This is a genomic window from Mycobacterium sp. E2989 (assembly GCF_001667595.1).
Taxonomy (GTDB): Bacteria; Actinomycetota; Actinomycetes; order Mycobacteriales; family Mycobacteriaceae; genus Mycobacterium.
This window is the reverse complement of the sequence record NZ_LZJX01000018.1, coordinates 1-112,875: the sequence shown is the minus strand read 5'-3', so window position 1 is coordinate 112,875 and position 112,875 is coordinate 1. Positions and strand designations below refer to the sequence as shown.

The following is a 112,875-nucleotide window of genomic DNA, read 5'->3' as shown; positions in this document are numbered from 1 at the left end:
ACGCGGTCCATACGGTCGCAGCATGGTGCTGGCCGGGCGTGGCCGCACGTGCTGCGGCCACCAGAACCAGCGCCCGAGCAGGGTGGCCAGCGACGGCGTCATGAACGACCGCACGATCAAGGTGTCGAACAACAGACCCAGCGCGATCGTCGTCCCCACCTGGGCCATCACCAGCAGCGGGCTGAACATGAACGTGGCCATGGTCGCGGCGAACACCAGCCCGGCGGAGGTCACCACCGAGCCCGAACCGGCCATCGCGCGGATCGTCCCCGTTCTGAGCCCGGCGTGGATTTCCTCCTTGAACCGCGATATCAACAGCAGGTTGTAGTCCGAGCCGACCGCCAGCAGCAGGATGATCGCCATCGCCAGCACCATCCAGTGCAACTTCATGCCCAGGATGTACTGCCATAGGAGCACGGAGAGTCCGAACGAGGCGCCCAGTGACAGCAACACCGTACCGACGATCACCAGGGCCGCCACGACGCTGCGGGTGATCACCAACATGATGATGAAAATCAGTGTGGCCGCGGCAATTCCGGCGATCAGCAGGTCGATGTCGGAGCCGTCGTGCATGTCCTTGTAGGTCGCGGCGGTGCCGCCGAGGTAGACCTTGGAGCCCTCCCAGGGCGTGCCCTTGATGGCCTCGTGCACGGCCTGCTTGATCGGTTCGATGTGGCTGATGCCTTCGGGACTCGCCGGGTCACCCTCATGGGAGATGATCAACCGGACGGCGTGCCCATCCGGCGAGATGAAATTTTTCAGGCCCCGTGCGAAGTCCGGGCTCTTGAACGCCTCCGGCGGAAGGTAGAACGTGTCGTCGTTCTTGGCTTTGTCGAAGGCGTCGCCTTGCGCGGTGGCGTTGTCCGCCTGCGCTTTCGACTGTTCGTTGAGGCCCATGGTGGTCGCGTAGTTCGACATGATGGTGTCGAGGTTGCGCTGCTGACTCTCGATCTGCGGCGGGATGAGCGCCACCAACTGCGGCTGAATCCGATCCAGCTTGTCCAGGTTCGCGCTGAGCTCCACGATGTTCTGGGCCACCTGGTCGATGCCGTCGAGCGCGTTGAAGACCGACCGTAGCGCCCAGCAGACCGGGATGTCGTAGCAGTGCCGCTCCCAGTAGAAAAAGCTGCGGATCGGCCGCAAGAAGTCGTCGAAGTTGGCGATGTCGTCGCGCAACGCCTCGGTGATCTTCACGGTTTCTTTTGTGAGCCTGGTGGTTTCATGCGTCGTGTTGCTGAGGTCCTGGGTCACCCGCATCTGTTCGTGCAGGGTGGCCATCGTCTTCTTCAGCTCGTCCGCCTGCTTGAGCAGGTTGTTCGCCTGCTCCTCCTGATAGTGCTGGGTCTGGATCCGACCCGCGGCTTGTGCACTCATCTGAAAACCGAGGGTGCTGTGGTCCAGCGGCGTGCCCAGCGGCCGGGTGATGGTCTGCACCCGGCCGATACCGGGGATGTGGAAGACCGCCTTGGCAACCTTGTCCAGGACGAGGAAATCGGCCGGGTTACGCAGGTCGTGATCGGTCTCGATCATCAACAACTCGGGATTGAGCCGAGCCTGGTCGAAGTGCCGGTCCGCGGCGGCATAACCGACGTTGGCCGGGGTGTCCGCCGGCAGGAAGTGGCGGTTGTCGTAGTCCGTCTTGTACCCGGGCAGGGCGAGCAGACCGACCAACGCGATGCCGATGGTCACCGCGAGAACCGGTGCGGGCCAACGGACGACGGCGGTGCCGATGCGACGCCAGCCCCGGGTCTGCAGCTTGCGCTTCGGATCCATGAGGTTGAAGAACGAAGCCACCGTCAGTATCGCCGGGGCCAGCGTCAACGCCGCCAGCACCGCGACCAGCATGCCGACCGCGCACGGCACCCCGAGCGACTGGAAGTACGGCAGCCGGCAGAAGCTCAGGCAGTACATCGCGCCGGCGATCGTCAGGCCCGATCCCAGCACGACGTGCGCGGTGCTGTGGAACATCGTGTAGAACGCTTGCTCGCGGGTCTCGCCCAGACCGCGTGCCTCGTGGTAGCGGCCGACCACGAAGATCGCGTAATCCGTCCCGGCTGCTATCGCCATCAGCACCAGCATGTTGTTGGCGAAGGTCGACAGCCCCATGATGCCGTAGTTACCGAGCGTCGCGACGACACCGCGGGCCGCCGCCAGCTCGATGAACACCATGGCCAGCATGATCAGAACGATGCTGATCTTCCGATAGACGATCAGCAGCATCACGATGATCACCAAAAAGGTGACAAGGGTGACGAGCATGACGCCCTTCTCACCCGCGTGGGACTGGTCGGCGAACAGCGGACCGGCGCCGGTCACATACGCCTTGATTCCCGGCGGCGCGGGCACCGAGTCCACGATCTTGCGGACGGCCAGGGCAGATTCGTTCGCCAGCCCGCCGCCCATGTTGCCGACGAGGTAGACCTGGACGTACGCGGCCTTCTGATCGTGGCTCTGGGAACCCGCCGCCGTCAGCGGATCGCTCCAGAAATCCTGGACGTGCTGAACGTGTTTCTTGTCTTGCTCTACGCGCCTGACGATTTCGTCGTAGTAGCTGTGCGCTTCGGCCCCGAGTGGCTTGTCGCCCTCCAGCAAGATCATGGCCGAGTTGTCGGAGTTGAACTCTTTGAAGGTCGATCCGACCTTCATCATCGACTGAAAGGACGCCGCGTCCGTCGGGCTCATCGACACCGAGTGTGTTTTGGCGACGACCTCCAGCTGCGGGGCCACGGTGTTGGTGACGAACACGATGCCCAACCAGACCAGGACGATCGGCAGCGCCAGCCGGTGGATCATCCGCGGCAGGAACGGCGGGATCAGCGGCTGCGAGATTGGCGGCGCGGCGAAATCAGCCTCGGCTGGCTCGCTCATGCGGACTTGTCCAGGCAGTAGACGAAGGCGTTCACGGTTTGGGTGGGATCCGAGCGGTTCGGAGTCTTGATGACGTCACCGCTCCCGTCGTGCTTGTTCACCACGAATTGGCAGGCGATCCAACTGCCGTCGCCTTGCGCCACCAGGTTTGCCGGGATGCCGGGCTTCGTTGAACTCAATACTTTGCTCCAGGGCAAGGGCACGTTGAGGGCCTGCTGTGGATGGGAGTTTTCGTCGAGGTAGTTGATGGTTGCCGTGCTGCCCGGCGGGCCCCAGACCTGGAGCGTGATCGTCTTGGCGTTGAACTCGTCGAGGACCTCGCCCGAGGTGCCACCACCGAACGAACCTTTGTGAACGCCGAATACGCCGTGCAATCGGTAGACGACGAATCCCGACAGCGCGACGACAGCCGCGATCGTGAGCACCAACCAGAAACGCGCGAACAGGCCTTTTAGGCCCTTCTTCTTGGCGCGCTGCGGAGCGAGGTTTTCGCCCTCCCCGCCAGTCGAGCCCGCCCTCAGCGGCTCGGTCCTAGGCTCAGTCGTCGTCATGGGCACTCCGAGTCCTTCCCCCTAATCATGGCTTCTCCGCGATGAGACCGACGCACGTCGCGGTCAGCAGCCGGGTGAGGGCCGACGCGAAGTCCAGATTCCATTCCGGCGGAATCACTTCCGGCTCCTCGGCATAGGCGTCGTTGAGGCGCTCCGGCGGGTTGGCGACCTGCCACAGCGTGGCCGCCAGCGAGTACGCCGCGAGCAAGATGTCGAGCGACCCCGAGCGGCCGAGTTCGGGCAGCGCGCTCTCGATGGAATCGGCGAGCGAGAGCGTGGCTGCGGTGCTGATGCGCTTGACCTCGACGACCCGCTCGACGTCCACCTCGTGTTCGAGGTGCAGGTGCAGGTTCGCCAGCAGGTCGCAGAAGAGCGGGTCCTGGGCCAGGGCGTCGGCCAGCGTCTCGGCGATCTGCGACGGCGACTTCCGGCCGGGCTGGGCCAGTTTCTCGGACACGGTGTTCGACCAGCGCACCCAGCCCTCGGCGGACAGGTGCAGGAGGACTTCCTTGTGCGAGGTGAAGTAGCGGCGCACGGCCGAGTAGTGAATGCCGGCGCGGCTGGCGACGGCGGTCAACGTGACCGAGGCGACGCCCGTCTCGAGCGCCAGTGAACGCGCGGCTTCCACGAGTGCCTCCGCACGTTGGCGCTTCTTCTCCTCGGTGCGGGCACGCTGGAAAGTCAACTGCGCCACCGACAGAGCGTAACGCACATTGTGTGATTTGTATAACGCACGCCGTGTGATTTGTGCCAGGTCACCGCGGCGCGCCGCGGGCGGGCAACCGCGTTGGTGTCAAGCCTTGGGCGGCAAGCCTTTTCGCAAGCTGCCGAGCATCGCGGCGACCACCCCGGCGACCACCAGCGCGGCCCCGGTCAGCAGCGTCAGGTTGAGCCATTCGTGCAGGGCCGCCTCGGCGCGGCCGACCATCACCTCGGCGATGCGGCGGATATCGCCGGTGGTGCGGTTGAGCGCGTCGTTGACGTACCGGTGGGCGATCTCGATGCCCGCCCAGCCGCCGGCGCCGACCAGCAGCGCGGAGATGCCCAGGCTGGTGAGCGCCTTGCCGCGGCGGCGGGCGACGGCCAGCGTCAGCGCCGCGCAGACGACGCTGAGCGCGGCCGCCCCGATGCTCACCCAGGGGCCCCAGGTGGCGAGCGGGCGCAGCTGCCCCTGCCGCAGCGATCGCGGCGGCGATGCGGTCAACGGAACGGTAAGCGTCGCAGGCACTTTCACGGTGTGGCTGCTCAGGATCCGCTGCAGCGACGGGTCCTGCAGCATCGGGGCCACGTCGATCTCCCAGGCCTCGCCGGCGCCGTCGGCGGCGAACAACCAGCGGTGCGCGGCCCGGTTCGCCCCGGCGAACAGCCCCGGAAACGCCGGCCCGGCCGTGAACGCGGCGGCGGCCCGGTGCACCTCCGCACCGTCGACCGGGCGGCCTCCGCCGCTGTGCTCGGCGATGAGCGCCGTCGCGCGGCCGGTCAGTTCATTCGCGGCGGCGGCCTGCAGCGCGCGGTCCGTCGCGGCCCGCTGGGCCAGCGCCGCGTAGCCGCCCTCGCTGACGACGTTGAGCTGCAGCCACGCCGCCGGGATCGCGACCGCCAGCGCGACGGTGGTGGCCAGCCACAGCACCGCCCGCAGCACCGCGGCCAGGAAGCGCACGCCCGAAAACCCTAGGGCGCGATGCCGCGAACGTAAGCGGCCTGCCCGAGGTGTTGGGCGCAGTCGTCGATGATGCTGACCAATCGCGCGCTGGCCGTCACCGGCGGATCCCAGTTGGTGTCGACCACCCGCTCCAGCTCGCCGGCGGTCACGCCGCCGACGTATTCAAGAGTGAGCTCGTGCACCGCGTGGTAGTACGCGGACAGCAGGTCCGCGGGCGCCTTGACCTTCCCGACCTGCTCGGGCTTGTGCCCGTAGCCGGTGTCGTTGCGCGGCAGGTCCAGCCCGAACCGGTCCACCCAGCCGTCGCGCAGCCACACCTGCTCGACGCCGGCCACGTCGGCCAGCTGGACGTCCTGCACCCGCGCGCTGTGCCAGAGCAACCAGGCGATGCTGTTGGCGTCGGGTGTCGCCCGATAGTCGGCGACGTCGTCGGTCAACCCGTCGGCGATGTCGTCGACGTGTTCGATCAACCGGGTGAAGGCGTCGCGGAGCAGTTCTTGGACGGCGGCATCGGAGCTGGAGGTGTTGGCCATACAGCGACACTAGATCCTGGCACGACCCACCGGCGCGGTCGTAGATTGTTTGGATGACGTACGACCTGATCATCCGCAATGGCACCATCGTCGACGGTCTGGGCGGTGAGCCGTACGTCGGCGACGTCGCGGTGCGAGACGGCCTCATCGCGGCGGTCGGCCACGTCAACGGCGAGAACGCGGACCGCGAGATCGACGCGACCGGGCTGCTGGTCACCCCCGGCTTCATCGACCTGCACACCCACTACGACGGCCAGTCCATCTGGTCGGAACGCCTGACCCCGTCGTCGGCGCACGGCGTGACCACGGTGGTGATGGGCAACTGCGGCGTCGGCTTCGCCCCGTGCCGCCAGGAGGACCACGACGTGCTCGTCGACGTGATGGCCGGGGTCGAGGACATCCCCGGCGTGGTCATGACCGACGGCCTGCCCTGGACGTGGGAGACGTTCCCCGAATACCTGGACGCGCTGGACTCGGGCAAGCGTGACATCGACGTGGCGGCGTACCTGCCGCACTCGCCGCTGCGGGTCTACGTGATGGGCCGGCGCGGCGCCAACCGCGAACCCGCCACCGCCGAAGACCTGGCCAAGATGCGGGCGCTGGCCAAGGAGGCGGTCGAGGTCGGAGCGCTGGGCTTCGCGTCGTCCCGGCTGACCATCCACAAGACCGAAAGCGGTTCGCCCATCCCGAGTTACGACGCCGCCCGGGAGGAGATCGAGGAGATCGCCCGCGGGGTCGTCGACGGCGGCGGGGGCCTGCTGCAGTTCGTGCCGGACATCCCGGCCGGTGGCTACGAGCCCGTGCTGCAGACGGTGTTCGACGTGGCCGAGGACGTCGGCCTGCCGCTGACGTTCACGCTGGTTGTCGCGAATGCCGGCGACCCGACGTGGCCGGACGCCATCACGATGATCGAGAAGGCGAATTCACGGGCGGGCTCCGACGGCCCGCAGATCACCGCGCAGCTGCTGCCGCGCCCCATCGGCCTGATCATCGGGCTGCAGCTGACCGCCAACCCGTTCGTGCTCTACCCCAGCTACCGCGAGATCGCGCACCTGCCGCTGGCCGAGCGGGTCGCCGAGATGCGCAAGCCGGAGGTGCGCGCCCGCATCCTGGCCGACAAGCCCGGCGCCGGCCACCCGATCCTGTACGTGGCGCAGATGTGGGACTGGATCTTCCCGCTGGGCGACAACCCGGACTACGAGCCGAACCCGGCGGACAGCATCGGTGCCCGGGCGCGGGCCAAGGGGGTGGCACCGATGGAGGAGGCCTACGACCGGCTGCTCGACGACGACGGCCGCGCCATGCTGTTGGTGGCCACCAGCAACCTGCAGGGCAACTCGCTGGACACCGTCGGCGAGCTGCTGCACCGCGACGACGTGATCCTGGGGCTCGGCGACGGCGGCGCCCACTACGGGATGATCTGCGACGCCAGTTACTCGACGTATTTCCTGGCGCACTGGGCGCGCGACCGCAAATCGGGGCGGTTCACCGTGCCGGCGGCGGTCCGGGAGCTGACGTCGGTGCCCGCCGGGGTCGCGGGGCTGGGCGACCGGGGCCGCATCGCCGTCGGGTACAAGGCCGACCTCAACGTCATCGACCACGCGGCGTTGCGCCTGCACAAGCCCGTTATCAGCTACGACCTGCCGGCCGGGGGGCGGCGCCTGGACCAGACCGCAGACGGGTACGTCGCGACGATCGTGGCCGGACAAGTGATCGCGGAGAACGGCGTCCCCACCGACGCCCGTCCAGGCAAGTTGGTGCGGGGGCGGCAAACTTGCCCGGTACCCGCGCAATAACGCCACCAAAGCGGCCGAATCCCGGGTAAGTTGAGCCGGTGACGAGCCCGCATTTTGCGTGGTTGCCGCCAGAAGTCAACTCGGCACGAATCTATGAGGGTCCCGGAGCCGGGCCGCTGCTTGCTGCCGCGGAAGCGTGGGACGGGTTGGCCGAGGACCTGGCATCGTCAGCATCGTCGTTTTCTTCGGTCACGTCAAATCTTGCCAACGGATCCTGGCAGGGGCCGTCGTCGGCGGCGATGATGGCGCTCGCCACGCATTACGTCAGCTGGCTCAGCGCGGCGGCCGCGCAGGCCGAGGCGGTGTCCAGCCAGGCCTCGGCCGTCGCGGCCGCGTTCGAGGGGGCGCTGGCGGCCACCGTGCAGCCCGCGGTGGTCGCGGCCAACCGCGCGCTGGCGCAGGCGTTGTCGGCCACCAACTGGCTGGGCCAGAACACCCCGGCGATCGCCGACATCGAGGCCGCCTACGACCAGATGTGGGCCTCGGACGTCGAGGCGATGTACGGCTACCACGCCGACGCGTCGGCGGCCGTGGAGAAGCTGGCGCCCTGGCAGCAGGTGCTGCAAAACCTCGGTTTCCACTTCAACAGCAGCGGCCAGCTCACGTTCGGCCTGCCGGCGGCGCGGGTTCCGCGCACGCTGTAGCGGCCCGGCCCGCGCCTATCCTGAGCATCATGCGCACGAAGAAGAGCGTGGACTTCGAGCGGCTCGCCGCCGCTCTTCCCGACTACCCGTACGCCTACCTGGTCACCGTCGACGACGACTACCGCGTGCACACCGTGACGGTCGAGCCGCAGCTGCGCGAGGCCACGCTCGACATCGGGCTCATCGGCGGCCGCACCCAACAGAATCTGGCCCGGCGGCGCGACGTCACGCTGCTGTGGCCCCCGACCGAGCCGGGCGGCTACTCGTTGATCGTCGACGGCACGGCCGAGGTGACCGAGGCCGGGGACGCCGTTCGCCTGGGCGTCGTGCCCACCCGCGCGCTGCTGCACCGCGACGCCGACCCCGACTCGCCGGAGGCGGCCAAGGGTTGCCTGCACGACTGCGTGGTGTTCTCCAAGTGAGCCGCGTCGCTCCGCTCGCCCCGCCGTGGAGCGAGGAAGATGCCGCTGGCATCAACAGCTGGGGTCATCCGGACCGCACCTACGAGCCGCTGCTGTTGGTGCGCTGCCTGCAGCGCCACCCGGCGCTGGCCACCCGGCTGCGCAAGCTCGGCGAATCACTCTATGTCTCAGCGCTTTTGCCGGGCCGCACGCGGACGATCGCGATCCTGCGCATCTGCGCGCTGCTGGGTTGCGAGTACGAGTGGGGCGGGCAAGCGGCGTTCTGGGGGCCGATCGCCGGGGTCAGCGACGACGAATGCGACGCGCTGGTGACCGGTGGCGCCGACGACCCACGGTGGGGCCCGGACGAGCGCACGGTGATCGAGGCGGTGGACGAGGTGGAGCGCACCGGCTCGTGGTCGGAGGCGACCTGGAAAGGACTGGGGCGTTTCCTTTCGGACGAGCAGCGGATCGAATTGCTCACGGCCGTCGGCTGGTATCGCACCATCTGCACGCTGTGCAACGCGCTCGCGCTGCCGGTGGAGGGCTGGATGCGGCGCTGGCCCTCAGCCGGCTAGGTCCCGTTTGAGCCCCGGGTGCTGCTTCTTCAGCAGCGGCAGCAGCACGCGCCGCGGCATGAACTGGAACAGCCGGGTCGACAGCTGGCTCGGCAGCCCGGCGATCACGGTGCCGCGGTCGTGCTCGAGCGCGTCGACCCCGGTCCGCGCCACGTCCCGCGAGGGCATCCACATGAACTTCGGGAAGGCGTCGGCGAAGGTGCGCTCGTCCATGCCCGCGTTCTTGAGGAACTCGGTGCGCACCGGCCCGGGGCAGAGCAGGGCGACCGTGACGCCGGTGCCGGCGAGCTCGCCGCGCACCCCCTCGGTGTAGGTCTTCACGAAGGCCTTGGTGGCGGAGTAGCCGGCCTGACCCGGGAACGGGTGATACCCCGCGGTGGAGCCGACGTTGAGGATGGCGCCGCGTCCGCGCGGGACCATCTGCTGGACCGCGCGGGTGGTCAGGTCGATGACGGCCTCGACGTTGACCCGCACCTGGGCGATCTCGTCGGAGACGCGCGTCCTGGTCACCGAGCCGATGGTGCCGACGCCGGCGTTGTTGACCAGGATGTCGGCGGTCAGCCCGCGGCGGTCGACCTCCTCGAGGAGGCCCGCGCGTGCCGTCGCGTCCGCCACGTCGCAGGCGATCGCCTCGACGCGGACGCTGCCCGACAGTTCGTCGGCCAGCTCGCGCAGCCGGTCCTCGCGGCGGGCGACGAGGGTGACGCCGTGGCCGCGGTCGGCGAGCTCGCGGGCGATGTCGGCGCCGATGCCCGACGATGCGCCGGTCACGACGGCGGTGCTGGTGGGAGAGGGTGTCGGTAGGGCCACGCCGTTCACCCTAGGCCGACGCGCGGGTGGTTAGCCGGACAGCGCGTCGAACAACGCCGCCAGTTGGTCCGGCGACACCGAGGTGTTGCACCGTCCGCGCAGGTCGAGCAGCGGCTGCGCGATGCCCTTGAGATCGAGCGCTTCACCGGGATGACCGAGGAAGTAGCCACGCACCGAAGCCCTCGCGTCGGCGGGCGTTTGGCCGGCCGCGGCGGTCAGAACGTTATTGGCGTCGGGATGGCCGTCGAGATATCCGCTGGCCGAGTTCAGGACCCCGCTGGCCACCGCGGCGAATCCGCTGGCCGAACAGGGGTCCGGCGCGGCAGCTGCGGTCGGCGCCACCAAGACGCACAGAGCGCAGCCAAGAATCGCTCCCAAAGCCGCGCGCCATAACGATGTGCTCATTGCCTGGTCCTCCCGTGCCCAACTGATCGAACGTTCAGTACGTCAGTTACCCAAAACCGCGCTCGGCGTACTCCGCGACGCGCACGGAAAAGCCCGGCCCCCAGAGGGACCGGGCTTTTCAGTGGTTGGAACTTTTCCGTTCTTGGACTTAGAAGTCCATGCCGCCCATGCCGCCGGTCGGGTCGCCCGCGGGAGCGGCCGCCTTCTCCGGCTTGTCGGCGACGACGGCCTCGGTCGTCAGGAACAGCCCGGCAATGGACGCCGCGTTCTGCAGCGCCGAGCGGGTGACCTTGACCGGGTCGGCAACGCCGGCCTTGAGCAGGTCCTCGTACTCGCCGGTGGCCGCGTTCAGGCCGGTGCCGGCCTTCGCGTTGCGAACCTTCTCGGCGACAACGCCGGGCTCCAGCCCGGAGTTGAAGGCGATCTGCTTCAGCGGGGCCTCGAGCGCGACGCGCACGATGTTGGCGCCGGTGGCCTCGTCACCGGTGAGCTTGAGCTCCTCCAGGGACGGCGCCGACTGCAGCAGGGCGACGCCACCACCGGCGACGATGCCCTCCTCGACGGCGGCCTTGGCGTTGCGGACCGCGTCCTCGATGCGGTGCTTGCGCTCCTTGAGCTCCACCTCGGTGGCGGCGCCGGCCTTGATCACCGCAACACCGCCGGCCAGCTTGGCCAGGCGCTCCTGCAGCTTCTCGCGGTCGTAGTCGGAGTCGCTGTTCTCGATCTCCTGGCGGATCTGGGCCACGCGCCCGGCGATGGCGTCGGTGTCACCGGCACCCTCGACGATGGTGGTCTCGTCCTTGGTGACGACGACCTTGCGGGCCTTACCGAGCAGCGCGACGTCGGCGCTCTCCAGCGACAGGCCGACCTCTTCGCTGATCACCTGACCACCGGTGAGGATCGCCATGTCCTGCAGCATCGCCTTGCGGCGGTCACCGAAGCCGGGGGCCTTGACCGCCACCGACTTGAAGGTGCCGCGGATCTTGTTGACCACCAGGGTGCTCAGGGCCTCGCCCTCGACGTCCTCGGCGATGATCAGCAGCGGCTTGCCGGCCTGGATGACCTTCTCCAGCAGCGGCAGCAGGTCCTTGACGGTGGACACCTTGGAGCTGACCAGCAGGATGAACGGGTCCTCGAGGACGGCTTCCTGACGCTCGGCGTCGGTGACGAAGTAGCCCGAGATGTAGCCCTTGTCGAACCGCATGCCCTCGGTGAGCTCGAGCTGCAGGCCGAAGGTGTTGGACTCCTCGACGGTGATGACGCCCTCGTTGCCGACCTTGTCCATGGCCTCGGCGATCAGGTCACCGATGGACTGGTCGCCCGCGGAGATGGCCGCGGTGGCCGCGATCTGCTCCTTGGTCTCAACGTCCTTGGCGGACTTGAGCAGGACCTCGGTGACCTTCTCGACGGCCTTCTCGATGCCGCGCTTGAGGCCAAGCGGGTTGGCACCCGCGGCGACGTTGCGCAGGCCCTCCTTGACGAGCGCCTGGGCCAGCACCGTGGCCGTCGTCGTGCCGTCACCGGCGACGTCGTCGGTCTTCTTGGCGACTTCCTTGACCAGCTCGGCGCCGATCTTCTCGTACGGGTCCTCCAGCTCGATCTCCTTGGCGATGGACACACCATCGTTGGTGATCGTGGGAGCGCCCCACTTCTTCTCCAGGACGACGTTGCGGCCCTTGGGACCCAACGTCACCTTTACCGCGTCGGCGAGGGCGTTGAGCCCCCGCTCGAGGCCGCGACGGGCCTCTTCGTCGTACGCAATTGTCTTGGCCATTGCGAAGTGATTCCTCCGGATCGGGAATGACACCGGGTGACCACAGCGTGGCCACCCCATTACTTACGCTGGCCGGGTGCAGTGCCCGCGACGGACGACCCCAGGTGTCTGCTGGTCTCACCGTCCCGACCTAGCACTCGCCAGTCGCGAGTGCCAACGTCATTCTTAGCACTCGCCTATGCCGAGTGCAAGAACAGGTCAGGCCTTATCGCTGCACGCGTAAACCGTCGATGACGACGTCGGTCGCCCGCTCGGCCAGGGCCGAGTCGTACGCCTGCATCGCCTGGCATCCGACCAGGATCGCCTTGAGATCCCGCATGTCGACGTCCCGCCGCGCGGTGCCGGCCTCCTGCGCCGCGCGCAACAGCTCGCCCATCATGGCCTTGAAGGCGTCCTCGGCCTCCGGCGCCGCGCAGGCGATGTCGATCCCGTACCCCGCCAGGGCGTCGACCAGGCCGCGGTCCGCGGGCCCCCAGTGCAGCACCATCGAGCGCAGGAAGGCGAAGAGCGCCTCGCCGCCGCCCGCCGTTTCCAGCAGCTTGCGGCCGTCGTCCACCAGCTGCTGCATGCGGTCCTCGATCACGGCCGCGAAGAGCGCCTCCTTGGTCGGGAAGTGCCGGTAGACCGTGCCGGCGCCGACGCCGGCGCGGCGGGCGACCTCGTCGATGGGCACCGACAGGCCCTCCGCGGCGAAGGTTTCGTAGGCGACGTCCAGCACCCGCGCGCGGTTGCGCGCCGCGTCGGCGCGCAACGGCCGGGCGGGCTGCGCCATGTGTTCACCATTCATCGGTTGACAAAGCGGGGCGTGCGTTCCGTATAGTTGCCATCAACCGGAGCGCTCGCCCCGTTTACCTTACTAGCTTGAGGAGCCTGCCATGGCCGCTTCCAAGGCCAAGTGGACCGCCGCCGACATCCCCGACCAGGCCGGTCGCGTCGCCGTCATCACCGGGGCCAACACCGGCCTGGGCTACGAGACGGCCGCCGCGCTCGCCGACCGCGGCGCCCGCGTCGTGCTCGCGGTGCGCAACCTGGACAAGGGCAAGGACGCCGCCGCCCGGATCACCGCCGGCAGCCCGCACGCCGAGGTCGCGCTGCAGGAGCTGGACCTGACCTCGCTGGATTCCATCCGCGCCGCGGCCGCGCAACTCAAGGCCGATTACGACCACATCGACCTGCTGATCAACAACGCCGGCGTCATGTACACGCCGAAGGAGACAACCAAAGACGGCTTCGAGATGCAGTTCGGCACCAACCACCTCGGCCACTTCGCCCTCACCGGCCTGCTGCTGGACCGGCTCCTGCCGGTCGCCGGTTCGCGGGTGGTCACCGTCAGCAGCATGGGCCACCGCATCCTGGCCGACATCCATTTCGACGACCTGCAGTGGGAACGCTCCTACAACCGGGTCGCGGCCTACGGGCAGGCCAAGCTGGCGAACCTGCTGTTCACCTACGAGCTGCAGCGCCGGCTCGCCCCGCGCGGGACGACGATCGCCGTCGCCGCCCACCCCGGCGGATCGAACACCGAGCTGGGCCGCTACACGCCCGCGGCGTTCCGGCCGCTGGTCAACGTGTTCTTCAGCGTGATCGCGCAGGACGCGGCCATGGGCGCCCTGCCGACGCTGCGCGCGGCCACCGATCCCGGCGTGCTCGGCGGCCAGTACTACGGCCCCGACGGGCTGGGTGAGACCCGGGGCTACCCGAAACTGGTGTCCTCCAGCGCGAAGTCGCACGACGTCGACGTCCAGCGCCGGCTGTGGGCCGTCTCCGAGGAGCTAACTGGCGTCGTCTACCCCGTCGACTGACGGGGAGAATAAGGCCCATGGCGGGCGTGCTGCAGGGCTACGACGTGGCGGGCACGCGGCTGCGCATCGTCGATGAGCCGGGGTCGATCGCGGCGGGCGTGGTCGCGACCGAACTCGCCATGGACGGCTACGGGCTCGGCCGCATCACGTTCGAACCCGGGGACGTCGTCGTCGACGTCGGCGCCCACGTGGGGATGGTCGCGATCTGGCTTGCGGTGCGCAACCCGCGCGTCACCGTGATCGCGATCGAGCCGGAACCGCTCAACCTCGCCCACCTGCGCACCAACGTCGCCGCCCACGGCGTCGACAACGTCGTCGTGGTGCCGCTGGCGTTGACCCGCGACCGGCGCACGGTGCGCATCGCGCGGCCCCCGCTGAACAGCGGGGGCGCCGGCTGCTACCACGACCGCGCGGATGGCTACCCCACCACCGAGGTCCGTTCGACGACGCTGGACGCGATCTTCGATGAGTACGTGCCGGGGCGATGCCGGCTGCTCAAGGTCGATTGCGAAGGGGCGGAACACGAAATCCTCCCGGCGAGCCGCGCGCTGCGCCGGGTCGATTGGTTCGCCGGCGAATTTCACGTCAGCTCCCGGCTGGCCGCCGGCGGCCACAGCGCCGAGGCGCTGACCGCGTCGGTCGGGCAATTCGTCGATCCCGACCGGATGTCGGTGACGACGGTCGACCTCGACGACATGGCGGCGTGGGAGCGGCGATTCGCCGGAGCGGCCGGGTAGCGCCAGGCGCGCCACACTGGAGGCATGTCGCTCGTCGTCCCGCCCTATCCCCCGCCCCGATACACCAAGGACGAGCCGGAGATCAGCGCCTGGCTCAAGCGCGCTGACGCGCCGCCCGACTACGAAACGTTCGGGACCAAGTACCACTACCTGGCCAACCAGCAGGCCACCGACGGCGACTACGGCCTGTACCGGGTCGACATCGCCCCGGCCGGCGGCGGTCCCCCCGCCCACTTCCACCGGGCCATGTCCGAGGCCTTCTTCGTGCTGTCCGGGACGATGAAGCTCTTCGACGGCAACGAGTGGGTCGACGGGCATCCGGGCGATTTCCTCTACGTCCCGCCCGGCGGCGTGCACGGCTTCCGCAACGAGGCCGACCAGCCGGCGTCGGTCCTGATGTTGTTCGCGCCCGGTGCGCCCCGCGAGGCCTACTTCGAGGGGTTCGGGGCGCTGGCCGACATGACCGACGACGAGCGCCGGGAGTGGTTCATCCGCCACGACAACTACTGGATCCAGTAGGGTTTGGCGGTGCAGGTCAGGTCGAAGCGCGCCGCGGCATGGTTGCGAATGAAGGTCGAGACGGCGTTCAGCGCGCCGATCAGAACCGCCGAGCGGGTCAAGCGGCCCCGCCGGCCGGGCCTGCGGCCGGTGCCGACCGCGTCGGCCAGGGTGCGCGGGCGGCGGCTGAGGCCGCCGACCAGTCACCGACCGAAGCGGTAGTCGGCCTCGACCAGCTCGCGGGTGCGCTCGAAGAAAGTCCGCCCGCTGTAAGGCAATTGGGTGACCACCTTCCCGCTGGGATGCCGAAAGTAATTGCTGCAGGCCAGCCACACCTTGCCCGCCATCGCGGCCTGTACCTCGTCGTTGTAGCGGCGCTGCGCGTCTGGTGTCACCTCCACGGTGTGCGCGCCGCGGGCGTGCATCGCGTCGAGAATGTGCCGGACGAAGGTGGTCTGCGCCTCGTGGATGTAGATGATGGAGTTGACGCCGTTGGTGTTGGGGCCGTACAGCGTGAAGAAGTTGGGGTAGCCGGCCACCAGCGTGCCCAGGTACGCCTCGGCGCCGCCGCGCCAATCCTCCGCGAGGCGGCGGCCGCCCGTCCCGTACACGTCGATGCTGGCCAGATAGTCGGCCGCGGTGAACCCGGTGCCGTAGATGACGGTGTCGACGCGGTGCTCGACGCCGTCGACGGTGCGCACCCCGCGTTCGGTCAGCTCGGCGATGGCGGTCGTCTCCAGGGAGACGTTGGGCAGCGCGAAGGTGGGGTACCAGTCGCGTGACATCAGCGGCCGCTTGCAGCCGGCCGGATAGTCGGGCGTCAGCTTGGCCCGCAGCTCGGGGTCGGTCACCTTGCGCATGAGGTAACTGCGGGCCAGCTCGGTCGCCTCGCGCGTCTGGTCGGCGTCGACGTCGAAGCTGGCCGACTCGTAGGCGTCGAACGCCTCGTCGCGCAGCTTCTGCGCCATCTCGGGATGGCGTTCGAACAGCTCGTGCTGCTCGGGCGTGAACGGGAAGTCGAACCGCGGTGCGATCCAGATCGGGGTGCGCTGAAAAACGGTGAGGTGCGCGGTTTCTCGCGCGATCGCGGGGACGTACTGGATGGCGCTGGCGCCCGTGCCGATGGACGCCACCCGCTCGCCGGCCGTGGACTTGCTGTGATCCCAACGCGCCGAATGGAATTGGCGGCCCCGGAATCGGTTCGCCCCGGGGATGTCCGGAATGTAGGGCACGTCGAGCATCCCGACGGCGCTGACCACGGCGTTGAACTCGTGTTCACCACCGTCGCCGTCGACCAGGATCCAACGACGCCGGGTGTCCGACCACCGGGCGGTCGCCACCGCGGTGTTGGCCCGCAGGCGCGCGCCCAGCCCGTAACCGGCGGCCACCTTCTCGAGGTAGGCCAAGATCTCGGGCTGGTTGGCGTACGTCTTGCTCCACCGCGGGTTGGGCGCGAAGGAATACGAGTACAGGTGCGACGGGACGTCGCACGCCGCGCCGGGAAAGGTGTTGTGCCGCCACGTTCCGCCGAACCCGTCGGCCCGGTCGAAGATGGTGAACTCGTGGCCGGCCTCGGCCAGCTGGATGCCCATGGCGATGCCACCGGCGCCCGCGCCGATGATCCCGACGGTCGGCTTCATCCCCATTGCGCGTAGTACGGGCGCTGCGGGCGGCTCTTCTCCACCAGGATGAACACCACGCCCCAGGGGTCGACAAACCAGGTGGTGCGGACCCCGGCCACCTCCGCGATGCCGTTGACCAGAAACCGCACGCCCTTGCTCTCCAACTCCGCCCGGGTGGCGTCGAGGTCGGAACAGATCAGCCCGACGTGCGACAGGCCGTGATCGGTCAGGGCCCGACCAGCACTGCCGCCGCCGACGTTCAGGTATTCGATGACCTCGAGCACGCGATCGCCGTCGTCGCCGAACCCCACGATGGCCGCCTTCATGCTGGGATCGGCCACCAGCTCACCCATGTCGTCGCGAATGGCGTTACCGCTCATGACATACGGCGGCGAAAGCACACGCAGGCCCAACACGTCGCGATAGAAGGCCACGGCGGCCTCGCAGTCCGGAACACACACCCCGGTGTGGGCCATCCCGGTAATCACGTTCTCGACTCTACGTCGGCCTGCGCAATTCGGCGGGCCGATAATGGCCGGGTGCGGTCGGTCCAAGAACATCAGCGCGTCGTCGCCGAACTGATCCGTCCCCGGCCGGCGGCCACCGCGGTGCTGGCGGCGGCGCAGGGCCTGGTCCTGGCCGACGACGTGGTCGCCCGGCTGGCGCTGCCGGTCTTCGACAACTCCGCGATGGACGGCTACGCGGTGCGCGCCGAGGACACCTCCGGCGCCACGCCCGAGCACCCGGTGGTGCTCGAGGTCGCCGAGGACATTCCCGCCGGGCGCACCGACGAGTTGACGCTGCAACCGAATACCGCGCACCGCATCATGACCGGCGCGCCGCTGCCGGCCGGGGCGACGGCCGTGGTGCCGGTCGAGGACACCGACGGCGGGGTTGACGTGGTGTCGATTCGCGCGCCGCGCGAGCCCGGCAAGCACATCCGGCGCGCGGGCGAGGACGTCGCCCCCGGCACCACGGTGCTGCGGCGCGGCCAGGTGGTGACGCCGGCCGTGCTCGGCCTGGCGGCGGCGCTGGGAATGGCCGAGCTGCCGGTGCTGCCGCGCCAGCGGGTGCTGGTGATATCGACGGGCTCGGAGCTGGTGACGCCGGGCGATCCGCTGCGGCCGGGGCAGATCTACGAGTCGAATTCGATCATGCTGGCCGGCGCGGTCCGCGACGCCGGGGCCGACGTGATCGCGGTGGCGACCGCCGAAGACGATGTCGCACAGTTCAGTTCGCTCATCGATGAGTACGCCGGCGAGGCGGACCTGATCATCACCAGCGGTGGGGTCAGCGCCGGCGCCTACGAGGTGGTCAAGGACGCCTTCGGCCGCGAGGGTGACCAGGGCGTCGAGTTCGTCAAGGTCGCGATGCAGCCCGGCATGCCGCAGGGCATCGGCCGGGTGGCCGGCGCGACGATCGTCACGCTGCCCGGTAACCCGGTCAGCGCCCTGGTGTCCTTCGAGGTGTTCATCCGGCCCGCGCTGCGCCGCGCGATGGGCCTGCCGGACGCGGACCGCCCGCACCGGGCCGCGGTGCTCACCGAGTCGTTGACCTCGCCGCGGGGCAAGCGGCAGTTCCGCCGCGCGGTGCTGGACCGCGCCGCCGCCACGGTCACCAGTTACGGCCCGCCGGCCTCGCACCACCTGCGGTGGCTGGCGTCCGCGAACGCCCTGCTGGACATCCCCGAGGACGTCGTCGAGGTGCCGGAGGGCACCGAGCTGCAGGTCTGGGATCTGAGCTAGCCAAGCTTTCGTAAGATGGCCGCGTGGCACGACGCCCCCGCCCAATCGGCCCCACGGCCGAGGAGCCAACGTTCAGCCCGCAGCACGCGTTGGAGTTGGTGCGGGCAACCGTTCCGCCGGTCCACCCGGCCGGCCGCCCGTTCATCGCGGGCGGGCTGGCGGTGGCGCTGGCCGGCCGCAAGCACCGGTGGATTCGGCGGGCCGGCCTGCTGGCGGCGGGCGCGTGTGCCGGCTTCTTCCGCCACCCGCCCCGGGTGCCGCCGGCCCGGCCGGGCGCGATCGTGGCCCCCGCCGACGGGGTGGTCTGCGTGATCGATTCCGCCGCCCCGCCCGCCGAACTCGGCATGGGTGACGCGCCGTTGCCGCGGGTGAGTATCTTCCTGTCACTGCTGGACGCCCACGTGCAGCGCGCGCCGGTGACCGGCGAGGTGATCGCCATGCAGCACCGGCCCGGCCGGTTCGGCTCGGCCGATCTGGCGTCGGCCAGCACCGAAAACGAGCGCACCAGCCTGCGGATCCGGACGCCCGCGGGCGCGGAGGTGGTGGCGGTGCAGGTCGCGGGGCTGCTGGCGCGGCGCATCATTTGCGACGCCCGCGTCGGGGACAAGCTCACCATCGGCGACACCTACGGGCTGATCCGGTTCGGCTCCCGGCTCGACACCTACCTGCCGCCGGGCGCCGAACCGTTGGTCTTTGAGGGACAGCGGGCGATCGCGGGCGAGACCGTGCTGGCCGAGCTGTCATGATCAGCAAGCCGCGCGGCAGGCCGTCGGTCAACCTGCAGATCCTGCCCAGCGCGATGACGGTGCTGTCCATCTGCGCGGGCCTGACCTCGATCCGCTTCGCCCTCGAGCACCAGCCGAAGGCGGCGATGGCGTTGATCGCCGCGGCCGCCATCCTCGACGGGCTGGACGGGCGGGTGGCGCGCATCCTGGACGCCCAGTCGCGGATGGGCGAGGAGATCGACTCGCTGGCCGACGCGGTGAACTTCGGCGTGACACCGGCGATCGTGCTCTACGTGACGATGCTGACCAAGTCGCCGGCCGGCTGGGTGGTGATCCTGCTCTACGCCGTCTGCGTGGTGTTGCGGCTGGCGCGCTACAACGCACTGCAGAACGACGGCAGCCAGCCCGCCTACACCCACGAGTTCTTCGTCGGCATGCCGGCGCCGGCGGGCGCGGTGTCGATGATCGGGCTGATCGGGCTCAAGCTGCAGTTCGGTGAGGGCTGGTGGACGTCGACGACGTTCCTGTGCATCTGGATCACCGGGACGTCGATGTTGATGATCAGCAAGATCCCGATGCGCAAGATGCACGCCGCGGCGGTGCCCCCGAGCTGGGCGGCGCCGCTGCTGGCGCTGCTGGCGATCTGCGCGGCCGCGGCGGTGCTGGCGCCCTACGTCCTGATCTGGGTGATCATCATCGCCTACCTGTGCCACGTGCCGTTCGCGGTCCGCAACCAGCGCTGGCTGGCCGCGCACCCCGAGGCGTGGTCCGAGGAACCCAGGCAGCGCCGCGCCGCGCGACGCGCGATCCGCCGGGCGCAGCCGAACCGCCGGTCCATGGCGCGGCTCGGCCTGCGCAAGCCGGGTGGGCGCCTGCCATGAGCCGGCCGGGCGAGGATGCGCCCCGTCAGCTCACGCTCACCGCGCGGTTGAACACCTCCGCCGTGGACTCGCGCCGCGGGGTGGTCCGCTTGCATCCGAGCGCCATTGCGGCGCTTGGCATTCGGGAGTGGGACGCGGTGGCGCTGACCGGGTCGCGGACGACCGCGGCGGTGGCCGGCCTGGCCGGAGCGGACACACCGGTGAGCACCGTGCTGCTCGACGACGTGACGCTGTCCAACGCCGGGCTGCGCGAGGGCACCGCCGTGATCGTCGGCGCGGTCACCGTCTACGGCGCCCGGTCGGTGACGCTGTCCGGCTCGTCGCTGGCCAGCCAGTCGATCGCCCCGGTCACCCTGCGGCAGGCCCTGCTCGGCAAGGTCCTGACCGTCGGCGACGCCGTCTCGCTGCTGCCCCGCGACCTGGGGCCGCCGTTCTCGACGTCGGCCGCTGCCCGCGCGCTGGCCGCCTCGGTCGGCATCAGCTGGACCTCGGAGCTGTTGACCGTCACCGGCGTGGATCCGCAGGGACCCGTTAGCGTGCAACCGAATTCGCTGGTCTCCTGGGGCGTGGGCGTTCCGTCGGGCGCCGGGGCGTCGTCGCCCGTATCGATCGAGGTGACCACGCCGGACACGGTCGTCGAGGAACTCAAAGGCTCGCAGCCGCAGGCCGCCAAGCTCACCGAATGGCTCAAGCTCGCGCTCGACGAGCCGCACCTGCTCAAGACCCTGGGCGCCGGCGCCAACCTCGGCGTGCTGGTGTCGGGCCCGGCCGGCGTCGGCAAGGTGACGCTGGTGCGCGCGGTGTGCGCGGGCCGCCGGCTGGTGAACCTGGATGGTCCGGAGGTGGGCGCGCTGGCGCCGGAAGACCGGCTCAAGGTCGTCGCCTCGGCGGTGCGGGCCGTCCGCGACGGCGGCGGCGTCCTGTTGATCACCGACGTGGACGCGCTGCTGCCGGCCACCCCCGAGCCGGTGGCCGCCCTGATCCTGGGCGAGCTGCGCGCCGCGGTGGCCACCGAGGGCGTCGCCCTGATCGCCACCTCCGCGCGGCCCGACCAGCTCGACGCCCGGCTGCGCGCGCCGGACCTGTGCGACCGGGAGCTGAGCCTGCCGCTGCCCGACGCCGGGACCCGCAAGGCGCTGCTGGAGTCGCTGCTGAAATCCGTGCCCGCCGGAGCGCTCGATCTCGATGAGATCGCCGCGCGCACACCGGGTTTCGTGGTGGCCGACCTGGCCGCGCTGCTGCGCGAGGCGGCGCTGCGCGCGGCGTCGCGGGCCAGCTCCGACGGCCGGCCGCCGGAGCTGAACCAGGAGGACCTCGTCGGTGCCTTGACGGTCATCCGGCCGCTATCCCGTTCCGCCAGCGAGGAAGTGGCCGTCGGGAACGTCACCCTCGACGACGTCGGCGACATGGCCGAGGCCCGGCAGTCGTTGACCGAGGCCGTGTTGTGGCCGCTGCAGCACCCGGACACCTTCGCCCGGTTGGGTGTCGACCCGCCACGCGGGGTGCTGCTGTACGGGCCGCCCGGCTGCGGAAAGACCTTCGTGGTGCGGGCGCTGGCCAGCACCGGTCAGCTGTCCGTGCATGCGGTCAAGGGATCCGAGCTGATGGACAAGTGGGTGGGCAGCTCGGAAAAGGCCGTCCGCGAACTGTTTCGGCGCGCCCGCGACTCCGCCCCGTCGCTGGTGTTCCTCGACGAGATCGACGCGCTGGCGCCCCGGCGTGGGCAGAGCTTCGACTCGGGCGTCACCGACCGGGTGGTGGCCGCGCTGCTCACGGAGCTCGACGGCGTCAACCCGCTGCGCGACGTCGTCGTGCTGGGCGCCACCAACCGGCCGGACCTGATCGACCCGGCGCTGCTGCGCCCGGGTCGCCTCGAGCGGCGCGTGTTCATCGAACCGCCCGACGCCGCCGCGCGCCGCGAAATACTGCGCACCGCAGGCAAATCCGTGCCACTGAGCGGCGACGTCGACCTGGACGAGGTGGCCGCCGGGCTCGACGGCTACAGCGCCGCCGACTGCGTGGCGCTGCTGCGGGAGGCGGCCCTGACCGCGATGCGGCGGTCCATCGACGCCACCGACGTGACGGCCGCCGACATCGCCGCGGCGCGCCAAATCGTGCGCCCCTCATTGGATCCCATGCAGGTGGAGTCGCTACGGGCCTTCGCCAAAGCTCCGTAGCACGGCCAGCGCCGAGGCCGCGACGTCTTTTTCCAGCCAGGACGGCATCGGGTCGTCGTGGGCGTGGCGCCGCACCACGGCGTAGGGCAGGTCCGCGACCGCTCGCGCGACGGCGTCCACCGACCGCGGCCTGCTGTTCCCGTACAGCCGCCGCGCCAGCACCGCGAGGCGCTCGGTCAACGGGGCGTTCATCGCGGCCAGCGTCTCCCGGAATGAGGCGTCGGGCTCGTCGTCGAGCAGGTCGCCGGGCCGGATCGTCAGCAACAGCCGGGCGTCCTCGGGCAGTTCCCGCGCGAATCTGACGGCCGACACCGCCATCGCTATCGCCGTTTCCATGGCGGTGTCCGCCGCCGTCGCGGCGTCCGCGGCCAGCGCCCGCGCCTGGAAGCGTTCGAGCGCGCGCAGCCACGCCGCGGTCAGGATGCCGTCCCGGTTGCCGAACCGGTGATACAGCGTGCCCGCCGGGGCCCCGCTGGCCTTGGCAATCGCCGCGACGCTGGCCGCGCGCGGGCCGCCGTCGAGCACCAGCGCCCGGGCTGCGTCGAGGATCACATCGGTTTCATGCTTCCGCGGAGGGGCCATGATCTAGTACAGTCCTTCTATATGGAACGATTACCCTATATCGATGAGCATGCCATAACCGTCGACGCGGAGCGCGCGGACACGTGGTCCGCGCTGCTGCGGGTGCTGTGCCGGGACCCGGGCGACCCGTCGACCGTGCCGCCCGGCTTCGCGCTGGACGAGGCGCGGCCGCCGGCGCGGTTCGCGCTGAAGGGCCGGCACCCGTTCGCGGTGTACCGCTGGGTGTTCGAGCTGGACGACGATCCGGCGGGCGGCACCCGGGTGCGCGCGGCCACCTGGGCGGCCTTCCCGGGTCCGCACGGGACGATCTACCGGGGGCTGGTCATCGGCAGCGGTGGGCACCGCGTGGTGGTCCGCCGGACGCTGAAACGCATCGCGGCGGCCGCCGAGCGGGCCGACTACACCGACGTGTTCGAAGTGCCGCTCCCGCAAGGGGATTCGCGCGGCGCCGAGCAGATGTTCCGGGACGCCCTGGGGCGCGCCCCGGGCGGGGGCGTCGTGCTGTGGATCCACCGCCACGTGCTGAGGTTCGACCTCGGCCCGGGCTCGTCGCCCGATCACCCGATCGGCTGGACGATCGTGCGGTCGGAGCACGACGAACTCGTGCTGCGCGCGCGGGGGCCGCTGATGGATGGCGAGCTGACGCTGCGCCGCGAGGACGATCGGCGGGCCGCCCTAACCACCCGCGTGCGTTACCGCCGCCGGCTCACCGCTCGAGCCGTCTGGGCGGTCGTCGGTCCGCTGCATCGGGTGGTGGCGCCGCGGCTGATGGCCCGCGCCGTGGTGTGGCAGCCTATACCGGCATGACCGAGCACCCGACCGCGCTGCAGATCGTCGACGGAATCGATCTGTCCGGCAAGGTCTGTGTGATCACCGGCGCGTCCTCAGGGCTGGGGCGCGAGTCGGCGCGGGCGCTGGCGGCGGCCGGCGCGCATGTCGTCCTGGCCGCCCGCGACGCCGAGGCGTTGGACCGGACCGCCCGCTGGATCGCGGCCGAGGTGCCCGGCGCGATCACGTCACAGGTGCGGCTCGACCTCACCGCGCTGGCCGCGGTGCGCGCGGCGGCCGGCGCGATTCGCGAGATCGCCCCGGCCGTCGACGTGTTGATGAACAACGCCGGGGTCATGTTCACCCCGTTCGGCAGGACGCGCGACGGCTTCGAGATGCAGCTGGGCACCAACCATTTCGGGCACTTCGAACTCACCCGGCTGCTCGTCCCGCAACTGGCCGCCGCCGGCGGGGCCCGGATCGTCAACCTGTCGTCCGGCGGTCACGTCCTGGGCGACGTCGACTTCGACGACCCCAACTGGGAGCGCCGCCCGTACGACAAGTTCGTCGCGTACGGCGCGTCGAAGACGGCGAACATCCTGCACGCGAAAGAGGCCGACCGGCGGCTGCGCGATCGCGGGATCCGCGCCTACGCCGTGCATCCCGGCACCGTGGCCACCGCGCTCGCGCGGCACATGTCGCGGGCGGACTTCTCCCAGCTGCGCGGGCTGGCCGGCGGGTCCCTCGACGTCATTACCCCCGAGCGCGGCGCGACCACCCAGGTTTGGGCGGCGGTCAGCCCGGAGCTGTCCGACCGGGGCGGCCTCTACCTCGAAGACTGCCGAATCAGCGAACGGGCGGCCCCCTACGCCCGCGACGGGCAGCGCGCGGCGCGGTGGTGGGAGCTCTCCGAGCAGCTCACGGATCGGGCAGCGCCGTCCACTCCCGGGACAATCGCGACGTGAACGACGCCGGCCGGCGCTCGAGAAAGGCCGCGACCCCCTCGCCCGCATCGGGCGTGCCCATCACGCGGTGGTGCAGCTGCGTTTCCAGCGCGGCGACCTGTCGCGGGGTGTAGTTGTTGATCGCGGTATCCCACAGCAGCCGCTTGCACAGCGCCGCCGACATCGGCGCCACGTTGACCGCGATGTCGCGGGCCACCGCGACCGCGTGGTCGAGCACCTGCCCCGCGGGCAGCGCGCGGTTCGCGATGCCGAGCGCCGCCGCCTCGGCCCCGCCGAAGGTCCGCCCGGTGAGCAGGATGTCCGCGGCCACCCCCAGCGTGGTCAACTGCGCCAGCGTCCAATGCGCCATGCAGTCGGGTAGCACACCCCGGCGGACTTGCACCACACCGTATTTCGCGTCGTCGGCGACGAAGCGCAGGTCGGCTTGCAGGGCGATGGTCAGGCCGATGCCGATCGCGTGGCCGTTGACCGCGGCGATCACCGGCTTGCGCAGCTCGAAGGCGGCCGGGGTGATCGGCGACGCCGAGAATTCCTCACCTGGGGCGCCGAAAGGGCTTGTCCCGCCGGAGAAATCCGCGCCCGCGCAGAAGGCTCGGCCGGCCCCGGTCACCACGATGGCCCGGACGTCGTCGTCGCCGTCGCAGTCGGCGTACGCCCGACTCAGCAGCGCGCCCATCTCGGCGGTGTAGGCGTTGAGCTGCTCTGGCCGATTGAGCGTGAGCACCGCCACACCCGCGTCGACATCGACCGTCACGTCCGGGCTCATCGCAGCGCCGGGGTTCGGTGCAGGGCGCCGATCAGGTCCGCGACGTCCGCAGTGGCCGGCGTGTAACCCGGGAAGTAGCAGCACACCTCGGCGGCGTGCTCGCCGAACCGGGCGGCGATCTGCCGCGCGCAGTCCTCGGGGGTGCCGACAATCCCGATCCGGGCCACCATCTCGTCGCTTATCAGCCGGCGCATCTCGGGGAAGCGGCCTTGTTTGGACAGGGCGTTGAGCTCGGGCTGGACGTCGGCCCAGCCCTCGGCCTCGAGCACGGGCAGGTAGGCCGGCGTCGAGCCGTAGAACGAAATGAGGCCCGCGACACCGGCTTTCGCGGCGACCAGGTCTGCCTCGTCGCGGCCGACGGCGACCATGGCCTGGACGATGATCTCGAAGTCCTCGGCGGATCGCCCGGCGCGCCGCAGGCCCTCGGCCACGGCGGGCAGGGTGCGTTCGGCGAAGTGGCGGCCGCTGTTGAAGGGCATCACCAGCAACCCGTCGGCCACCTCGGCGGCGGAGCGCGTCATCACCGGGCCCAGCGCCCCCAGCAGCACCGGCGGCGGTCCGAACGGGTTGGGCCCGGGATTGAAGTTGGGCGCCATGATGGTGTGGGTGAAGAATTCGCCGCGAAAGTCCAAGCGGGCGCGGCCTTCCCAGGCCGCGAAGATCGCCTTGATCGCCGCAATGGTCTCGGCCATTCGGGCCGCGGGCCGCTCCCACCTACTGCCGTAACGCTTTTCGATGTGGGCCTTCACCTGCGAGCCGAGGCCGAGCCGGAACCGCCCCCCGCTGTAGAGCTGCAGGTCGTAGGCGGCGTGCGCCAGGTGCAGCGGGCTGCGGGGCGGCGCGATCGCCACGTTGGTCATCAGCTCCAGGCCGGTCGTGCCGGCGGCTAGGATCAGCGGGAAGAACACGTCGTGCTGGCCCTCGAAGGTGAACAGGCCGTCGGCGCCCGTCGCGGCGATCTCGGCCGCGCTCGAGGCCGCGTCCACCGGTGAGCCGTTGACCTGCAGATGTACCTTCATCTACTCCCCTGTCGAGCTATTCGGAAAGCTGGAACTCCACCACCTCGGCCACCGCGGCCACCGCCTCGCGCAGCGCGGTCAGGCGCTCGGCGACCGACGGCGCCGCCAGCACCGTGTATCGATCGGCGGTGCCGATGGGGATGCGGGACGCCAACGCGTACAGGCGTTCCCCGGGATCGCCGGCCGCGTCGTCGCCCAGGACCGCCTCGCGGCCCGGCAGCGCCAGGCCGCGCGCGTCGGCGATCCTCTCGAACAGGGCCATCACCGCGTCCTCGACCTCGCGCAGTTGGGCCGGGGTGACCGGATCGCCCGGCTCGTCGGGCCAGACCGCCACGGTCGCGCGCGGGTAGGGCTCGTCGGGCAGCCACTGCGACACCCGGATCCGTTCCCCGGTGCGGCAGTGCATCGAGTACCGGCCCGCGCCGTGCTCGACGCAGTCGGTGATCCTGGCCAAAACACCGACATCGCAACGTGATTCGCCGCCGCCGACCTCACGTCCCCGCGAGATCAGCACCACGCCGAACGGATCGCCGGTGGCCAGGCAATGCCGGACCAGCGCACCATAGCGCGGCTCGAAGATGCGCAACGGCAGGTCCTGATCGGGCAGCAGCGCCGACTCCAGCGGGAACATCGCCAGTTCCATCAGATCTCCAGCTCGGCCACCAGGGCGTCGACCACCGTCCGCAGGTCGCCGTCGTTTTCCTCGGCCACCCGGCGCTGCCGCTGATAAGACGCGCCCTGCCTGGGGATCTCGGCCACCGCGGCCAGTTCGTCAACGCAATTCAGCGATTTCGCGACGGGCTCGAGCCGGTTGAGCACCTCGTCGAGGTCCTCGGTGACCAGCCGCTCGTTGCTGTCGGCGTCCTGGATGATGATCGCGTCCAGCCCGTAGCGGGCCGCGCGCCACTTGTTCTCCTGGTTGTGCCAGGGCGGCATGGTCGGCAGCGTCTCGTCGGCCTCCAGCCTGCGGTCCAGGTCCACCACCAGGCAATGCGTCAACGCCACCAGCGCGCCCAGCTCACGCATGTTCGACACCCCGTCGCACACCCGCACCTCGATGGTGCCCAGGTGCGGCGAAGGCCTGATGTCCCAACGGACTTCGTCGACGTGATCGATGATGCCGGTCTTCTTCTGGTCGTAGACGAAACCCTCGAACTCCGCCCAGGTCTGAAACTGGAACGGCAAGCCGGCGGTGGGCAATTGCTGGAACATCATCGCGCGGTTGCTGGCGTATCCGGTGTCCACCCCGGCCCACCACGGCGAGGATGCCGACAGCGCAAGCAGGTGCGGGTAGTACTTCAGCAGCGACGTCATGATCGGCATGACCTTGTGCGCCGAGGAGATCCCGACGTGCACGTGCACGCCCCAGATCAGCATCTGCCGTCCCCACCATTGGGTGCGCTTGATCAGTTCGGCGTACCGGGGCGCGTCGGTGAGCTTCTGGGTGGTCCACTGCCCGAACGGGTGCGCGCCGGCGCAGAACAGCTCCATCCCACGGTCCCGGACGATGCGGTGCGCGGGCCCCAGGGTTTGGCGCAAATCCTCCATCGCCTCCCCGGTGGAATTGCACACGCCGCTGACCACTTCGACCGTGTTGCGCAGCAACTCCTTGTGCACGCGCGGGTTTTCGCCGATCTCGGCGATCACCGCCGTGGCCTCGTTGCTCAGGTCGCGGGTCTGCGCGTCGACGAGGGCGAACTCCCACTCCACGCCGAGGGTGGGCCGCGGTGAACGGGCGAAATCGATGCGCGCGGTTGCCCTGTTAGCCGGCACCGATCACACCGCACGCGACCCGCTTGCCGGCGTCACCGGTGCTCATCGTCATCTGGTCGGGACCCGGGGTTCCGTTGCTCTGGCTGTAGCGCTCCGGCGGGATGTTGGCGAAATTGTCGGCGCCGGCGTGGATGATGATCGCGGTCTTCTCGCCGGTGAGCAGGTCTTCCATGGCGAACGCCTCGGTGGTGGTCATCAGCATCGCGGAGCCGTCCCTGCGCACCTGAAGCGACGTCAGGTCACCGCTGGCCGGCTCGCCCGTGTGCCCGGGCTTCTGGAAGTGTCCACCCGCGGACAGGAAGTCGCCCGGCGCGCCGCCGGTCGGGGCGACGGAGCTGGGCTCGCACTTGCCGACCTTGTGAATGTGCACCCCGTGGAAGCCGGGCGTCAGCTCCCCGTTGGCCGTCGTCTCGATCGTGATGGTGGCGTACCCGTTGTTGAACTGGAATGTCGCGGTGCCGACCTCGGTGCCGTCGGCCGCCCTGAGGTGGGTGGTGATGTTCTGCCCCGGCGCCGCGGCGGGGCGGCCCTCCGGGGTCCCGCCGCCCGACGGCGCCGGCGCCCCGGTCCAGACCGCCGGCGTGGTGCCCGGTGACGACGAGGCGTGTTGGGGCGACGAGCACGCGTTCAAAAGCGCCACGGAAGTGGCTGCGCAGAGCGCGGAAACGGTGACGGCGGCTTTGCGGTGACCGGCGAGGGAAGGCATAGCGGAAGCCTAACCGCTGACGCGTCAACCCGTAACGAGGACGATGACCCCGGGCGGCTGGCCGGACAGCGCGGGGATGCGCGGCTCGACGGGCGCGCCCAGGCTTTTGCCGACCGCGTCGGCCGTCGCGTGCTCGTCGTCCGCGTCGGTGAAGTAGACGGTGGTGGCCGTGACGTCGGGCACGGTCAGGTTGTCGACCTTGGTGACGTTGAAGCCGGCGGCCGTGAGCTGATCCTTGGTGCGGGCGCCGACGCCCTCTTTCGTCGAGATGTTGTACACCTGCACGTCGGACCGGTTCCCCGCGGGCTTATTGCTGGTCGGCGTGGCCGACGAGCTGGTGGAGGTGGACGTGGAGACCGCCGACGCCGAATCGTCCTCGGAGCTGCCGGAGGACCCCAGCGCCTGCCATCCGAGCAGCAGGAAGATGACGCCCAAGAACAACAGCACCATCACCATGGCCCGTAGGGGCAGCCCCGTGGAGTCGGGGACTCGCTCTTTCATCGAGCCCACTGTAGCGAGTCAGGTCACCTCGAAGCCGAGGCGCCGCGCCGCCCGGGCCTTCTGACGGCTGGCGCGCAGCCGCCGCAACCGCTTCACCAGCATGGGGTCGGCGGCCAGCGCCTCCGGCCGGTCGACGAGCGCATTGAGCACCTGGTAGTACCGCGTCGCCGACATCGAGAACAATTCCTTGATCGCTTCTTCTTTCACGCCCGCGAATTTCCACCACTGACGTTCAAAGGCGAGGATGTCGTGTTCGCGGCGGGTGAGCCCATCTGCGATCTCGGCATCGTCCCCCGATCGATTTGCCCGCGCCATGGCGCTGTCCATATAGCTTCCCCTGGACCCTTCCGGCGAATGCTCGGCTGCTGTAGATGACTTGACTTACCTGAGGGCGTGTTTCGGCGAATATTGAACCACGGCCCAAACCCTCAAGCCGTCATCCAGACCCGCGAGTCGGCCGATTGGCTCAGATTGCCCGACTGGAAGATCGCCGGCTTCGACGCGCGGGCGCGTGCGGTAGCTTAGCCGACCATGGCAGTCGTACCGATCCGGATCGTCGGCGATCCGGTCTTGCACACCCCGACGCAGCCGGTGCCCGTCGGCGCCGACGGTTCGCTGCCGGCGGATCTGCCGGGGTTGATCGCCGACATGTACGACACCATGGACGCCGCGCACGGAGTCGGCCTGGCGGCCAACCAGATCGGCGTCGGGTTGCGCGTCTTCGTCTACGACTGCGCCGACGACCGCGGCCGTACCGAGCGCCGCCGCGGGGTCGTGGTCAACCCGGTGCTGGAAACCTCCGACGTGCCGGAGACCATGCCCGATCCGGACAACGACGACGAGGGTTGCCTCTCGGTGCCCGGCGAGTCGTTCCCCACCGGCCGCGCCACCTGGGCGCGGGTCACCGGTCTCGACGCCGACGGCAAGCCGGTCGAAATCGAGGGCTCCGGGCTGTTCGCGCGGATGCTGCAACACGAAACCGGGCACCTGGACGGCTTTTTGTACCTGGACCGTCTGATCGGTCGCCACGCCCGCAGCGCCAAACGTGCCGTCAAGGCGCACGGCTGGGGCGTGCCCGGCCTGTCGTGGCTGCCGGGTGAAGGGCCGGACCCCTTCGGTCACTGATGATCTCGTGGCCGGACCCGGGCACGCGGGTGACGCTTCGTTACCGGCGCCCCGCCGGCTCGGTCCCGCCGCTCACCGACGCCGTGGGGCACCTGTTGGCGGTCGAGCCGGAGGTGCGGGTTCGGACCAAGACGGGCGCGGTGGTAAGCGTGGCGGCCGACGACGTGGTCGCGCTGCGGGTGCTCACCGATGCGCCGGTACGCACCTGGCAGATCCGGGGGCTCGAGCAGGCGGCCGCCGCGGCGACGCCCGGCACGGAACGGGCCTGGCTCGACGGCTGGCTGCTGCGCGCCGGGGATGGCGTCAATTACGCCGTGCCCCTGGATGTTTCGGCCCACGCCGGCACCGTTGCGGCGATCGCCGAGTGGTACGAACGGCGCGGCCTGACACCGCGGCTGGCGATTCCGGATCGGTTGTTGCCGGTCCCGCCGCGGCTGAGCGCCGAACGCACCGAGCGCGTGCTGGTGCGCGACGTCTCGGCCGCGGCCGCACCCGACCCGGCCAGCACCGTGTCGGCCCACCCGGGCGAGGCCGGCGGCGAGCTGGCGGTCGGCATCCGCTCCGGGGCGGCGCTGGCGCGCGCGGCGGTGACCGACGCGCCCGATGGCACGCGCTGGGTGGGGTTGTCGGCCATCGGGGCCGGTGACGACCCGGCGACGGCAGCCACCGGCGCGGCGCTGCTGGCGTGGGCCGCGGGGCGCGGCGCGACTCGCGCCTACCTCGTCGTCCCCGGCGCCGGCGGCTCGGCGCTGGCCGACGCGCTCGGTTTCCGGGCGCACCACCGCCGCCGCTACTTCCCGGCCCGCTCCCCCGCCTGGGATACCGTCTAGCGATGAGTGACGGCGGCTTGCGGCTGGATGGCGGCGACCCGCTGCGGCTGGCCACCTGGAACGTGAATTCGATTCGCAGCCGCCTGCCCCGCGTCCTCGATTGGCTGGGCCGCGCGGACGTCGACGTGCTGGCGATGCAGGAAACCAAGTGTTCCGACAGCCAATTCCCCGCCCTGCCGTTCTTCGAACTCGGCTACGAGGTGGCGCATGTCGGTTTCAATCAGTGGAACGGCGTGGCGATCGCCTCGCGGGTGGGCCTGGACGACGTGCAGATCGGCTTCGACGGCCAGCCCACCTGGAGCAGCAAGCCGGAGGTGGCCGCGACGGCCGAAGCCCGCGCGCTGGCGGCCACCTGCGGCGGCATCCGGGTGTGGAGCCTGTACGTGCCCAACGGCCGCGCGCTCGGTGACCCGCACTACACCTACAAGCTGGAATGGCTTGCCGCGCTGCGTGATACGGCGGCCTTATGGTTGCGCGACGACCCCACCGCGCAGATCGCGCTGGCCGGCGACTGGAACATCGCCCCCACCGACGACGACGTGTGGAGCACCGAGTTCTACACCGGCGCCACCCACGTCTCCGAGCCGGAGCGCCGCGCGTTCAACGCCATCGTCGACGCGCAATTCACCGACGTGGTAAGGCCTTTCGCGCCCGGCCCCGGCGTCTACACCTATTGGGACTACACCCAGCTGCGGTTCCCGAAACGGCAGGGCATGCGCATCGATTTCATCCTCGCCTCACCGGAGTTGGCCGCCCGCGTGACGGCCGCCGAGATCGTCCGCGAGGAGCGGAAGGGAAAGGCCGCCAGCGATCACGCGCCCGTGCAGGTCGATGTGAGGCGAGCCTAAATCGCTTTTAGCGCGGTCGCGTCGCAACCATTACCAGGTTAAGCTCAGGCAAATAAAATGCGGCTGTTCGTTGTCTGCGCCTTTCCAAGGTGGCAGGCTTTGATTTGTTAGAAGCAACAAACAGTGTTGTTTTGCTGTTAACGATGCGTTCAGCGGGTACGTCTCGCTGGTGACGCGGGTTTCGCGGCAAGGGCATACAAGCCAGGGAGTCAGCATGAGTGTCATCGGCGGAGCGGTCCGGGGCGTAGGTCAGGCGGTGAGTCGCGCGGCGACCACGACGACCGCGGCCGCCGGCGCTGTGGGTGGCGCGGCGGTCAACGGAGTCATCGGCGGGGTCACCGGAGCCGCCGAGGGCGTCAAAAAGGGAATGAGCACCGGCAGCCACTCGGCGCCGGCCGCCGCGGTGGCCTTCGGCGCGCTCGGCGTCGCCGGACTGGTCGAGTGGCCGGTGCTGCTGGCGGTCGGCGGCGGCGCCCTGCTGCTGCAACGGCTGGGCCGCAAGCGGGAACCGGCAAAGGCCAGCCTGAAGGCCGTGCCCGCCGAACCGGCGCCGCAAAAGGCCGCGCCGCAAAAGGCCGCCGCCAAGTCGACGGCCAAGAAGACCGGCGGTCGGCGCGCCGGCGGCAGCCAGTTGCGCAGCACCAACTAACGGGACTGTCCGAACCCGCTTTGAGCATCGCGACCGCGATACGACGATCACTGCCGTTGCGCGCCGTCGCGACCGGCGTCCAGGCGACCACCTCGCTCGTCGAGACCGGCGTCGCCATCGCCGCGATTCCGCTGCGCGAGGGCGCCCGGGCGATCGCGGGCGAGCTGCCCCAAGACATCCCGGTAACGCTGAGCCGGCGGTGTTGGCGCGGTCAGGAGCGCGCCTGGATCGAGGTGCGCGGCCTGGACGGCGCCCCCGACGACCGGCTCGGGCAATCGGTGCTCGACGCCGTGCTGGCCCACCCCGGCGTCGCGTCGGCCGCCCTCAACTACCCGCTGTCGCGCGTGGTGGTCACCCTCGGCGACGCGGGCACGTCGCTGCGCGACCTGTGCCGCGTGGTCGACGCGGCCGAGAAGCATTGCGGCCCGGCGCAATTCGTGGCGCCCCCGACAAGCCTGCCCGGCGACGGCGTGGTGCTGGCGACCCGGGCGGCCACTGCGGCCGCCAGCGCGGCCGGGCTGGGCATAGCGCTGACCGGGCGAGCGCTGCGCTGGCCCCGCATGCCCATCGGGGTTCTGGCGGGCGTGGTGGCCGTCGACTACCAGCCGTGGCTGCGCCGCCTGCTCGAGGACCGCATCGGCCGGCCCGCGACCGACACCGTGCTGGCGCTGGCCGTGACGGCGGCCGAAACCGTCACGCTGTCCCCCGCGTCCCTGTCTGTCGGCCTGCTGATGCAGTCGCTGAAGGCCGCCGAATGCCGCGCCGAGGCGCGCGCCTGGGTGCGGCACGAGCCGCAGCTGGCCGGCCACGCCGACCACCCGCTCACCGACGCGTCGGCGGGGTCCAAGCCGCCGCGCGGCCGGCCCGCCGACCACCACGCCAACCGGTTCGCGCTCGTCCAGGCGGTCAGCGCGGCGGTCGTCGGCGCCACCACCCGTAACCTCAACCAGGCGGCGCTGGCGGTCCTGGTGACCACCCCCGCGGCCAACCGCACCACGCCGGAGGCCTTCGCGGCCGCGCTCGGCCAGGGACTGGCCGACCGCCACGCGGTGCTGGCGTTGCGGCCCGAGGCGCTGCGGCGCCTGGACCGGGTGGACGCGGTCGTCATCGACCCGCGGGTGTTGTGCACCACCAGCTTGCGGGTGTCGCTCATCCGGGGCGCCCAGGAGGCCGAGCTGCCCGCCGCGTGGTCGCGCGCACAGCTGATGCTGGAGAAGAATCGGCTGCGCCCGGGCTGGCATCCGGTGCCGGGCATCACCGCCAGCAAGCCGAACGCGAAAGTGCAGGCGCTGTTCTGCTTCACACACGACTCGCTGGCGTCGGCCGTCGTCGCCGAGGCGCACCGGACCGGGTCGGAATTGGTTTCGGTCGAGCACGATTCGCTGGGCGAACTGCGCCCGGCCTTCGACGAGATCAGGCCGCTCAAGGGCGGATCCATCGACGACGCCATGGCCCTCGCCGTGGCGGACCTGCAGGACGAGGGCCGCACGGTCGCCGTGCTGTCATCGCCTGGCGCGCAAGCGATCTGGTCGGCCGACGTGGCGCTGGGCATGATGCCCGAGCCCGGCGCCGGCCCACCGCCCTGGTACGCCGACCTGTTGCTGCCCGACCTGGCCGCCGCCTGGCGGGTGCTGCACGCGCTCCCGGCGGCCCGGGCCGCCGCGCAACGCGGCGTGGGGATCTCGGCCGGCGCGACGGCGATGGGCTCGCTGCTGATGATCCCCGGCGTCCGCGGGATCGGGCGCGGGCCGGTGACCAGCGGTGCGGCCGCCGGTCTGCTGTCGGGAATGCTGTTGGCGCGCGGCATCATCAAGGCCGACCCACCGCGCGCGGCTCCCGTCCAGGAATGGCACGCGATGGCGGTCGAGCACGTCCGCCGAGCGTTGCCGCGGCCCGACTCGGAGCCGGCCGGCGACCCGCGGCGCCTCGCGCTGGCGACCGTGGGCGCCGCGCCGCCCCAAACGCGCGCGCACGCCTTCCTGCAATTCCTGGCCGCCGTGCGCGCCGAGTTGACCGACCCGTTGACCCCCGTGCTGGCGCTCGGCTCGGCGGCCAGCGCGGTGCTGGGCTCGCCGGTGGACGCCGTCCTGGTCTTCTCGGTGCTGGCCGGCAACTCCATGCTCGCGGCCAGCCAGCGGCTGCGAGCCGAGAACCGGTTGAATCACCTTCTCGCGCAACAGATCCCACCGGCCCGCAAGGTGTTGTCGGACGGGCCCGATCGGATGTACACCGACGTCATCGCGGCGCAGCTGCAGCCCGGCGACGTCATCGAGGTGCGCACCCACGAGGTGGTGCCCGCCGACGCCCGGATCATCGAGGAGGTCGACGTCGAGGTCGACGAGTCGACGCTGACCGGTGAGTCGCTGTCGGTGGAGAAGCAGGTCGAGCCGACGCCCGGCGCGGCCCTCGCCGAACGCCGCTGCATGCTCTACGCCGGGACCACCGTGGTGGCGGGCACCGCGGTGGCGGTGGTGACCGCCGTCGGGGCCGACACCCAGGAACGCCGCGCGGCCGAGCTGGTGTCCGGTGACCTGTCCTCGGACATCGGTCTGCAGCACCAGCTCAGCCAGCTGACCAACCGGGCCTTCCCGGTCAGCATGACCGGCGGCGCCCTGGTCAGCGTGCTGGGGCTGGTGCGCGGGTCGGTCCTGCGGCAGGCCGTCGCCAGCGGGATCGCGATCGCCGTCGCGGCGGTTCCCGAGGGGATGCCGTTGGTGGCGACGCTGGCGCAGGCGGCGTCGGCGCGGCGGCTGACGAAGTTCGGCGCGCTGGTCCGCGTCCCGCGTTCGGTGGAGGCGCTCGGCCGCATCGACGTGGTCTGCTTCGACAAGACCGGCACGCTCAGCCAGAACCGGCTGCGGGTGGCCGAGGTCGTCGCGGCGCCGGGAACGTCGCGCGAAGAGGTGCTGCGCTGCGCCGCGCACGCCGCGCCACCGTCCAACGGCGGCCCGCACGCGCACGCCACCGATGTCGCGATCGTCGAGGCCGCCGCGTCGGTCAACGGCCACGGCTCGGGCGCACTCGTCGCGCACCTGCCGTTCCGCTCCGGCCGGTCCTTCTCGGCCTCCGTGACGGACACCGAGCTGGCCGTCAAGGGCGCCCCCGAAGTGGTGCTGGCCACCTGCGGCGATGTGGGCCACGCGATGGAGGAGACGGTCGCGCGGATGGCCGGCAACGGTCTGCGGGTGATCGCGGTGGCGCGGCGGCAGCTGAGCGCCGCCCAGGCCAAGGCGATCCGGCGGGACCCCGACGATATCGCCGACTTCGCCCGGGACGGGCTGACCCTGACCGGCTTCCTGGGTCTGTCCGACACCCCCCGCGCCGAAGCCGCGCCCCTGCTGGCCGACCTGCGCCGGCTTTCGGTGGGCGTCAAGCTGATCACCGGCGACCACCCGATCACCGCCAAGGCCATCGCCGAGGAGCTCGGCCTGAGCGTGACCGCCGAACAGGTGATCAGCGGCGCGCAGTGGGATGCGTTGTCGCGCAAGGAACAAGAACGCGTCGTGACCGAGCGGGTGATCTTCGCCCGGATGACACCGGAGAACAAGGTCCAGGTGGTTCAGACGCTCGAAACCGCGGGCGTGCGCACCGCGATGGTCGGCGACGGGGCGAACGACGCCGCCGCCATCCGGGCGGCCACCGTCGGCATCGGCGTCGTCGCCGGCGGCAGCGACCCGGCGCACATGGCCGCCGACGTGGTGCTGGTGGACGCCCGCATCGAGGGCCTGCTGCACGCCATCGGAGAGGGCCGCCAGCTCTGGCAGCGGGTGCAGGCGGCCGTGTCGGTGCTGCTCGGGGGCAACGCCGGCGAGGTGTTGTTCGCCATCATCGGCAGCGCGATCACCGGGACCTCACCGCTGAACACGCGGCAGCTGCTCCTGGTGAACATGATGACCGACGCTCTGCCGGCGGCGGCGCTGGCGGTGAGCGAGCCCAGCGGGCCGGTGGACCCGGGCATCCGGGGGCCGGACCAGCCCGCGTTGTGGCGCGCGGTCGCCATCCGCGGCGTCACCACCGCCGCCGCGACCACGGCGGCGTGGGCGATGGGCAGCGTGACCGGCCGCCCGCAGCGGGCGTCCACGGTCGCGCTGGTCGCCCTGGTGGGCGCCGAGCTGGGTCAAACGCTGCTGGACTCGCACGCCCCGCTGGTGGTGTTCACCGCGGTGGGCTCGCTGGCGGCGATGGGAACGCTGATCAGCATCCCCGTGGTCAGCCAGTTGCTCGGCTGCACACCGCTGGGTCCAGTCGGCTGGGCCCAGGGGCTGGGATCCGCTGCCGCGGCGACCGTCGCGATCGGTGTGCTGAATCGTGTGCTGACGGATCCGGACAAATCGGCCGATGCCCCCGCTGAGGTGGGCGAATCTCCACCACCCCGGCGCGCCATAACAGCGCATAGAGTTCCTGTAACGGCACCTTCAGGACGTGAGCAATAGAGGAAACTAGCGGATCGCCCCCGGCGTCGGTCATCGTCGACATATGTCCGACGGTGGCCGCACCACCCGGCGAGTCGGCAAACCCTTCGTTACTGAAAGGCAAATGATGGCGGAAAAGAAGACGCGTAAGGGGACCTCGCAGCGCGAGGCGGTGCAGAAGATCCGCGAGGGCGAAACGTTCGTTGTGAACCTTCCGGTGGTCGGGCAGATGGAGATCCCCCGGCCGGAGCAGCTGGCCTATTTCGGGGGCCTGGCCGCGCTGGCGGCGTTCGAGCTGATCGACTGGCCGGTGGCCGTGGTGATCGCCGCCGGCCACTTCCTGGCGAGCAACCACCACAACAAGCTGCTGGAAGAGCTCGGCGAGGCGATGGAAGAGGCCTAAGGGGTCCCGACGGCCTGGTCGAACCGCAACGTGACCCGGGTGCCCCCGGCAGTGCGCAGGGTGTCGACGTGGTCGGCCAGCCCGCCGATCAGGGTCAGGCCGCGGCCGCGTCGCCGGCTGCGCAGGCTGGCCGAGGAATCGCCCTCCCACCGCCCGGTGTCGCTGACCGTTACGGCTACGGTCTGCTCCCGCAGGAAGGCCTCCACCGAAACCGTTCGACGCGGCTCCCCGTCGCTGCCATGCTCGATCGCGTTGGTCACGGCTTCGCCGGTGGCCAGCAGGATGTCCATCTCGCGCTTCGGGGCGACGGCGATGCCTGCCAGCCACTCGCGCATCCGGTCGCGCGCGACGGGGATCTGCCCCGGCGCGGCCGTCACCACGGTGGCGAAGCTGCGCGGGGATAAATGGCTCGGGCGCAGCGCGAGCACGACGACGTCGTCGCGGTAGCCGGTGGGCGGGGCCATCCGGACCAGCACCTCGGTGCAGACGGACTCGACGGGGAGGTCGGCGCATTCCGCAGCCGCGCGCTGGAGGCGAGCGAGGCCGTCGTCGAGCGTTTCGCCGGCGCGCTCGATGAGCCCGTCGGTGTAGAGCAGGATCAGGCTCCCGGGCGGCAGGTTCGCCGTCGCGGTGGCGCCGGATGGATAGTTCTGCGCGTCGTGCTCCTTGATGGCGACCGGCAGTCGCCGGCCGGACGTCAGGAACACCGCGCGATTGTCGGGAAACACCAGCAGCGGGTAGGGGTGCCCGGCGCAGCTGTAACTGACCGTGGCGCAACCGGTTTCGGGTTCGGCCTGGACCAGGGCGTAGGCCACCGTCGCGCAGCGCGCGCCCGCCACGCTGGCCCCGTAGCGGTCCAGCGCCCCCAGCACCGCGGCCGGTTCACCCGCCGTCAGGGCCGAGGCGGCCACCGCCGCGCGCAGCCGGCTCATCACGATCGCGGCGGGCAGACCGTGCCCGACGACGTCGCCCACCGATATCCCGAGCCGGCCCGCGCGATCGAGCGGGGTGACCGAATACCAGTCGCCGCCCACGCGCATCGCCTCACCCGCGGGCTGGTACACGGCCGCCACGACCGCGGCCGTCGAGCCACGGTCGAGGTCCAACAGGTGCTCCTGGAAGTCGACGGCGATGCGATGCTCGCGGGCCATCACGCGGACCCGGTCCAGCGCCGAGGACGTCAGCTCGGCCATCCGGCTGAACGCGTCGAGCTCGGCGGGCTCGAACTGCCGCGGCGCGGGCCACAGCAGCGCCAGCACCCCCACCACGCGGCTGGAGTGATCCCGCAGCGGATGGGCGACGCAGGCCCGCACGCTGCCGGCGGTGTCCTGCACGGCGTGCTCGTAGCGCGGCGGCAGGTCGAAGGTGTCGGGGATGACCATCGACTCGCCGGTGCGCACGACGTCGGCCCCCACCACCGGGGAGTCGAGCCCCGTCACGTGGTAGCGATCGCGCAGTTCGCCGGGCAGGTGGCCGGCGTACTCGAACCGGATGTGGCGTTCGCCGTCCAGGATGCCGATCGCGACGGTGGCGGCGTCGGCCGAGCCGAATGACGATTGCAGCAAGGCGTCCATGATCCCGGCGACCGAGTCGGTGGCCTGCAGCGCGGCGTCGAGTTGCACCAGGTCCGAGGCCGCCGCGCGCCGCTGGCGGTCGCGCTCGCGGGCGACCGCGGACAGCCTCGACTTGACCCGGTCGATCAGTTCCTGGGAGCGGAACGGCTTCGGCAGGTAGTCGTCGGCGCCCCCGGCGTAGCCCTCGTCGACCGCCTCCGTGCCGGCCCGGGCGGACAGCATGAGGACCGGCGTGGCCGCCAGTTCCGGGTCCGCGCGGATGGCCGCCACCAGCGCGAAGCCGTCGATGCCCGGCATCATCACGTCGGTGACGACCGCGTCCGGCCGCAGGTTGCGGGTCGCCGTCAACGCCGACTCGCCGTCGGCGGCCAGGACCGTCTCCCAGTGCGCCGAGAGCACCCGGTCGAGATGGTGTCGCATGTCGGCGTTGTCGTCGGCGATCAGCACCAGCTGGCGCGACCTCGGGGCGGTCGCGGTCGCCCCCTCGGGCTCCACGACGGGCGTCAGCCACTGCCGGGCCTCGGCCACGTACGGGTTGGTCTCGTCGAGTAGCCCGGCCGGTGACAACTCGGCGGTGGTGCCCGCGGCGGAAAGCGGCAGCCGGATGGAAACCGTTGTCCCGCGGTCCAATTCGCTCTCGATCTGCACCGCGCCGTTGTGCAGCTCGACAAGCCCCCGCACCAGCGAAAGCCCGATCCCGGTGCCCTCGACGCTGCGGCCCCGCAGGTTGTCGGCGCGGTAGAAGCGGTCGAAGAGGCGGTCCAGGTCGGCGGCGGCGATGCCCACCCCGGTGTCGCGCATGGTGACGACGCAGTGCGCGGGTTCGGCGCGCACCCGCACCGAAATCGACCCCCGCAGAGTGTATTTCACCGCGTTCGACAGCAGGTTCAGGATGATCGTCTCCCACATGCCCGGGTCGACGTCGGCCAGCACCGGCGAACAGTCCACGACCAGCTCCAGACCGGCGCGGTGGCAGAGCTCGGTGAAGGACGACGCGATGTGGGCGGTCAGCGCGCCGACGTCGGTGCACGCCAGCTTCGCGTTAGCGCGGCCGGCCTCGATGCGGGAGAAGTCGAGCAGCGAGTCGACCAGGCGCTGCAGGCGCCGCGCGTTGCGGCCCGCCGTGCTCAGCCGTTCCGCCAGAACGCTTTCCGGCGGCGCCTCGGACAGCGCGTCGTCGAGCGGCCCGAGCAGCAGCGTCAGCGGGGTGCGGAACTCGTGGCTGACGTTGGTGAGGAACGCCGTCTTGGCCCGGTCCAGTTCGGCCAGCGCGTCGGCCCGTTGCCGTTGCTGCTCGTAGGAGACGATCTGCGCGAAGGTCGAGGTGAGCTGGTCGGCGAGCAGCTGGCAGAAGCCGCGGTACTGGGTGTCCAGGGGGCGGCGGGGGCTGATGCCGACCACCAGCGCCCCGGCCGCCGACGCCTCGCCGAGGGGCAGCACCAGTGCCTGGTCCGGGCAATCGGCCGCCAGTGCGTCGGCGATGCCGGGGATGGCGGTGGGCACGTCGTCGATGAGCCGCACCTCGGCGCGGGATCGGGATTCGGAGTCCCAGTCGGTCAGCCGCGCCAGTTCGGCCGGCAGCAACGGCGACACCGACTTCGTCGCGCCCCGCAGCGAGACGCCGCCGGCGAGTTCGTCGTCGGCGTACACGGCGATGAATGGCAAGTCCAGCGGCTGCGCCCCGCAAACAGCGACGGTGCTGCTCACCGCGTCGTCGATGGTGTGCGCGTCCATCACGGCGGTCGCCACCGAATTGAGCAGGTGGAGGCGACGCTCGCTCAACACCCGGTCGGTCGTTTCGATCACCGCGCAGAAAACGGCGCTCACCGCGCCGTCGCCGCCGATGATCGGGCTGTAGGTAAAGGTGAAGTACCGCTCCTCGGACTGGCCGCCGGTCATCAGCGGCAACATCAGGTCGTCCGACCAGGTCGCGACGCCGGTCTCCATCACGCTGGTGAGCATCGGGAAGATCTGTTCCCAGATCTCCAACCACACCTGCTCCGCGGGGCAACCCAGGGCGTCCGGGTGCTTGTCCCCCAGGATCTGCGCGTAGCCGTCGTTGTACATCAGGAACAGGTTCCCCGGCCCTAGCCAGAGAACGATCGGAAACCGCGACGTCAGAGCGGTCACCACCGCGGCCCGCACCTCGCTCGGCCAGTCCACCGGCGAGCCCAACGGATGTGTGTCCCAATCGAATTCGGCAAACCGGCGACCCATTTCCCCGCCCAGACCGACGGCAGCCGCCAAGTCGGCCGGCAGCGCGCGGGTCATTGCCGTCGCTTGGATTGAAACGCCTCGGACAGGGTGGGGTAGACGTCGAGAATGCGATCCAGTTCGGTCACCTCGATCGGGCGGAGCACTTGGTCGTGGGCCGCAACCAGGCGGACCGACGTGCCGGCTTCCTTGCCCGCATCGTGACACTCGAGAACGGCGTTCAGCGCAGCGCTTCCGAAGAAGTCGACCGCCTGCAGGTCCACGACTACCAGCCGGGCCGGGTGCGTCTCGGCCAGCTTCAGCGCTGCGGTCAGATGAGCGGTTACCTCGTCGACGGTACTGGAGTCGACGCCGCCCTTAACGCGCACGACCACGGCGTCCTCGAGTGCCTCATGTTCCACCGCCAACAAGTTCAGCGCCTTTCGTCCGGATGCGCGGCGCGCGCCGCTCCGAGTGTCTAGGAACACTAACTGTTTGCGGGCTGCCGCGTTCGCGTATTCCCCTGGTTACCCAGCGGACTCGGCGGTTATCCGTTCGTGCACCGTCAGCAGCAGATGATCGAACTGGCTTTGCAGTACGGGCGTCGCGCCGTCGAGGGCGGGAACCTCGGCCAGCAGTTGCCGGGCGAGCGCCCGCAGCTTGACATTGGTCTCCTGCGACCGCCATTGCAGCACCCGAAAGGCCTGCTCCGCGCTCACCCGATAGACGACCATCAGCACGCCCTTGGCCTGCTCGATCGCCGCGCGGCTTTCGAACAGGTCGGGCAGCGCCTCGTCGAGGACCTCTTGCCGGGCGTCGTCGAAGGTGTCGGTGACGTCGACGTAGTAGCCGGCGGTGCCCACCACGGCGCCCGACTCGTCGAGCATCCGGTCGGCGACGACGATCGCGTCGTGCACCTTGCCGGCCGTGTCGATGAACCGGTGCCGGCTGGAGAACGACCCCGCCGACTGCAGGGCGTAGTCCAGCTGCTCCTGCACGTGCGCCCGGTCGTCGGGATGCTTGTGCGACAACAGCAGCTTGGTCGTCGGCTCGACGCTCCCCGGCTCGTAGCCGTGCATCCTGGCCACTTCGTCCGACCACTCCCAGCGCTCGCCGATGAACCAGAAGCGGAAGGAGCCGACGATCGGATACCGCGCGCCGGATTCCACCGGGTTCAGCGGCTGACTGCCGGGACCGGCTGACGTCGCCCCGTCGGTCCCCCGTTGCCGTTGCACGGTTCGCATTTTTCCATCCGGGGGACTCCTCCTGCTACCACCCCGATAAAAGGGGTAACGTCGCGGGCGGAACATCCAAAGACGCGGGAGCGCACGCCGAATGCGCTGAGAGGACGGCTTGCGGCCGTCGACCGTACGAACCTGACCGGGTAATGCCGGCGTAGGGAGATGAAAAATGACCGATGTCCTTTCCCAAGCCGTCGAGGCCGCCGTCACCACCGGGCCCATCGCGGGCAGCAGCAAGGTGTACCGCGACGTCGACGGCATGCGCGTCCCGTTCCGGCGGGTGCACCTGTCCACCGGCGACCACTTCGACCTCTACGACACCTCGGGCCCCTACACCGATTCCGACGCGGTGATCGACCTGACGGCCGGGCTGCCGGCGCGGCCCGGCGTGGTCCGCGACCGCGGCACCCAGCTGCAGCGCGCCCGGGCCGGCGAGATCACCGCCGAGATGGCCTACATCGCGGCACGGGAGGGCATGCCCGCCGAACTCGTGCGCGACGAGGTCGCCCGCGGCCGCGCGGTGATCCCCGCCAACCACAACCACCCCGAGAGCGAGCCGATGATCATCGGCAAGGCCTTCGCGGTGAAGGTCAACGCCAACATCGGCAACTCGGCGGTGACGTCGTCGATCGCCGAAGAGGTGGACAAGATGGTGTGGGCCACCCGGTGGGGCGCCGACACCATCATGGATTTGTCCACCGGCAAGAACATCCACGAGACCCGCGAGTGGATCCTGCGCAACTCCCCCGTGCCGGTCGGCACGGTGCCCATCTACCAGGCGCTGGAAAAGGTCAAGGGCGACCCGACGGAACTGACGTGGGAGATCTACCGCGACACCGTGATCGAGCAGTGCGAGCAGGGCGTGGACTACATGACCGTGCACGCCGGCGTGCTGCTGCGGTATGTGCCGCTGACCGCCAAGCGGGTGACCGGCATCGTGTCCCGCGGCGGGTCGATCATGGCGGCCTGGTGCCTGGCCCATCACCGGGAGTCGTTCCTGTACACCAACTTCGAGGAGCTCTGCGACATCTTCGCCCGGTACGACGTCACCTTCTCGCTCGGTGACGGGCTGCGGCCCGGCTCGATCGCGGACGCCAACGACGCCGCGCAGTTCGCCGAGCTGCGCACCCTGGGCGAGCTGACGAAGATCGCGAAAGCCCATGGCGCGCAGGTGATGATCGAGGGGCCCGGGCATGTCCCGATGCACAAGATCGTCGAGAACGTCCGGCTGGAAGAGGAGCTGTGCGAGGAGGCCCCGTTCTATACCCTGGGCCCGCTGGCGACCGACATCGCGCCGGCCTACGACCACATCACGTCGGCGATCGGCGCGGCGATCATCGCCCAGGCCGGCACCGCGATGCTGTGCTACGTGACGCCCAAGGAGCACCTGGGGCTGCCGGACCGCAAGGACGTCAAGGACGGGGTGATCGCCTACAAGATCGCCGCGCACGCCGGCGATCTGGCCAAGGGCCACCCCCGCGCGCAGGAGCGCGACGACGCCTTGAGCACCGCGCGCTTCGAGTTCCGCTGGAACGACCAGTTCGCGTTGTCGTTGGACCCCGACACCGCACGGGAATTCCACGACGAGACGCTGCCGGCCGAACCCGCCAAGACGGCGCACTTCTGCTCGATGTGCGGGCCCAAGTTCTGCTCCATGCGCATTACCCAGGACGTCCGCGACTACGCGGCCGCGCACGGGCTGGACAGCGAGGAGGCGATCGAGGCGGTCATGAGCGAGGGCATGGCCGAGAAGTCGCGCGAGTTCGCCGAGCACGGCAATCGGGTGTACCTGCCCCTGACGCCCACTCAGTGAGTTTTCTGCCGCTGCCACCGTCGGGCACCACGCCGCTGCGCGTGCTGTCCATCGCCGGGTCGGACTCGGGCGGCGGCGCGGGCATTCAGGCCGACCTGCGCACCATGGCGCTGCTGGGCGTGCACGCCTGCGTCGCGGTGTCCGCGGTGACCGTACAGAACACGGTGGGGGTCAAGGGTTTTCACGAGGTGCCCGCCGACGTCGTCGCCGCCCAGATCGAGGCCGTGGTGACCGACATCGGCGTCCAGGCCGCGAAGACCGGGATGCTCGCGTCGTCGGTCATCATCGCCGCGGTGGCCGACACCTGGCTCCGGCTGGGTCTGACGCGTTCGTCGGTCCCGCTCGTCGTCGATCCGGTGTGCGCGTCGATGCACGGCGACGCCCTACTGGCCACGTCGGCGCTGGATTGCCTTCGCCACCAACTGTTTCCATTGGCCACCCTGGTCACGCCGAACCTCGACGAGGTGCGATTGCTGGTGGGCGTCGACGTCGTGGATGCCGAGTCGCAGCGGGCGGCGGCCAAGGCCTTGCACGCGCTGGGCCCGCGTTGGGCGCTGGTCAAGGGCGGACACCTGCGGTCGTCCGAGCGCAGCTGCGACCTGCTCTACGACGGTGAATCCTTCTACGAGTTCGACGCCGAGAGGTTGCCCGGCGGCAACGACCACGGCGGTGGCGACACGCTGGCCACGGCCGTCGCGTGCGCCCTGGCGCACGGTTACACCGTCCCCGACGCCGTCGGGTTCGGGAAGCGCTGGGTCACCGAGTGCCTGCGGGCGTCCTATCCGCTGGGCCACGGCCACGGCCCCGTCTCCCCCCTCTTCCGGCTGTTATGACTGCCCTGGACCAGATCGCGGGCGTCGCGCACGAACCCGACGGCTCACCGGCCGGCGTCGTGGTGCTCACCCACGGCGCCGGCGGCAACCGGGATTCGCCGCTGCTACAACAGGTTTGCGACGAATGGGCGCGGCGCGGCTGGCTCGCGGTGCGGTACAACCTGCCCTACCGGCGGCGCCGCCCCACGGGCCCGCCGTCGGGTTCGGCCGCCGCCGACCGCGCCGGGATCGTCGAGGCGATCACGCTGTGCCGCGGCCTGGTCGACGGCCCGCTGATCGCCGGCGGGCATTCCTACGGCGGCCGGCAGACGTCCATGGTGGTGGCCGCCCGTGAGGCCGCGGTGGACGTGCTGACGCTGTTCTCCTACCCGGTGCATCCGCCGGGGAAGCCGGAGCGCGCCCGCACCGAGCACCTGCCCGATATCCGGGTGCCGACCGTGTTCACCCACGGAACGTCGGACCCCTTCGGCACACCCGACGAGTTGCGCGCGGCCGCCGCGCTGGTCACCGGCACCACCGCCGTCGTCGAGATCGCCGGCGCGCGACACGATCTGCGGTCCAAGACGCTGAACGTACCGGCGCTTGCGGTCGACGCGGCCCTGCAGCTGCTCGGCCGCAATTAGACAGTTTGGACTGCTCAGTTTAGACTGTCTGTGTGGACGCCGTCACCGAGTCAGCCGTCGCGGCGGCCCGCGACCTGCGGGTCGTGTTCAGCCGCCTGCGGCGTCAGTTGAGGGAACTCGCCACCGACGACGACCTGACTCCCTCGCAGACCGCGGTGCTCAACCGGCTCTGGAAGGACGGGGCCTCGTCGGCGAGCGTCCTGGCTTCGGCCGAACGGGTGCGTCCACAGTCCATAGCCACGATCGTGGCCGCGCTCGAGCAGCGGGGGCTCATCGAGCGCACGCCCGACCCGGAGGACGGCCGGCGGCAACTGATTTCGCTGACGGCGGCGGGGCGGCGACGCGCCGAGAGTAACCGGCAGGTCCGCGAGGAGTGGCTGGCCCGCGCCATCCACGACCGATACTCCGAACGCGAGCGTCGCGTCATTCTCGACGCCCTGACTCTGCTCGAGCGCTTGACCGAACAATGAAAGGGCAAGAGCTGCAATGGAACTAGGAGTGCACTTCATCGATTTCCTGCCGGGTGATCCGGCGGCATTGGGTCCGACGCTGGCCGAGGCGGCCAAGGCCGCCGAGCGGGGCGGGGCTACGTTGTTCACGCTGGCCGACCACTTCTTTCAGATGGAAGCCATGGGGCGCGCGCAGGACCCGTTCCTAGAGGGCTATACGTCGCTGGGCCTCCTGGCCGGGCAGACGACCACGATCGAGTTGAGCCTGCTGGTCACCGGTGTCACCTATCGCTATCCGGGGATGCTGGCCAAGGCGGTCACCACACTGGACGTCTTGTCGCAGGGCCGCTCCATGCTGGGGCTCGGTGCGGCCTGGTACGACCGCGAGCACGCCGCCCTTGGCTTCCCCTATCCGCCGGTGAGCCAGCGTTTCGAGATGCTCGAGGAGACGCTGCAGATCTGCAGGCAGATGTGGAGCGCGGACGACGGGCCCTACCAGGGCAAGCACTACCGGTTGGCCGAGACAATCTGTGAGCCGCAACCGATTCGGCGCCCGCCGGTCCTGATCGGCGGGGACGGCGAGAAGAAGACGCTGCGCCTGGTGGCGCAGTACGCCGACGTGTGGAACAGCACCGTGACCGATCCCGACCAACTCAAGCACAAGATCGAGGTGCTGCACCGGCACTGCGATGCGGTCGGCCGCGACCCGGGTGAAATCCGCAAGACGGTGGGCCTTTTCGTGGACCCCTTCGAGGATTCCGACGGGTACTTCGCAACGGTCGAGCGCTACGCCGGGCTGGGCGTGCAGCTGGTGAACGCCGGTCCGTTCCCCGGCAACCCCGACCCCGTGGGCTTCATCCGCCGCCTCGGCGACGAAGTCATACCCAAGCTCGCCGAAATCGGTTGATAGGGCGGGGTTTAGCCCGGGTAGCGGGAATAGCACGCGTCCATGTTGCCCGCTACGCCGCCGCGGAACGCGGCTATCCGGGTGAACCCCGCCGGCACGCTGGTGCCGTCCGCGTCGCTGGCCACGAGGTGGTTGGTGAGCAACCCGGCCACCGCCTCGTCGAGATCACCGGCCGTCAGCAGCAACTGCTTCTGCGACGACAGCTCGATGGGTTCGGCCATCTTGCGGTGCACCACGCCGGTCAGGCAGGCGGTGCGCAGCGCGGTCCACGGGCTCTGCATGGCCAGCCCGCGTTCGTGCTGCACGGCCAGCGCGTACCGCGACATCACGACCGACAGGGCGGTGTCGTCGCCCTGCGGCAGGGTCTGCTCGTTCTCGTCGGCGACCTTGCCCATCGCTGCCAGCTTCGGCAGGTCGATCACGATCGTGTTGGTGGCCGGGCAGTATGACGCCGGGGGGCTGGCCTTGGCGTCGGCACAATCGGCCGCCTGGAAGGACAACGTCGGCGGGCTCTTCGGCGAGAACACCTTGCCCAACAGTTCCATCAGCGTCGACAGCGTGTCCTGGTCGATCGGGACCTCACCGGTCTCCGGGTTTCCGGTGCTCGTGTCGACGCGCAGGGCGTTGGGCAGGTCGCCGCGGCGCTGCGCGATTTCCCTCTTGTCGATCCCCGCGCAGGCCGAGGCGCCGTCGATGAAACCCATTTGGAACGCCTCGATCCGATCCAGGGCCGACCCGTGTTCGTCGTCGTTCTCGGTCTCGCTGTCCATTACGGGATCCCGGGTGGTGATGATGCCCGCCAGCACGTGGTCGAGCCCGTCGGCGGTGCTCAGCGTGAACCGCGGCGACTTGCCGTCGGCGACCCAGAACAGGTAGACGCCGGCGAAGCAGTCGGCCTGCTGCTCGCGCACGATCGTGGGGTCGCGTTTGGTCACCAGCTTCGCCATGGTCTGCAACGCGTGGCCGAATTCGTGTGCCAGCACGCCGTTGACGGACATGTCGCCGAAGTACTTCTGCGCGACGGGCATGAACACGCCACGGTCCCAAGCGATCAGGTTGCAGCGCGACGTGAAGAAGGCGTTGACGAGCTTGTAGGTGTCGTTGTGGCAAACGATCGGGCTGGCCGGGTCGTTGGAGTTGTACGACACCATCTTGCCGACCGGGACGAAATCCCCCTTCAACGATTGGCTGTAGACCGACTTCCAATATTCCTCGATGTCGTTGACCGACAGCAACGACAACTTGTCGATCGCGCCGTTGTCGGTGTTGACCACGGTACCGGTCGGGGCGGGTGCGTTCTGGCGAATCCCGCTGGGGCCGTTCGTCGCCGGCAGGCCACCCACCCGGAACGGGTCGTTCAGCATGGACAACGCGCGCCCGTCGACGAAGGATGTGCAGCCGGCCACCACGATTGCCGATGCCGCGCAGCTCAACACCCCCCGCAGCAAGGCGGCCGCCCTGCGCGGACGGCCACCGGCCTGCTGACGTCGATTCCGCGCACGGCTCTTCATACCAACCTCATCCCGACCGGGTGCAGGGCAGCACCAAAGGGTCTCATTCTAGAGCGGTTGGCTAACTATGACAGCACGAATGAGAACACCGTCGCGCGCGAGTCCCGACGGCCGGCCGGCGGGGTTGCACGCGGCTTACCCGTTGCCGAACAGGGAACGCCGGGCGGGTGTGCGGATCGGAAATAGCGAACTCGGCGGCGCGGCCTAGGGGCGCGGCGCGGTCGGTGTCGGCGTTTGCGGCGGGGCCACCGGACCACCCGGACCCATTCCGCCGGGGCCCATCATTCCGCCGGGTCCCATCATCCCCGGCCCCATCATGCCGCCGGGCTGCTCCATCATGGGGCAGGTGCCGGGGCGCCCGCCGCCGTAGCCGTGGCGCCAGCCGTAGTGGTTGCCCGAGGCCCAGCCCAGCATCAGGCCCGAGAAGAAGATCACCGCGACGACGAACACGACACCGGCCACGATGACCACCCACGCGGCCGCTTGACCCAGCCGGGTGTGCGCGCCGAACCGATGATCGACGCTGGTTGCAGGAGTTTCCGTCATGCGCGCAACGATGCCACACGCATACCCACGGGGGGTAGGGACCATTGGCCCTAGCTAGGGCGGTGGGCGTCTGGTCGACTTGCCTGAAGTGCGCAGGACCGAAGGGATCCGCGAATGGCTGGAGTGACGCGGCGGGCGGCGCTTGCCGCGCTGGGTGCGCTCGGTGCGGGCGCCATCGTGTGGCGGGGATATGTGCGTCCCGGCGTCCCCGGACTGGCCGCCCCCGCCATCCGCCTCACGGACTGTGGCGGCTTCATGGGCGCCGGTCGCACGGACATGAGCCGCTACATGGACATGTTCATGCGGCACAACGAAATCCATCGCGTGGTCGAGGACATTCCCGGCGGCGTGCGCACCACCACCGAGTCGGCATCGCCCGACCTCGCCGCTCAACTGCAAGCGCACGTCTCGAGCATGTACGCCCACCTCGATCAGGGCACCGAAGTCAGCTGCATGAGCCAGACCCTGCCGACCCTGTTCCGCCGCGCCGGCGGCTACCGCCGCCAACTCACGCTGACCCCCAACGGCGTGATCGCCGAGGAGACCGCCGACGATCCGGCGCTGACCGACGTCATCCGGTCGCACGCGCGCGAAGTCACCGGCTTCGTGCGGGACGGCATGCCCGCCATGATGCAGCAGATGATGGGTCCGGGTGGGATGGGCTGTGGTCGAATGATGAACCCGCGCATGCCTTGACGCGAGGGTGCCCTAGAAGGGCGGTGGATCGTCGCCCGGTGGTGCGGGGCCGGCGGGCACCGGGCCGGTCGGCGCCGCGGGTCGCGCGACCAGCCGGGCCTGGCGGTTGTGCCGGCGTTCGGCGGCGATGCGCAGGGCCCGGTTCTGCGCGCGGGTTCTGTTGCGCCGCGGCATCATCGCGGTGCGCTCGCCGCAGCGCTCAACGGCCGTCTGGACCGGGGCGTCGCCGGTGGGCGCGCACAGGCTGGGGAACAACAGCGCGCTGCCCGGGGTGGTGACGTAGGTATGCCCGCCGGGCAACCGCCAGATCAGCGTGCCGTCGGGCAGCTGTTGGTCGCGCCAGCCCCAGAACGTTTTCAGCAAATGATGTTGGCGGCAAAGACATTTCAGGTTCGACGGATGCGTCGCCCCACCCTCGGCGTACGGGATCGTATGGTCGATGTCGCAGTCGACTGCCGGGCGGTCACAGCCCGGCGCCCGGCAGGTCAGGTCCCGGCACCGCACGAAGTCGGCCAGCTTGGCCGAGGGGATGTAGCGCGGCTCGGCCTCGAGCGGGGCGCCCAGCGGAACCAGCTTGGCCGCGCCGGCCAGTTCGGCCACCAGCTCGGCGGTTATCAGCCCGTCCGCGGACACCTCCGAAGCCGGAGCCGAGCCGCGGCCCCGGATGCCGGCCTCCTCGGCGATCACGTGAATGACGACAGGCGTTGCGGCAGGGCGCTTTCCGGCCGCGCAATCGGGCCGCCCGCAACGGCAGCCCAGACGGTCCGCCGAGGCCGCCAACGCGCCCAGCGCGTCGGCGCGCCGCTGGTCGCGAGTGCGCGGGTCGTGTTCACACACCGTGGCCGCCAGGGCATCCAACCGCCTGTCCAGGGCGTGGGCATCCGGGCTGAACAAGCTGCCACGGAGTTCGGACATCCCGCCCTCGAGATCCTCGATCCGGACTTCGCGCTCGTCCTGACACTGGCGCCGGCGGCGCACCGCATCCGCATCGACCCTGGCCACGATCTTGTCGACCTCGCCGGCCAGCCGGCCCCTGGTCATCGACGGCCACCGCGCCGCGCGCACGGCGAGCTCGGCGTCCACGGCGGCCAACACCGCCGGGTCGGTGATCAGATCGGTGCGGTACACGATCGTCTGAAACAGCCCGTAGCTGATGTCGCCGGTGCGAAACACCGCCGCCACGTGCGGCACCCGCTCACGCATGGCCAACGCGTACCGCATGAAACTGCCCGCCATCGCCAGGCTGATCCGTAGGGAAGCGGCCACTTCGGCCCCCACCGCCGCCCAGGTGTCCACCGCCCAATCCGACTCCTCGCCGCGCTGGGCGCGGCGCAGTTCGAACAACTCCCCGACCGCATCCAACCGGCCGGCGACCGCTTGCGCCTCCAGCCGCCAGGACGCCGACATCTGGTCCACCAGCGCGCGGGACCGCTCGCACCGCGGGGGCTCCCAATAGTCGTGTAGCCGGCCATCGAACATGTGTTCGAGCATAGCCGAGCCTACCGACAAGTTACGGCATCCGGGTCCGATGCCGTTTGTCGTGCGGCGGCACGCCGTTCACGCCGCCGATGGATTCCGCGTAACTGCCCACGGCGTAGGCGGCGCCGGAACCCATGATGGCCAACGCGTCCCGGTTGATGTTGTCGACGGTTTCGCGCGGGCCCTGATAGTTCGGGTCGAAGGGGGCGCCGGCCTGGCCGCCCCACAGGCGGGCCTGAACGGTCGTCTTCTGCTGTGACGCCCCGCCCGTCAGGCCCCCGATCGGCACGCCCGCGACCATGAAGGGGTGGTAGTCGGCGAGGGTGCTCAGCGGCATGTCCGCGGGCCGCTTCCCCGCCAGATTGAGATAGCCGCCCAGGGTGCGCTCGATGCCGGCCGACCCGTCGGGGACGTCCGCGTAGGTCACCCCGGGGGCGGGCGGACCGGACTGGTCGCCGTCATCGGTGAAGAAGCCGGCGTTGGGCGAACCCAGCGTGGTGAAGTTCAGGTACATCGCGATGTCGTTGAGCTGATCGCTGTCCATGCCGAACACGTAGTCCATGACGCCGTTCAGCCCGTCCTCGTCGGCGCCCCAGAACGCGAAGCGCACCGCGTTGTTCACCGGCGCCAGTGGGCCGAGTTGCAGCGCCGTCTCCAGCACCGCGGCCACCCCGGTGCCGTCGTCGTTGATGCCCGGGCCGCCGCGCGGGCTGTCGAGATGTGCGCCGACCACGATCACTTCGTGCGGCGAACCGGTCTTGGTCTGCGCCAACACGTTTCGCGAGGTGATCTTGATGTTCTGGGCGTCCAGCACCAGGCGGATGGGCGCGCCTGCGCCGCCCAGTGCGGCCGCGGCCGCGGGATTGGCCACCGCGACGGGCACGGTCAGTTGCTTGAAGTAGCCGGGGTTGAACAACGTGGCCGGGGCGCCCTGGCCGGCGGGCGCGCTGAGCACGATCAGGGCGGCCGCGCCCTTGGCCACCGCGCTGTTCTGCTTGTCCACCACCGAACAACGCGCGTCGTCGACGACGGCGATCGAACCCTTGGGCAGCGCGGTGGGGTAATCCCCGGCCGCGCAGCCCGACGGATGGCTGGGCCGCACCACGGGACCGGTCAGGCCGCCGGGCGGTGTCTGGACCAACAGCGAGGCCTGGTCGACGGCGTAGCTGCGGCCGCCGACCGTCATCGCCGGTCGGCCCGGGGACACGTTGTACAGCCGGTCGAACTGCGGCGTCAAAACCTCGAAACCCCTGTCCCGCAAGGCCTTCACCACGTAGTCGACGCTGGCGTCGTAACCCGGCGTGCCGTCCGCCCGGTTCCCCTTGTTGGCGTTGGCGATGCTCTGCAGCGCGCGCAGGTGGGTGAACATCGCGTCCGAGGTCACCTTTGCGGCCAGGCCTCGACCCAGATCCGGTGCGGCACCGGGAGATCCGGGCCGTGTCGACGAGCAGCCCGCCAGCAGCCCGGCGGCCAGCAGCAGCGTCGCGCCCAGCCGGCCGATCATGATTTGGTTAGCACGTGACGCGTGCGGTCCTCGGCCGTCGGCACTCCGTTGTGGCCGCCGAGATCCTGGGCGTACAGGCCCACCGCATACGCGACGCCGCCGCCGTTGATGCCCAGCGCGGTCCGGTCGATGTGATCGAGGGTGTCGGTCCTCTGGTGATAGTTGGGGTCGAATGGCTGATCGGCCGTCCCACCCCACAACTTGGCTTGCTCCGCAGACATTTTCACCTCGGCGCCGGAGAACAAGCCGCCGGCGGGGATGCCCGCGAGGGTGAACCCGTCGTAGTCGGAGCGGCCGTCGAACGAGGTGTCCTGCGCGGTCTTCCCGGCGGATTTCAGGTAGGCGACCAGGGTGCGTTCGATGCCGGCCGAACCCTCCGGCACCACCGGCTGGCCGCGAACATCCGCCGGCAGCGACTGGTCACCGTCGTAGGTGAAGTAGCCCGGGTTCGGCGACGCGAGCATGTCGAAGTTCAGATACAGGGCAATGTTTTTGAGCGCGGCCAAGTCCAGCGACTCGACGTAGTTGCGCGATCCGATCAGGCCGAGCTCCTCGGCACCCCAGAAGCCGAACCGCACCGCGTTGCGCACCGGTGGCGAACTTCCCAGCCGCAGCGCGGTTTCCAACACCGCGGCCACGCCCGAGCCGTTGTCGTTGATGCCAGGGCCGTCCGGCACGCTGTCCAAATGCGCGCCCGCCATCACGACGTTGCTCGTCGAACCCGTCTTCGTCTGGGCGATCACGTTGCGGGCCTTGAAGCTTTGGACGCTGGCGTTCAGCTTGATGGTGGCCGGGCCCGGCTGCGCGCGCAGTTGCACGCCGACGGACTTGGTCACGCTCACCACCGGGATCTTGACTTCTGTGTCCGGCCCCAGGGTGCCGCCCATCTGCTGCTCGTCGACGTTGTCGGCGACGATCATCGCGACCGCCCCGCGCTGGGCCGCGGCCTCCTCCTTCTGCGCGAAGGGGCAGTTGCCGCGGTCCACCAACACCACGGCCCCCCGCACCGGGAGGTTGCCGTAATCGGAGGCCGCACAGGCGGGGCCGGCGCCGACGGGTAGCAGCGGTCCGCTCACCCCCTCCGGCGGGGTGCCAAGGCTGAAGTCGAGCGCGTGGGCCTCCACCGGCTTGTTGCCGACGGTCACCTCAGGCTTGTCCCCATGAAACACCCGCGCAGAGAATTCCGGCGTTTGCACGTCGAAACCGCTGCCTCGCAACGCGTTTACGACGTAATCGACGCTGGCCTCGTAACCGGGGGTGCCCACGGCCCGGGTGCCGTTGTTGGCGTTGGCGATGTCCTGGAGCTTCGTCAGGTGCCCCATCATCGCGTCGGTCGTGACTTTGTCGTGCAACGCCCCGGCGAACTCCGCCGCGGCGGGGTTGCCGCCCGGCGGCGACGCGGACCGATGGAAGCAGCCGGCCGAGAACGCGGCCAGCGCGACCACGAGGAGCGCCGCCGGGATCACCGAGAATTTCTTCATCGCGCCCCAGGTTAATCCGCGGCCCCAGCGGCTGGGATCAGGACACGGCGGTATCAGACGTAGAGCGCGTTGAAGGGGGCAAAGGGGATGTTGCGCACCACAAACCACGCCACGACTAACGTCATGGTCACCGCCGCGGCCCAGCGGCCGTGCTGCCAGCTCCGCACCCTTCTGCCCGCCAGCCGTCCATAGGTCCAGGCGAGATATGCCCACACCAGGAGTACGACAGCCGCCAGACCCAACGCGTTGAACCTGGCGGCCGCCATTACGTTGCCGTGCATCAGGGAATACAGCATGCGCAGGCTGCCGCACCCCGGACAGTCGATCCCCAACAGCGCCTTGGTGGGACACACCGGCAGCGGACCGTGGGGGGTTGTCGGGTCACCCGCCCAGATGGCGGCGCACATCAGGGTCGCGGATGCGGCCACCACCAGCGGCGCACCCAAATCCGATGGCACCGACCCTAGGCGGGTCACCATGGTCGCTGCCTTAGAACATCGCGGCGAGCGCCGCGTTGGTGTTCGTGTTCAGCGCGCCGACCGCCATCAAGATGCCGTAGATGATGCCGACGACGACACCGACGACCGCCGACCAGATCACCCATTTCTTGGCGCTGTCGGCAGACGCCTGCGCCTCGGCGTAGCGGCCCTGCGCCCAGAGCCCGTTGACCTGGCTGGACTTGACAATTGCCACGATCCCGAACGGGAGGCAGCAGAACAGGGTCACCAGGATGGACCACACCAAATAGTTATTCGGCGCTTGCCCGGCGGGCTGCTGCGGCGGGTAACCAGGCGGCGGAGGGGGCGGTGCCGGCGGCTGTGTCATGGATTCTCCAGTCCCGAGATGTTAGCTGGCGTAAAGCGGTGCTAACCATACCCGAGCACAGTCGCGGCGGCACTAGCAATTTGAAAATCCCTTCCGGCCCGGCCGGGGTGCGGCGTGAGGGCCTCGACGTCGGCTAGCCGGCGGAAAGCGATCAGGAAAGCGAAAAGAACTGACTGCCAGCATCTTTCAAAACAGCTGGCTAACGGCCCGTTGCGCCGCGGCGTCGGGAACGATGACCAGACAGACAATTGCCAGCGGAATGTGTTGCTTTGTCAGGACATAGCCCTACGATCCCTAGTTAGTGACAATCGCTAAGGAGTCGGAGGATGTCCCATCTCAGCAACGCGCTGCGGTACGCCACAGCCGCCGCGCTCGTGGGCGTTTCCGGCTTAGCGGGAAGCGCCACCGCGACCGCGGATCCCGCGAATACCGGTAGCTCGTCGGACATCAACACACTCGCGGCGTCGCTGTCAAAGGGCTACGGGCTGAACAACTGCACCGCCCAGAGCATCACCACCGGCGAACTGGCGTCGCTGACTTGCGGACAGAGCCCCGACCCGAGCGGACCGGTCCAGGCCAAGTACATCCTGTTCAACAACGGTGAGAATCTGGTCGGCTCGTTCAAGGCCAGCATCAAGGACGACGTGCTGGGCACCTGCGGGGACAGCGGCCAGTCGCCCACCAGCTGGCACCAGGGCAGCAACAGCGGCAATGCCGGGCAGGTGGCGTGCGGGACGTATCAGAACGCCGCCGAGATCATCTGGACCACGGACTCCAAGAACATCTTGAGCTACATCCGCGGGCCCAACACCGACGCCGCGGCGCTATATCAGTGGTGGCGGGCCAACGGCTGAGGGTCACCTTGGGGGGTAAGGGATTTCGCACCATCCAACCAACAACCGCAGGGAGTCAACGAAAATGTCACATCTCATCACCACGCTGCGAGTCGTGTCGGCCGCGGCTCTCACCGGCAGTCTGGCTTTGGCGGGTAGCGGCACTGCGCTGGCGGAACCCAACACCGGCAGCGCCGCCGACATGAACACGCTGGCCGCCAACCTGTCGAAGGGCTACGGCCTCAACAACTGCAAGCCGCAGGAGTTGACCGAATCCGGCGAACTGGCCGAGCTGCTGTGCGGGCAAAGCCCCGACCCCAGCGGACCCGGCTCCGGCGTTTACGCCCTCTTCTCCAACGGCACGAACCTGGGCGCGGCGTTCAGTTCCACCATCAAGGACGTGTCGCTGGCCGCCTGCGGCGACGCCGGGCAGTCACCGGGCACCTGGAAGCAGAACGGCCAGACGGGCGGCCAGATCGCGTGCGGCACCTACAAGAACTACGCGACGCTGACCTGGACCACCGACGCCAAGAATGTGTTGGGCCATCTGACGGCGGCCAACTCCGACGTCAACGCCCTCTACCAGTGGTGGCGCACCAACGGCTGACCCGTCAGCACAGCGCGGCCACCAGGTCGGCGGCGGCGCGCATCCCGGCGGCGTTCGGGTGCAGCGGCGCCGCCCGGCCCGGTAGCGGCACACCGGGTCTGGTGGTCCAGGGGTCAGCCGACCACGCGTGGTGGTCCCGGCTGGCCGCGCCGGCCCGGACCACTTCGCAGCCGGTTTCCGTCGCCGCGTCGGCCGTGAGCCGTTCCAGTGTCGCGGCCACGTGGCGACCGAGGTCGGCGTCCTCCGGCGAGAGCGGGGCGGCCGGCGCACCCGCGGGCGGCAGGACGGTCAGGTAGTCGACGAAGATGACGCGGGCCCGCGGGGCGCGCTCGCGCACCGCATGACCGACCGCGCAGAGTGATTCGAACACGGCGTCGAGGGCCCGGTTCCGCGCGTCGGAGTCCAGCAGTTCGGTGATGCGCGCACCGAGCAGCGGCAGCCATTTGACCGGGCGCGGCAACGAGGCGGCCACCAGCAACGGGATGTAGCCGACGTCGTTGCCCCCGATCGTGATGGTCACCAAGCCTTCCGAGCCGTCCAGGGCGGTGATCTGGGGCGGTGCGCCGCGCTGCCGCTCGGCGAGGACGTGTGCGGTGGTGGCGCCGGAGAAGGTGACGTCCACCAGTTCGAGGCCGCAGCGCCGCGCGACCAGGTGCGGATAGTTGCGCGCCGACCGGCCCGAGCCGAACGGCGCGCCCGCGGCACGCGGCCGGATGCCGGGACCGGCGGCCATCGAACTGCCTAGCGCCACATACCGTTTCATCGCTGCGGGCTGGACGCCTGCGCCCAGAAGCGCTTGGGAATCCGCCCGGCCCGGCGGGCCAGATAGCCGGCGGTGACGGCGGCGGCCATCGCGGCCGCCATCGTCGCGGGATCGGCGGCCCGGGTCACCGCGGTGGCCAAAAGCACCGCGTCGCAACCCAATTCCATCGCGAGCGCGGCGTCGCTAGCGGTGCCGATGCCGGCGTCGAGCACCACCGGGACGCCGGCGCGGGCGACGATCATCTCGATGTTGTGCGGGTTGGTGATGCCCAGGCCCGTGCCGATCGGCGAACCGAGCGGCATAACGGCCGCGCATCCGGCGTCTTCGAGCCGCCGCGCCAACACCGGGTCGTCGTTGGTATAGGGCAGCACGACGAAGCCGTCGTCGACCAATTGTTCTGCCGCCCGGACCAATTCGACCGCGTCGGGCAACAGCGTGCGTTCGTCGGCGATCACCTCCAGCTTGACCCAGTTGGTGTTCAGCGCCTCGCGGGCCAGCTGCGCGGTGAGCACCGCCTCGGCCGCGCTGCGGCACCCCGCGGTGTTGGGCAGCGGCGTGATGCCGAGCCGGTTGAGCAGGTCCAGGAGCCCGGTCCCGCCCTCGGCGTCGACCCGCCGCATCGCGACGGTGGTCAGTTCGGTGCCCGACGCGACCAGCGCCTCCTCCAACGCGGCCAGGCTGGTCGCTCCCCCGGTGCCCATGATCAGGCGCGAGGCGAAGCTGCGGTCACCGATGGTGAGTTTCGAAGAGTCAGCCACCCTGCACCGCCGTCACCACCTCGAGCCGAGCACCATCGAAAAGCGTTGTCGTCCAACTGGAGCGGGGCAGCAGCGCGTCGTCCATGGCCACCGCGACGCCGCGGTCCGGGTAGCCCAGCGACTCCAGCAGCGCGGCCACCGTGGTCCGCTCGTCGACGTCGAGCTTGCGTTCGTTGACCACGACGATCATGACCGGGCTCCCACCGGGGCCAGTTCGGACACGATCTGTTCGGCGGTCCACGGCGCGAGCAGGAACCCCGATCGGCCGTGGCCGCCGGCCACCAGGGTTCGCTCGTCCAGGCGTTGCACCAGGGGCAGGTTGTCGGGTGTCATCGGGCGCAGCCCGGCGGCGCACTCGGCCAGTTCGTATTCGCCGAGCGCCGGCAACACCGCGCAGGCGTCGTCGCGCAGGTCGCGCACCCCCGAGACCACCGGGGCCGTGTCGCGCCCGTGCTCGTACTGGGTGGCGCCGACGACCACGCCGTCCGCGCGGGGCACCAGGTACACCTGCCGCCCGTGCACGCGGGCGCGAATGACGCGCTGCGGCACCGGCATACAGCCGCGCCGCCAGCGCAGCCGCAGTACCTCGCCCTTGACCGGGCGCACCGGCAGCCCGGGCCACAGCGCGGGAGCGTCGATGCCGTTGGCGATCACGACCGCATCGCCGTCGACCGCCGACAGGTCGCGCGCCGGCGGCGCCCAGCGCACCCCGAGGCGTTCGCATTCCGTCGACAGCGCGTCGAGCACCGCGCGGTTGTCCACCGCCAGCTCGGTCGGCGCGCGAAAGCCGTGCCGGATGCCTTGCGCCAGCAGCGGTTCCAAATCCCGCGCCGCGGACTCCCAGACCACCGGGTGCCCCTGCGCGGACAACCAGTCGGCGACGGTGCGCAGGTCCGCGACGTCGGCCCGGTCGACGGCCACCACCAACGACTCCCGGGCGGTCACCACGTGCGGCGGCAGCCCGTCGGTGAAGCCGCCCTCGCGCCAGAGCCGCAACGACTCCAGGCCCAGCCGCAACAACCGTTCCTCGCCGGGCCAGCCTTCGCTGTGCGGGGCCAGCATGCCGCCGGCGACCCAGGACGCGCCCTTGTCGGCGGTGCGGTGCACCCGCACCGACCAGCCGGCCTGCGCCGCGCGGCGCGCCACCGACAGCCCGATCACGCCGCCGCCGATGACCGCCAACGACCCGCGGTCTGCTGGCATGTTGGCCTCCCTTCGCCGGCATGACCCGGATCAGGTGTGACGGTAAGGGCAGGCGCGCCCACTCTCAGACCCCGTTCCCGGGACTCCCGTGTCTGTATGGTTCTTCGGCCTCCACGCTAGCGCGCTAGCGTCGCGGTGTGCATCAACGAGTTGATCGGCTGGCGGCCGCGCGGTTGTATCTGTGCACCGACGCGCGCCGGGAGCGGGGCGATCTGGCCGAGTTCGCCGACGCCGCGCTGGCCGGCGGGGTCGACATCATTCAGCTGCGCGACAAGGGGTCGCCCGGGGAGCAGCGGTTCGGGCCCCTCGAGGCGCGCGACGAGCTGGCGGCCTGCGAGATCCTGGCCGACGCGGCCCGCCGGCACGGCGCGCTGTTCGCAGTCAACGACCGGGCGGACATCGCCCGCGCGGCCGGCGCCGACGTGCTGCATCTGGGGCAGGGCGACCTGCCGCCGCACATCGCGCGCGATTTCGTCGGGCCGGACACGCTGCTGGGCCTGTCCAGCCACGACGCCGACCAGGCGACCGCGGCGGCTCGTTCTTCTGGGCCCGCCGGGCCCGATTACTTCTGCGTCGGCCCGTGCTGGCCAACCCCCACCAAACCGGGCCGCGCGGCGCCGGGACTGGCGCTGGTGCGGGCGGCCGCCGCGATCGGCGGACACAAGCCGTGGTTCGCGATCGGGGGCATCGACGCCCAGCGGTTGCCCGAGGTGCTCGCCGCGGGCGCCCGACGCGTCGTGGTGGTGCGCGCGATCACCGCGGCCGAAGACCCGCGGGACGCGGCGCAACGGCTCAGCTCAGCGCTTGCAGCAGCGAATTGATCCGGGGATGCGCCGGCGTCTCGTCGGCCTCGAGCGGGGGGCCCGGCATGCACCAGACGAAGACGCCGTCCTCGATCTCGATCGTGCGCGGCAGGTGCCGGCGTCGCTCGTCGGCGTCGCCCAGCGGCAGCAGCGCCGTGGCGCTGCGCAGCCGTTGCCAGCTCGCCGCGAAACCCGGATGCAGTGGCAGCTCGGCCACCTCGTCCTCGGCGACCCAGCGCATCTCGGCGCTCTCCCCGTTGGGCACCGTGGGCAGCAACTCGGCCGCGTCGGCGACCACCGTGGTGTAGGTCCAGCGCGCGCCGCCGAGCCCGGTGACCTCGGCGGTGACGACCGTCGAGCGCACCGTCAGCAGCTCGCCGGGCAGGCCGGCCTCCTCGTGCGCCTCGCGAACGGCGGTCTCCTCGGGCGACTCGTGGCTGTCGCGGGCGCCGCCGGGCAGGCCCCACGTCCCGCCCTGATGGCTCCACACCGCGCGGTGCTGCAGCAGCACCGCGGGGCTGCCGTCCGGCCGCGGGGCCCGCAGCAGCAGGCCCGCCGCGCCGAACCGGCCCCAATAGTGGGCGCCGCTGCGGGATACCACCCAACCGTCACCGTCGCCCTGCACGAGTTCAGGATAGGCACGTGATCGCTGGTCAATTGGTCTGCCTCCACCCATCCGCCGCAACATCCTCTTAGAATTCGCTTATTGAGTTCGTGAAGCGTTCCAGTGGTCGCGAAAGATGAGGGCTGATTCGACGTGACGGTTGAGCTGGCGCACCCGTCGACGGAGCCGCAGGGGTCGCGGTCGCCGGCCGAACCAGCCCATCCGCGCTGGTGGTTCATCTCCACCACGCCCGGCCGCATCCTGACCATCGGCATCGTGCTGGCCGTGCTCGGCGGTATCTGCGCCTTCGCCACCTCGACCACCATCAACCACCGCCAGCAGGTGCTGACCACGGTGCTCAACCACACCGAGCCGCTGTCGTTCGCCGCCGGGCGGCTGTACACCACGCTGTCGGTCGCCGACGCGGCGGCGGCCACCGCGTTCATCGCCGAGGCCGAGCCGCCACCGGTGCGGCAGCGCTACGAGCAGGCGATCACCGACGCGTCGGTGGCGGTGACCCGGGCGTCGAGCGGGCTCACCGACGAACCGCTGGTGCAGCTGCTGGGCCGGATCAACGCCGAACTCGCCGTCTACACCGGCCTGATCGAAATCGCACGTACCAACAACCGGGAGGGCAATCCCGTCGGGTCGTCGTACCTGTCGGAGGCCTCGGGGCTGATGCAGTCGACGATCCTGCCTGACGCCGCACAGCTGTATCAGGCCACCTCGGAGCGGGTGGACGCGGAAACCACCGCGTCCACGCAGATCCCGGCGCCGGTCATCCTGGTGGTCAGCGCCACCGCGGTCTTCGGGGCCTTCGCCCATCGGTGGCTGGCCCGCCGCACCCGGCGCCGAATAAACCCGGGCCTGGTCGTCGGCGGCCTCGCTATTCTCGTCATGGTGGTATGGGTCGGAACTGCGTTGACCATCTCCACGGCCGCCAGCCGGAGCGCCAAGAACACCGCCGCGGACTCGCTGCGGATCGTGACCAACGTCGCGATCACCGCGCAGCAGGCGCGCGCCGACGAGACGCTGTCGCTGATTCGCCGCGGGGACGAGGAGAAGCGCAAGCAGTCGTTCTATCAGCGCATCGACTCCATGCACTCCCAGCTCGACCAGTACATGGTCCGCAGCGACGCCGTCGACAAGCCCGACCTCGAAGGCGCCGACCAGCTGCTGCTGCGCTGGCGGCAGGCCAACGACCGGATCAACTCCTACATCTCGGTGGGCAACTACCGGGCCGCCACCCAGGTCGCGCTGGGCAGCAGCGAGAACGACTCCACGCCGGCGTTCGACAAGCTCGAGGACCAGCTGGTCAAGGCCATGGACCAGAGCCGCACGCACCTGCGCAACGACGTCCTCAACGCGCGGAGCGGGCTGTCCGGCGCCCAGGTCGGCGGGGTGGTGCTCAGCCTCGGCGCCGCCATCGCGGTGGCGCTGGGCCTGTGGCCGCGGCTGAAAGAGTATCGATGATGCCGCGCGCGCTCGCCGCGCTCGCCGCGCTGGCAACCGTGGGGGTGCTGGCGGGGTGCGCGCACACCGAACAGCTGACGGTGGCCACCGTGCCGACGCTGCCGCCGCCCACCCCGGTCGGCATGCAGCAGCTGCCGCCGGAGCCGCCGCTGCCGGCGGACGACGGCAGCCAGAACTGCGACCTGACGGCGAGCCTGCGGCCCTTCCCGAACAAGGCCGAGGCGGACGCCGCGGTCGCCGACATCCGCGCCCGCGGCCGGCTGATCGTCGGGCTGGACATCGGCAGCAACCTGTTCAGCTTCCGCGACCCGATCACCGGCGAAATCACCGGTTTCGACGTCGACATCGCCGGCGAGATCGCCCGCGACATCTTCGGCGCCCCCTCGCACGTCGAGTACCGCATCCTGTCATCCGACGAGCGCGTCACCGCCCTGCAGCGCTCCGAGGTCGACGTCGTGGTGAAGACCATGACCATCACCTGCGAGCGGCGCAAGCAGGTCAACTTCTCGACCGTCTACCTGGACGCCAACCAGCGCATCCTGGCGCCGCGGGATTCGTCGATCGCGAAGGTGGGCGACCTGTCCGGCAAGCGCGTGTGCGTGGCCAAGGGCACCACCTCGCTGCACCGGATCCGCCAGATCGACCCGCCGCCGGTGGTCGTGTCGGTGGTCAACTGGGCCGACTGCCTTGTGGCGATGCAGCAGCGCGAGATCGACGCCGTCAGCACCGACGACTCGATCCTCGCCGGGCTGGTCGAAGAGGACCCCTACCTGCACATCGTCGGGCCCAACATGGCCACCCAGCCCTACGGCATCGGGATCAACCTCACCAACACCGGGCTGGTCCGGTTCGTCAACGGCACCCTGGAGCGGATCCGCCGGGACGGCACGTGGAACACGTTGTACCGCAAGTGGTTGACGGTGCTGGGGCCCGCGCCCGCCCCGCCCACGCCGAGGTATCTGGACTGATGGCCGAGCCGGAGAAGACGGAACAGCCGGAATCCGCCGAAGACGTGAACCCCGGCACCCAACCGCCGGACACGCAGGGCGGCGGCCCGACGACGGGTCGCATCCAGGCCACCCAGGCGCTGTTCCGGCCCGACTTCGACGACGATGACGACGACGACTTCCCGCACATCTCGCTGGGCACCATGGACAGCGATCCGCAGCTGACGGTGGGGACGCGGGTGCTGCCGCCCGTCAGGCACCTCGGCGGCGGCCTGGTCGAGATTCCGCGGGTGCGGGACATCGACCCGGTCGAGGCCCTGATGACCAATCCCGTTGTGCCGGAGGGCAAGCGGTTCTGCTGGAACTGCGGCAAACCGGTCGGCCGGTCCGGCAAGGAGGGCAAGGGCAAGTCGGAGGGCTGGTGCCCCGCCTGCGGCAGCGCGTATTCGTTTCTGCCCCAGCTGAATCCGGGTGACATCGTCGCGGGCCAGTACGAGGTCAAGGGCTGCATCGCCCACGGCGGCCTGGGCTGGGTGTACCTGGCGGTCGACCACAACGTCAATGACCGCCCGGTAGTCCTCAAGGGCTTGGTCCACTCCGGTGACGCGGAGGCGCAGGCGATCGCGATGGCCGAACGGCAGTTCCTGGCCGAGGTGGTGCACCCGCAGATCGTGCAGATCTTCAACTTCGTGGAACACAAGGACCGGCAAGGCAATCCGGTCGGCTACATCGTCATGGAGTACATCGGCGGGCAGCCGCTCAAGCACGGCAAGGACAAGAAGCTGCCGGTCGCCGAGGCCATCGCCTACCTGCTGGAGATCCTGCCGGCGCTGACGTACCTGCACTCCATCGGCCTGGTCTACAACGACCTCAAGCCGGAGAACATCATGCTCACCGAGGAGCAGCTGAAGCTGATCGACCTGGGCGCGGTGTCGCGGGTCAACTCGTTCGGCTACCTCTACGGCACGCCCGGCTTCCAGGCGCCGGAGATCGTGCGGACCGGCCCGACCGTCGCCACCGACATCTACACCGTCGGGCGCACGCTCGCGGCGCTGACGGTGAACCTGTCCACCCGCAACGGCCGCTACGTCGACGGCCTGCCCGAAGACGACCCGGTGCTCAAGGAATACGACTCGTACCGCCGGTTGCTGCGCCGCGCCACCGACCCGGACCCGCGGCGCCGGTTCGCCAGCACCGAGGAGCTCTCCGCCCAGCTGATGGGCGTCCTGCGGGAGGTGGTCGCCCAGGACACCGGGGTGCCGCGGCCCGGGCTGTCGACCATCTTCAGCCCCAGCCGCTCCACGTTCGGGGTGGACCTGCTGGTCGCGCACACCGACGTCTACCTGGACGGCCAGGTGCACTCCGAGCGGCTGACGGCCCGGGAGATCGTGACCGCGCTGCAGGTGCCGCTCGTCGACCCGGCCGACGTCGCGGCGCCGGTCCTGCAGGCGACCGTGCTGTCCCAGCCCGTGCAGACGTTGGACTCCTTGCGCGCGGCCCGCCACGGCACGCTGGACGCCGACGGCGTCGAGGTGTCCGAGTCGATCGAACTGCCGCTGATGGAGGTCCGCGCGCTGCTGGACCTGGGCGACGTCGCCAAGGCCACCCGGAAGCTGGACGATCTGGCCGAGCGGGTGGGCTGGCAGTGGCGATTGGTCTGGTACCGGGCCGTCGCCGAGCTTCTCACCGGCGACTACGACTCCGCCACAACGCATTTCACCGAGGTGCTGGACACCTTCCCGGGCGAGCTGGCGCCCAAGCTGGCGTTGGCCGCCACGGCCGAGCTGGCCGGGGACGTCGACGAGCAGAAGTATTACCAGACGGTGTGGAAGACCAACGACGGCGTGATCTCGGCGGCTTTCGGGCTGGCGCGATGGCTGTCAACGGAGGGCGATCGAGCCGCCGCGGTGCGCACGCTGGACGAGGTACCGCCCACCTCAAGGCATTTCACCACCGCGCGCCTGACCAGCGCGGTGACCCTGCTGTCCGGCCGGTCGAAGAGCGAGATCAGCGAGGAGGACATCCGCGACGCCGCCCGGCGGGTCGAGGCGCTGCCGCCCACCGAACCCCGGGTGCTGCAGATCCGCGCGCTGGTGCTGGGTTGCGCGATGGACTGGCTGGAGGACAACGAGGCCAGCACCAACCACATCCTCGGATTTCCGTTCACCGAGCACGGGCTGCGGCTTGGCGTCGAGGCCGCGCTGCGCAACCTGGCCCGGGTCGCGCCCACCCAACGGCATCGCTACGCGTTGGTGGACATGGCCAACAAGGTGCGGCCGACCAGCACGTTCTAGGGCTTTTGCCCTGCCCTCTTCGCGTGTTCGCCCGATCGCGTGTGCGTCCAGGGCGGCGACACGCCGACAAAGGCCACCACCAGCTCACGCGCGATGCCGAGGATTCACTGCCGATTTCGTCATAGCCGCCCGCACCCGGCGGACGATGCTTGCGGGACGGTCCTCGGCGACGACCCGGACGACGATCCACCCCATCCGTTCCAGCATTTCGGTCCGGCGAATGTCTTTGATGTACTGCCGCCGGTCGGTGCGGTGTTGGTCGCCGTCGTACTCGACGGCCACCATGTCCTCCTCCCAGCCGAGGTCAAGATAGGCAACCGGAATTCCGTCCACACCCAACACCGGTATCTGGGTCTGTGGCCGCGGCAGGCCCGCGTCGATCAGGAGCAGCCGCAGGTAGGTCTCCCTTGGCGATTGGGCACCCGGGTCGACCAACTCCAGCGCGGCTTCCAGCCGCCGCAGGCCGGGTGAGCCGGGATGGCGTCGCGCGACGCGCACCACGTCGTCGACCTTGAAACCCGTCGCCCGGGCCAGCGCGTCCAGCCGCGCCACGGCCGAGCGCACCGCGCCGCGCCGGCCGATGTCGAAGGCGGTGCGCTCGGGCGTGCTCACCGGATAGCCGCCGATCATCTGCGTCTCGCCGTCGAGCAAGGCGCCGCGCCGCGTCAGCACGCCGGGCGGCGGGCGGCCGTTGGTGTGCGCCAGCTCGACGGGCACATCGTCGGGAATCCATTCGGCCCCATGCAATCTAGCGGCTGCCGCCCCGACCACCGTGCCTCGGCGCCCCGACCACAGCCAGGCCGCCCGAATGCGCTGCTCCAGCGAGAGACGGGCGTCATTCGATACGTAGACGTTCGGAAAGACGGCGCGATAACGCGCCCGCAGTTCGTGGCGGCTCAGCGCGCGTGACCGCAGGGCCTCGCTGCCGATGAACGGTTTTTCCATGCCGGGCAGATTCCCACCGCGGCGGCGGCCGGGGTGCGCGGCCATCCACAGGGAAAACATAGGTACATGCCGCACAGTTGACGCATGCCTGGGCAGTCCACCGCATGGATCACCACGGCCCGCGCGCTGCGTCGGGCCGGGTTCGGGGTGACCGGACCCGAGGTGGACGCCGCGCTGAGCGACGACTGGGCAAGTCACGTCGACGCCATGCTGGCCGCGAACCCCGACGCCGACCCCGGCGCGATCGCCACCCCGATGCCCACCCTGCCGCCGCCCCGACCGCCGGGAAAGGGCGCCGCGCCCGCGGCGCGCAAGCAATACAACCAGCAGCTGTCCGAACAACAGGGAGCGCTCACCGACTGGTGGCTGCGCCGCATGGTCAGCGTGCGGCAGCCGTTGCGGGAGAAGTTGACCCTGTTGTGGCACAACCACTTCGCCACCTCGGCGCAAAAGGTGCGGGTGGCGGCGTACATGGCCGCACAGAACCAGAAGCTGCGGAGCCTGTCGCTGGGCGACTTCCGCACCCTGGCCTACACGATGCTGACCGACGCGGCGATGCTGCGCTGGCTGGACGGGCAGCGCAGCACCGCCAAGGCGCCCAATGAGAACCTCGCGCGGGAATTCATGGAGCTGTTCGCCCTTGGCCACGGCAACGGCTACACCGAGGACGACGTACGCAACGGCGCCCGCGCGCTGACGGGGTGGGTGATCGGAGAGGACGGCCGCACCTCGATGGCACCGCGGCGCCACGACGGCTCGGCCAAGAAGCTGTTCGGGCAGACCGGCGATTTCGACGCCGCGGGATTCTGCGATGCGGTGCTGGCGCAGCCCAAGTCGGCGGAGTACGTTGCCGGACGGTTGTGGCAGCAGTTGGCCTCCGACGATCCGCCGTCGGGCCACGCGCTCGACCGGCTGGTCTCCGCCTACGGGCCGAGCCGCGACCTGGGCGCGCTCACGCGGGCCATCCTCACCGACGACGAATTCACCGGCGGCCGTGCCACTGTCGTCAACCCCCCGGTCGAATGGCTCGTCGGTGTGATGCGCGCGTTGCGGGTACCCGTCGACGCATCCACGCGGCAGGTCGCCGACGGCGCGCTGCGCGCGCTCGGGCAGCGGCCCTTCTATCCCCCGAGCGTGGGCGGCTGGCCGCAGGGCCAAGTATGGCTGTCCACCGCCAGCGCCGAGGCGCGGCTGCGGATCGCCGGCCGGCTGGCACACGCCGGCGACCTGTCCGGCATCGAGGGCGCCGCCCGGGGTGACCGCATCGACGCGGTCGGCTACCTGTTCGGCGTCGGAGATTGGTCGGACCGGACCGCCGCCGCGCTGCGACCGCTGACCGGCACCCCGCCGCTGCTGGTGGCGGCCGCCGTTAACACGCCCGAATACCTGACGTCCTAACGAGATCCGAAAATGCCCGAGATGAACCGCCGCAAGTTCCTGGTCGCCAGCGCGGGCGTCGGCGCGGCCGGCCTGTTGTCGACGGCCGTGGCGGTCAGCTGGCCCGACCTGATGCGCGCGGCCCAGGACCGGCCGCTGTCCGACGGCGCCGGCGTGCTGGTGCTCGTGACGCTGTACGGCGGCAACGACGGCATCAACACCCTGATCCCCTACGGGGACAACGCCTATCACGATGCCCGGCCCGAGCTCGCCTACGGCCCCGGCGAGGTTCTGCGCCTCGACGAGACGCTGGGTCTCAACCCCGCGCTCAAGGGTCTGGCCCAGTTGTGGGGCGGCCGGCAGCTGGCCATCGTGCGCGGCGTGGGCTATCCGCGGCCCGACCACAGCCACTTCCGGTCGATGGATATCTGGCAAACGGCGTCGCCGGCTGAGCCCGTGTCGACCGGCTGGATCGGCCGCTGGCTCGATGCAACCGGCGACGACCCGCTGCGCGCGGTCAACATCGGTCCCGTCCTCCCGCCGCTGGCGGTCGGGGAAAAGTTCACCGCCGCGGCGCTTTCCACCGCTTCGGCGCCGGCGGGGCGGGGGGCAGACGCGCTGATGGAGGCGCTCGGCACCGGCGACCCCGACGACACCCCCGCGATGGCCGCGGTGTGCAAGGCCTACCGGGCCGCACGCACCACCGCCAAGGCGTTTGAATCGATCAAAGTCGCTGGACAACAGCGTAATTCGCTCTCGACGCAGCTGGGCATGGTGGCCGAAGCGGTGAAGTCTCGCGTGCCGACGCGGGTGTACACGGTGCAACTGGGTGGCTTCGACACCCACGCTTCAGAGCGCGACACACAGCAACGCCTGCTCGGGACGTTCGACGACGCGGTAACCAAATTCCTGCGGGAGGTGGGCGACCGCAACGTCGTCGTGATGGCGTATTCGGAGTTCGGCCGCCGGGTGCGCGCCAACGCCTCCCAAGGCACCGATCACGGCACGGCCGGGCCCGTCTTCGTTGCCGGCACACCCGTTCGGGGCGGTTTCTACGGCGACGAGCCCAGCCTCACCGACCTCGACAACGGGGACCTGAAGTACACCACCGACTTTCGCGACGTGTACCACGAATTGCTGGTGCGGACGGTCGGAGCGGATCCCACGCCGTCGGTGGGCGCCGGGCGAAAGAGCCTGGGCTTCCTAACCGCTTAACACGCTCACACAGTCGCGGGCGATGGCCAGCTCCTCGTTGGTCGGGATGACCAGCACGGCGACCGGAGATTCCTCGGCGGAGATCTGCCGGGCGCCCTTGCCGCCGCCCAGGTTACGGCGCTGGTCGAGCACGATGCCCAACTCTTCCAGCCCAGCCAGTCCGTCGCGGCGCACGGCCGCGTCGTTCTCCCCGATGCCGCCGGTGAAGGTGATGACATCGGTGTGCCCCAGCACCGCCAGGTAGGCGCCAACGTATTTACGCAGCCGATGGGTGAACACGCTGTAGGCCAATTGCGCCGCGCCGTCTCCGGATTCGATCATCTCGCGCAACCTTCGGAAGTCCCGCTCGCCGGACAGGCCCAGCACCCCCGACCGCTGATTGAGCATGGACTCCACCTCGTCGACGCCCATCTTCGCGGTGTGACACAGGTAGGCGACGATGCTGGGGTCGATGTCACCGCTGCGGGTGCCCATCACCAGGCCCTCCAGCGGGGTGAGGCCCATCGACGTGTCGAGGGGCCGGTTACCGGCGATCGCCGACGCGGAGCAGCCGTTACCCAAATGCAGCACAATCTGTTTCAGCCCGCCCAGCGGCCGGCCCAGGAACGCGGCGGCCTGTTGGCTCACGTACCGGTGTGACGTGCCATGGAATCCGTAGCGGCGGATCTGCCAGCGTTCGGCCACCCGACGGTCGATCGCATAGGTGGCCGCCGCGGGCGGCATGTCGTGGAAGAACGCCGTGTCGAACACCGCGATGTGGACAATGTCGGGCAGCAGCTTGCGCGCCACCTCGATGCCCTTCACCGCCGGCGGGTTGTGCAACGGCGCCAGCTCCGACAGCTCGTCGAGCTTGTCGATCACCGCGTCATCCACCGGGGTGGGCTTGTAGAACGTGTTGCCACCGTGCACGACTCGATGCCCCACCGCCACCAGGCCGCAGGCACGCAGGTCGATCCCCTTCTCCGACAGCGCGTCGAACGCCTGGCGCAGCGCCGCGTCGTGGTCGGCGACCGGGGAGGACTCCTCGCCGATCCGTTCCACGTTGCCGGTCGCCCGGGCCTCACCCGAATCGGGATCGACCAGCTGGTATTTCAGCGAGGACGATCCCGAGTTGATCACCAGCACAACCCGATTCGAGTTAGCCACGGATGCCCTGCGCCTGGATAGCCGTGATGGCGATTGTGTTCACGATGTCTTCGACGAGCGCGCCCCGGGACAGGTCGTTCACCGGCTTGCGCAGGCCCTGCAGCACCGGTCCGATGGCGATCGCCCCGGCGCTGCGCTGCACCGCCTTGTAGGTGTTGTTGCCGGTGTTCAGGTCGGGGAAGACCAGCACCGTGGCGCGGCCGGCAACCGGCGAGTCCCGCAACTTGGTGGCCGCGACGGACGGCTCGATCGCGGCGTCGTATTGGATGGGGCCCTCGACCGGTAGCTGCGGCGCCCGGCGCCGAACCAATTCCGTTGCGGTCCTGACCTTCTCGACGTCCTCGCCGCTGCCCGATTCACCGGTGGAGTACGACAGCAACGCCACCCGCGGTTCGATGCCGAACTGCGCCGCGGTGCGCGCCGAAGAGATCGCGATGTCGGCCAGCTGCTCGGGTGTCGGATTGGGGATGATCGCGCAGTCGCCGTACGCCAGCACCCGATCGGGCAGGCACATCAGGAAGATGCTCGACACGGTGGAAACATCGGGCACGGTCTTGATCACCTCGAAGGCCGGCCGGACGGTGTGCGCCGTGGTGTGGGCGGCGCCGGACACCATGCCGTCGACCATGCAGTTGTGCACCATCATCGTGCCGAAATATGTTCCGTCGCGCATGATCTCGCGGGCGTGCTCGAGGGTGACGCCCTTGTCCTTGCGCAGGTCCGCGTACTGGTCGGCGAACTGGAGGCGTAGGTCGCTGGTGCGCGGGTCGATTACCTGCGCACCGTCGAGGTCCACCCCGAGTTCACCCGAGCGCTGCCGGATCTGGGCCTCGTCGCCCAGCACGGTGAGGTCGGCGACGCGGCGCTGCAGCACCCGGCCGGCCGACTTGAGGATGCGGTCGTCGTCGCCCTCGGGCAGGACGATGTGCTTGCGGTCCGACCGCGCCTGCAGCGTCAGCCGGTGGATGAACATCTGCGGCGTGGTCACGGTGGGTATCGGGATGGCAAGCCGCTCAAGCAGATCCGGGACGTCGACGTAGCGGTCCATCAACTCCAGCGCGGTGTCGATCTTGCGTTGCGAATTCGCCGTGACCCGGCCGCGGGCGGCGGCGGCCGCGGTGGCGGTGTCGTAGGTGCCCAGCGTGGTGGCGACGATGGGCAGGCGCAGCCGCAGCCCGGCGACCAGCGCCGCGATGGACGGATGCAGCCGAAAGCCCCCGTTGAGGACGATGCACGACAGCGACGGAAAACCCTCGGCGGCATGGGCGCTGGCCACCGCGAGCACCACGTCCGAGCGATCGCCCGGCGTGATGACCGCCATGCCGTCGCTCAGCCGTTCCAGCACGTGGTCGGCCGTCATCCCGGCGACCAAGACGCCGGTGACCTCGCGTTCCCGCAGCGACGCCTCGCCGCTGACCGGCGTTCCGCTGACCGCGGTTTCGAGTTCGGCCACCGTCGGGGCGGACAGCAGTGGCTCTTCGGGCAGCACGTAGCTGCGCTGGCTGAAGGCCTCCAGCGCCTCGGCGACGTCGGCCAGCCGCTCCGGTTCGCAGCGGTTGGCCACCACCGCCACGGTGTGGGCGCGCTGGACGGTCAGCTCGGCCAGGCACGCCTCGACGACGCCGGCCACCTGATCCGGCGTGCGGCCTCGGCCGCTGACCGTGAGCACCACCGGCGCACCGAGATTGACCGCGATCCGGGCATTGACCGAGAGCTCGGCGGGCCGGGCCACGTCGGTGTAGTCGCTGCCCACGATCACCACCGCGTCGCAGTCGTCGGCCATCGCGTGATAGGCGTCGACGATGGTCGCGATCGCCGCGTCGGTGTCGGCGTGCAGCTGCTGGTAGGTCACGCCGACGCACTGCTCGTAGGGCACGCCCGCGGTGGTGTGCCGCAGCAGCAGGTCCAGGATGTAGTCCCGGTCCTTGCCGTCGGTGACCCGCGTAATCGGCCGGAACACACCGACCTTCGCGACGGTCGCGGTCAGGCGGTGCAGCAGCCCCAGCGCGAGCGTCGATTTGCCGGTCTCCGGTTCCGGAGCGGCGATGTATATCGCTGAGGGTTCAGGCAAGTCGCCGCAGCCTGGGGGCCAGGTCCTTCTCGAAGAGCTCGAGGAAGCGGCGCTGGTCGTGGCCCGGTGCGTGGAACACCAGGTGGTTGAGGCCCCACTCGACGTATTGACCGACTTTCTCGACGGCCTCGTCGGGATCCGACGCGACGATCCAGCGCTTGGTGATCTGCTCGATCGGCAGCGCGTCGGCGGCCTTCTCCATCTCGATCGGGTCGTCGATGCTGTGCTTCTGCTCGGCGGTCAGCGACAGCGGCGCCCAGAACCGGGTGTTCTCCCGGGCCAGTTCGGGATCGGTGTCGTAGGAGATCTTGATCTCGATCATCCGGTCGATGTCATCCGCGTTCTTGCCCGCCGCCTCGGCGCCCTCGCGCATCGCGGGGATCAGCTTGTCCTTGTAGAGCTCTTCGCCCTTGCCGGAGGTGCAGATGAACCCGTCGCCGGCGCGCCCGGCGTATTTGGCCACCTGCGGTCCGCCCGCGGCGATGTAGATCGGGATGCCGCCCTCGGGCACGTCGTAGATCGAGGCGCCCTTGGTCTTGTAGTACTCGCCCTCGAAGTCGACGCGGTCGCCGAGCCACAATTCGCGCATCAGCCGGACCGACTCGCGCAGCCGCGCGTAGCGTTCCTTGAACTCGGGCCACTCGCCTTCGTATCCGGTGGCGATCTCGTTCAGCGCCTCGCCGGTGCCCACCCCGAGGAAGATGCGGTTCGGGTACAGGCAGCCCATGGTGGCGAAGGCCTGGGCGATGACGGCGGGGTTGTACCGGAAGGTCGGCGTGAGCACCGACGTGCCCAGCACGATCCGCTTGGTGCGTTCGCCGACGGCGGTCATCCAGGCCAGCGAGAAGGGGGCGTGCCCGCCCTTGTGCCGCCAGGGCTGGAAGTGGTCGCTGACGGTTGCGCTGTCCATGCCGTGACCTTCGGCGGCGACGGCGAGTTCGACGAGCTCGCGTGGTGCGAATTGTTCGGCGGATGCCTTGTATCCAAGTTTCAGTTCAGCCACGGGTTATTTCTACTCCTCCGCCGATGGTCGCGACCCGCCGCGCCCGGCTTCGCCGCGCTTGCGATCGCTCCTCCTACACTCGCGGGCATGGCGGAGCTAGTTCAGGTCACCGACACGGTGCACCTCGCCCAGGGCGACGCGGTCAACTGGACGCTGGTCACCGACGACACCGGCGTCATGTTGGTCGACGCCGGCTATCCCGGGGACCGCGACGACGTCCTGGGCTCGCTGTCCGAGCTGGGTTACGGCCCGGGCGATGTGCGCGCCATCGTGTTGACGCACGCCCACATCGACCACCTGGGCACCGCTATCTGGTTCGCGAGCGAGCACGGCATCCCCGTGTACTGCCACGCCGACGAGGTGGGCCACGCGAAACGCGAGTACCTGGAGCAGGTGTCGATCGTCGATGTGGCGCTTCGCATTTGGCGACCGCGGTGGGCCAGGTGGACGGCCCACGTGGTCCGCAGCGGCGGCCTGATCCGCGACGGCATCCCCACCGCCCAGCCCTTGACGGCCGAGGTGGCCGCCGGCCTGCCGGGCCAGCCGATGCCCGTCTTCAGCCCCGGGCACACCAACGGACACTGCTCGTATCTGATCGACGGCGTGCTGGTCAGCGGGGACGCGCTGATCACCGGCCATCCCCTGCTGCGCCACCGCGGACCGCAGCTGCTGCCGGCGATCTTCAGCTACAGCCAGCAGGACTGCATCCGCACCCTGTCCGCGCTCGCCCTGCTCGACACCGAGGTGCTGCTGCCGGGCCACGGCGACGTATGGCGGGGGCCGATCCGGGAGGCGACCGACGCGGCTCTGGCGCGGGCCGAACGCTGAAGCCCGGAATCCATTGCAGAACAATAACATTCACTGGCCTTCGGGAATCAGCCACTTCTCGAATGCGATCGGGACGAACGGGCCCCAGGACGGCAGCGGGTCGGCGGGCACCCGGGTGTACCCGGTCGCGTCGTACAGCGCCTCGGCCTCGGGTTGCCGGTTGCCGGTGATCAGATACAGCCGCCGGTACCCGCGCGCGGCGATCTCGGCCTCCAGCGCCGCCAGCAGGATCCGGGCATACCCGCGGCGCCGGTGCGCGCGGTCGGTCCAGATGCGTTTCAGCTCGGCGGTCTCGGCGTCGTAGCGCCGGAACGCGCCGCCCGTGACGGGCACGCCGTCGAGCACCCCGATCAGCAGCCCGCCGTCCGGCGCCGCCAGCTCCGCCTCCGGCACCGGCAGCCAGGACAGGTGCGTGCTCGGCGTGCCGCCGTAGCGCTGCGCGTACTCGTCGGCCAGCTCGACCAGCAGGGGCTGCGCCAGCGGGTCGTCGTGCGTGGCCGACACGAACCGAAGCTGGTTGGAACCCGCCATGATCGTCTAAACCCGTGTGGCGGTGAGGTATTCCGGGACGAACTCCGTCCCACCGCGCGCCGGCGCCGGCAGCCCCATCGCGCCCAGCAGGTCGCCGACCCCGCGCTGCACCACCGCCCAGCCGTTGGCGCCCAGGTACTCGGGGACGTAGTGGTACCGGCCCGGATGCGTCAGGCTGGCCAGGTCGATGTCCAGGCCGTGGCGGCGCCAGCCATCGACGAAGGACCGCTCCGCCTCCAGCAGCAGCGGGGTCCAGGTGGGCATGTGATCGGCGGCGAGCCGGCTGCCGGCGGCGCTCATCGCGGTGACGCCCTGCAGCACCCGGTCCTGCAGCGCGGGCGTCAGGTAGCCGATGAGCAACTGCTCGGCGACCCACACCGAGGGCGCGGTGGCGTCGAAGCCGACCCGCCGCAGCGCGGCCGGCCAATCCTGGTGCAGGTCGACCCCGACCCCGCGCCGGCTCGCGGCCAGTTCGGCGCCCTGGCCGCGCAGCACCTCGGCCTTGAAGTCCAGCACCTCGGGCCGGTCGACCTCGTAGAGCGTCGTCCCGGGCGGCCACCACAACCGGTACGGCCTGGTGTCCAGGCCGGACACCAACAGCACCACCTGCCGAAGGCCCCCCCTGACGGCATCGGCGACGAACTCGTCGACGAACCGGGTGTGCGCCGCGCAGAGGTCCAGGAACCGCGGGCCGCCCGCGTCCTCCGCGGCGAACCGGTCGTCGTCGATCACGCGGGCGAGCTGGTCCACCCCGGCCGCGCGCACCAACGGTTCGGCGAACGGATCGTTCAGCAACCCCCTGTTGGTGGCGACCGCCCGTGCGGCGGCGCCGAATGCCGCGGTCACCGCCACGCCCGCCGCCGTCGCCATGGTCAGACGCCGGACCGGCGCCGCACGCTCAGCCCGACGACCGCGCGCCAGCCGAGCAACAACAACGCGGTGACCGACGCCGCCACCACCACGAAACTGGCCGCGACGCCCGCGGAACTCAGCTTGCGCAACACCATGCCGACCACCACCGTGCACAGCCACACGACCACCCCGGTCGGCACCAGGGCGGTCGGGCGCCGCCAGGCGCGGGACGCCAGCCACCCGACGGCGGTCCCGGTGAGGAACGGCCACGCGGTGGTCGCCACGCCGGCGATGTCGAGTCCTTCGTCGTGGCTGCGGCGCCCGGCCGCGCAGAAGACCAGCACGCAGGCGACGTCCACGACGAGCCACAGAGGCCGTCGCATGCAGCGAGACTACCGGCCGGGTTTGCCGAGGGCCGGCTAGTGGCAGGCTGAAAGCCATGAGCACCAAAAAACCCCCCGCCTTCGACCGGTATGACCCCCTGGGCCTGGACGCCTCCCTGTCCAGCGACGAGCTCGCGGTGCGCGACACCGTCAGGGAGTTCTGCGCCGAACACGTGCTGCCCTACGTCGCGGAGTGGTTCGAGATCGGTGACCTGCCGGTGCGGGAACTGGCCAAGGGATTCGGCCAGCTCGGCCTGCTGGGCATGCACCTGGAGGGCTACGGGTGCGGCGGGGCCTCATCGGTGCATTACGGCCTGGCCTGTACCGAGCTCGAGGCCGCCGACTCCGGCATTCGGTCGATGGTCTCGGTGCAGGGGTCCCTGGCGATGTTCGCGATCTGGAATTTCGGGTCGGAGGAGCAGAAGCAGGAGTGGTTGCCCGGCATGGCCACCGGCGAACTGCTGGGGTGCTTCGGGCTGACCGAACCCGACGTGGGGTCCGACCCGGCCGCGATGAAGACCCGCGCCCGCCGCGACGGTTCGGACTGGGTGCTGAACGGCCGCAAACTGTGGATCACCAACGGCTCGGTCGCCGACGTCGCAATCGTGTGGGCTGCCACCGACGACGGCGTCCGCGGCTTCATCGTCCCCACCAAGACGCCGGGCTTCTCGGCCAACACCATCCACCACAAGCTGTCGCTGCGCGCCTCGATCACCAGCGAGCTGGTGCTCGACGACGTGCGGGTGCCCGAGTCCGCGATGCTGCCCGAGGCCAACGGGCTGCGGGGGCCGCTGTCGTGCCTGTCCGAGGCGCGCTACGGAATCATCTGGGGTTCGATGGGCGCGGCGCGCTCGGCCTGGCAGGCCGCGCTCGACTACGCCACGCAGCGCACCCAATTCGGGCGCCCGATCGCCGGATTCCAGCTGACGCAGGCGAAACTCGTCGACATGGCGGTCGAGCTGCACAAGGGTCAGCTGCTGTCGCTGCACCTCGGCCGCCTCAAGGACGGCGCCGGGCTGCGGCCCGAGCAGGTCAGCTTCGGCAAGCTGAACAACACCCGGGAGGCCATCAAGATTTGCCGCACCGCGCGAACCATCCTGGGCGGCAACGGGATATCGCTCGAATACCCGGTGATCCGGCACATGGTCAACCTGGAGTCGGTGCTCACCTACGAGGGCACGCCCGAGATGCACCAGCTGGTGCTCGGCCAGGCGTTCACCGGCAGCGACGCCTTCCGCTGACATGACCCGCGCGCACGTGCTGGAATGAGGGCATGAGACTCACCGCGCTCCGCCGGGTGCTGGCCGTGCTTGCGCTGGGCGCCGCCGCCGGTGTCGCACCGGCGGGCGCCGATCCCAGTTCCGCGCTGCCGGCGATGACGTCGAGCGGCGGCGGGCCGATCATCGGCGGCGGCAGCAACGCCGGGATCGCGCAGCAGCTGTTCAGCTTCGGCACCCCGAACGTGCAGGAGGTCGACGGCTCGGACGCGGCGCAATTCATCACGGCCGCGGCCGCGAGCGCCAATTCCCAACTGGCCGCGCCCTTCTCGCTGATGCGCCGCGCGCTGGCCTGCCAGACCAACAACGCCGGATTCGGGGCGCGCGCCTATCGGCGCGCCGACGGGCAATGGGGCGGCGCGATGGTGGTCGCGGCCAAGAGCGCGACGCCCAACGTCGACGCGCTGGCGGGCTGCGCGAAGACGAACTGGCGCAGGTCCACCGCCGGCGCGCAGAACTCGCTGTGCAACAGCGGTTGGAGCACCCCCAACACCTTCGAGAGCCGCCGCGGCGAGACCTACTACGTCTTGCTCGCCGGCACGGCCGACGATTTTTGCACCGCGCTGAACGGCAAATTCAAGGACAACTCCAACGGGTGGCCGTTCTAGCGGCGGCGCGGCGGGGTCGTACGGTGAGGGGATGAGCATGTCGCGGCATCGCGTCGTCATCATCGGAAGCGGATTCGGGGGCCTGAACGCGGCCAGGGCGCTCAAACGGGCGGACGTGGACGTCACCCTGATCTCGAGGACGACGACCCACCTGTTCCAGCCGTTGCTGTACCAGGTGGCCACCGGCATCCTGTCCGAGGGCGACATCGCCCCGACCACCCGGCTGATCCTGCGCAAGCAGAAGAACGTCCGCGTGCTGTGGGGCGACGTCAGCGATATCGACCTGACGGCGAAGACCGTCACGTCGCACCTGATGGGCATGCAGACGGTGACCCCATACGACAGCCTCATCGTGGCGGCCGGCGCGCAGCAGTCCTATTTCGGCAACGACGACTACGCCGCCTTCGCGCCCGGCATGAAGAGCGTCGACGACGCCCTCGAGCTGCGGGCGCGCATCCTCGGCGCGTTCGAGGCCGCCGAGGTCGCCACCGACCCGGCCGAGCGGCAGCGCCGCCTGACGTTCGTGGTGGTCGGCGCCGGGCCGACCGGGGTCGAGCTCGCCGGCGAGATCGTCCAGCTCGCCGAGCGCACGCTGGCGGGGGCGTTCCGGACCATCACGCCCAGCGAATGCCGGGTCATCCTGCTCGACGCGGCGCCCGCGGTGTTGCCGCCGATGGGTCCCAAGCTCGGCCTCAAGGCGCAACGCCGGCTGGAGAAGATGGACGTCGAGGTGCAGCTCAACGCGATGGTGACCACCGTCGACTACATGGGCATCACGATTAAGGAGAAGGACGGCGGCGAGCGGCGCATCGAGTGCGCCTGCAAGGTGTGGGCCGCCGGTGTGCAGGCCAGCGCGCTGGGCAAGATCATCGCCGAGCAGTCCGACGGGACCGAGACCGACCGCGCCGGACGGGTGGTCGTCGAGCCCGACCTCACGGTCAAGGGGCATCCGTACGTGTTCGTCGTCGGGGACCTGATGTCGGTGCCCGGCGTGCCCGGGATGGCCCAGGGCGCGATCCAGGGCGCCCACTACGCCGCCACGCTGATCAAACACGCGGTGAAGGGCACCGACGACCCCGCAAACCGCAAGCCGTTCAAATACCTGAACAAGGGCAGCATGGCCCTGGTCTCCCGGTACAGCGCCGTCGCGCAGGTGGGCAAGCTGGAGTTCGGCGGCTTCATCGCCTGGCTGGCCTGGTTGCTGCTGCACCTGTACTACCTGGTCGGCCACCGCAACCGCATCGCGGCGATGTTCTCCTGGGGGATTTCCTTCCTCGGCCGCACCCGCGGCCAGATGGCCATCACCAGCCAGATGATGTACGCCCGGCCGGTGGTGGACTGGGTCGAGCGGCAGGCGCAGGAGGGGACGCTGGCGGCGGCCGAGCGCATCGAGGCCGCCGAGAAGCAGGCCGGCTAGCTCTTCAACTAGCTCAAAGCCTGGTCGATATCGGCGATCAGGTCGTCGGTGCCCTCCAGGCCCACCGAAATCCGGACCACGCCGTCACCCAGCCCGATCGCCGCCCGGCCTTCGGGTCCCATCGCCCGGTGCGTCGTCGTCGCGGGATGCGTGACAAGGGATTTCGCGTCGCCCAGGTTGTTGGAGATGTCGATCAGCCGCAGCTTGTCCAGCACCTCGAAGGCCCGCCGCTTGGCCAAAGCGTCGGGGCAGTCGAGCGCGAAGGTGATCACTGTTCCGCCCCCGGACATCTGGCGCTTGGCCAGGTCGTATTGCGGGTGCGACGGCAGATACGGGTAGCGGACCCAGCTCACCGCCGGATGGGTTTCCAGGAATTCCGCGATGCGCTGCGCCGAGGAGTTGCTGTGCTCGACCCGAACGGCAAGCGTCTCAAGGCCTTTCACCAGCACCCAGGCGTTGAACGCGCTCATCGCCGGGCCGGTGTGCCGCATCAGCTTCTGCACCGGGCCGTCGATGTACTCCTTGTCGCCGAGGATGGCGCCGCCCAGCACCCGGCCCTGGCCGTCGATGTGTTTGGTGCCCGAGTACACCACCACGTCCACGCCGAGCGGGATGCCCTGCTGCAGCAGCGGTGTGGCAAAGACGTTGTCCAACACCACCTTTGCGCCCGCGGCGTGCGCCAGCTCGACCACCGCGGCGATATCCACCAGCGACTGCATCGGGTTGGACGGCGTCTCGAAGAACACTGCGGCGGTGGGCTTCGACAGCGCCTCCTCCCACTGCGCCAGGTCGTCGCCGTCGACGAAGACGGTCTCGATGCCCCAGCGCGGCAGGATCTCGTTGCACACCACAAAACACGACCCGAACAGGCTGCGCGCCGCGACCAGTCGGTCGCCGGCGGCCAGCAGCGCGCCCAGCGACGTGAACACGGCCGCCATGCCGCTCGCGGTGGCGAACGCCGCGGGCGCACCCTCGATCAGGCGCAGCCGCTCCTCGAACATGGTCACGGTGGGGTTGCCGTAGCGGGAGTACACGAAGTGGTCCACTTCGCCGGTGAACGACTGCTCCGCGACCGCCGCCGACGGATAGACGTAGCCGGACGTTAGGAACATCGCCTCGGCGGTCTCTTCGAAGCCGGAGCGCAGCAGGCCTCCCCGCACGCCGATGGTGGCCTGGCTGACGCCGTCGGGCAGGGCCTTGGGCGCGCGCACAGACTCCCCCGACGGGTCGGTCATAGCGGCTTCCAGGGCAATCCGACGGCGCGCCAACCCGATTCACCCCGAAGCCCCTGGCTGTTCGGGTGGCCTTCGAACCCGTCCAGCACGTTGTATGCCGGGGTGATGCCGGCGCGGGTGGCGGCCTCGGCGGCGCCGATGGAGCGGTTGCCCGAGCGACACAGGAAGACCACCGGCCGCTCGGCCTCGGCGCCCGGCGGGACGTGGTCGCGCAGTTCGTCGGCGAAGTTCGCGTTGTGCCTGCCGTCGGAGGTGTTCCACTCAATGAACACCGCCTCGCGGCCCAGGCTGGACAGGTCGGGCACGCCGACGTGCCGCCACTCGGCGTCGGTGCGCACGTCGACCAGCACGGCGTTCGGGTTGTCGCTGAGCAGTTCCCAGGCCTGCTCTGGCGTGATGTCTCCGGCGTAGGAGCCTGCGCGCTCTGTGCTCATGACCTCGGATGGTAGCGAGGTTATAACCGCGCCTCTCGCGTGACCGAGCTGTGTGGGCCCTGGTGCCGTACCGCCAGGCGGTCCGCGACCTCCCGCGCGCGGTCCCGCGCCGCTGCCACGTCCGGCGCCGTCGCCAGCGCCTGGAAACCCCGCCCGGCCAGGCGAAGGTCGGTTTCCGGCACGCCGGCCAGCGCCCCGGCCAGCGCGGCGGGCGGCGCGTCGGCGCGCTCCACCCGGTGGGCCGCGCCAGGCGAAATCATGATGGTGTCAACCGGCAGCCCCAGGACGGTGCGGGCCTGCAGTTCGAACGCCGACAGCCGCTGGCTGGGCACCGTGGCCCAGGCGGTGTCGGCGGGGCGGGGCGTGACGTCGACGAAGTACACCTCGTCCCCGTTGATCATCAGCTCGACGGCGAAGACACCCCGCCCGCCGAGCGCCTTGACGATCCGCGCGGCGATCGACTTGGCCGCGTCCACGGCCGCCGGGCTCATCCGCTGCGGTTGCCAGGACTCGCGCACGTCGGCGCCCTCGCCGTGGCCGATGGGCGAGCAGAAGTCGATCACCGGCCCGTGCGGCCCGTCGCTGCGCACGGCCAGCAGGGTGACGTAGAACTCGACCTCCACCACGGTCTCGGCCAGCACCCGGTGCTGCTCCCCGCTGCCCCCCGTCGCGCGCTGCCAGGCCGCCGCGATGTCGTCGGGTCCGGACGCCACCGACCGGCCGCGCCCGTCGGCCGTGAGCACCGGCTGCACCAGCAGCGGGTAGCCGGCGTGCGCGCCCACCGCCTCGAGCTCGGCGGCCGAGCCGACGAACCAGAACGGCGCGGTGGGCAGGCCCAACTCGTCGGCGGCCAGCCGGCGCAGGCCCTCGCGGTCGGCGGTGAGCCGCACGGCGCGGGCGCCGGGCACCAGCTGCGCGCCCTCGACGCCCTCGAGGGCCTGGGTCGCGATCGCGTCGGTGGTGGTGACCACGAAATCCGGCTGCAGTCCCCGGATCGCCTGCGTCAGCTGGTCGGCGTCGGTCAGCGGAACCACCAGCGACTGCTCGGCCACCGCGTGCGCGGGGGCGCCGCCGCGCTCGTCGACGGCGATCACCCGCGCGCCGAGGCGGCCCAGGGCGATCGCCAGTTCGCGGGCTAGCTCACCGGAACCCAGCAACGCCACGCGCGGCCGGACGTCGGCGTCGCCCGCCGGCGGTTGCGGCGGGACGGTGAGCGCGGTCGTCTTGTCGTCTGGTCCTTCGGTCACGCCGTCAGTCACCGCACCAGGATAGGTGCGCCGCGCGTCAGGGCTGGCCGGGAAGCAGCCGCACCATCAGCCCGTTGCCCTCGGCCAGCACGGTCGCGTCGCCGTCAACGAGTTCGGCGGCCACGAACGCCTTGCGGCCCTCGGTGCTGGTGACTCGGCCGCGTATCGACAGCGGCGTGTCGATCGGGGTGACCTTGCGGTAGTCGACGTGCAGGAAGGCCGTCCGGCTGATCGGGCGCCCCGCGGCGTGCGAGACCATGCCGAACACGTGGTCGAACAGCAGCGGCAGCACCCCGCCGTGCACGGCGTGATTCCCGCCGACGTGGAATCGGCTGAAGTAACCGGTCATCTCGACGCCGTCCGGCGCGTACTTGGTCAGCGTCCAGGGCGGCAGCAGCAGGCTGCCCATGCCGGGCAGGTCGGGCGTCCGCCCGGCCGGGGCCTTGCCCTCGTCGGCCTGAAACGGCCCCAGCAGCGCCACCAGCGCCGCCGCCCGGTCGGCGGCTTGGTCCCACAGGTCGTCACCGGGGTCGGCGGACACCGCGAGGTCCTGCAGTTGGCGCATGGCCGCGACGAACCGGCCGAACCCCGGGCCCGGGCTGGCCGGGCCGTATTCGGGGAAGCCGCCGTGGTGGTCGTATTCGGGGTCGAGTTCTTTCGGGTCGGGCTCGGCCGCCGGCTGGGTCACGGGCGGGCCGCCAGCACGTCGCGGCGCACGATCGTCTGTTCCCGTCCCGGCCCGACGCCGATGCACGAAACATGCGCTCCGGCAAGCTCTTCCAGCCGCAACACGTAGTCACGCGCCTTGGCGGGGAGGTCGTCGAACTCCCGCGCGTCGGAGATGTCCTCCCACCAGCCGGGCAACTCCTCGTAGACCGGTTCGGCGCGGTGCAGGTCGGCCTGCGTCATCGGCATGTCGTTGGTGCGTTCGCCGTTGATGCGGTAGCCGACGCAGATCGGCACGGTTTCCAGACTGGAGAGCACGTCGAGCTTGGTCAGGAAGAAGTCGGTGATGCCGTTGACCCGGGTGGCGTAGCGGGCGATGACGGCGTCGAACCAGCCGCAGCGGCGCCGCCGCCCGGTGGTGACACCGAACTCGCCGCCGGTCTTGGAGAGGTATTCGCCGTTGGAGTCGAACAGCTCGGTGGGGAACGGCCCGGAGCCCACCCGGGTGGTGTAGGCCTTCAGGATGCCCAGCACGGTGGTGATGCGGGTGGGGCCGATGCCGGACCCGACGGCGGCGCCGCCCGCGGTCGGATTCGACGACGTGACATAGGGATACGTGCCGTGGTCGACGTCGAGCAGGGTGCCCTGGGAGCCCTCCAGCAACACCGTCTCGCCGGTCTCCAGCGCCGCGTTGAGCAGCCGCCGGGTGTCGCGGATGCGGTGGCGGAACCCCTCCGCCTGCGCGAGCAGCGAGTCGACGACCTGGTGCGGGTCCAGCGCCTTGCGGTTGTAGATCTTCACCAGGATCTGGTTTTTCAGCTCCAGCGCCGCCTCGATCTTGTGGGTCAGCTGCTCGGGGTCGAGCACGTCGGCGACGCGGATGCCCTGCCGGGCGATCTTGTCCTGGTAGCAGGGCCCGATGCCGCGCCCGGTGGTGCCGATCTTCTTGTTGCCCATGTAGCGCTCGGTGACCTTGTCGATGGCCACGTGGTAGGGCAACAGCAGGTGCGCGTCCGCGGAGATCAGCAGCTTGGTGGTGTCCACGCCCCGGTCTTCGAGGCCTTTGAGCTCGTCGAGCAGCACCCCGGGGTCGACCACGACGCCGTTGCCGATGACGTTGGTGACGCCGGGGGTCAACACCCCGGACGGGATGAGGTGCAGCGCGAAGTTCTCGCCGGTCGGTAGGACGACGGTGTGTCCGGCGTTGTTGCCGCCCTGGTAGCGCACCACCCACTGCACGCGCCCGCCGAGCAGGTCGGTGGCTTTACCTTTGCCCTCGTCGCCCCACTGGGCGCCGATGAGGACGATTGCCGGCATGACTTGCTCCCGCCTGCTTACTGTGGCTCTACTGGCAAGGCGCCGTTCACGTGGCGATCCTAAACGTCGGGCGGCAACGGACCTGTGCCAAGGCCCGGTTGAATCCCGGCTCGTGTCGCGAACGGCCCCGCTTCACGACGTCGCGGCCGGTTTGGCCGCGCACACACCGCCCCGGGCCGGTGCGTCCAACATCAGGCACAGGGGGTTCGCGTCACGAGCGGGCCTCTTGGCCGCCCAACCCGGCCACACGGGTTTCCCGTTCCAACTGACCAGCCTCCAGCCGTCGTGCGGATTGCCCTGGATCTCGACAATGCCGGTGTTCGGCAGCGGATCGAAGAGCAAGAGCAGCGGATCGGGATTCTTGACGGTCATCATCGTCCCGACGCCGATGGTGAACTCGCTGGAGAACGCCACCTCGGTGATCTTGCCGCCCGTGGACCGAACCGGGTTGGCCATGGCATTGGCGTACATCGTCTGCAAAGTGTCGGTGAAGCCGGCCGCGTTGCCGTACATCGTTTGCAGCGCGCCGTTGAAGCGGTTGGCGAATTCGAATCCGTTGGCGTCGGTGGAGCCCGGGACCAGCATCGGCACGATGCGCAGCCCCAGCAGCCACGCGACGGGGCCCAGCAGGTACACCAACCCCGCGAGGCTGAACTGGGGCTGGCCGTTGAAAGCGCCGGCGTCGATCTCGTTGAGCCCGGGCAATGCCTGCACGTTCATGCCCAGCATGGCCGCCAGTGGGGCCGCGGTCTGCTGCGTCCTGATCAACTGCGACGCGTAGATCCCGGCCACCGGGCCCTGCGCGGCGATCACGGTGGCGATGTCCCTCGCCTGTTGCTGGCCGAGCGCGGTGAGCGCCGTTCCGGGCACCGACGTGTCGATCACGCCGGCCGCGTTGGACTCCGACTGGCCGTGCCGCACCAAGTCGATCACGATCGATTCGTCGGCCCAGGCGGTCGCCGGCCCGACGCACAGCAGGGCAGCCGAAAGCGCAACGGCGCCAAGGGTGAGTCGGCGAATGGCAGTTCTCCGTTCTCTTGGCCACCCATTCGTTGACCCCGTGGCAGGAGTAAAGTATCCGGTTGACATCAGGCGATGACGCAGCAACTTTCGCAGTCCGGAATCATGTTGTGACTGTGTCGTGATGACGAGATCGTCCGCCGCTCAGCCGGTCTGGCCGTCCTGTGGTCGAGAGGCATTGGAAGACAAAGGCATTGGTGAGGCAAGAAGATCGTGCTGTCGCGGTGTTGCTGTTCGGCGATCGCCGGGTGCCGGGGCCGCTGGCCGGTCTGCCGGTACACACGACCGACATCGACGCCGCGATCGGACCGTATCGGCGGCTGGTGGTGCTCGGCGCCGACGCCGACCTGGCCGCGGTGCTGACCCGGCTGCTGCGCGCCGGCCGGCTCGACATCGAGATGGCCTACGCGCCGCGCCGGCGCACCCGCGCCACGCGGACCTACCGCCTGCCCGCCGGACGGCGGGCGGCGCGGCGTGCGCTGCGGGGCTCGGCGCGGCGGGTGCCGCTGGTGCGCGACGAGACCGGGTCGGTGGTCGTCGGGCGGGCGTCCTGGCTGCCCGCCGAGGGGCGGCTGCTGCGCGGGGAGGCCGTCGTCGACGACGCGGTGCTGTTCGACGGCGACGCGGCCGCCGTCGACATCGAGCCGACGGTTGACGTGCCGGGCCTGCGCGCGCGCGTCGGCCGGCGCCGCTGGGTAGCCGGCCGCGCGGTCCAGCTGGGCAGCACCGGGGTCACCGTGGTGCGCGACGGCGTGTCCGCGCCGCGTCCCGCGCGCCGCTCGACGTTCTACCGCCACGTCGAGGGCTGGCTGGCGGTCCGGTAGGTCGCGGGGCTAGGCGCCGTCGCCCTGCTGCTTGGACGCCAGGTGCTTGACCATTTGGCAAAGGTTGACGACGGCGGCGCTCAGCTTGTGGATGGTGGCGTCCCGGTCCGCCACGCACGTCTGCCAGTCGCCGAACTCCTCAGGGGGCCTCTGGTTGTCCGCGTTGAGATGGATCTTCTGCTCGATCTGGTCGCACAGATCCGCCAGGGTCAGTTGTCCCGGCGCATCGACGTCGGAGAACCATTTATCAGTCATGCCTAATCGGTACCCTCCCGCGCCGCGAATTCACAGGGGGCCGGGCTGCCGGTCGACGTCGCACCGCCACGTCGAGGCCGGCCGACGGTCCGATAGTTTCGACCGGTGATCCCGCCCGCCCGGCACGAATCGGTGCGACCCAGCCCCATCTTCCTGGCCCTGCTGGCCGTGACGGCGATCGGCGGCGTGCTCGCCTGGCTGGCCGGTTCGACCGTGCGGCCGCTGGCGTATGCCGGGGTGTTCACCTTCGTGATCGCGGGCTGGCTGGTGTCGCTGTGCCTGCACGAATTCGGTCACGCGGTGACCGCCTGGCGGTTCGGCGACCACGACGCCGCGGTCCGCGGGTACCTGACGCTGGATCCGCGGCGCTACAGCCATCCGGCGCTTTCGCTGCTGCTGCCGATGGTGATCATCGCGCTGGGCGGGATCGGCCTGCCTGGCGCCGCCGTGTACCTACGAACCTGGTTCATGACGCCGAAGCGTCGCACGCTGGTCAGCCTCGCGGGCCCGGCGGCGAACCTGGTGTTGGCGGTGCTGCTGCTGGCGCTGACGCGACTGCTCTACGAGCCCGACCACGCGGTGCTGTGGGCGGGCGTGGCGTTCCTGGGATTTCTGCAGCTGACGGCGGTGGTGCTGAACCTGCTGCCGATCCCGGGCCTGGACGGCTACGACGCCCTCGAACCGCACCTGAGTCCCGAGACGCAGCGGGCCGTGGCCCCCGCCAAGCAGTGGGGCTTCTTCATCCTGCTGCTGTTGCTGTGGCCGGCCAGCGCCTGGTTCTTTCAGGTGGTGCTGTGGCTGTTCGATTTCTCCGGGGTGCCCGGCTGGCTGGTGTCCGCGGGCAACGTGCTGACCCGATTCTGGAGCCGCTGGCTCTGACGCTTGCCATATATGCGTAAATCCGCATATATTGCTGGCCATGGGCGCCGGCCACAACCACACCCCCGCCGAGACCGACGCGTCTCGGCTGATTCCCCGGATGATCATCGCCGCCTCGATCCTGGCGGCGTTCTTCGTCGTGGAGTTGACTACCTCGCTGCTGATCAACTCGATCGCGCTGCTGGCCGACGCGGGCCACATGCTGACCGACGTGGTCGCCGTCTTCATGGGGCTGGCCGCGGTGACGCTGGCCCGCCGGGGCAGCGCGTCACCGTCGCGCACGTACGGGTGGCACCGGGCCGAGGTGTTCACCGCGGTGGCCAACGCCGGACTGCTGCTCGGGGTGTCCCTGTTCATCCTGTGGGAGGCGATCCAGCGGCTGCGGGAAACCCCGACGGTCCCGGGCGTGCCGATGATCGTGGTCGCGCTGGCCGGGCTGCTCGCCAACCTGGTGGTCGCGCTGCTGCTGCGGTCCCACTCGGCGCAGAGCCTGGCGGTCAAGGGCGCCTACATGGAGGTGGTCGCCGACAGCGTCGGCAGCCTCGGCGTGCTGATCGCCGGGGTGGTCACCGTGACCACGCGCTGGCCGTACGCCGACGTGGTGGTCGCGGTGCTGGTCGCGCTCTGGGTGCTGCCGCGGGCGATCTCGCTGGCCCGCGACGCGTTGCGGATCCTGTCCGAGGCGTCACCGACCCACATCGACGTGGAGGAGCTGCGCTCGGCGCTGGGCGCCGTCGACGGCGTGACCGAGGTGCACGACCTGCACGTCTGGACGCTGTCGCCGGGCAAGGACATGTGCACCGCGCACCTGCGCAGCTCCGGCGACTCCGCCCGGGTGCTGCAGGAGGCCCGTTCCGTGCTGTCGGCCCGCGGGCTGGAGCACGCCACGGTCCAGATCGAGTCGCCGGGCGACGCGGGGTGCTCGGAAAGCTTCTAGAGCCCCAGCGCCGGCCGCGCGGCCGGGTCGCAATCGTCAAGCAGATCCAGGCAACGCAGGAACTCGTCGGTTTCGCCGATCGTGTCGGCGGCGCGCGCCAGGGCCGCCACACACCGCAGAAACCCGCGGTTGGGCTCGTGCGAATAAGGCACCGGGCCGAAGCCCTTCCACCCGTTTCGCCGGAGCTGATCCAGGCCGCGGTGATAGCCGGTGCGGGCGTACGCGTAGGCCGTGATGGCCTGGTCGTCGGCCAGCGCCTGCTCGGCCAGCGCCGCCCACGCCACCGACGCCGACGGGTGCGCCGCGGCGACGATCCCGGGCTTCTCGCCGGCGAGCAGCTCGGCCTCGGCGTCGGGATCGCCCGGCAGCAGGGTCGGGTCGGGTCCGAGAAGGTCTCGCGTCATGACTCCCATCCTCCCAGCCGCGTCGTTTTGCCGGGACGCCGGACCTCAACCATCGCCCCATCGAGGGGGGCGGGTCGCTAAGCTCTCCAACTAGCCCACCCGATAGCGGAGGACAGCAGCACTCATGCCCCATCCACCCGAGCCCGACCGCGGCGGCGCGCCGAACCCGCCCGGGCACGAATGGGCCGCGCCGTCAAGCGAAGACGCGACCGAGGGCGTCCCGCTGGTGCCGAGCGACGCCGAGACCGAGACCGTGGTGATCAAGCCCGAGCCCGGCGCTGCCCCGGCGGATGCCGGCGAGGACTACGACGCCCAGCAGCGCGAGCGCCGCTTCACCGCGCCCGGTTTCGACGCGAAAGAGACCGCGGTGATCGCCACCACCCCCGAGCCCGCCACCGAGGTCTTCGCTTCACCGCCGGAGGGCATCCCCGCCCAGCCCGAAGTGACCTCGAAAGCCGCTGTGCCGCAATCGATTCCGCCTCGGCTCGGGGGAAAGCTGCGCACCTCCCGGCAGTTCAACTGGGGCTGGGTGCTGGCGCTGGTGGTGATCGTGCTGGCGCTGGCCGCGATCGCGATCCTGGGCACGGTGCTGCTCACCCGCGGCAAGCACACCAAGGTGTCGCAGGAAGACCAGGTCCGCACCACCATCCAAAGCTTCGACACCGCGATCCAGAAGGGCGACCTGACGACGCTGCGCACCATCACCTGCGGCACCACCCGCGACGGGTACGCCGACTACGACGAACGCTCGTGGGACGAGACCTACCGACGGGTGTCGGCAGCCAGGCAGTATCCGGTGATCGCCAGCATCGACCAGGTGGTGGTCAACGGCCAGCACGCCGAGGCCAACGTGACGACGTTCATGGCCTACGACCCGCAGGTGCGTTCGACCCGAAGCCTGGACCTGCAGTACCGCGACGACCAGTGGAAGATCTGCCAGTCCCCCAGCGGTTAGACGCCCACGGACTTGCCGGCGCAGTGCAGGTCCTCGCAGGCCTCGACCACGCGCTCGCTCATCGACGCCTCGCCCTTCTTCAGGTAGCTGCGCGGGTCGTAGACCTTCTTGGCGCCCACCTCGCCGTCCACCTTCAGCACGCCGTCGTAGTTGGCGAACATGTGGCCGGCGATCGGGCGGGTGAACGCGTACTGGGTGTCGGTGTCGACGTTCATCTTCACCACCCCGTAGCGCAGTGATTCCTCGATCTCGGACTTCAGCGAGCCCGAGCCGCCGTGGAAGACGAAGTCGAACGGCTTGGCATCCTCGGGCAGCCCCAGCTTGGCCGCCGCGACCTTCTGGCCCTGGGCCAGGATGTCGGGGCGCAGCTTGACGTTGCCCGGCTTGTAGACGCCGTGCACGTTGCCGAACGTCGCGGCCAGCAGGTACTTGCCGTGCTCGCCGTGGCCCAGCGCGTCGATGGTCTTCTCGAAGTCCTCCGGCGTCGTATACAGCTTGTCGTTGATCTCGTGGGCGACGCCGTCCTCTTCCCCGCCCACGACACCGATCTCGATCTCCAGGACGATCTTGGCGGCCGCGGCCGCCTTGAGCAGTTCCTGCGCGATCACCAGGTTTTCGGCGATCGGCACGGCGGAGCCGTCCCACATGTGGGACTGGAACAAGGGATGGCCGCCGGCGCTCACCCGCTCCGCGGAGATCGCCAGCAGCGGGCGGACGTAGCTGTCCAGCTTGTCCTTGGGGCAGTGGTCGGTGTGCAGCGCGACGTTGACCGGGTACCGGTCGGCGATCACCCGGGTGAACTCGGCGAGCGCCACCGCGCCGGTCACCATGTCCTTGATCCCCAGGCCCGACGCGAACTCCGCGCCGCCGGTGGAGAACTGGATGATGCCGTCGCTACCGGCGTCGGCGAAACCCTTGATGGCGGCGTTGACCGTCTCCGACGACGTGCAGTTGATGGCGGGGAAGGCGTACGCGTTCTGTTTGGCGCGGCCCAGCATCTCGGCGTACACCTCGGGCGTGGCGATGGGCATGAGCTCCTCCTGGCGGCTGGGCCCATCCAGTATCGCAACAACGGTATGTTGAAGCATCGTGAGCACCACCGTGACGGCCCTGCCCCACATCTTCGACCCGATGTACTGGTTGGGCGCCGACGGCGTTTTCGGCTCCGCGGTGCTGCCCGGCATCCTGATCATCGTCTTCATCGAGACCGGCCTGCTGTTTCCGCTGCTGCCCGGCGAATCGCTGTTGTTCACCGGCGGGCTGCTGGCCGCAGGTGCGAACCCACCGGCCAGCATCTGGGTGCTGGCCCCCGCCGTCGCCCTGGTGGCGATCCTGGGCGATCAGACCGGGTATTTCATCGGCCGGCGGATCGGCCCGGCGCTGTTCAAGAAGGAAGACTCCCGGTTTTTCAAGAAGCACTACGTGACCGAGTCGCACGCGTTCTTCGAGAAATACGGTCCGTGGGCGATCATCCTCGCGCGGTTCGCGCCGTTCGTGCGGACGTTCGTCCCGCCGGTCGCCGGGGTGTCATACATGCGCTACCCGGTGTTCCTGGGCTTCGACATCGTCGGCGGCATCCTGTGGGGCGGCGGCGTGACGCTGGCGGGCTACTTCCTGGGCAACGTGCCGTTCGTGCACCACAACCTGCAGAAGATCCTGCTGGCCATCCTGGTCGTCTCCCTGACGCCGGCGTGCATCGCGGCCTGGCGCAGTTACCGGGGCCGCCGGCGCGCGGGGGCCGAGCCGGACTCAGGACACCCGACTTCTGCGGTACGCAACGAAAGCGTCTAGCAGCTCGGGGCGGTCGATCGAACTCTGCTGCACCGCCTCGCCGGGTGCGGCGCCCAGCAGGATCCGCTTGATCGGGATCTCCAGCCGCTTACCGGTCAGCGTGCGCGGTATCCCCGGAACCGCCAGGATGTCGTCGGGCACGTGGCGCGGCGAGGCGTGCTGACGGATGGCCGCCACGATCCGCGACCGCAGCGCCTCGTCCAGCTCGGCGCCGTCCGCCAGGGTCACGAACAGCGGCATCCAGTAGCCGCCGTCGTCCTGCTCGACCCCGACCACCAGGCAGTCGCCCACCTCGGGCATGCCCTCCACCGCGGTGTAGATCTCGGCGCTGCCCATCCGCACGCCCATGCGGTTCAGCGTGGCGTCCGAACGACCATGCACCACAACGGATTCCCGCTCGGTGATGGTGATCCAGTCACCGTGACACCACACCCCCGGGTACTTGTCGAAATAGGCGGCGCGGTAGCGACTGCCGTCGTCGTCGTTCCAGAAGAACACCGGCATCGACGGCATGGGCTCGGTGATCACCAGTTCGCCCTCCTCGCCGACGACCGGCTGGTTGGGTCCGGCCCAGGATTCGATGGCCGCGCCCAGGCAGATGCAGGACAACTCGCCGGCCACCACCGGCAGGATCGCGCAGCCGCCGATGAAGGCGGTGCAGACGTCGGTGCCCCCGCTCATCGAGATCACCGGCACCGATCGGCCGAGTCCCTCTTGGACCCAACGGAATCCGGAAGCCGGCAGCGGTGAACCGGTGGAACCCACGGCGCGCAGCCCATCCAGGGCATAGGTCGCCCCGGGCTTCAATTCCTTTTTGGCGCAGGCCAACAGGTAGCCCGCCCCGGCGCCGAGCACGTTGACTTGCGCCTCGGCGGCGACCCGCCACAACCCGTCGGTGCTCAAATGCGTTGGGCTGCCGTCGTATAGGACGATGGTGGTGTCCACCAGCAGGCCGGACAGCAACAGGTTCCACATCATCCAGCTGGTCGACGAGTACCACAGGAACCGCTCACCGGCGCGCAGGTCCAGTTGCAGGCCAAGGTATTTCAGGTGCTCGATCACCGTGCCGCCGTGCCCGTGCACGATGCCCTTGGGCTTACCGGTGGTGCCCGAGGAGAACATCACCCACAGCGGGTGGGCGAACGGGACCGGTGTGATCTCCAGCGGGGCATCCGCGGCGAGGGCCGTCGCCCATCCGACGGTGTCGCCCTCGGCCGCGAGCCCGAGCCGGGGCACCACCACCGCGGCCCGCAGGCTGGGCATCGCGCGCCGGATCGTGTCCAGCTCCGCGCGCCGGTCGATGCGCTTGCCGTCGTACACCGACCCGTCGGTGGCCACCAGCACGGCCGGCTCCACCTGGCCGAGCCGGGCGATCACGCCGTCGACCGAAACGTCCTGGTTGCACACCGCCCAGATGGCGCCGACGCTGGCGGCGGCCAGGGCGGCGACGGCCGCCTCGCCGACATTGGGCAGATACCCGACGACGGCGTCCCCGGGCCCCACCCCCAGGCCGCGCAGGTACGCCGCGAAGGCGCCGGTCTCCCGGCGCAGCCGTTCCCACGACCACTCGCATGCGCCGTCCTCGCCGACGACGATCATGGCGGGGCGCTCGTCGGTGGCGTGCCGGAAGATCTCGGTGGCGTAGTTGAGCGTGGCGCCGGGGAACCACTGGGCGCCGGGCATGGAACGCCCCCCCAGGACCGCGGTTGGGGGGCTGTCCGCCTGGATGTCGAAGAACTTCCAGACGGCGTCCCAGAACCATTCGATGTCCTCGACGGACTTGCGCCGCAGCGCGTGGTAGTCGTCGAAGTGGCCGCGGCCGGTCTCGCCCAGCCACGCGATGAAGCGGGTGAGGTTCGCTTCGGCCAGCGTCGCCTCGTCGGGAATCCAGCCGCCGGGCTCGGTCATGTCGCGCTCCCTGCCGTCACGGCGGTGACGTTACAGGCGGCCTCCATCAGCATCCACCCGGATAGCTGCACGGACAGGTCCCGTTCGGCCACCTCGGAACTGTTCACCGCGCCCGCGACGAATTGCGCCTGGCCGCCCTCCGCGCCCGGCACCTGGGCGTCGCGATCCCAGAACGGGCCGAACAGCGGCACCCCGTCCACCGTTTGCCGGTAGTCCCACGCCGACTTCGCGCTCGCCAGCACAACCCGGCGGGCCGTGTCGCGGGCCGCGGCGTCGTCGGCCGAATCGCCGGGCAGGGCGGTCGCGACCAGGGCGAGGTAGCGCGCGGTGATGCCGGAGAACAGGCCGCCGTCCCCGCCGCCGGCGCCGGCCAGCACGCCGGTCGGGGCCATGTGCTCGGCGACCGCCGCGACCAGCCGGTGCACCCGCGGCGCGTGCCGGTCGTCATGGGTGCGCGCCGCGAGTTCCGTTTCCAGGCCGAGCACCACTCCCTGGCAGTAGGAGTACTGCGCCCGGACCAGGGACCCGGCCTTGATGCCGTCGAAAACCAGGTGCGTCTCCGGGTCGATCAGGGTCTCGTCGATCCAGTCCGCCATCTGCTGGGCGCGCCGCATCCGATCGCCGTAGCGCGCCAGGAAGATCCCCGCCGGTCCGTTGGCCGGGGCGTTGAAGAACTGGTCCTGCTTGCGCCACGGGATGCCGCCGCCGTCCTCGGGCACCCACGCCTCGAGAAATTGATCCGCCAGCTTCGGCAGCGCGCGATGCCGCTCCACGCCGGCTATCCGCGCGGCGCGTTCCAGCGCCAGCGCCAGCCAGGCCATGTCGTCGTAATAGCTGTTGGTCCAGCGAAAGTTGTTGCGCAACCGGTGCGAGCGGACCTGCCGGTTGATCCTGGTGTGCCGGTCGGGCTGCGGGTCGCGCAGCTGCGCGTCGACGAGGCAGTCCAGCAGGTGCGCCTGCCACCAGTAGTGCCAGGTGCCGAACATCCGGTCCCGCCGCGTCGACGGCCACGCCACCACGCCCAGCTGCGTTCCGGGCAACCCCCATAGGCGTTTGAGGTGCCGTTGCGTGACGGCGGCTTCGGAGCTGGCCGCGCGGTTGACCCACAGCTGATCCATACCCCCAGATCCTGCCTCATACTGATATATGCGCTACCGGCAAACCATTTCGGGAACCACGCACTCCTTCTCCGGCCTGGTCGACGTGATGGCGAAGGCGACGCCGTTGCGCTCGGGCGACCAGCTGGCGGGGTGTGCCGCCGACTCCGACGCGCAGCGGGCCGCGGCCGCGTGGGTGCTGGCCGACATCCCACTCGCGACGTTCCTCACCGAGGCGGTCGTGCCGTACGAGACCGACGAGGTCACCCGGCTCATCATCGACACCCACGACCCCGACGCGTTCGGCCCGATCGCGGGCCTGACCGTGGGGGATTTTCGCGACTGGCTGCTGGATGCCGCGTCCCGCGACGACGGCGCGCAGCGCATCGCCGCCGTCTCGCCGGGGCTGACACCGGAAATGGTTGCGGCCGTGTCGAAGATCATGCGCAACCAGGACCTGATTTCGGTGGCCGCCACGACAAGCGCCACCGCGGCCTTGCGGACCACGATCGGGCTGCCGGGCACGCTCGCCACCCGGCTGCAACCGAACCACCCCACCGACGACCCGCGCGGGATCGCCGCGGCGCTGCTCGACGGGCTGCTGATGGGTTGCGGGGACGCGGTGATCGGCATCAACCCCGCGACCGACTCGCCGCACGCGGCGTCCGAGCTGCTGCGCCTGCTCGACGACATTCGGCAGCGGTTCGCGATTCCCGTCCAGTCGTGCGTGCTGTGCCACGTCACCACCACGATGGAGCTGATCGGGCGCGGCGCCCCCGTCGATGTGGTGTTCCAGTCGATCGCCGGAACCGAGGGCGCCAACGCATCTTTCGGCACCTCGATCGCGATGCTGCGGGAGGCCAACGAGGCCGCCCGGTCGCTGAACCGCGGGACCGTCGGAGACAACGTCATGTACTTGGAGACCGGGCAGGGTGCGGCGCTGTCGGCCGGAGCCCACCTCGGCGTGGGGAACAGGCCGGTCGATCAGCAGACGCTGGAGGCGCGAGCCTACGCGGTGGCCAGGGCGCTGCAGCCGCTGCTGATCGACACCGTGGTCGGATTCATCGGGCCGGAGTACCTCTATGACGGCAAGCAGATCATCCGCGCCGGGCTCGAAGACAACTTCTGCGGGAAGCTGCTCGGCCTGCCGATGGGCGTCGACGTCTGCTACACCAACCACGCCGAGGCCGACCAGGACGACATGGACACGCTGCTCACCCTGCTGGGGGTGGCGGGCACCGCGTTCGTCATCACCGTTCCCGGTGCCGACGACATCATGCTCGGCTACCAGAGCCTCTCGTTTCATGACGCCCTGTATGTGCGAAAGGCGTTGGGGCTGCGGCCCGCTCCCGAATTCGAGGCGTGGCTGGCCGGCCTGGGCATGGCCGACGCCGACGGCCGGATCCTGCCCGTCGACCTGGCGACGTCGCCGCTGCGCGCGCTGGCGGCCGGCCGATGACCGACCTGTGGGCACCACTGCGGGCGACCACGCAGGCACGCATCGGGCTCGGGCGGGCGGGCGACTCGCTACCGACCCGGCGCGTCCTGGAATTTCAGGCCGCGCACGCCGCGGCGCGTGATGCCGTGCACGATCCCCTCGACGTCGACGGCCTCGTCCAGCGGCTGGGTGAGGTCGGCATCGAGGCACCGCTGCGAGTGTGCAGCCGGGCCGGCTCGCGCGGCGAATATCTGCGCCGGCCCGACCTCGGCCGAAGCCCGGCCGACCTGTCGAGTCTGCCAAACACCAAGGCCGACATCGGTTTTGTGCTCGCGGATGGCCTCTCGCCGCGCGCGCTGACCGACCACGCCGCGGGCATGGTCGACGCGTTGGTCCGCGCATTCGACGGCCGGTACCGAATCGCCCCGGTGGTCGTCGCGACCCAGGCGCGCGTCGCGCTCGGCGACCATATCGGTCAAACCCTTGGCGTCACAACGGTTCTCGTGCTCATCGGTGAACGTCCGGGGCTGTCGGTAGCCGACAGCCTGGGCATCTACCTGACGCATCGGCCGGCGCCCGGACGCACCGACGCCGATCGCAACTGCGTCTCCAACATCCATCCACCCGACGGCCTGGACTATGCGACGGCCGCGGCGGTCACCGCCGCGCTGGTCGCCGGCGCCCGCGAACTCGGCCGCTCGGGGGTCGCCCTCAAGGACACGACGCGGGCGGCGATCGGCGGTGCTAGCCCCGCCGGCCCAGCACCCAGCCCAGCAGCAGCGCGGCGAGCACGGCCAGCAGCACCGGGGCGTACTTCTTGAGCTGGTCGCCCCCGGCGAGGTCCAGCAGATCGATGGGCTCGGGCTCGGCGGCGTGACGCGGCTCCGGGGGGCGACCGATCTGCGCGGGGCCCTCCGGGGTCGCCGGCGCGGCCACCGCTTCGGCGGCCAGCTTGGCCTCGAGCGACTCGACGAACTGGCCCAGCAGCTTCTCCGACACCTGCTGCAGCATGCTACTGCCGAACTGGGCCAGCTTGCCGGCGATCTTCAGGTCGGTGTCCACGGTGACGCCGGTCTTCTCGCCGTCGGGCTGCAGCACGGCGGTGACCGTCGCGGCCGCGTTGCCGGTGCCGCGCGTCTCCTTGCCCTTGGCGTCGATGACCGCCCGGTACTGCCCGCGATCGTGCTCGACGAAGCGGACCTTGCCGCTGAATTCGCTGGTGACCGGCCCGACCTTGACCTTGACCTTGCCGAGGTAGTCCTCCCCCTCGTGGCCGGTGAGCGAAGCGCCGGGCATCAGCGGGATCACCTGCTCCAGGTCGCTCAGCACGTCCCACGCCTGGTCGATGGGTGCGCTGACGGTGAACTGGTTGGCGATCTTCATGCCCCGGGTCCTCTCGCGTGTGAAGCGGCGTCGAGCACCAGCCTACGGGCGGCACTACGGAAGTAGAGTGGGGTCCCCCGCGTCGTGGTGGATCCGCCCCACGATCTGGGTCAGTGGGCGGCCGCCGCCGCCCCAGCGCCTGGCGATGATGTCGGCGGCGATCGAGACCGCGGTCTCCTCCGGGGTGCGGGCGCCGAGGTCCAGCCCGATGGGGCTGGACAGCCGGCCCAGCTCGGCGTCGGTCAGCCCGGCGGCCTTGAGCCGGATCACGCGGTCGTCGTGCGTGCGGCGCGAGCCCATGGCCCCGACGTAGCCGACCTGCGGCAGGCGCAGCGCCACCTCGAGCAGCGGCACGTCGAACTTGGGGTCGTGGGTGAGCACGCAGATCACGGTGTGGCGATCGACGGCGCCCGCCGCGGCCTGGGCGGCGAGGTAGCGGTGGGGCCAGTCGACGACGACGTCGTCGGCCGTCGGGAAGCGCGCCCGCGTGGCGAACACCGGCCGGGCGTCGCACACGGTGACGCGGTAGCCGAGGAAGGAGCCCTGCCGCGCCAGCGCCGCCGCGAAGTCGATCGCCCCGAACACCAGCATCCGCGGCGGCGGCGCATGGCTGGCCACGAAGACCTCCATGCCGTCGCCGAGCCGCTGCCCGTCGGGCCCGTACTCCAGAACGTCGCTGCGGCCCAGCGCCAGCAGGCCGCGCCCGTCGTCGGCGACCGCGGCGTCGGCGCGCGCCGAACCCAGCGACCCCGCCACCCCGTCGGGCCGGATCACCAGCCGCCGGCCGACCCGGGTGGGATCGGGGTGGGCGATGACGGTCGCGGTCGCGACGGCGCGGCCCGCGGCGATGTCGTCGGCCACCGCGCCGAGTTCGGGGAACGTCGCGGGCGAAACCGGCTCGACGAAGACATCGATGACGCCCCCGCACGTCAGCCCCGCCGCGAACGCGTCGTCGTCGCTGACGCCGTAGCGTTCCAGCCGCGCGGTCCCGGTCCGCGCGGCCTCGGTGGCGAGGTCGTACACCGCCGCCTCCACGCAGCCGCCCGACACCGACCCGGCGACCGAGCCGTCCGGCGCCACCACCATCGCGGCTCCCGGCGGGCGCGGGGCGGACCGGAAGGTGCGCACCACCGTGCCGAGCCCCGCGGTGTCGCCCGCGCGCCAGATCGACATCAGCTCGGCAATCACGTCACGCACTCTCTCAACGTAGAGTGACGGCCTCAGGCCCCGCGTGTGAATCGTTGGCTTTGAGTGGCTACCAGGCGTGGGAGAGGTCGGCGTGCTGGCGAACCCAGGCGTGCATGGCGATCCCGGCGGCGACGCCGGCGTTGATGCTGCGGGTGGAGCCGAACTGGGCGATCGACACCGTCACCGCCGCGCCCGCCCGGATGTCGTCGGTGATGCCCGGACCCTCCTGACCGAACACCAACAGGCACTCGCGCGGCAGCGCGGTCTCCTCCAGCCGGGCCGCCCCCGGAACGTTGTCCACCGCGACCACCGTGAGCCCGGCGTCCGCGGCGAAGCTGAGCAATTCGGCGGTGTTGTCGTGATGGCACAGCCGCTGATAGCGGTCGGTCACCATGGCGCCCCGGCGATTCCAGCGCCGCCGGCCCACGACGTGCACGGTGTGCACCGCGAACGCGTTGGCGGTGCGCACCACCGACCCGATGTTGGCGTCGTGCCCGAAGTTCTCGATCGCCACGTGCAGCGGGTGCCGGCGCCGGTCTATGTCGGCGATGATCGCCTCCCGCGTCCAGTACCGGTAGGCGTCGACAACGTTACGAGTGTCGCCCTCGCGCAACAGAATTGGGTCATAACGCGGGTCGTCGGGCGGCTCACCCACCCACGGCCCGACCCCGCCGCCCGGCGTCGCCCATTCGGTGGGCCCGGGACCGGTCATCGCGGCGTCCACACCCCGGCGTGGGTGCCGTCGACCGCCACCGTCGCATACAGCAACGCCTCGTTGATCTCGCCCTGGGTGCACAGCGACGCGCTGACGTGCACCGCGTCCAGCGACGCGTCGGGCAGGACCAGCACCGACGACCCGTACGCAGCGCAGGCCGGGTTGAGGCCGGCGCCGGGCAGCGTCGGAGACGCGAGCAGCATCAGCGGGCCGCCGCGCTTGGCCGAGTCGTCGCGGTACCGGGCCGCGATCCCGTCGACCTCGAGACCCAGCAGCATGAAGCCGTTCCCGTTGAAGGCCGCGGGATCGCCGAGCTGCGCCTTGGTCATCGGGGCGCCGTCGGCGCGCCAGGCCGACAGGCTGGTGGTCTTGACCGCCACGCCGGTGTCGTTGGCGTTGGTGGGCATCAGCCCCACCGGAAACGCGGCCGGGTAGGCCGCCGAGCTGTTCGGGATCCGGTCGCGCGGCGAGTAGGTGTACACGCCACGGACTTGGCTCCGATCCTTAAGCGGCCCAAGGCAAACCGTCCCGGCGAGCCGGTCGCCGGATGCCGACAGCGGCGAGTGGACCTCGGGTGCCTTGTCCGTCGGGCGATCACAACTGCCCACCCCGTTGGACTCCATCGGGTGCGACAGCGCGCCGTAGAGCCCGAACCGGATGTCCTCGGGTTTGGCGTGCGGCGCCTTGGGGTTGGCCGCGGAGGCGTCGACGTCGATCAGCACGTAGTCGCCGTCCCAGCGCAGGTTCGACACCGACATGTTCCAGCCCAGCAGCGACACCGATTCGCCGAGCCGCGCCCCCTGCGCGCCGTACGGGCGCACCGGTTGGCCGGCGCCCGAGCACCCCGTCAGGCAGGCCAGCACGCAGGCCGCAACCGCGAGAAGCTGTGCGCGGCAATGCAATTAGCCCAACCCCAGATCGGCGAGGCCCAGCACGCTGCGGTACGGCAGGCCCTCGGCCTCGATGGCCTCGGCGGCGCCGGTGGAACGGTCGACGACGGTGGCCACGCCGACCACGTGTCCGCCGGCCTCCTGGACGGCGTGCACCGCCGTCAGCGCCGACGCGCCGGTGGTGCTGGTGTCCTCGACCACCAGCACTCGCTGGCCGGAAACCTCGGAGCCCTCGATAAGACGTTGCAGCCCATGGGTTTTTGCGGACTTGCGCACCACAAACGCGTCGATCGGACGGCCCGGGGCGTGCATGACGGCCGTGGCCACCGGGTCGGCGCCCAGCGTGAGCCCGCCGACCACGGCGTAGTCCCAGTCCCTGGTGAGGTCGCGCATCAGCGTGCCGATCAAGGCGGAGGCCCGGTGGTGCAGCGTGGCGCGGCGCAGGTCGACGTAGTAGTCGGCCTCCTTGCCCGACGACAGGGTGACCCGGCCGTGCACCACCGACAGCCGGCGCACCAGCTCGGCCAGTTCCTCGTGCGGGTCAGGTCCGGCCACGGCCACCGCCGATTCGCTTGGTCACGGCCCGCATCAGGGTCCGCGGGATCATCCGCTCGGCGGCGATGATCGCCTTGTATTGCAGGCCCGGGATGCTGATCACCTTGCCGCGGGCGATGTCGGCCAGGCTCTGATTCACCACGTCGTCCACCTCGAGCCACATGAACGACGGCGACTTGGCCATGTCGATGCCGGCCCGGGCGTGAAATTCGGTGTGCACGTAGCCCGGGCACACGGCGTGCACCCCCACGCCGGTGCCCTGCAGGCCGACGGACAGGCCCTCGCTGAACGAGATCACCCACGCCTTGGACGCCGAGTAGGTGGAGCCGCGGCCCGGCACCAGCCCGGCGACGCTGGCGATGTTGATGACGGTGCCGGCGCCGGCGTCCAGCATGGCCGGCAGCGCCGCCCGGGTCAGGTGCATGACGGCGGTGACGTTGACGTCGAGCTGCGACTGCAGCAGCGCCGGGTCGGTGGCCCAGAAGTCGCCGGAGGTGCCGAAGCCGGCGTTGTTGACCAGCACCCGCACGCCCCGGGCCAGCCGTTCGCAGACCTGCTCGCGGCCGGCGGCTTCGGCCAGGTCGGCCGGCAAAACCTCGATGTCACCGGCCCGGTCCGCCAGTTCCCCGGCCAGATCGGTCAGCCGGTCCACGTCGCGGGCCACCAGGACCAGGTCGTAGCCGTCGTTCGCGAAGCGTCGCGCGAAGCCGGCGCCGATCCCGGACGTGGGCCCGGTGATCAGGGCTACGGGGCGGGGCATGAGCGACATCCTAATGACGGCGGCCGCGCCGCCCGTCCGGCGCCCGGCGCGCCGTCAGTGCTGATAGTTGGTGGCCTGATGGCCGTTGCGCCCGGTGGGCGGCGGCCGGCGGACGGCGTCGGGGGCGCGCTGCTCCCGGCGGATCGGCTCGGCGGGCCGGCGGGCGGCCTCCGAACCGAGCAGGCCGGAGACGTCCTGCTGCGCGCGCCGGGGCGGCAGCTCCGCGCGACCGGCGGGCGCCAGCGGGCGGCCGGGCGACGCGCTGCGCAGCGCCGCGGGCGCGCCGGCCTCCTGCTGGGTTTCCTCCGGCAGCGGCGGCAGCACCCGCAGCAGGTCGTTGAACTGGCGCACGGTGCGCAGCCCCTCGTCCCACTGGGTGCGGGTGCTGGTGATCGGCATGGCGACCAGCGTCCAGTTCTGCTCGTTCCACATGATCTCGGCGGAGTCGGGCGCGGTGTGGGCGAAGGTGACCATGCGGCGGTCGCAGGCCCGCCGCGCGGCGTCGAGGTTGGTGGAGTACACCATCCGCGGGCCGATGGCGCCCAGCAGCCAAATGTCGCTCTCCCGTGGCTCTTTGAGGCCCTTGAGGCGCAGGTCCACCACGACGTTGGTGCCCACCTTGCGGTGCAGCGCGATCACGGTGGCGACCTCTTCGAGGTCGAAGATGTACACGGCCTCGCCGCGGATCTGACCCAGCACCACGTTCTGCGCGGCGATGTCGCCGACCGTCGAGATCACCCCGCGCTTCCAGCGCTTGAGGATGTCGGCCGATTCACGCTCGTAGTCGAACCCGTGCGACCGCGCCCACGACTTGCGGCGCCTGCTGCGCCCGCGGCGTCGATCGATGTCGACGTACAGCAGCACGCCCGCGCCGACGAAGCACAGCGCGGACAGCGTGAACCAAAGGGGGACCATCCCACACAGGGTATCCGCAATCGTGCCGGAATAAAGAAGTCCGGCTGGTCACAACCCAATTACAGGACTAAACACCCCACACATGCGCCGAACGTCGACTTGTTGGGCGATTTCGGATGAAATGCCTACAACAAGTCGACGTTCGAGCGGCCTCAGCCCAGGATCAGCGAATCGCCGTCCGGGCTGACGTTCACCGGCACGGTGTCCCCGTCGTGCACGTCGCCGGCCAGCAGCAGCTTGGCCAGCTGGTCGCCGATGGCCTGCTGCACCAGGCGGCGCAGCGGCCGGGCGCCGTAGACCGGATCGAACCCGCGCTGCGCCAGCCACTGCTTGGCCGGCAGCGACACCTCGAGGGTGAGGCGGCGCTGCGCCAGCCGCTTCTGCAGCTGGGCCAGCTGGATGTCGACGATCGCCACCAGCTCGCCGGGCTCGAGGCCGTGGAAGATGATCACGTCGTCGAGCCGGTTGATGAACTCGGGCTTGAACGCCGAGCGCACCGCGGCCATCACCTGCTCCTCGCTGCCGCCCGACCCGAGGTTGGACGTCAGGATCAGGATGGTGTTGCGGAAGTCGACCGTGCGGCCCTGCCCGTCGGTGAGCCGGCCCTCGTCGAGGACCTGCAGCAGCACGTCGAACACGTCCGGATGCGCCTTTTCGATCTCGTCGAACAGGATCACCGTGTACGGCCGGCGGCGCACCGCCTCGGTCAGCTGGCCGCCCTGGTCGTAGCCGATGTAGCCGGGCGGGGCGCCGACGAGCCGGGCCACCGAGTGCTTCTCGCCGTATTCGCTCATGTCGATGCGAACCATCGCGCGCTCGTCGTCGAAGAGGAACTCCGCCAGCGCCTTGGCCAGCTCGGTCTTGCCGACGCCGGTCGGGCCGAGGAACATGAACGACCCGGTCGGCCGGTTGGGGTCGGCGACGCCGGCCCGGGACCGCCGCACGGCGTCGGAGACCGCCTGGACGGCTCGCCTCTGACCGATGACGCGCTTGCCCAGCTCCTCCTCCATGCGCAGCAGCTTGGCGGTCTCGCCCTCGAGCATCCGGCCGGCGGGGATGCCGGTCCACGCCGACACCACCTCGGCGATGTCGTCGGGCCCGACCTCCTCCTTGAGCATCACGTTCTCCCGCGCCTCGGCCTGGGGCAGCGCCGCGTCGAGCTTCTTCTCGACCTCCGGGATGCGCCCGTACCGCAGCTCGGCCGCCTTGGCCAGGTCGCCGTCGCGCTCGGCCCGCTCGGACTCGCCGCGCAGCGCCTCCAGCTGCTCCTTGAGCTCGCGGACCACGTCGATCGCGCTCTTCTCGTTCTGCCAGCGGGTGGTCAGCTCGGCCAGCTTCTCCTTCTGGTCGGCCAGTTCGGAGCGCAGCTTCTCCAGCCGCTCCTTGGACGCCTCGTCCTCCTCCTTGGCCAGCGCCATCTCCTCGATCTCGAGGCGGCGCACCAGGCGCTCGACCTCGTCGATCTCGACGGGCCGGGAGTCGATCTCCATCTTCAAGCGCGAAGCGGCCTCGTCGACCAGGTCGATGGCCTTGTCCGGCAGGAAGCGGGCGGTGATGTAGCGGTCGGACAGCGTGGCCGCGGCCACCAGGGCCGAGTCGGTGATGCGCACCCCGTGGTGCACCTCGTAGCGGTCCTTCAGCCCGCGCAGGATGCCGACGGTGTCCTCCACCGACGGCTCGCCCACCAGCACCTGCTGGAAGCGACGCTCCAGCGCGGCGTCCTTCTCGATGTACTTGCGGTACTCGTCGAGCGTGGTGGCGCCGACCAGCCGCAGCTCGCCGCGGGCCAGCATGGGCTTGATCATGTTGCCGGCGTCCATTGCGCCCTCGCCGGTCGCGCCGGCGCCGACGATGGTGTGCAGCTCGTCGATGAACGTGATGATCTGCCCGGCGGAGTTCTTGATGTCGTCGAGCACGGCCTTGAGCCGCTCCTCGAACTCACCGCGGTACTTGGCGCCGGCCACCATCGAGCCCAGGTCCAGGCTGATGACGGTCTTGTCGCGCAGGCTTTCCGGCACGTCGCCGGCGACGATGCGCTGGGCCAGGCCCTCCACGATCGCGGTCTTGCCGACGCCGGGCTCACCGATCAGCACCGGGTTGTTCTTGGTGCGACGGCTCAGCACCTGCACGACGCGGCGAATCTCGTTGTCCCGCCCGATGACCGGGTCCAGCTTGCCCTCCCGGGCGCGGGCGGTCAGGTCGGTCGAGTACTTCTCCAGCGCCTGATAGGTGGCCTCCGGCTCCGGGCTGGTCACCCGGGCGCTGCCGCGCACCTTGACGAAGCCGTCGCGCAGGGCCTGCGGGGAGGCGCCGTGGCCGGTCAGCAGCTTGGCGACGTCCGAGTCGCCGGTGGCCAGGCCGACCAGCAGGTGCTCGGTCGAGACGTACTCGTCGTCCATCTCGGTGGCCAGCTGCTGGGCGGTGGTGATGGCGGCCAGTGATTCGCGCGACAGCTGCGGCTGCGAGCTGGCGCCGCTGGCCTGGGGCAGGCGGCCGACCAGGCGCTCGGCCTCGGTACGAATGGTCGCGGGCTGGACGCCGACAGCCTCCAGCAGCGGCCCCGCGATCCCGTCGGCCTGCGTCAGCAGGGCCATCAGCAGATGCGCGGGCCGGATCTCGGGGTTACCGGCGGCCGAGGCCGCCTGAAGCGCCGAGGTCAGCGCCGCTTGCGTCTTGGTTGTCGGGTTGAAAGAGTCGCTGGCCAAACCGGGCCACCTCCGTTCAGGGGTAGTTCCAAATGCTTGTCGCGATGTACAACGCCGTCAAGGTTGAGTCTGTTCCGCTCAACTCTAACGAGTTTTGGGCGGTATGGCGCAGGGGGTACCCCCGTATCGATGACGCAAATGGAGCAGCGCCGGGCCCCTAACGCCCTGACGCTGGCCATCGTGGCCGGCGGGCTGGCGTTGGGAGGCCTGGCCGCGACCGGATTCGGCGCCGATCTCGCCGGCGCCGGTCCGTCGGCGACCGTCCCGGAGTCGGGCACGTTGCAGGTCAACGGGACCGGCACCACGAAGACCGTCCGCTGCCAGGGCGGCTACCTGTCGGTCAGCGGCCAGGCGAACACGGTCACCGTCACCGGCCACTGCACCAGCGTCAGCGTCTCTGGCCACGACAACCGCGTCGCCGTCGACAGCACGGACGCGGTGAGCACGTCCGGAACCGGCAACGCGGTCACCTACCACTGGGGCTCCCCCAACGTGGTGAGCGCCGGAACGGCCAACACGGTCAAGCAGGGCTGAGCGGGTCGCGAGCCTAGAATCGGGGCCCGTGGGGCTCGAGGACACCGAAGCGTTGCGGTTGTTGCGCGACGCCTTCGGCGCGGACGACTCCGGGCCCGGCAACGAGGTCGTCCGCCGGTTCTACACCCGGTGGTTCGCCCTCGACCCGACGGTGCGCGACCTGTTCCCGCCCGAAATGGGCGGGCAGCGGACGGCTTTCGCCCACGCGCTGCATTGGGTGTACGGCGAACTCGTCGACCAGCGCGCCCAGGAACCGGTGGCCTTTCTCGCTCAGCTCGGCCGCGATCACCGCAAATACGGTGTGCTGGGACAGCATTACGACACGTTGCGGCGCGCGCTGTTCTCGGCGCTGCGGGCGCACGTCGGCGACGCCTGGACCGACGCCGTCGACGACGCGGCCAACCAATCGCTCAACCTGATCACCGGGGTGATGCGGGGCGCCGCGGACGCCGAGGAGGGGCCGGCGTGGTGGGACGGCACCGTAATCGAGCACATGCGGGTCTCCCGCGACCTCGCGGTCGTCCGGCTACAGCTCGACCGGCCGATGGACTATCACGCCGGGCAGTACGTCAATGTGCATGTCCCGCAATGCCCGCGGCGCTGGCGCTACCTGTCCCCCGCCATCCCGGCGGACCCTGGCGGTGGCATCGAGTTCCACGTTCGCGTGGTGCCCGGCGGCCTGGTCAGCACCGCGATCGTCAACGAGGCGCGGCCCGGCGACCGCTGGCGGCTGTCCAGCCCGCACGGCGGCCTGCGGGTCGACCGGGAGGGCGGGGACGTGCTGATGGTCGCCGGCAGCACCGGCCTGGCGCCCCTGCGGGCGCTGATCATGGACCTGTCCCGGTACGCGGTGAACCCGCGGGTGCACCTGTTCTTCGGCGCCCGCTACCGCTGCGAGCTCTACGACCTGCCGACCCTGTGGCAGGTGGCGTCCCACAACCCGTGGCTGTCGGTGTCGCCGGTCTCGGAGTACAGCGCCGACCCGGCGTGGGCCGCCGACTATCCCGATTGCACGCCGCCGCGCGGCCTGCACGTGCGGCAAACCGGTCGGCTGCCCGAGGTGGTGACCAAATACGGCGGCTGGGGCGACCGGCAGATCCTGGTCTGCGGCGGGCCGGCGATGGTGCGGGCCACCAAGGCCGCCCTGATCGCCAAAGGCGCTCCGCCGGAACGTATTCAGCACGACCCACTGTGGAGGTAAGCATGCGCGTCGTCACCCTGCGCGACCCGGAATCGGCGGTGACCGCGGAGTTCGTGCCCGACGCGGGCATGATCGGCACCTCGCTGAGCGACGCCGGCGTGGAGCTGCTCGGGCAACGCCGTGGGCTGGACGCCTACGTGACGGCGGGCAAGACGATGGGCATCCCGATCCTGTATCCGTGGGCGAACCGGTTGGGCGACAACTCCTATACCGCCGAGGGCGTGACGGCGACGCTGACGCCGGGCGAGAACGGGGTGCGCGCCGACCCCAACGGGTTGCCGATCCACGGCGTGCTGGCGGGCCACCGAGGCTGGCGGGTCACCGCCGAGTCGGACAACGAGCTAACGGCCGAGCTGGATTTCGCCGCCGACCCGCGATTGCTGGCCACCTTCCCGTACCCGCACGTGCTCACGGTGGCGGTGCGGCTGGCCGAGCGGACGCTGACGGTGCGCACCACGGTCCGCGCGACCGGCGACACGGCCGTGCCGCTGTGCTTCGGCTTCCACCCCTACCTGCGCCTGCCGGACGTGCCGCGCGCCGAGTGGGTGATCGACACCCCGCCGCTGCGCACCTGTTGCTCGACCAGCGGGGCCTGCCGACCGGCGCGTCCGAGCCCGCCGCGGCCCGCGAAGAGGCGTTGGGCGACAAGGCTTTCGACGACGCCTACGATCGGGTGCCCGAGGGCGCGGTGTTCGCGGTGTCGGGCGGCGGGCGCCGGCTACAGGTGCGCTTCGAGCAGGGGTACCCGGCGGCGCAGATCTTCGCGCCCACCGCCGAGGACGTGATCTGCTTCGAGCCGATGACGGCGCCGACCGACGCCCTGCGCCGCGGCGGCTACCGGTGCGCGCGACCGGGTGAACCGGCGGTCGCCCAGTTTGCCATCCGCGTCTAGGGGCGGGCCGCCAGCGAATTGTCCGGACCAACACATATTCGGGGTCCACACGTGCTGAATTAGGCGCGTTTGACGCGTACTCTTTAGCCCATCCTTGGCAGGAGGACGCAGCGTGAGCCCTGGCGAGACCGGCACCACGATCGACGAATTGCTGGACCGCGCCGTGCAAGCGATCAATGCCGGCGACCGCGCGACCGCGACCTCACTGGCCGGACAGGTTCTTTCGGTCGACCGCGGCAACCCGGAAGCCGAAGACCTGCTGGCGATTCCGCCCCGCTACGGGGAAATACGCAGGCTGACAATCCTTTTCGCGGACATGGTGGACTCGACCGCGCTGTCCACCCGGATGGAACCGGAGAATTACCACACCTTGGTCGGCCGGTACCGGGATGAGGTGCGCCGCGTCGTCGATCGCTACGAGGGGCACATCAGCTCGATCAAGGGCGACGGCCTGCTGGCCGTGTTCGGGCACCCCAAGGCGCACGAGAACGACGTGCGGCGCGCCGTCGCCGCGGGGCTGGACATCACCCGCGCCGTCGCGCGGCTGAGCGCCCAGGCGGAACGCAAGTTCGGCGAGTCCATCAGCGTCCGGGTGGGCATCCACCGCGGCCTGATCTATCTCGACACCGACCAGGACGACGTCTACGGCTTCGCGGCCAACCTGGCCGCGCGTCTCTCGGGCCTGGCCGCGCCGGGGACGGTGGCGGTGTCGGATGCGGTGGCGCCCCTGGTCGGCGACTCGTTCGAACTCGACGCCCGCCCACCGGCTTCGGTGAAGGGCGTCGAATGTCTGACCGTGCATCACCGGGTGCTCGGCGAGCGACACGAGGCGCCGCAGCTGCGATCGCCCGAGCTGATCGGGCGCGACCGCGAGCGTGCGTCGCTGCGGCAGAGCTGGCAGCGCGCACGGGCCGGCACGTTGACCCGCCCCGGCATCGTGTTTCGCGGCGAACCGGGAATCGGCAAGACCCGGCTGGCCGCCGAGGCGGCCGAAATGGTCCGCGCCGCAGGCGGGCCCGTGGTGCGGCTGTTCGGCTCGCCGCTGCACACCGAGACCGGGCTGCATCCGGTGCGCCGGCTCATCGAGCGCCGCTGCGGCATCACCCGGCTGACCGACGCCGCGGAGCGGCTGCGCCTGCTGCAAGCCGAACTTCGCGCCGGCGGTCTGGACCCCGCGATCGCCACGCCGCTGCTCGCCCCCGTGATCGGCGTCGGCCCCGAACACGGCTATCAGGCCGCGGCCCTCGAGGGCCGGACGCTTTACGAGTCGATCGGCGCGACGGTTCTGCAGTACGTGCTTGCCTGCCTCGGCCGGCATGCCGGGCTGGTGATCGCGGAGGACGTGCACTGGTTCGACGCGTCCACCGCGGAGCTACTCAACTCGTTGCTGGCCGGCGCGGACGGCCGGCTACTGGTGGTGGTGACCGGACGTGACGGTGACTGGCTGCAAACCGATTGGCCGGCAGAGGTTTTCGACCTTCCCCCGCTGACCGATGAGCAGTCCGAGGCCCTGATCGCCGCGCTCAACCCGGCGGTGACCCGGGCGCAGCGCGCCGAGGTGGTCGAGCGATGCGACGGGGTGCCGTTCTACATCGAGCACGTGGTAAGTGAACTCGACGGCGCCGGAACGGATTCCGGTGTGCCCGAGGCGCTCTACGAGCCGCTGTTCGCCCGGCTGCATCACTCCCGGCCCGACGTGGTGCCGGTGGTGGAGGCGGCCGCCGTCATCGGGCGCGCCGGCGATCTGCCCATGCTGCGCGCCGTGGTCGGGCGCGACGCCGAGGACGTCGACGACATCGTCACCGAACTCGTCCAGGCGCGCGTGCTCGAACGGCGCGGCGACGACGGCTGGCGCTTCCGCCACGAGTTGCTGCGCGAGGTGGCCGCCGAGCTGGCCCCGCCGTCGCTGGGCCGGGACCTGCACGCGCGCGCCGCCCGCGCGCTGGTCAGCGCGGCGGCCGACGCCGAACCGGATTGGCCGGTGGTCGCAAGCCATTTCGAGCAGGCCCACCACTACGAGGAAGCCGTCGAGGCCTACCACATGGCCTCGGCCAACGCCCGGCGCCGCGGCGCCTTGCAGGAAGCGGTGGTCTGCCTCACGGACGCCCTCACCCAGCTGGACAACTGCCCGGCCAACCCCGACCGGGACCGCAAGGAAATCGCCATCCGGATGGAACGTGGATTCTTGACGGGCGCGACCCAAGGCAGCATGAGCGGCGAGGGTCCCGCCGACTTCCAACGCTGCCTGGCCCTGGCCAGCGGCGGTGACTACGAGGACGAACTGCTCACCACGCTGACCGGGCTGATCGGTTACTACGTCCCGCGGGCCGAGCTGCGCCGGGCCCACGACCTGGTCGACTCGCTGTCCGCCCGGATCACCGAGAATCGGCCCTGGAGCATTCCGGCGATCGCCTCGGTGATGGGTTCGGTCGTCTGGCTGGAGGGCGACTTCGTGGCCGCCCGCGATCACCTGTTGCGGGCGCTGGCCGATAGCTCCGCGGCCGATCCCCTCGTGCTGGACACCGCCTGGTGGGTGCACGTCGACCCGATCTCGTTGGCGCACACCTACATGGCACTGACGCACACCGCGTGCGGCGACCTCGACCGGGCGCACACGGAGTTGGCGAATTCATTGCGGCGCTGCGACGTCCTGGGTTCCCCGCGCGACGCCTACAACCGGGCGAGCACCTACTACATGGAGATCTGGGTGCGGCTGGAGAGCAGCCAAATCGACCAGGCGGCAACCGCGGTCGCGGAACTCCGCACGCTCAGCGAGCAATCCGGGCTCGACCTGTGGCAGCTGGTCGGTCGAACCCAACACGCCACCGTCAAGGCGCTGGCGGCGCTCGAGGCCGACGCCGACGCCGCCACGCTGGCCGGCCACGCGGAAAAGGTCGCGCGCTGGGTGGACGGGTCCCGGCGCATGCACCTCAAGATGTTCCTGACGTTCCACGACGCGATCGTCGGCCGCCTGCTGATCGCCGCGGGCGCGGCGCAGCGGGCGCGGGAACGGTTGGAGATGGCGCTGCGGCACGCGGAAGAAACGGGGATGCACTTCTACGACGGCGAGCTGATGCGCGTGCGCGCGCGGACGTTCACTGCCCCCGAGGAACGGCGCAAAGCCCTGAACGAGGCGCTCGAATTCGCCCGGCGCCAAGGGGCGATCCTGTTCGAATTGCGTTGCCTGCTCGAGCTTTATGAGATCGACGGCGATCCGTCCGCGCTCGTCGACGTTGTCCGCCGTTTCCCCGGTGACGCCCGGTGGCCGGAGTTCGCGCGAGCGCAAACCATCCTCGCGCGGCCGGATCAGCGATAACCCTTGCGCGGCCTGTGCGGGGAGTTCGATACCTCTTCGAGCGCTTGAAGGTTGGCGGCCACGTCGCGAATTTCGTGCTTGCCGACGAGGCGGACGAGCGCCGGGAAGGGGGTCACCCGCCCGGGTGGCTGCAGATAGAACGAGCCCAACGCCGCCGCCCAGGCCTCCTGGTGGACCATCTTCTCCGTGACCTTCGACCGGTGCGTCGCGAGGAAGTAGGCGAATTCCCAAGCCCCCCTGCGCAGTTTGACCAGCGACCGGTCGAGCGCGCGGATCTCGCCCGGCACCAGCCACCGGGTCCAACGGATTTCGGGGGAAAGCGTGTCGATGACCTTGAGAACGTCGGGCAGCTGCTTGCACAGAATCTTGTTGACCCGGTTGTAATCGACCGCCAGGCTGTCCATCGAGTCGCCGGCGACCGCGAAGACGGCGAGCCCCAGATCGAACGTGATGTGCGCATTCAGTCCGGCCATCATGTGCTGAAGAATGATCGCCTGATCGTCGTGGTCGCCCACGAACGCGACCTCCCAAGGCAGCGTCGGGCCGGGACCCCGCTCCGGATAGAAGTAGGCATTCAAGGCGTTGAAGTAACGCCGGGCGAAGGCGATGTCGAGATCGGTCATCCGGGGGCCATCCTCGAACACGTTGTCGCCGACAGCGTCCCGGATTGCGAGGGTGGTCCGCCGGTACAGCACGGCGAAGTACCCGAGGTGGCTCTCCGCCGTCTTGGCCCAGTCGATTACCCGATCGATATTGCGCAGGACATCGTCGATGGTTTTTGGCTCGTCGAGCCAGTGCGGCCGGAACTCGGGGGCGGGAGGCGTGGGAGCAGCCATGTCGGGTCTTCCCTTCAGTCGACTATGCCGGGCGGCGGGTGGGCTTTGGTGCCGACAGCTCCCAGCTGCGGGCAAGGTGATCGGGTATGTCGAACTTCGCGCGCTCCCCACCCCGGTTCAGCCGGAACAACCCATGCAACAGGTCGTGCCCAAAGGGGCGAATCACCTCCGAGACCCGTTGGTAGCGCCGCGAATTGCGCTTGGTTCGGCCGAATACGCGCACGAAGAACCAACTGCCGGCGCGGCTGAGCCGCCCGAAGTCATCGGTGAGCGCCGACTCGGGCACCAGCAGCATGTCGGCGATTTCGTCGCCGACCAGGTGCCGGATCAACGGGGGGACGGTGTCGTCGAACCGGTGAAAGGGCGTCATCTCGTCGAGCAGTTCCATCAGCGCCGCGGCCATGACGCGCCCCTCGCGCGACGGCCGGAACTGCCTGCGCCGAATCGTCGCCACCAGCGCGGTGGCCTCGTGGACGTTGTGCGCGTACAGGTCGGGATGCACGCCGAGTAGATGCCCGATGACGTTCCACAGGTGAAGGTAGGCCTCGGCGTCTTTCCTCGGGACGCGCACGCCCAGCTGCCGCAGGGGGTCGACGACGACGTAGGAGAACGAAAGCAGCGTGCCCGCAAGGTCTTCCTGATTGATCGGGATGCCCCAATCGAGCGGCTTCCACACGTCGGGGTCGGCCTTGCTGCGGATCTCGATCAGCTTGCGAACCGCGGCGTGCATCAGCCGCACGTGCTGGATGCTGCGCACCCCCTTGCCGTGTTCGCCGAAGCTGCCGGAGGAGAGCACGTTGATCAGGAACTGGCCGGTCTCCATCACCCGGCGGCGGGTGTCGGTGTCGAGCCGGGCCGTCAGATAGAGCACCTTGACGCCGTTGGCCGCCGCGTACGCCGACGGAAGGGACGCGCAGAACAGGCAGATCGCGATCTGCAACCCCCAGGTTTCGAAGAGCTGCTGGCCGCGCTTGATCTTGGCCATGTCGGCCCAGGGCGGCAGCGCCGCCGTCTTGGCCAGGAACTCCCGTACGGCCGGGGGCAAACCTTCGGGGGTCGGCTGGTCGTTGCTCACCAGCGTCTGCATGATCGTGTTGACGGCTTGGACGTCGCCCTGCCCGAACACGGCCTCGATGGCCTCGTCGGCCACTGGATCGCCCAGCTGTCGCATCTCATCGAGCCGCGCGTCGGTCCATCGGGAGCTTCGGTTGGCGCCCGCCATGTAGGCAGGATGACAGATCGCCGGCGGTTTTTGCTAGGGAATAACGCCAGTTACCGCACCGGCGGGGTCAGCCGCGCGTTCGGCGCGGCTGCCACACCACCACGGCGGTGCTCTTGGGCACCACCGCCAGGTCGCGGCGCTGCCCGGCGCGCGTGAAGGAGCTCACCGAGGAGCTCGCGCAGGTAC

General features: G+C 70.2%; 109 protein-coding genes, 2 pseudogenes and 2 riboswitches (1 of these 113 only partly in view). Of the genes and pseudogenes, 48 read left to right on the top strand and 63 right to left on the bottom strand.

Annotated features, from left to right (window positions below; all coding sequences use genetic code 11):
• From A5680_RS04605 to A5680_RS04585, 5 genes are all read right to left on the bottom strand, one after another.
• Window positions 1-2,868: the 5' portion of an RND family transporter gene (locus tag A5680_RS04605; protein WP_067816645.1), read on the bottom strand. It extends 72 nt beyond the left edge of the window; 2,868 of the gene's 2,940 nt are visible here — the first part of the coding sequence; it begins with the start codon at window positions 2,866-2,868; the stop codon falls past the left edge of the window.
• Window positions 2,865-3,419, bottom strand: coding sequence for an MmpS family transport accessory protein (locus A5680_RS04600; RefSeq protein WP_055400723.1), 555 nt, complete (start codon window positions 3,417-3,419; stop codon window positions 2,865-2,867). Before A5680_RS04600 ends, A5680_RS04605 begins: the two co-directional genes overlap by 4 nt.
• 25 nt (window positions 3,420-3,444) lie before the next feature.
• On the bottom strand, window positions 3,445-4,131 hold the full coding sequence (locus A5680_RS04595) for a TetR family transcriptional regulator (protein ID WP_156349447.1): 687 nt from the start codon (window positions 4,129-4,131) through the stop codon (window positions 3,445-3,447).
• Window positions 4,132-4,212: 81 nt separating this feature from the next.
• Entirely contained in the window at window positions 4,213-5,079 is an 867-nt protein-coding gene (locus A5680_RS04590; RefSeq protein ID WP_067816643.1) for a hypothetical protein, read from the bottom strand.
• Between the two features lie 11 nt (window positions 5,080-5,090).
• Window positions 5,091-5,615 carry a mycothiol transferase gene (locus tag A5680_RS04585; protein WP_067816640.1) on the bottom strand — a complete coding sequence of 175 codons (525 nt, stop codon included), beginning with the start codon at window positions 5,613-5,615 and terminating at the stop codon, window positions 5,091-5,093.
• Window positions 5,616-5,668: 53 nt separating this feature from the next.
• Between A5680_RS04585 and A5680_RS04580 the strand changes: the two genes are divergently transcribed.
• Genes A5680_RS04580 through A5680_RS04565 form a run of 4 tightly spaced genes read left to right on the top strand, consistent with a single transcriptional unit; the run spans window position 5,669 to window position 9,034 of the window.
• On the top strand, window positions 5,669-7,411 hold the full coding sequence (locus A5680_RS04580; RefSeq protein WP_067816637.1) for an amidohydrolase family protein: 1,743 nt from the start codon (window positions 5,669-5,671) through the stop codon (window positions 7,409-7,411).
• Window positions 7,412-7,449: 38 nt separating this feature from the next.
• Entirely contained in the window at window positions 7,450-8,055 is a 606-nt protein-coding gene (locus A5680_RS04575; RefSeq protein WP_082459749.1) for a PPE family protein, read from the top strand.
• Between the two features lie 29 nt (window positions 8,056-8,084).
• Window positions 8,085-8,477, top strand: coding sequence for a hypothetical protein (locus A5680_RS04570; RefSeq protein WP_067816634.1), 393 nt, complete (start codon window positions 8,085-8,087; stop codon window positions 8,475-8,477).
• Window positions 8,474-9,034: a carboxymuconolactone decarboxylase family protein gene (locus A5680_RS04565; protein WP_067816632.1), complete on the top strand. Its 561-nt coding sequence runs from the start codon at window positions 8,474-8,476 to the stop codon at window positions 9,032-9,034. The genes A5680_RS04570 and A5680_RS04565 overlap by 4 nt, the downstream gene beginning before the upstream one ends.
• Here the strand turns inward: A5680_RS04565 and A5680_RS04560 are convergent.
• From A5680_RS04560 to A5680_RS04545, 4 genes are all read right to left on the bottom strand, one after another.
• Window positions 9,023-9,844 (bottom strand): SDR family oxidoreductase, encoded by an 822-nt coding sequence (locus A5680_RS04560; protein ID WP_067816699.1) that lies wholly within the window; start codon window positions 9,842-9,844, stop codon window positions 9,023-9,025. The genes A5680_RS04565 and A5680_RS04560 overlap by 12 nt on opposite strands.
• A 30-nt stretch (window positions 9,845-9,874) precedes the next feature.
• A complete protein-coding gene (locus A5680_RS04555) occupies window positions 9,875-10,249 on the bottom strand; it encodes a heme-binding protein (protein WP_067816629.1) in 375 nt (124 codons plus the stop codon).
• A gap of 148 nt (window positions 10,250-10,397) precedes the next feature.
• Window positions 10,398-12,023: a chaperonin GroEL gene (gene groL / locus A5680_RS04550; protein WP_055400660.1), complete on the bottom strand. Its 1,626-nt coding sequence runs from the start codon at window positions 12,021-12,023 to the stop codon at window positions 10,398-10,400.
• 205 nt (window positions 12,024-12,228) lie between these two features.
• Entirely contained in the window at window positions 12,229-12,795 is a 567-nt protein-coding gene (locus A5680_RS04545; RefSeq protein ID WP_067816626.1) for a TetR/AcrR family transcriptional regulator, read from the bottom strand.
• A gap of 103 nt (window positions 12,796-12,898) precedes the next feature.
• On the opposite strand from A5680_RS04545, the gene A5680_RS04540 reads away from it, so the two are divergent.
• From A5680_RS04540 to A5680_RS04530, 3 genes are read left to right on the top strand one after another with little or no spacing between them, the layout of a single operon-like run.
• Window positions 12,899-13,825, top strand: a complete 927-nt coding sequence (locus A5680_RS04540) for an SDR family NAD(P)-dependent oxidoreductase (RefSeq protein ID WP_067816623.1) — start codon at window positions 12,899-12,901, stop codon at window positions 13,823-13,825.
• Between the two features lie 17 nt (window positions 13,826-13,842).
• Window positions 13,843-14,562, top strand: a complete 720-nt coding sequence (locus A5680_RS04535; protein ID WP_055400654.1) for an FkbM family methyltransferase — start codon at window positions 13,843-13,845, stop codon at window positions 14,560-14,562.
• Between the two features lie 24 nt (window positions 14,563-14,586).
• The gene (locus A5680_RS04530) at window positions 14,587-15,081 is read left to right on the top strand and encodes a cupin domain-containing protein (protein WP_055400652.1); all 495 of its coding nucleotides are present in this window, start codon (window positions 14,587-14,589) and stop codon (window positions 15,079-15,081) included.
• A 182-nt stretch (window positions 15,082-15,263) separates the two neighbouring features.
• Here the strand turns inward: A5680_RS04530 and A5680_RS04525 are convergent, their stop codons facing one another.
• On the bottom strand, window positions 15,264-16,700 hold the full coding sequence (locus tag A5680_RS04525) for an NAD(P)/FAD-dependent oxidoreductase (protein ID WP_231977559.1): 1,437 nt from the start codon (window positions 16,698-16,700) through the stop codon (window positions 15,264-15,266).
• Entirely contained in the window at window positions 16,697-17,170 is a 474-nt protein-coding gene (locus A5680_RS04520; RefSeq protein WP_055400644.1) for a VOC family protein, read from the bottom strand. The genes A5680_RS04525 and A5680_RS04520 overlap by 4 nt, the downstream gene beginning before the upstream one ends.
• A 51-nt stretch (window positions 17,171-17,221) precedes the next feature.
• Between A5680_RS04520 and glp the strand changes: the two genes are divergently transcribed.
• Genes glp through A5680_RS04500 form a run of 4 tightly spaced genes read left to right on the top strand, consistent with a single transcriptional unit; the run spans window position 17,222 to window position 22,210 of the window.
• On the top strand, window positions 17,222-18,427 hold the full coding sequence (gene glp / locus A5680_RS04515; RefSeq protein WP_067816616.1) for a gephyrin-like molybdotransferase Glp: 1,206 nt from the start codon (window positions 17,222-17,224) through the stop codon (window positions 18,425-18,427).
• A 23-nt stretch (window positions 18,428-18,450) separates the two neighbouring features.
• Window positions 18,451-19,173: a phosphatidylserine decarboxylase gene (locus A5680_RS04510; RefSeq protein WP_067816612.1), complete on the top strand. Its 723-nt coding sequence runs from the start codon at window positions 18,451-18,453 to the stop codon at window positions 19,171-19,173.
• Window positions 19,170-20,033 (top strand): CDP-diacylglycerol--serine O-phosphatidyltransferase, encoded by an 864-nt coding sequence (gene pssA / locus A5680_RS04505; RefSeq protein WP_055400635.1) that lies wholly within the window; start codon window positions 19,170-19,172, stop codon window positions 20,031-20,033. The genes A5680_RS04510 and pssA overlap by 4 nt, the downstream gene beginning before the upstream one ends.
• The gene (locus A5680_RS04500; protein WP_067816610.1) at window positions 20,030-22,210 is read left to right on the top strand and encodes an AAA family ATPase; all 2,181 of its coding nucleotides are present in this window, start codon (window positions 20,030-20,032) and stop codon (window positions 22,208-22,210) included. Before pssA ends, A5680_RS04500 begins: the two co-directional genes overlap by 4 nt.
• On the opposite strand, the gene A5680_RS04495 is transcribed toward A5680_RS04500, so the two are convergent.
• The gene (locus tag A5680_RS04495) at window positions 22,184-22,792 is read right to left on the bottom strand and encodes a TetR family transcriptional regulator (protein ID WP_067816607.1); all 609 of its coding nucleotides are present in this window, start codon (window positions 22,790-22,792) and stop codon (window positions 22,184-22,186) included. The genes A5680_RS04500 and A5680_RS04495 overlap by 27 nt on opposite strands.
• A 21-nt stretch (window positions 22,793-22,813) precedes the next feature.
• Between A5680_RS04495 and A5680_RS04490 the strand changes: the two genes are divergently transcribed.
• Both A5680_RS04490 and A5680_RS04485 read left to right on the top strand, forming a co-directional pair.
• Window positions 22,814-23,599: a DUF2867 domain-containing protein gene (locus A5680_RS04490; RefSeq protein ID WP_067816604.1), complete on the top strand. Its 786-nt coding sequence runs from the start codon at window positions 22,814-22,816 to the stop codon at window positions 23,597-23,599.
• Window positions 23,596-24,525 carry an SDR family NAD(P)-dependent oxidoreductase gene (locus A5680_RS04485; protein ID WP_067816601.1) on the top strand — a complete coding sequence of 310 codons (930 nt, stop codon included), beginning with the start codon at window positions 23,596-23,598 and terminating at the stop codon, window positions 24,523-24,525. The genes A5680_RS04490 and A5680_RS04485 overlap by 4 nt, the downstream gene beginning before the upstream one ends.
• On the opposite strand, the gene A5680_RS04480 is transcribed toward A5680_RS04485, so the two are convergent.
• From A5680_RS04480 to A5680_RS04450, 7 genes are read right to left on the bottom strand one after another with little or no spacing between them, the layout of a single operon-like run.
• Window positions 24,479-25,291, bottom strand: coding sequence for an enoyl-CoA hydratase/isomerase family protein (locus tag A5680_RS04480; RefSeq protein WP_067816598.1), 813 nt, complete (start codon window positions 25,289-25,291; stop codon window positions 24,479-24,481). The two genes, A5680_RS04485 and A5680_RS04480, sit on opposite strands and share 47 nt — an antisense overlap.
• Window positions 25,288-26,310 (bottom strand): TIGR03617 family F420-dependent LLM class oxidoreductase, encoded by a 1,023-nt coding sequence (locus A5680_RS04475; RefSeq protein WP_067816595.1) that lies wholly within the window; start codon window positions 26,308-26,310, stop codon window positions 25,288-25,290. The genes A5680_RS04480 and A5680_RS04475 overlap by 4 nt, the downstream gene beginning before the upstream one ends.
• 16 nt (window positions 26,311-26,326) lie before the next feature.
• Window positions 26,327-26,953 (bottom strand): LON peptidase substrate-binding domain-containing protein, encoded by a 627-nt coding sequence (locus A5680_RS04470; protein ID WP_067816594.1) that lies wholly within the window; start codon window positions 26,951-26,953, stop codon window positions 26,327-26,329.
• Complete coding sequence (locus tag A5680_RS04465; RefSeq protein WP_055400619.1) at window positions 26,953-28,083, bottom strand: glutamate--cysteine ligase; 1,131 nt, start codon at window positions 28,081-28,083, stop codon at window positions 26,953-26,955. The genes A5680_RS04470 and A5680_RS04465 overlap by 1 nt, the downstream gene beginning before the upstream one ends.
• The gene (locus tag A5680_RS04460; RefSeq protein ID WP_055400617.1) at window positions 28,073-28,789 is read right to left on the bottom strand and encodes a superoxide dismutase family protein; all 717 of its coding nucleotides are present in this window, start codon (window positions 28,787-28,789) and stop codon (window positions 28,073-28,075) included. Before A5680_RS04460 ends, A5680_RS04465 begins: the two co-directional genes overlap by 11 nt.
• Window positions 28,790-28,813: 24 nt before the next feature.
• Entirely contained in the window at window positions 28,814-29,290 is a 477-nt protein-coding gene (locus tag A5680_RS04455) for a LytR C-terminal domain-containing protein (protein WP_067816591.1), read from the bottom strand.
• 18 nt (window positions 29,291-29,308) lie between these two features.
• A complete protein-coding gene (locus A5680_RS04450; RefSeq protein ID WP_007167558.1) occupies window positions 29,309-29,617 on the bottom strand; it encodes a DUF3263 domain-containing protein in 309 nt (102 codons plus the stop codon).
• Between the two features lie 204 nt (window positions 29,618-29,821).
• Between A5680_RS04450 and A5680_RS04445 the strand changes: the two genes are divergently transcribed.
• From A5680_RS04445 to A5680_RS04425, 5 genes are all read left to right on the top strand, one after another.
• Window positions 29,822-30,415, top strand: coding sequence for a peptide deformylase (locus tag A5680_RS04445; protein WP_067816588.1), 594 nt, complete (start codon window positions 29,822-29,824; stop codon window positions 30,413-30,415).
• Window positions 30,415-31,245 carry a GCN5 family acetyltransferase gene (locus A5680_RS04440; protein WP_067816585.1) on the top strand — a complete coding sequence of 277 codons (831 nt, stop codon included), beginning with the start codon at window positions 30,415-30,417 and terminating at the stop codon, window positions 31,243-31,245. Before A5680_RS04445 ends, A5680_RS04440 begins: the two co-directional genes overlap by 1 nt.
• A 41-nt stretch (window positions 31,246-31,286) precedes the next feature.
• A complete protein-coding gene (locus tag A5680_RS04435) occupies window positions 31,287-32,093 on the top strand; it encodes an exodeoxyribonuclease III (protein WP_067816696.1) in 807 nt (268 codons plus the stop codon).
• Between the two features lie 214 nt (window positions 32,094-32,307).
• Window positions 32,308-32,742 carry a hypothetical protein gene (locus A5680_RS04430; protein ID WP_055400608.1) on the top strand — a complete coding sequence of 145 codons (435 nt, stop codon included), beginning with the start codon at window positions 32,308-32,310 and terminating at the stop codon, window positions 32,740-32,742.
• Window positions 32,743-32,792: 50 nt separating this feature from the next.
• On the top strand, window positions 32,793-37,175 hold the full coding sequence (locus A5680_RS04425) for a cation-translocating P-type ATPase (protein ID WP_156675008.1): 4,383 nt from the start codon (window positions 32,793-32,795) through the stop codon (window positions 37,173-37,175).
• On the opposite strand, the pseudogene A5680_RS26440 reads toward A5680_RS04425, so the two are convergent.
• Window positions 37,141-37,218 (bottom strand): annotated as a pseudogene (locus tag A5680_RS26440) (hypothetical protein); the annotation flags it as partial. The gene A5680_RS04425 and the pseudogene A5680_RS26440 sit on opposite strands and share 35 nt — an antisense overlap.
• A 63-nt stretch (window positions 37,219-37,281) precedes the next feature.
• Here A5680_RS26440 and A5680_RS04420 point away from each other — a divergent pair.
• The gene (locus A5680_RS04420) at window positions 37,282-37,557 is read left to right on the top strand and encodes a hypothetical protein (RefSeq protein WP_156349451.1); all 276 of its coding nucleotides are present in this window, start codon (window positions 37,282-37,284) and stop codon (window positions 37,555-37,557) included.
• On the opposite strand, the gene A5680_RS04415 is transcribed toward A5680_RS04420, so the two are convergent.
• The 3 genes from A5680_RS04415 to A5680_RS04405 form a co-directional block, all read right to left on the bottom strand.
• Window positions 37,554-41,402, bottom strand: coding sequence for a SpoIIE family protein phosphatase (locus A5680_RS04415; RefSeq protein WP_067816580.1), 3,849 nt, complete (start codon window positions 41,400-41,402; stop codon window positions 37,554-37,556). The two genes, A5680_RS04420 and A5680_RS04415, sit on opposite strands and share 4 nt — an antisense overlap.
• Window positions 41,399-41,761: an STAS domain-containing protein gene (locus tag A5680_RS04410; protein ID WP_067816693.1), complete on the bottom strand. Its 363-nt coding sequence runs from the start codon at window positions 41,759-41,761 to the stop codon at window positions 41,399-41,401. The genes A5680_RS04415 and A5680_RS04410 overlap by 4 nt, the downstream gene beginning before the upstream one ends.
• Before the next feature lie 90 nt (window positions 41,762-41,851).
• Window positions 41,852-42,568: a PAS and ANTAR domain-containing protein gene (locus A5680_RS04405; RefSeq protein WP_082970253.1), complete on the bottom strand. Its 717-nt coding sequence runs from the start codon at window positions 42,566-42,568 to the stop codon at window positions 41,852-41,854.
• 64 nt (window positions 42,569-42,632) lie between these two features.
• Window positions 42,633-42,743: riboswitch (TPP riboswitch) on the top strand.
• Here A5680_RS04405 and thiC point away from each other — a divergent pair.
• From thiC to A5680_RS04380, 5 genes are all read left to right on the top strand, one after another.
• Window positions 42,735-44,378, top strand: coding sequence for a phosphomethylpyrimidine synthase ThiC (gene thiC, locus A5680_RS04400; protein WP_067816576.1), 1,644 nt, complete (start codon window positions 42,735-42,737; stop codon window positions 44,376-44,378). It overlaps the preceding riboswitch by 9 nt.
• The gene (gene thiD / locus A5680_RS04395; RefSeq protein WP_055400598.1) at window positions 44,375-45,211 is read left to right on the top strand and encodes a bifunctional hydroxymethylpyrimidine kinase/phosphomethylpyrimidine kinase; all 837 of its coding nucleotides are present in this window, start codon (window positions 44,375-44,377) and stop codon (window positions 45,209-45,211) included. The genes thiC and thiD overlap by 4 nt, the downstream gene beginning before the upstream one ends.
• Window positions 45,208-45,834 (top strand): alpha/beta family hydrolase, encoded by a 627-nt coding sequence (locus tag A5680_RS04390; protein WP_067816574.1) that lies wholly within the window; start codon window positions 45,208-45,210, stop codon window positions 45,832-45,834. The genes thiD and A5680_RS04390 overlap by 4 nt, the downstream gene beginning before the upstream one ends.
• Before the next feature lie 32 nt (window positions 45,835-45,866).
• Window positions 45,867-46,304, top strand: a complete 438-nt coding sequence (locus A5680_RS04385; RefSeq protein ID WP_067816571.1) for a MarR family winged helix-turn-helix transcriptional regulator — start codon at window positions 45,867-45,869, stop codon at window positions 46,302-46,304.
• 16 nt (window positions 46,305-46,320) lie between these two features.
• Entirely contained in the window at window positions 46,321-47,190 is an 870-nt protein-coding gene (locus A5680_RS04380; protein ID WP_067816568.1) for an LLM class F420-dependent oxidoreductase, read from the top strand.
• 11 nt (window positions 47,191-47,201) lie between these two features.
• Here the strand turns inward: A5680_RS04380 and A5680_RS04375 are convergent, their stop codons facing one another.
• A complete protein-coding gene (locus A5680_RS04375) occupies window positions 47,202-48,701 on the bottom strand; it encodes a peptidase (protein WP_156675001.1) in 1,500 nt (499 codons plus the stop codon).
• Window positions 48,702-48,905: 204 nt separating this feature from the next.
• A complete protein-coding gene (locus A5680_RS04370) occupies window positions 48,906-49,247 on the bottom strand; it encodes a hypothetical protein (protein ID WP_082955910.1) in 342 nt (113 codons plus the stop codon).
• A gap of 114 nt (window positions 49,248-49,361) precedes the next feature.
• On the opposite strand from A5680_RS04370, the gene A5680_RS04365 reads away from it, so the two are divergent.
• Entirely contained in the window at window positions 49,362-49,943 is a 582-nt protein-coding gene (locus A5680_RS04365; protein WP_067816560.1) for a hypothetical protein, read from the top strand.
• Window positions 49,944-49,955: 12 nt separating this feature from the next.
• Here A5680_RS04365 and A5680_RS04360 read toward each other — a convergent pair whose 3' ends face one another.
• From A5680_RS04360 to A5680_RS04340, 5 genes are read right to left on the bottom strand one after another with little or no spacing between them, the layout of a single operon-like run.
• Window positions 49,956-51,422: an HNH endonuclease signature motif containing protein gene (locus A5680_RS04360; protein WP_067816687.1), complete on the bottom strand. Its 1,467-nt coding sequence runs from the start codon at window positions 51,420-51,422 to the stop codon at window positions 49,956-49,958.
• A gap of 31 nt (window positions 51,423-51,453) precedes the next feature.
• Complete coding sequence (locus tag A5680_RS04355; RefSeq protein ID WP_067816557.1) at window positions 51,454-52,926, bottom strand: M28 family peptidase; 1,473 nt, start codon at window positions 52,924-52,926, stop codon at window positions 51,454-51,456.
• Window positions 52,923-54,407: a M28 family metallopeptidase gene (locus tag A5680_RS04350; protein WP_067816554.1), complete on the bottom strand. Its 1,485-nt coding sequence runs from the start codon at window positions 54,405-54,407 to the stop codon at window positions 52,923-52,925. Before A5680_RS04350 ends, A5680_RS04355 begins: the two co-directional genes overlap by 4 nt.
• A 53-nt stretch (window positions 54,408-54,460) precedes the next feature.
• Window positions 54,461-54,886 (bottom strand): DUF2752 domain-containing protein, encoded by a 426-nt coding sequence (locus tag A5680_RS04345; protein ID WP_067816551.1) that lies wholly within the window; start codon window positions 54,884-54,886, stop codon window positions 54,461-54,463.
• A gap of 10 nt (window positions 54,887-54,896) precedes the next feature.
• A complete protein-coding gene (locus tag A5680_RS04340) occupies window positions 54,897-55,232 on the bottom strand; it encodes a CD225/dispanin family protein (RefSeq protein ID WP_055403839.1) in 336 nt (111 codons plus the stop codon).
• A gap of 326 nt (window positions 55,233-55,558) precedes the next feature.
• On the opposite strand from A5680_RS04340, the gene A5680_RS04335 reads away from it, so the two are divergent.
• Together A5680_RS04335 and A5680_RS04330 are read left to right on the top strand one after the other, a co-directional pair.
• Entirely contained in the window at window positions 55,559-56,086 is a 528-nt protein-coding gene (locus A5680_RS04335) for a serine/threonine protein kinase (RefSeq protein WP_067816548.1), read from the top strand.
• Window positions 56,087-56,150: 64 nt separating this feature from the next.
• A complete protein-coding gene (locus A5680_RS04330; RefSeq protein ID WP_067816545.1) occupies window positions 56,151-56,672 on the top strand; it encodes a serine/threonine protein kinase in 522 nt (173 codons plus the stop codon).
• A gap of 4 nt (window positions 56,673-56,676) precedes the next feature.
• Here A5680_RS04330 and A5680_RS04325 read toward each other — a convergent pair whose 3' ends face one another.
• The 4 genes from A5680_RS04325 to thiO form a co-directional block, all read right to left on the bottom strand.
• The gene (locus tag A5680_RS04325) at window positions 56,677-57,435 is read right to left on the bottom strand and encodes an SGNH/GDSL hydrolase family protein (RefSeq protein ID WP_055403836.1); all 759 of its coding nucleotides are present in this window, start codon (window positions 57,433-57,435) and stop codon (window positions 56,677-56,679) included.
• Complete coding sequence (locus tag A5680_RS04320) at window positions 57,432-58,136, bottom strand: thiazole synthase (RefSeq protein ID WP_231633836.1); 705 nt, start codon at window positions 58,134-58,136, stop codon at window positions 57,432-57,434. The genes A5680_RS04325 and A5680_RS04320 overlap by 4 nt, the downstream gene beginning before the upstream one ends.
• A gap of 49 nt (window positions 58,137-58,185) precedes the next feature.
• Window positions 58,186-58,383, bottom strand: a complete 198-nt coding sequence (thiS, locus tag A5680_RS04315) for a sulfur carrier protein ThiS (protein ID WP_055403834.1) — start codon at window positions 58,381-58,383, stop codon at window positions 58,186-58,188.
• Entirely contained in the window at window positions 58,380-59,396 is a 1,017-nt protein-coding gene (gene thiO, locus A5680_RS04310; RefSeq protein WP_067816684.1) for a glycine oxidase ThiO, read from the bottom strand. The genes thiS and thiO overlap by 4 nt, the downstream gene beginning before the upstream one ends.
• Window positions 59,387-59,496: riboswitch (TPP riboswitch) on the bottom strand. (Overlaps the previous gene by 10 nt.)
• Window positions 59,497-59,533: 37 nt before the next feature.
• Between thiO and thiE the strand changes: the two genes are divergently transcribed.
• The gene (gene thiE, locus A5680_RS04305; RefSeq protein ID WP_067816542.1) at window positions 59,534-60,217 is read left to right on the top strand and encodes a thiamine phosphate synthase; all 684 of its coding nucleotides are present in this window, start codon (window positions 59,534-59,536) and stop codon (window positions 60,215-60,217) included.
• Here thiE and A5680_RS04300 read toward each other — a convergent pair.
• Window positions 60,189-60,824 (bottom strand): NUDIX hydrolase, encoded by a 636-nt coding sequence (locus A5680_RS04300; protein ID WP_055403831.1) that lies wholly within the window; start codon window positions 60,822-60,824, stop codon window positions 60,189-60,191. The two genes, thiE and A5680_RS04300, sit on opposite strands and share 29 nt — an antisense overlap.
• A 132-nt stretch (window positions 60,825-60,956) precedes the next feature.
• On the opposite strand from A5680_RS04300, the gene glnX reads away from it, so the two are divergent.
• Genes glnX through A5680_RS04285 form a run of 3 tightly spaced genes read left to right on the top strand, consistent with a single transcriptional unit; the run spans window position 60,957 to window position 65,517 of the window.
• Window positions 60,957-62,276, top strand: a complete 1,320-nt coding sequence (gene glnX, locus A5680_RS04295) for a protein kinase G-activating protein GlnX (protein ID WP_055403830.1) — start codon at window positions 60,957-60,959, stop codon at window positions 62,274-62,276.
• Window positions 62,273-63,244, top strand: a complete 972-nt coding sequence (locus tag A5680_RS04290; RefSeq protein WP_067816539.1) for a glutamate ABC transporter substrate-binding protein — start codon at window positions 62,273-62,275, stop codon at window positions 63,242-63,244. Before glnX ends, A5680_RS04290 begins: the two co-directional genes overlap by 4 nt.
• Window positions 63,244-65,517 carry a serine/threonine-protein kinase PknG gene (locus A5680_RS04285; protein ID WP_067816536.1) on the top strand — a complete coding sequence of 758 codons (2,274 nt, stop codon included), beginning with the start codon at window positions 63,244-63,246 and terminating at the stop codon, window positions 65,515-65,517. Before A5680_RS04290 ends, A5680_RS04285 begins: the two co-directional genes overlap by 1 nt.
• An 84-nt stretch (window positions 65,518-65,601) precedes the next feature.
• Here A5680_RS04285 and A5680_RS04280 read toward each other — a convergent pair whose 3' ends face one another.
• A complete protein-coding gene (locus tag A5680_RS04280; RefSeq protein WP_067816681.1) occupies window positions 65,602-66,462 on the bottom strand; it encodes a DUF559 domain-containing protein in 861 nt (286 codons plus the stop codon).
• Window positions 66,463-66,546: 84 nt separating this feature from the next.
• On the opposite strand from A5680_RS04280, the gene A5680_RS04275 reads away from it, so the two are divergent.
• A complete protein-coding gene (locus A5680_RS04275; protein ID WP_067816521.1) occupies window positions 66,547-67,860 on the top strand; it encodes a DUF1800 domain-containing protein in 1,314 nt (437 codons plus the stop codon).
• A 12-nt stretch (window positions 67,861-67,872) separates the two neighbouring features.
• Window positions 67,873-69,054, top strand: a complete 1,182-nt coding sequence (locus A5680_RS04270; protein WP_067816518.1) for a DUF1501 domain-containing protein — start codon at window positions 67,873-67,875, stop codon at window positions 69,052-69,054.
• Here A5680_RS04270 and A5680_RS04265 read toward each other — a convergent pair.
• From A5680_RS04265 to fgd, 3 genes are read right to left on the bottom strand one after another with little or no spacing between them, the layout of a single operon-like run.
• Entirely contained in the window at window positions 69,043-70,179 is a 1,137-nt protein-coding gene (locus A5680_RS04265; protein WP_055403825.1) for an acetate kinase, read from the bottom strand. The two genes, A5680_RS04270 and A5680_RS04265, sit on opposite strands and share 12 nt — an antisense overlap.
• Window positions 70,180-70,192: 13 nt before the next feature.
• Window positions 70,193-72,271 (bottom strand): phosphate acetyltransferase, encoded by a 2,079-nt coding sequence (gene pta, locus A5680_RS04260; RefSeq protein WP_067816515.1) that lies wholly within the window; start codon window positions 72,269-72,271, stop codon window positions 70,193-70,195.
• Window positions 72,264-73,274, bottom strand: coding sequence for a glucose-6-phosphate dehydrogenase (coenzyme-F420) (gene fgd, locus A5680_RS04255; protein WP_067816512.1), 1,011 nt, complete (start codon window positions 73,272-73,274; stop codon window positions 72,264-72,266). Before fgd ends, pta begins: the two co-directional genes overlap by 8 nt.
• Window positions 73,275-73,361: 87 nt before the next feature.
• On the opposite strand from fgd, the gene A5680_RS04250 reads away from it, so the two are divergent.
• Complete coding sequence (locus tag A5680_RS04250) at window positions 73,362-74,102, top strand: MBL fold metallo-hydrolase (protein ID WP_055403822.1); 741 nt, start codon at window positions 73,362-73,364, stop codon at window positions 74,100-74,102.
• A gap of 30 nt (window positions 74,103-74,132) precedes the next feature.
• On the opposite strand, the gene A5680_RS04245 is transcribed toward A5680_RS04250, so the two are convergent.
• Genes A5680_RS04245 through A5680_RS04235 form a run of 3 tightly spaced genes read right to left on the bottom strand, consistent with a single transcriptional unit; the run spans window position 74,133 to window position 75,868 of the window.
• Window positions 74,133-74,633, bottom strand: coding sequence for a GNAT family N-acetyltransferase (locus A5680_RS04245; RefSeq protein WP_067816509.1), 501 nt, complete (start codon window positions 74,631-74,633; stop codon window positions 74,133-74,135).
• 6 nt (window positions 74,634-74,639) lie between these two features.
• Complete coding sequence (locus A5680_RS04240) at window positions 74,640-75,503, bottom strand: SAM-dependent methyltransferase (RefSeq protein ID WP_067816506.1); 864 nt, start codon at window positions 75,501-75,503, stop codon at window positions 74,640-74,642.
• Between the two features lie 2 nt (window positions 75,504-75,505).
• Window positions 75,506-75,868, bottom strand: coding sequence for a DUF3054 domain-containing protein (locus tag A5680_RS04235; RefSeq protein WP_067816502.1), 363 nt, complete (start codon window positions 75,866-75,868; stop codon window positions 75,506-75,508).
• 56 nt (window positions 75,869-75,924) lie between these two features.
• Between A5680_RS04235 and A5680_RS04230 the strand changes: the two genes are divergently transcribed.
• Genes A5680_RS04230 through A5680_RS04220 form a run of 3 tightly spaced genes read left to right on the top strand, consistent with a single transcriptional unit; the run spans window position 75,925 to window position 79,170 of the window.
• On the top strand, window positions 75,925-77,109 hold the full coding sequence (locus tag A5680_RS04230; protein WP_067816499.1) for an acyl-CoA dehydrogenase: 1,185 nt from the start codon (window positions 75,925-75,927) through the stop codon (window positions 77,107-77,109).
• A gap of 32 nt (window positions 77,110-77,141) precedes the next feature.
• Complete coding sequence (locus tag A5680_RS04225) at window positions 77,142-77,753, top strand: hypothetical protein (protein ID WP_067816497.1); 612 nt, start codon at window positions 77,142-77,144, stop codon at window positions 77,751-77,753.
• Window positions 77,754-77,790: 37 nt separating this feature from the next.
• On the top strand, window positions 77,791-79,170 hold the full coding sequence (locus tag A5680_RS04220; RefSeq protein ID WP_055403844.1) for an NAD(P)/FAD-dependent oxidoreductase: 1,380 nt from the start codon (window positions 77,791-77,793) through the stop codon (window positions 79,168-79,170).
• An 8-nt stretch (window positions 79,171-79,178) separates the two neighbouring features.
• Here the strand turns inward: A5680_RS04220 and A5680_RS04215 are convergent, their stop codons facing one another.
• The 6 genes from A5680_RS04215 to A5680_RS04190 form a co-directional block, all read right to left on the bottom strand.
• The gene (locus tag A5680_RS04215; protein WP_067816495.1) at window positions 79,179-80,405 is read right to left on the bottom strand and encodes an O-succinylhomoserine sulfhydrylase; all 1,227 of its coding nucleotides are present in this window, start codon (window positions 80,403-80,405) and stop codon (window positions 79,179-79,181) included.
• Window positions 80,402-80,839, bottom strand: coding sequence for a rhodanese-like domain-containing protein (locus tag A5680_RS04210; RefSeq protein WP_067816492.1), 438 nt, complete (start codon window positions 80,837-80,839; stop codon window positions 80,402-80,404). Before A5680_RS04210 ends, A5680_RS04215 begins: the two co-directional genes overlap by 4 nt.
• A gap of 20 nt (window positions 80,840-80,859) precedes the next feature.
• Complete coding sequence (gene purT / locus A5680_RS04205; RefSeq protein ID WP_067816489.1) at window positions 80,860-82,098, bottom strand: formate-dependent phosphoribosylglycinamide formyltransferase; 1,239 nt, start codon at window positions 82,096-82,098, stop codon at window positions 80,860-80,862.
• A 25-nt stretch (window positions 82,099-82,123) separates the two neighbouring features.
• The gene (locus A5680_RS04200; protein ID WP_055405470.1) at window positions 82,124-82,774 is read right to left on the bottom strand and encodes a PaaI family thioesterase; all 651 of its coding nucleotides are present in this window, start codon (window positions 82,772-82,774) and stop codon (window positions 82,124-82,126) included.
• The gene (locus tag A5680_RS04195; protein WP_067816486.1) at window positions 82,771-84,069 is read right to left on the bottom strand and encodes an adenylosuccinate synthase; all 1,299 of its coding nucleotides are present in this window, start codon (window positions 84,067-84,069) and stop codon (window positions 82,771-82,773) included. The genes A5680_RS04200 and A5680_RS04195 overlap by 4 nt, the downstream gene beginning before the upstream one ends.
• A 132-nt stretch (window positions 84,070-84,201) precedes the next feature.
• A complete protein-coding gene (locus tag A5680_RS04190) occupies window positions 84,202-85,089 on the bottom strand; it encodes a histidine phosphatase family protein (RefSeq protein WP_067816678.1) in 888 nt (295 codons plus the stop codon).
• 197 nt (window positions 85,090-85,286) lie between these two features.
• Between A5680_RS04190 and A5680_RS04185 the strand changes: the two genes are divergently transcribed.
• Window positions 85,287-85,913: a hypothetical protein gene (locus A5680_RS04185; protein ID WP_055405476.1), complete on the top strand. Its 627-nt coding sequence runs from the start codon at window positions 85,287-85,289 to the stop codon at window positions 85,911-85,913.
• 9 nt (window positions 85,914-85,922) lie between these two features.
• Here A5680_RS04185 and A5680_RS04180 read toward each other — a convergent pair whose 3' ends face one another.
• Entirely contained in the window at window positions 85,923-86,168 is a 246-nt protein-coding gene (locus A5680_RS04180) for a hypothetical protein (protein WP_067816484.1), read from the bottom strand.
• Between the two features lie 105 nt (window positions 86,169-86,273).
• Here A5680_RS04180 and A5680_RS04175 point away from each other — a divergent pair, with 105 nt between their 5' ends.
• Window positions 86,274-87,047: a site-2 protease family protein gene (locus tag A5680_RS04175; RefSeq protein WP_055405473.1), complete on the top strand. Its 774-nt coding sequence runs from the start codon at window positions 86,274-86,276 to the stop codon at window positions 87,045-87,047.
• A gap of 40 nt (window positions 87,048-87,087) precedes the next feature.
• Window positions 87,088-87,984 carry a cation diffusion facilitator family transporter gene (locus A5680_RS04170; protein ID WP_067816480.1) on the top strand — a complete coding sequence of 299 codons (897 nt, stop codon included), beginning with the start codon at window positions 87,088-87,090 and terminating at the stop codon, window positions 87,982-87,984.
• On the opposite strand, the gene A5680_RS04165 is transcribed toward A5680_RS04170, so the two are convergent.
• Complete coding sequence (locus tag A5680_RS04165) at window positions 87,981-88,388, bottom strand: DUF3151 domain-containing protein (protein ID WP_055405598.1); 408 nt, start codon at window positions 88,386-88,388, stop codon at window positions 87,981-87,983. The two genes, A5680_RS04170 and A5680_RS04165, sit on opposite strands and share 4 nt — an antisense overlap.
• A gap of 124 nt (window positions 88,389-88,512) precedes the next feature.
• Here A5680_RS04165 and A5680_RS04160 point away from each other — a divergent pair, with 124 nt between their 5' ends.
• Window positions 88,513-89,343 carry a hypothetical protein gene (locus tag A5680_RS04160; protein WP_055405597.1) on the top strand — a complete coding sequence of 277 codons (831 nt, stop codon included), beginning with the start codon at window positions 88,513-88,515 and terminating at the stop codon, window positions 89,341-89,343.
• Here A5680_RS04160 and fbaA read toward each other — a convergent pair.
• The gene (gene fbaA, locus A5680_RS04155) at window positions 89,340-90,374 is read right to left on the bottom strand and encodes a class II fructose-bisphosphate aldolase (RefSeq protein WP_055405599.1); all 1,035 of its coding nucleotides are present in this window, start codon (window positions 90,372-90,374) and stop codon (window positions 89,340-89,342) included. The genes A5680_RS04160 and fbaA overlap by 4 nt on opposite strands.
• A 58-nt stretch (window positions 90,375-90,432) precedes the next feature.
• On the opposite strand from fbaA, the gene A5680_RS04150 reads away from it, so the two are divergent.
• The gene (locus A5680_RS04150) at window positions 90,433-91,134 is read left to right on the top strand and encodes a DedA family protein (protein WP_055405596.1); all 702 of its coding nucleotides are present in this window, start codon (window positions 90,433-90,435) and stop codon (window positions 91,132-91,134) included.
• On the opposite strand, the gene A5680_RS04145 is transcribed toward A5680_RS04150, so the two are convergent.
• Window positions 91,093-93,042, bottom strand: a complete 1,950-nt coding sequence (locus A5680_RS04145) for an acetoacetate--CoA ligase (RefSeq protein ID WP_067816479.1) — start codon at window positions 93,040-93,042, stop codon at window positions 91,093-91,095. The genes A5680_RS04150 and A5680_RS04145 overlap by 42 nt on opposite strands.
• On the bottom strand, window positions 93,039-94,160 hold the full coding sequence (locus A5680_RS04140) for a glycoside hydrolase family 76 protein (RefSeq protein WP_055405159.1): 1,122 nt from the start codon (window positions 94,158-94,160) through the stop codon (window positions 93,039-93,041). Before A5680_RS04140 ends, A5680_RS04145 begins: the two co-directional genes overlap by 4 nt.
• Window positions 94,161-94,188: 28 nt before the next feature.
• On the opposite strand from A5680_RS04140, the gene A5680_RS04135 reads away from it, so the two are divergent.
• Both A5680_RS04135 and eutC read left to right on the top strand, forming a co-directional pair.
• Entirely contained in the window at window positions 94,189-95,598 is a 1,410-nt protein-coding gene (locus tag A5680_RS04135; protein ID WP_055405160.1) for an ethanolamine ammonia-lyase subunit EutB, read from the top strand.
• On the top strand, window positions 95,595-96,398 hold the full coding sequence (eutC, locus tag A5680_RS04130) for an ethanolamine ammonia-lyase subunit EutC (protein WP_055405161.1): 804 nt from the start codon (window positions 95,595-95,597) through the stop codon (window positions 96,396-96,398). The genes A5680_RS04135 and eutC overlap by 4 nt, the downstream gene beginning before the upstream one ends.
• On the opposite strand, the gene A5680_RS04125 is transcribed toward eutC, so the two are convergent.
• From A5680_RS04125 to clpB, 8 genes are all read right to left on the bottom strand, one after another.
• Window positions 96,322-96,960: an SRPBCC family protein gene (locus A5680_RS04125; protein WP_067816476.1), complete on the bottom strand. Its 639-nt coding sequence runs from the start codon at window positions 96,958-96,960 to the stop codon at window positions 96,322-96,324. The genes eutC and A5680_RS04125 overlap by 77 nt on opposite strands.
• 54 nt (window positions 96,961-97,014) lie before the next feature.
• Window positions 97,015-98,157 carry an XdhC family protein gene (locus A5680_RS04120; RefSeq protein ID WP_067816473.1) on the bottom strand — a complete coding sequence of 381 codons (1,143 nt, stop codon included), beginning with the start codon at window positions 98,155-98,157 and terminating at the stop codon, window positions 97,015-97,017.
• A gap of 58 nt (window positions 98,158-98,215) precedes the next feature.
• Entirely contained in the window at window positions 98,216-98,860 is a 645-nt protein-coding gene (locus A5680_RS04115) for an RNA methyltransferase (RefSeq protein WP_067816675.1), read from the bottom strand.
• Entirely contained in the window at window positions 98,857-99,765 is a 909-nt protein-coding gene (locus A5680_RS04110) for a hypothetical protein (protein ID WP_055405164.1), read from the bottom strand. Before A5680_RS04110 ends, A5680_RS04115 begins: the two co-directional genes overlap by 4 nt.
• Window positions 99,766-100,308, bottom strand: a complete 543-nt coding sequence (pyrE, locus tag A5680_RS04105) for an orotate phosphoribosyltransferase (protein ID WP_055405170.1) — start codon at window positions 100,306-100,308, stop codon at window positions 99,766-99,768.
• On the bottom strand, window positions 100,295-101,068 hold the full coding sequence (locus A5680_RS04100) for an SDR family oxidoreductase (protein WP_055405171.1): 774 nt from the start codon (window positions 101,066-101,068) through the stop codon (window positions 100,295-100,297). The genes pyrE and A5680_RS04100 overlap by 14 nt, the downstream gene beginning before the upstream one ends.
• Before the next feature lie 54 nt (window positions 101,069-101,122).
• Entirely contained in the window at window positions 101,123-101,983 is an 861-nt protein-coding gene (ttfA, locus tag A5680_RS04095; protein ID WP_055405165.1) for a trehalose monomycolate transport factor TtfA, read from the bottom strand.
• A gap of 152 nt (window positions 101,984-102,135) precedes the next feature.
• Window positions 102,136-104,688 carry an ATP-dependent chaperone ClpB gene (gene clpB / locus A5680_RS04090; protein ID WP_055405166.1) on the bottom strand — a complete coding sequence of 851 codons (2,553 nt, stop codon included), beginning with the start codon at window positions 104,686-104,688 and terminating at the stop codon, window positions 102,136-102,138.
• A 129-nt stretch (window positions 104,689-104,817) separates the two neighbouring features.
• Between clpB and A5680_RS26170 the strand changes: the two genes are divergently transcribed.
• From A5680_RS26170 to A5680_RS04070, 4 genes and pseudogenes are all read left to right on the top strand, one after another.
• Entirely contained in the window at window positions 104,818-105,222 is a 405-nt protein-coding gene (locus A5680_RS26170; RefSeq protein ID WP_067816470.1) for a DUF3060 domain-containing protein, read from the top strand.
• Between the two features lie 28 nt (window positions 105,223-105,250).
• The gene (locus A5680_RS04080) at window positions 105,251-106,423 is read left to right on the top strand and encodes an FAD-binding oxidoreductase (RefSeq protein WP_067816467.1); all 1,173 of its coding nucleotides are present in this window, start codon (window positions 105,251-105,253) and stop codon (window positions 106,421-106,423) included.
• A gap of 2 nt (window positions 106,424-106,425) precedes the next feature.
• Window positions 106,426-107,315: pseudogene (locus A5680_RS04075) on the top strand (aldose 1-epimerase).
• 112 nt (window positions 107,316-107,427) lie between these two features.
• Window positions 107,428-110,631: an adenylate/guanylate cyclase domain-containing protein gene (locus tag A5680_RS04070; protein WP_067816462.1), complete on the top strand. Its 3,204-nt coding sequence runs from the start codon at window positions 107,428-107,430 to the stop codon at window positions 110,629-110,631.
• Here A5680_RS04070 and A5680_RS04065 read toward each other — a convergent pair.
• Entirely contained in the window at window positions 110,622-111,467 is an 846-nt protein-coding gene (locus A5680_RS04065) for a DUF5995 family protein (protein WP_055400475.1), read from the bottom strand. The genes A5680_RS04070 and A5680_RS04065 overlap by 10 nt on opposite strands.
• Window positions 111,468-111,489: 22 nt before the next feature.
• On the bottom strand, window positions 111,490-112,689 hold the full coding sequence (locus A5680_RS04060; protein WP_067816457.1) for an oxygenase MpaB family protein: 1,200 nt from the start codon (window positions 112,687-112,689) through the stop codon (window positions 111,490-111,492).
• Window positions 112,690-112,875: the final 186 nt, after the last annotated feature.

Coding starts and splice junctions, on each gene's coding strand:
- A5680_RS04370 (WP_082955910.1), bottom strand. CDS start 49,247: ATGACGGAAACTCCTGCAACCAGCGTCGATCATCGGTTCGGCGCGCAC.
- A5680_RS04455 (WP_067816591.1), bottom strand. CDS start 29,290: ATGAAAGAGCGAGTCCCCGACTCCACGGGGCTGCCCCTACGGGCCATG.
- A5680_RS04350 (WP_067816554.1), bottom strand. CDS start 54,407: ATGAAGAAATTCTCGGTGATCCCGGCGGCGCTCCTCGTGGTCGCGCTG.
- A5680_RS04585 (WP_067816640.1), bottom strand. CDS start 5,615: ATGGCCAACACCTCCAGCTCCGATGCCGCCGTCCAAGAACTGCTCCGC.
- A5680_RS04600 (WP_055400723.1), bottom strand. CDS start 3,419: ATGACGACGACTGAGCCTAGGACCGAGCCGCTGAGGGCGGGCTCGACT.
- A5680_RS04345 (WP_067816551.1), bottom strand. CDS start 54,886: ATGGTGACCCGCCTAGGGTCGGTGCCATCGGATTTGGGTGCGCCGCTG.
- A5680_RS04340 (WP_055403839.1), bottom strand. CDS start 55,232: ATGACACAGCCGCCGGCACCGCCCCCTCCGCCGCCTGGTTACCCGCCG.
- A5680_RS04535 (WP_055400654.1), top strand. CDS start 13,843: ATGGCGGGCGTGCTGCAGGGCTACGACGTGGCGGGCACGCGGCTGCGC.
- A5680_RS04060 (WP_067816457.1), bottom strand. CDS start 112,689: ATGGCGGGCGCCAACCGAAGCTCCCGATGGACCGACGCGCGGCTCGAT.
- A5680_RS04380 (WP_067816568.1), top strand. CDS start 46,321: ATGGAACTAGGAGTGCACTTCATCGATTTCCTGCCGGGTGATCCGGCG.
- A5680_RS04495 (WP_067816607.1), bottom strand. CDS start 22,792: ATGGCCCCTCCGCGGAAGCATGAAACCGATGTGATCCTCGACGCAGCC.
- A5680_RS04160 (WP_055405597.1), top strand. CDS start 88,513: ATGCCCCATCCACCCGAGCCCGACCGCGGCGGCGCGCCGAACCCGCCC.
- A5680_RS04420 (WP_156349451.1), top strand. CDS start 37,282: ATGGCGGAAAAGAAGACGCGTAAGGGGACCTCGCAGCGCGAGGCGGTG.
- fbaA (WP_055405599.1), bottom strand. CDS start 90,374: ATGCCCATCGCCACGCCCGAGGTGTACGCCGAGATGCTGGGCCGCGCC.
- A5680_RS04545 (WP_067816626.1), bottom strand. CDS start 12,795: ATGGCGCAGCCCGCCCGGCCGTTGCGCGCCGACGCGGCGCGCAACCGC.
- A5680_RS04220 (WP_055403844.1), top strand. CDS start 77,791: ATGTCGCGGCATCGCGTCGTCATCATCGGAAGCGGATTCGGGGGCCTG.
- A5680_RS04065 (WP_055400475.1), bottom strand. CDS start 111,467: ATGGCTGCTCCCACGCCTCCCGCCCCCGAGTTCCGGCCGCACTGGCTC.
- A5680_RS04485 (WP_067816601.1), top strand. CDS start 23,596: ATGACCGAGCACCCGACCGCGCTGCAGATCGTCGACGGAATCGATCTG.
- eutC (WP_055405161.1), top strand. CDS start 95,595: ATGACCGACCTGTGGGCACCACTGCGGGCGACCACGCAGGCACGCATC.
- A5680_RS04100 (WP_055405171.1), bottom strand. CDS start 101,068: ATGCCCCGCCCCGTAGCCCTGATCACCGGGCCCACGTCCGGGATCGGC.
- A5680_RS04490 (WP_067816604.1), top strand. CDS start 22,814: ATGGAACGATTACCCTATATCGATGAGCATGCCATAACCGTCGACGCG.
- A5680_RS04330 (WP_067816545.1), top strand. CDS start 56,151: ATGTCACATCTCATCACCACGCTGCGAGTCGTGTCGGCCGCGGCTCTC.
- A5680_RS04570 (WP_067816634.1), top strand. CDS start 8,085: ATGCGCACGAAGAAGAGCGTGGACTTCGAGCGGCTCGCCGCCGCTCTT.
- A5680_RS04530 (WP_055400652.1), top strand. CDS start 14,587: ATGTCGCTCGTCGTCCCGCCCTATCCCCCGCCCCGATACACCAAGGAC.
- A5680_RS04390 (WP_067816574.1), top strand. CDS start 45,208: ATGACTGCCCTGGACCAGATCGCGGGCGTCGCGCACGAACCCGACGGC.
- A5680_RS04580 (WP_067816637.1), top strand. CDS start 5,669: ATGACGTACGACCTGATCATCCGCAATGGCACCATCGTCGACGGTCTG.
- A5680_RS04365 (WP_067816560.1), top strand. CDS start 49,362: ATGGCTGGAGTGACGCGGCGGGCGGCGCTTGCCGCGCTGGGTGCGCTC.
- A5680_RS04555 (WP_067816629.1), bottom strand. CDS start 10,249: ATGAGCACATCGTTATGGCGCGCGGCTTTGGGAGCGATTCTTGGCTGC.
- A5680_RS04235 (WP_067816502.1), bottom strand. CDS start 75,868: ATGCGACGGCCTCTGTGGCTCGTCGTGGACGTCGCCTGCGTGCTGGTC.
- thiO (WP_067816684.1), bottom strand. CDS start 59,396: ATGCCAGCAGACCGCGGGTCGTTGGCGGTCATCGGCGGCGGCGTGATC.
- A5680_RS04145 (WP_067816479.1), bottom strand. CDS start 93,042: ATGACCGAGCCCGGCGGCTGGATTCCCGACGAGGCGACGCTGGCCGAA.
- A5680_RS04285 (WP_067816536.1), top strand. CDS start 63,244: ATGGCCGAGCCGGAGAAGACGGAACAGCCGGAATCCGCCGAAGACGTG.
- A5680_RS04450 (WP_007167558.1), bottom strand. CDS start 29,617: ATGGACAGCGCCATGGCGCGGGCAAATCGATCGGGGGACGATGCCGAG.
- A5680_RS04320 (WP_231633836.1), bottom strand. CDS start 58,136: ATGGGCACCGGGGGAGCGACCAGCCTGGCCGCGTTGGAGGAGGCGCTG.
- A5680_RS04325 (WP_055403836.1), bottom strand. CDS start 57,435: ATGAAACGGTATGTGGCGCTAGGCAGTTCGATGGCCGCCGGTCCCGGC.
- A5680_RS04375 (WP_156675001.1), bottom strand. CDS start 48,701: ATGAAGAGCCGTGCGCGGAATCGACGTCAGCAGGCCGGTGGCCGTCCG.
- A5680_RS04245 (WP_067816509.1), bottom strand. CDS start 74,633: ATGGCGGGTTCCAACCAGCTTCGGTTCGTGTCGGCCACGCACGACGAC.
- A5680_RS04125 (WP_067816476.1), bottom strand. CDS start 96,960: ATGAAGATCGCCAACCAGTTCACCGTCAGCGCACCCATCGACCAGGCG.
- A5680_RS04290 (WP_067816539.1), top strand. CDS start 62,273: ATGATGCCGCGCGCGCTCGCCGCGCTCGCCGCGCTGGCAACCGTGGGG.
- A5680_RS04415 (WP_067816580.1), bottom strand. CDS start 41,402: ATGACCCGCGCGCTGCCGGCCGACTTGGCGGCTGCCGTCGGTCTGGGC.
- A5680_RS04470 (WP_067816594.1), bottom strand. CDS start 26,953: ATGGAACTGGCGATGTTCCCGCTGGAGTCGGCGCTGCTGCCCGATCAG.
- A5680_RS04280 (WP_067816681.1), bottom strand. CDS start 66,462: ATGGAAAAACCGTTCATCGGCAGCGAGGCCCTGCGGTCACGCGCGCTG.
- A5680_RS04225 (WP_067816497.1), top strand. CDS start 77,142: ATGAGACTCACCGCGCTCCGCCGGGTGCTGGCCGTGCTTGCGCTGGGC.
- A5680_RS04240 (WP_067816506.1), bottom strand. CDS start 75,503: ATGGCGACGGCGGCGGGCGTGGCGGTGACCGCGGCATTCGGCGCCGCC.
- A5680_RS04215 (WP_067816495.1), bottom strand. CDS start 80,405: ATGACCGACCCGTCGGGGGAGTCTGTGCGCGCGCCCAAGGCCCTGCCC.
- A5680_RS04140 (WP_055405159.1), bottom strand. CDS start 94,160: ATGGATCAGCTGTGGGTCAACCGCGCGGCCAGCTCCGAAGCCGCCGTC.
- A5680_RS04525 (WP_231977559.1), bottom strand. CDS start 16,700: ATGAAGCCGACCGTCGGGATCATCGGCGCGGGCGCCGGTGGCATCGCC.
- ttfA (WP_055405165.1), bottom strand. CDS start 101,983: ATGGTCCCCCTTTGGTTCACGCTGTCCGCGCTGTGCTTCGTCGGCGCG.
- A5680_RS04440 (WP_067816585.1), top strand. CDS start 30,415: ATGATCTCGTGGCCGGACCCGGGCACGCGGGTGACGCTTCGTTACCGG.
- A5680_RS04210 (WP_067816492.1), bottom strand. CDS start 80,839: ATGAGCACAGAGCGCGCAGGCTCCTACGCCGGAGACATCACGCCAGAG.
- A5680_RS04195 (WP_067816486.1), bottom strand. CDS start 84,069: ATGCCGGCAATCGTCCTCATCGGCGCCCAGTGGGGCGACGAGGGCAAA.
- A5680_RS04180 (WP_067816484.1), bottom strand. CDS start 86,168: ATGACTGATAAATGGTTCTCCGACGTCGATGCGCCGGGACAACTGACC.
- A5680_RS04230 (WP_067816499.1), top strand. CDS start 75,925: ATGAGCACCAAAAAACCCCCCGCCTTCGACCGGTATGACCCCCTGGGC.
- A5680_RS04335 (WP_067816548.1), top strand. CDS start 55,559: ATGTCCCATCTCAGCAACGCGCTGCGGTACGCCACAGCCGCCGCGCTC.
- A5680_RS04360 (WP_067816687.1), bottom strand. CDS start 51,422: ATGTTCGATGGCCGGCTACACGACTATTGGGAGCCCCCGCGGTGCGAG.
- A5680_RS04115 (WP_067816675.1), bottom strand. CDS start 98,860: ATGACCGGTCCCGGGCCCACCGAATGGGCGACGCCGGGCGGCGGGGTC.
- pssA (WP_055400635.1), top strand. CDS start 19,170: ATGATCAGCAAGCCGCGCGGCAGGCCGTCGGTCAACCTGCAGATCCTG.
- A5680_RS04405 (WP_082970253.1), bottom strand. CDS start 42,568: ATGCGAACCGTGCAACGGCAACGGGGGACCGACGGGGCGACGTCAGCC.
- A5680_RS04270 (WP_067816518.1), top strand. CDS start 67,873: ATGCCCGAGATGAACCGCCGCAAGTTCCTGGTCGCCAGCGCGGGCGTC.
- A5680_RS04480 (WP_067816598.1), bottom strand. CDS start 25,291: ATGAGCCCGGACGTGACGGTCGATGTCGACGCGGGTGTGGCGGTGCTC.
- A5680_RS04170 (WP_067816480.1), top strand. CDS start 87,088: ATGGGCGCCGGCCACAACCACACCCCCGCCGAGACCGACGCGTCTCGG.
- A5680_RS04475 (WP_067816595.1), bottom strand. CDS start 26,310: ATGAAGGTACATCTGCAGGTCAACGGCTCACCGGTGGACGCGGCCTCG.
- groL (WP_055400660.1), bottom strand. CDS start 12,023: ATGGCCAAGACAATTGCGTACGACGAAGAGGCCCGTCGCGGCCTCGAG.
- thiC (WP_067816576.1), top strand. CDS start 42,735: ATGACCGATGTCCTTTCCCAAGCCGTCGAGGCCGCCGTCACCACCGGG.
- A5680_RS04355 (WP_067816557.1), bottom strand. CDS start 52,926: ATGATCGGCCGGCTGGGCGCGACGCTGCTGCTGGCCGCCGGGCTGCTG.
- A5680_RS26170 (WP_067816470.1), top strand. CDS start 104,818: ATGACGCAAATGGAGCAGCGCCGGGCCCCTAACGCCCTGACGCTGGCC.
- A5680_RS04275 (WP_067816521.1), top strand. CDS start 66,547: ATGCCTGGGCAGTCCACCGCATGGATCACCACGGCCCGCGCGCTGCGT.
- A5680_RS04135 (WP_055405160.1), top strand. CDS start 94,189: ATGCGCTACCGGCAAACCATTTCGGGAACCACGCACTCCTTCTCCGGC.
- A5680_RS04445 (WP_067816588.1), top strand. CDS start 29,822: ATGGCAGTCGTACCGATCCGGATCGTCGGCGATCCGGTCTTGCACACC.
- A5680_RS04165 (WP_055405598.1), bottom strand. CDS start 88,388: ATGACGCGAGACCTTCTCGGACCCGACCCGACCCTGCTGCCGGGCGAT.
- A5680_RS04430 (WP_055400608.1), top strand. CDS start 32,308: ATGAGTGTCATCGGCGGAGCGGTCCGGGGCGTAGGTCAGGCGGTGAGT.
- A5680_RS04460 (WP_055400617.1), bottom strand. CDS start 28,789: ATGCCTTCCCTCGCCGGTCACCGCAAAGCCGCCGTCACCGTTTCCGCG.
- thiS (WP_055403834.1), bottom strand. CDS start 58,383: ATGATCGTCGTGGTCAACGAACGCAAGCTCGACGTCGACGAGCGGACC.
- A5680_RS04500 (WP_067816610.1), top strand. CDS start 20,030: ATGAGCCGGCCGGGCGAGGATGCGCCCCGTCAGCTCACGCTCACCGCG.
- A5680_RS04250 (WP_055403822.1), top strand. CDS start 73,362: ATGGCGGAGCTAGTTCAGGTCACCGACACGGTGCACCTCGCCCAGGGC.
- A5680_RS04540 (WP_067816623.1), top strand. CDS start 12,899: ATGGCCGCTTCCAAGGCCAAGTGGACCGCCGCCGACATCCCCGACCAG.